The following is a 112,844-nucleotide window of genomic DNA, read 5'->3' on the forward strand; positions in this document are numbered from 1 at the left end:
CGGAGGGCGTGCATACGATGCGATGGAGAACGGAATCAACTTTACACCGTTGTATTGGGGAGTACCGTCATTTTATGCTGGTCCACCGATTCGTGATTCTAAGCAACAGCCTGAAGCTGGAGTACCGATGGCTGGATTGATTGCAGGCGCGGGGACTTCCGGCATGGCATGGCATCTGTTTTCGATAGCTCCCTGGAGTCTGGCTGAACATCCTGATAAATTGCTACTCAACATCTTTGAGTTTTTTGATACTCATCCTGACGTGCCATACGTGGTTCTGATGGCCGATGATAGTGCGGGGACGAGAGATGGTATTCGCGCGAAAGGGGATGTAAAGATGTTGCGGGATGGACATTACATACCCGATATGCCTGATGCCACGGTGGCATTTGTGCTGGCACGGCGCGAACGAATTGACTTCTTGAGGCCATCGATATGGGACGATCCCGGAAATAAGTTTGTACAAGAGCAATTCAGGGCGATGTATTATCAGTTGATGGAATCTCTCGCGAAACCAGATAAGGAATTAGGCGCGGATTTTCCTCCCATCCCTCGCCAACCCACCGTCGCCGAATGGCTCGCCGCCGCCGCCGCCTTCGCCCAGCGGCCCGATATCCGCGGCGTCGGCTTGCACACCTTCGACAAACTCAATCCTTGGGAGAATCGCCCGCCGCGCGGCTGGAAACCGACGCCGTGGTTTCCCATTCCGTGGAATCGGGAACAGATGGAAACCTTCGACCGTCTGCCCTCGTTCGGCTTTGTGCACCGGCCCGTGTTCGTCAAGTTCGCGGATGAGGAGGGCAAGCCCGTCACGCGGCGTGACCAGCGCCAGAAACTGTTCAATGCGGGCTGGCAGCAGGCGCTGCAGACCTTGCCGGAAGCGGAGCGCGGCAAGGGGCCGGCGCGCATCGTGACCGGTACGGGAAACCAGCCGGAACAGTTGCTGATGTTGGAAAGCATGCTGCATGATTACACGGCGCAGGGCGGGCCGGAAATCGACAGCGGCAAGAGTGCGCAGTTCATCAATACGGATCTTCGCCTGGGCAACACGGGCGCGGCGACATGGTTCATGCAGATGGCCATCGGGGTGATGGGCAGCTATCGCGATGGCGGCGCCAGTGCGGCGATCAATCTGCGCGATAGTAACGAAGCGAGCATCATCTTCATCACGCCGCCATCGGACGCAACCCGCAAGAAGCAGGATGCGGGCGGCGATATCTTCCGCAGCCGCGTCACGCCGGCCGTCGACCCGGCCAACTACGCGGCGCCATCGGTGGAAGCCATCCTGGAAAGCTCGGCGGGCAAGTAGAACGGGAGGCAGCATGCGCAAAGTCATCCGTTTGGGCGACGCCACGTCGCACGGCGGCAAGGTGGTCAGCTGTGCCGCCACGCATTTTACGGTCAATGGGATTGCTGTCGCCTGCGTCGGGGACTTGTGCAGTTGCCCCATCAAGGGACATCAGGGCTGCAAGATTGCCAGCGGCTCGTCCCGGCATAGCATCAACGGCATCGCCATCGCCTTTGAGGGCGACACCGCCACCTGCGGCGCCAAGTTGCTCGCTGGCGGCACCAATTTCCGCACCTCCTGACGCGGCGCGCTCCTGGTATTTCCTGCTAACTATATAATCTGCGCTTGGGCGATACCCGTCCCTGAATGTCGATTGAAGGAATGCCATGCCCAGATATATCGTGCGCCCTTTGGCGCTGTGTGTAGTGTCGGCCGTCTGCCTCTCTGCCAGTGCCGCAGAGGCGGTGGTGGTGGATGCGCAACAGCGCGCGTCCTTGCTGGAATTTTATGCGCAGCAATACCCGGGCGAGCCGGCTGCGCGCACCGTGTTCGAGAGTGTGCCCGTGGTGGGCGGCAATGGCAGCGAAGTGGTGGGCAGCGTGGAAACGTCGCCCTACCGCGGCCATGGCGCGCTGTGCCGCACGCAGCGCACCAAGTTCGTGTTGCACGGCGAAGGCAAGCAGGCGCGCTGGCAGGAGGCGGGCATGGAATATTTCGCCTGGCTCGACCGTGGCACTTGCCGTCCCGTGGCCGAACCCGTGCGCATGCTGCAGCGCGTCCCCGATGCGGAACTGGAAGGTGTGTTGCTGTACCAGAAACCGCTGCTGGAGCGGGCGCGATTATTGATGGCGGGTAACACGGCCTGCGCGCCGCTGCGTGCGCTGAAGTTTACGCTGGCGGCCGTCGATGTGGGCGCCGCCGCACCGCGCGCCGAAGAGCGCTATGCGCTGGTGTTCAAGAGTGACCGCGACAGCTACGCCCGTGTCTGGCTGCGCAAGAGCGGCGCCCAGTATGACGCGTGGAATGTCACTTGCCCGCCGGTGCTGTAAGCTGCGCTCCCTCGATTGTTTTTTTGACTGTTGCAACCATGAACGAAAATTCCACTTCCGCCCGCAGCTGGGGCACCATCGTCACGCATAGCGACGAGATGGCCATCATTTACCGCTACGTTGACGCCTTTCATGACGACTGGGACCTGTCGTCGCAGCCGGACCGCATCATTATCGCCTGGCGTTACGAAGACGAAACGGGCATGCCCGCGCCGAACGAACGCGAGCATATGGAAGAGTTGGAAGCGGCGCTGGCGCCCGTCGTGGAAGAGGATGGCTTCGCCACCCTGGCGCTGGTGTCGACCGGTGAAAACCTGCGCGAATGGATTTATTACACGCAGTCGGGCGAAGAGTTTTTCAATCGCCTCAACACGGCGCTGGCGCCGCGTCCGAAGTTCCCGATTGAAATCCGCAGCGCGGCCGACCCCGCCTGGTCCACGTATGCAGGCTTCATGGCAGCCCTGCCGAAGTAATTACACCAATGCAGCCGTCACGATGCGCGTGGCGGCCGTGATGATGTCCTGATTCGTGTCCGCGTTTTTCTGTTCGCGCGTGTAGTACACGGCGATGACCAGCGGCGCGCCGCTGGGCGGGTAGGCGACGCCGATATCGTTGACGCTGCCATACGCGCCCGAACCCGTTTTATCCGCCACCTGCCAGCCGGCAGGCACGCCGGCGCGGATGCGCTTGTCGCCCGTCGTGTTGCCGCGCATCCAGGTGTCCAGTTGCTGGCGCTGCGGCGCCGGCAAGCTATGTCCCAACAACAACTGCTGCAAGCTGTGCGCCATCGACACGGGGCTGGCCGTGTCGCGCTCCTCGCCGGGAATGGCGCTATTCAATTCCGTTTCCCAGCGTTCCAGCTGGAACACCGTATTGCCGATGCTGCGCGCATAGGCCGTCACGGCTTGCGGCCCGCCTAATAATGTCATCAGGAAATTGGCCGCGCTATTGTCGCTGTACTGCAAGGTGGCGGCGCACAGGTCGGCCACGTTCATGCCGTCGGCCAGATGCTTTTCCGTGATGGGCGAATAGGTGACCAGTTCCTTTTTCTCGTAGCGCACGTGCTGCTCCAGCAAGCCCGGCTGGCTGACGCTGCGGGCCAGCACGGCGGCCGCCAGCATGGCCTTGAAGGTGCTGGCCAGCGGGAAGCGTTCGTCGGCGCGATAGGCAACGCGCAGCTCGCTGCCCAGGCGCCAGGCCGCCACACCGAGGCGTCCGCCTGCGGCGTGTTCCAGCGCGGCCAGCTGCGTCTGGGCGGCGGCGATGCCGGTGGCGGGCGCGGCAAACAGCAGCGGTGCCGGGCACAGCAGGGCGGCGCCGCCGGCCAGCAGGAAGTGGCGGCGGATGAGGTTCGGGGATTCAGTCATGGTCTGTAGGTGTTTTCGGAGTGGAAAGGGTGGCCAGCAGTTCGCCGATGGCGAGCAGGTTGGCCGGCTTGGTCAGATGGTGGTCGAAACCGGCCGCGCTCGATTGACTGCGGTCGTTTTCGGCGCCCCAGCCCGTCAATGCAACGAGCACGACGCTGGCGCCGGCCGGAATCCGGCGCAGCGCGCGCGCCACTTCGTAGCCGTTCATGCCGGGCAGCCCGATATCGAGGAAGATGACGTCTGGCAAGAATTGCGGCGCCATCTCCAGGGCTTGCGCGCCATCGTGGGCTACATGCGTGGCATGGCCCATCATGTCGAGCACGGCGGCAAGGGTTTCGGCAGCATCGACATTGTCGTCGACCACCAGTACGCGGAACTGGGGACCGCTGGCGGCGCTGGCCGGCAAGGCCGGTGCGGCGGGCGCTTCGGCTTCTGCCTCCAGCAGGGGCAGGCGCACCGTAAATGTGCTGCCCAGGCCGGCGCCGGGACTGGCCGCCGTGGCGCTGCCGCCATGCAGCTCGGCCAGGCGCCGCACCAGCGACAGGCCGATGCCCAGGCCGCCCTGCGCGCGGCCCATGTTCTGTCCCACCTGGGTAAACATGTCGAAGACAGTGGCCAGCGATTCGGCGGGAATGCCCACGCCGCTGTCCTGCACCTCGATCAGCGCCTCGTTGCCGTCGCGTATCGCGCGCAAGGCGATGTGGCCGCCGGCAGGGGTGTACTTGGCGGCATTGTTGAGCAAATTGCCCAGTACTTGCGCCAGCCGCGTGGGGTCGGCCTCGAGCGGCAGCGGCTGCTCGTCAAGCGTCACCTGCAACTGGTGATGGCTCGCTTCGATCAGCGGCATGCTCGTCTCCACGGCGCTGGCGATGATGGTTTTCAAGTCCGCGCGTTCGAGCTTGAGCTCGATCTGGCCCCGCGTGATGCGCGCCACGTCCAATAAATCATTGACCAGATGCACCATCTGATTGACTTGCCGCTCCATCACGTCGCGCACTCTCGCTACGGTGGCGGGCTTGTCGGCGGCCAGGCGCATGATCTGCAAGCCGTTGCGGATGGGCGCGAGCGGGTTGCGCAATTCGTGCGCCAGGGTGGCGAGGAATTCCGTCTTGCGCCTGTCCATCTCGGACAGGTTGTCGGCCAGCTGGCGCAATTGCTGCTCCGAGCGCTTGCGCTCGCTGATGTCGCTGAACAGCACCGTCAGCAGGCGGCTGCCGGGGCCGCCCAGGCGCGCGGCGAAGACTTCGAACCAGCGTTCCATGGCCACGGCTTCGTTTTCGTAGCGCACGGGTTCGCCCGTCTTGACGACCTGGTCGTACAGGTCGAACCAGTGCTGGTCGTGGTCGGGCACGAAGCTGCGGATGGTCTTGCCGATGGCATTGTCGAGGCCCGATTGCTTGACGAAGGCGGGGTTGCCTTCCAGGTAGCGGAAATCCACGGGGCGGCCTTGTTCGTCGTACAGCATTTCGATGACGCAAAAGCCCTGGTCCATCAGCTCGATCAGGGTGCGGTAGCGTTCCTCGCTGCGGCGCAGCGCATCTTCCACCTGTTTCTGGCGCGTGATGTCGAGCAGCACGCCCGGCAATTGCAGGGGCGTGCCATCGGGCGCGTATTCCGCGCGGCCCCGCGCGATGACCGAGCGGTACTGGCCATCGCCGGCGCCGACGCGGTAGCTGGCCTCGAACGGCGTGTGCGTGTGCAGTGCCTAGGCAATCTGCGCGCTGACTTGCTCGCGGTCATCCGGATGGATGATGTCCAGGTAGCTTGCCAGCGGCGCCGCCGTGGCCGCATCGGCATTGACGGGGAACAAGCGCGCCATATTGCTGTCGGCCGTGACCCGGTCGGCCACGATGTCCCAGTTCCAGGTGGCCACTTCGCCGGCCGCCAGGGTCAGGCGCAGGGTTTCCTCGTTCTGCTTGCTGGCCGTCAGGTCGAGCGAGATGCCGGACAGGGCGATCACGTTGCCGGCGCCGTCGCTGGCACAGGTGCCGCGCATGTGCGCCCAGTGCAGCGCGCCATCGGGCCAGCGCACGCGGATATCGATTTCGAAATCGCTGGCGCTGGCGATGGCGGCATGCACCACCGTTTGCCAGTGCTGCAGGTCGCCGTCGAGCATGGCGCCCGTCAGTTGCGCGTAGTCGATGTGGCTGTCAGGCGACAAGCCCAGATTGGCCTTGAAGGCATCGGAGCCGGCCATGCCGCCGCTGCCCAGATCGATCTCCCAGGTGCCCATGCGGCCGCCCTGCATGGCCAGGCGTAGCCGCTGTTCCGTCTGCCGTTGCTCGGTCACGTCGCAATGCGAGCCCAGCCATTCAAGAATGCTGCCGTCGGGCGCCAGCACGGGCAGCATGCGCACGAGCATATTGCGGTAGGCACCGCTGACGTGGCGCAGCCGGTATTCCGCTTCGAATATGCTGGTCAGGTGCGATGGCATGACGTAAGGCAAGTTGCGGTCATCCGGATGCAGGGCATTGACCCAGCCGCGGCCCAGCAGTTCGGCCTCGCTCTGGCCGGTGAAGGCACGCCAGGAGGGCTGGTCGGCATCGAACTGGCCGAAGGTTTTCGTGCTCCAGACAATGTCGCAATGGGCGCTCAGCAGCAGATGCGCCGCCTGGGTGGCGACGGTGGAAGACGGGACGGCGTTGCTGGGCTGGCTGGGTTCTGGCATGGAGGCGATCGACGATGGTGCAGGGGAGCTGCCGCCGCACTGGAATGGAACGGCCTGGCAGCGCAATTCTGGCGATATTACAACTATTTTTACGCTCTGGGCTGTCTTGCAGGACGCCAATTCCACTTTCCCTGGGGTGGCGAAAAAGTCGCGCCATGCGACAAGTCATCGGGGGAAATAGCAAGGAAATCGCAAGACAAGGACGCTATTGTGGCTGAATAACCACTAGTCAGGCCTTTATGTTGATGAATGAATATTTTACATAACAATATTCTTGCAGCGCATCAGGCGCTTGAATTAAATTGGCGCCTTACTTAAAAGTTGGTGTTCATCAGACATCCCGGAGATGCGGCCAGACCGCTGTCAGCTTGGACGACAGCCAGGGCAGAGCCAGTGACGCCAAGAGCGGAGAAACATCCGCTCGCGCTGTTGCACCGAAATGGTGCAAACGATCATCCAGCGCCGTACATAACCCGGAGACAGGTTTCGCAATTCTTTTTTAAACTTCTGGGAAACAACATGATCAAGATGTCCAAGATGCACAAGCGTTTGTGCGCCAAAAGCGCCGCCATGCTGGCACTGTCCGCTGCCTTGCCTATCGGCTCGGCTTACGCTGATGAAGTCGCTGCTGATACGACCCCTGCCGCCAGCCAGCTGGAAACCGTGACCGTGACGGCGCAGCGCCGCAAGGAAAATATCCGCGACGTGCCCGTCTCCGTGTCGCTGCTGCGCGACGAGAAGCTCGACGTGCTCGTGTCCGGTGGACAAGACATTCGCGTGCTGGCCGGCAAAGTGCCGAGCCTGAACGTGGAATCGTCGAATGGCCGCACCTTCCCCCGCTTCTACATCCGCGGCTATGGCAATACCGACTTCAACATCTTTGCATCGCAACCTGTTTCCCTGATTTACGACGATGTCGTGCAAGAAAATCCCATCCTCAAGGGCTATCCGATTTTCGACGTGGCTGGCGTGGAAGTGCTGCGCGGCCCGCAAGGCACTTTGTTCGGCCGCAACACGCCTGCCGGCGTGGTCAAGTTCGAATCCGTCAAGCCGAACCTGGACAAGGTTGAAGGCTATTACAACGTTTCCGCCGCCACGCACAACACCACCAACTTCGACGGCGCCGTCAACGTGCCGCTGAGCAAAGAATGGGCGCTGCGTTTCTCGACCCTGCGCCAGCACCGCGACGATTACGTCGACAACACGTTTACTGGCCAGAAGAATGCGCTGGACGGTTACAACGAACACGCGGAACGCGTGCAACTGATGTACGCACCGAACACCACCTTCAATGCCCTGTTCAATGTGCACCAGCGCAACACCACGGGCAGCGCGCGCGTCTTCTACGCCAACATGATCAAGCAGGGCACGAACGACATCGTCGACGGTTTCGACCCGAACAAGTCGTTCACGAATGCGCCGAACTTCCAGCGCCTGCGCACCAACGGCGCCAGCGCCCGCCTGAGCTGGGACCTGGACGGCGTCAAACTGTACTCGATCACCGGCTTTGAACAGGTCGGCAATTACGTCTCGCATGGCGACATCGACGGCGGCGCACCGAACGGACTTGGCCCGACCAGCCCCAACTTCATTCCTTTCCAGGTTGAAACGGCTGGCGGCATCACCAGCGTGAAACAATACTCGCAAGAGTTCCGCGCCGAATCGAAGAATGCGGGCCCGCTCAATTGGCAGGCTGGCGTGTATTACTTCAATGAAAACGCCAACGGTTTCACCGACAACTTCGATACCGACACGCACGTGTTGACCACGCACCTGGCCAGCCGCCAGAAGAATTCGGCCTGGGCCACGTTTGGTTCCGTCAATTACGCCGTCAACGATGACTTCATGCTGCGCGCCGGTTTGCGCTACACCAAGGACAAGAAGAATTTCAACACGGTGGAAGCGACCAACATCGTGCAGGTCAACCCGACCAGCGCCGATGTCAGCAAAGCCAAGGTCAACTGGGATTTGAGCGGCACCTATAAATACAACAAGGACGTGAACTTCTACGCGCGTATCGCCACCGGTTTCCGCGCGCCAAGTATCGCCCCGGCCAGCGACAAGGTGTCCGTGACAGTTGCCGATGCGGAAACCATTACCTCGTACGAAGCCGGTATCAAGGCCGACTTGTTCAACCGTCGTGCCCGCGTCGCGTTCAGCGTGTACGACTACCAGGTGAAAAACCAGCAGCTGACGGTCGTGGGCGGCACGTCGAACGTGACGCGCCTGATCAATGCCGCCAAGACGAACGGCCGCGGCGCCGAGCTGGAACTGGAAGGTTTTGTCACGCCGAGCCTGAAGATGTCGCTGGGCGGTAGCTACAACTTCACGGAAATCAAGGACCCGAGCCTGTCGATCGCCACCTGCGCACAGACGCGCTGCACCGTGACCGATCCGCTGACCACCGGCAACCGTGCCGTCATCAACGGTAATCCATTGCCGCAAGCACCGAAGTGGACGATCACCGCCACGGGCCGCTATTCGATCCCGATGGAAAACGGCGAATTCTTCGTCTTCACGGACTGGGCGTACCGCAGCAAGATCAACTTCTTCCTGTATGAGGCAACCGAGTTCACCGGCAAGCCGATGGTCGAAGGCGGCTTGCGCGTGGGCTACACCTGGGATGCCGGCAAATATGAAATGGCCGTTTTTGGCCGTAACATCACCGACACCCAGCGCATCACGGGCGCCATCGACTTCAACAACCGCACGGGCTTCATCAATGAGCCGCGTCAGTTTGGCGTGCAGTTCAAGGGCAACTTCTAATTGCCAGACTTCAGGTGCCGGCCATGTGCTGGTGCCTGTATTGCTACCCGCCCGGTTCGCCGCGGCGGGTTTTTTTATGGGTGCTCGGGAAGCTGCGCCAGCCGCTGTGCCCACGCGGGAATCGCTTGCCGCCAGAAATCGTCGATGGACTCGGCGCGCACGTCGAGGCCGAGGAAGCGTGCTGCCGGCAGCAAGGCCGAGGCCAGCAGGTCGGCAGCATTGCTTGTCGTATCGAAGGCGAGGGCGCCCGTCTGCTTCGACAGTTTTTCGCCACTGTCGTTCGTGACGACGGGCACGTGCAGGAAACCGGGATGGGGCAGCCCCAGCACATCCTGCAGATACAGCTGGCGCGGCGTGGAATCGAGCAAGTCCGCGCCGCGCACCACCTGCGTGATGCCCTGTGCGCCATCGTCGACCACCACGGCCAGCTGATACGCCCAGTAGCCATCGCCGCGCAGCACGATGAAGTCGCCCACTTCACCGGCCAGATCCTGCCGCTGCGGACCCGCCCAGCGGTCGGCAAACGCGTACACCGCATCGGCCCCCTGCGGTACCCGCAGCCGCAAGGCTCGCGCCGCCTTGCCCGGCGCCAAGCCGTGGCGGCAAGTGCCCGGATACACGGCGGCTGCGCCCTTGGGCCCGCCCGCCTGCAGCACCGAATCGTGGATTTCCTTGCGCGAACAGCCGCACGCATACACAAGGCCATCATCCTGCAACTGTTTCAGCGCCGCCTCGTACAGCGGCAAGCGCTTGCTCTGCCACGTCGCCTCGCCATCCCACTGCATGCCGCAGCGCTGCAGGCTGGCCAGGATGCCCAGATCGGCACCCTCGACATTGCGGTCATAGTCCAGGTCCTCGATACGCAGCAGCCACGTTCCATGATGCACCTTGGCATCGAGATAACTGGCCATGGCGGCAACGAGCGAACCCATGTGCAGAGGGCCGGAGGGGGAGGGGGCGAAGCGGCCGATGTAGGGGGAGGTGGGAAAAGAAGTGTTCATTCGTGCAGGCGCATTTGGCTACGTCGGTAGTCTACGCTTGTGGAGTTGGCTATGGTTGGAGTCCAGTATCGGGGAGCGAACGAGGTGTGTCAAATCGGGCGACAGGTTAGTTAATTAGTAAATACTCTACTTTATTGAAAATCTCTGCTATCTCCTCTTTGCAATAGTGGGGATCATTTAATTCCCGCCATTGAATGCCAGATAATTTTTTATTTTCCTCATGAAATTTATCTCTGAAGCTAACTACAATGCTTCCATTGTTTGGCCAGTTATTGTTGCTTATGCTTTTTAGTATATTTCCTCTTTCCATCTCATTTATTAGTGCGATCATTATATTTTTTGGCATATGTTCCAGATGATCTACCCATTCGCATTTTCTATTTTTTATTTTTTCAATATTTCTTTTATTTTCTTCAAGTATTTTTTCTTCACTCCATGATCTAGGATATATGAAGTCGTATGTGGGATTTTCTTTGGTTCCATTGTTTTTCCAGTATTTTTTATTTTTCATCTGAATTTATATCTTTCTTCTTATTCCAGGGGTGAGGCTGCTTATGTCTGATGGGGAAACGTAATATTGTGTTGCGCCACCGCTACCAAATTGTGTATTTGCTGTTGCAATTCCTTTTGCTACGCAAATATCTTTGTTTACGCGATAGACTTGTACTTCTGTCCTCATAGATCGTGGATTGCCCATGCTATCTTTCCCTGCGGTTACCTGGGTTAGCTCATGATACTTCTTTACGTCGCCGGCTGATTTCATTAGGGTATGATTTGTGACGCCAAAGCCTGGTGCTGCTCCTGGTGATAAGGAATATAAAATTGTCCCCTTTTTTAATACCATATTGGTATAAGTATCTACAAAAGCGTAAGGATTGTTTGGGTAGGTTGCTGTTCCTTGAGTTGCCCTTGCTTCGGATGCAGGATCCTTCCCAGCGCAAGGGTTGCAAGGTGTATTTTTTTGGCATCCAGCAGACAAACCCAGTGGATCGATCCATTGGGTTGGTGATTGAACATAAGTATATCCGTTCAGCCCTCCTAATAATCCTATCGGATCCTGCGTTAAGTACCTTGCAATGCCAGCGTCATAGTAGCGATACCGGTTATAAAAAAGTCCAGTCTCTTGATCCTCATACTGCCCCTGAAACCGCAGCGGTTGCCCGATTTCTCCTTCAGCATGAAGCAAACGCCCCCAGGCTTTGTAGCGCCCGCTCCAGACCACGTTTCCTTGCGCATCCGTCAGCTCGCGCGGCGTGCCCAGGTGGTCGCAGTGGTAGTGGGTGATGCGGTCGTGTGATGCTGCGTCATCGGCTGCCGCCTGGGTACGCTGCCATGCCGATACCTGATGCGCCTCTATGTCCGCCTGTTCTTGCGCAATCGCTGCCTGCAGTTCGGCGTCGTGCCGGGTGGCCGGTAAATCCCATTGCGCGACGCGCGGCAGGTGGACGGCGCTTGCCTGGCGACAGGCTGGCGAAGCGATTCTGGCCAGCGGCACGAAGCTGTCTGGCTCGTACAAATATGTGACCGTTTCTTCGTGCCCAAGTTCCTGTACCAGTGTGTCGCCGTCCCACACGAAGAAGGTGGTGGCGGCGCTCGTGCGTGCGGGCTGGTCTTTGGTGATGTCTTGCCGATTGCTCCAGCGTGCTTCCTCTACCCGTTTGGCGATGCGGCGGCTGAAGGCATCATAAAAGTAGCGGGCGCGGTGGCGCGACTGGCGTTCCGTCCTGGTGGCGTGGCTGAGGCGGTTCTCGGCGTCGTATTGCAGTTCCAGGTCGCTCCACGTCGATTCCCTGCCCGGTGGATGGAAGCGCTTGCCGGTGGCATTGCCTTGCTCGTCGTAAGCGTATTCGGTATCGCCGTAGTTGTTCAGGACGTTGCCGGGGGCGGGAGCTTTATCGACCAGATTGCCTGCGGGGTCGAAGGCGAAGCGTTCGGCCAGGCCCGGCTGCACGGCGGCCAGCAGCTGGCCGACGGGATCGTAGGTATAGCTGAGTTTGCCGAGCGGGCCGGCAGCCGTGGAACCCGTTTGGAAAATAGTGGTCAGGTTGCCTTGCGCATCGTAGTCGAAGCGGCGTTCGCGCACAGGGGCGGGTGCGTCGGCGCCGCGTGCCAGGGTCAGCTGGGTGAGCCGTGATTGCGGGTCGTACTGGCGCGTGGCCAGCAAGCCGCTGTTGCCCAGCTGCCGCTGCTTTTCGCGGTGCAGTTTGTCGCGCTCGACATCGACCACGGCCTTGCCTTGCCACAGCACGCCATGCCAGTGGCCGGAGCCGTAGCGCAGGGTATCGATGCGGCGGCCATTCGGCAAGACCGTCTGGATGCGGTTGCCCAGTTCGTCATAAGAGTGCGTCATGACAAAGCTGGCATCCGGCGCGCGCGGGGCGTTGGGCAGCCTGCCGACGTCGGGCAGGGATTGCAGAAAATATGCGCTGCGCTCTTCGGTCAACTGGCCCAGCGCATCGTGGCTAAAGCGCTGTTCGGCTTGCGGGGCGGAGACGGCCGTCAGCCGCCCCAGCGCATCGTAGGCGTAGCGCACCACGCCGTCCGCCGTGGTCTTGACTTGCAACAAACCAAGCGCGTCGCGCAGCAGTTGCGTGCGCTGGCTGCCGCACTCGGTGGCGGTCAGGTTGCCGGCCTGGTCATAGCTGTATTGCGTGCGCTTGCCGTCGAAGCCCGTTTCCGACGCCAGCCAGCCTTCCGCGTGATACGCGAGCCGGTAGCTTTCGCCCTTGGCGTTGATCAATTCCGTCAGTTGCAGCGCGGCATCGTAGCGATACTGCACGGTCTGGCCGATGGCGTCCGTGCGCTCCACGGGCAAGCCCTGACCGTTGTAGCGGTAGCGCGTCTGCTGACCGGCCGCATCCACGTGCAGGAGCAGATTGCCGTCCGCATCGTAGGCGTACTGTTCCCGCGTTTGATCGGGCGCCGTGAGACGGATCAGCCGGCCAAGGGCGTCATAGGCATAGCGGGTGGCATGGCCCAGTGCATCGCGGGCCGCTTCCAGCTGCCCCAGTGCATCGTAGCGGTATTCGCTGGTATGGCCGGAGCAATCCGTGTAGCTGGTCAGCGAACCCTGGCGGTTGTATTGAAAATGCTTGCTGCCGCCCCTAGCGTCGATCAGCTCCACCAACTGGCCGCGCTGGTCGTAGCGGTAGCGCGTAACGTGGCCCAGGGCGTCCGTGATGCTGACGGGACGGCCTGCCGCATCGTATTCGCGGCGTGTGATATTGCCCAGCGCATCCGTGAAGGCGACGGGCTGGTTCTGGCCGTCGTAGTCGATGTTGCTGCTGTGCCCCTTGGCATCGGTGCTGCGGGTCAGGTTGCCGGCCGCATCGTAGGCATAGCGCATGGCGGCGCCGTTGGCGTCGATATCGGCCAGCAGCATGCCGTCGCGGTCCCATTCGCGCCGGCCCAGCGAGGCGGCCTTGCCATCGATGACGCGGCGCACCTCGGTGACCAGCCAGTTGGCGTCGAATGTGTATTCGAGGACACCGCCGTTTTCCGTGACCCGGCTGGTGTCGTTGTCCACGTAATCGATGCGCATGTGCTCGCTGCCATCGCACGCCCGGGTGGCGATGGCGCGCGCCTGGTAGCTGTCGGCCAGGGTGACGGGGAAACGTTCGGCCAGCTCCGGTTCGCTCAATGGAGAACCGCTCCAGCGGGCGCGCAGCGCGTCCAGGCTGATCCACTCGAGTTCGTAGGTGAAACCCGTGTAACTGCTGCATGAGGTGAGCAGGTGGTGACGATAGCTGTAGCGGCGCGTGTCGCCCAGCGCATTCGACTGGCTGACCAGGTTGTAGCGTGGCGGGAAGGGCGCCTGGGCATCGTTTGTCTCAACGGCATAGTCGTAGCGGACGTGGCAGAGGCGGCTGCCGTCGGGCAATACCTCGTCGATGCTGCCGATGTGGATGGCCGTTTCCTCAGCTCCGCGCATGGCTTCGAGCACACCGCCATCGTCGCTGCGCAGGCGCAGCAGCACTGCGCCTAGTTTGGCATCCGTGAAGCGTTCGATGCTGATGCCGCGTCCATCGCGCCCTTCGCTGCGCACAAGCGCAAAGCGCTGCGTGGCGATGGGAGCGGACGGGGCCAGCATGGCGTTGACGCCATCGTAGCCGTGCGGCAGCCAGCCGTCTTCCGCGTGCGCGTAGCGGTCGACGCTGCCGTCGCGCCATAGCACGGTAAAGGTGTCGGCGCCGTCGCGCGTGAGCGTAAAACCTTCCTTGCGGCTGTCGTGCCGCTGGCCCGGTTCCAGGTGCGGCAGGCGCAGGGCGCGGCCGCTGTCGTCGTGGTAGACGATGCCTGCTTCGCACAGCGACAGGCTGGTGGTGTAGGGCGTGGACCAGCGCGCACCCAGCAAGCCTCCGTCTTCGCATGCGGCGCCGGAGCGGTAGCAGCGCGTCCAGGCGATGGGGATGCTGCGTTCGAGTACGAAATCCGTCTGGTACAGGATTTCCTGGCCCGTGCCGAAATGCACGGGCTTGCGGCCCTTGACGGGTTTTTTCGCGGGCCCGCTATCCTTGGGGCAGCAGTCGGACGGCGGCTCCGATTTCGGTTCTTTCTTGCCACGGCTCTTGCCGTCGTCGCCGCCGTTTTTGGGGGGAGGTTTGTCGAGTTTTGGGGGCAGCTTGTCCGGCTTTTTTCCGACCAGCTTTTCCTTCACCTTCTTGATGGTCGGCGCCGCTTTTTTGCCGAGGAATTTGCTCAGTATTTTTCCGCCAGGAATCTTGCTGAAGAGCGCTGTTTGCAGTACTGTGCCTGCCGCATTCGTGACGATGTCTGAGGCTGTATTGAGCAAATCTGGTGTCTTGCCTGTCAATAGGTAGTCGGCCGCCTGGTCGAGCACCGTGGCCGACGCTTCCATTGCCGTGCCTGTTGCAACGGTCGCCGTGCCGGCAACCGCGCCCGCTGCCGCCCCCGTTTCCATCGCGGCGGCAACGGGGGCGCCAACTCCCGTGGCCGCCACGCCAACGCCAGCCACTCCCAGCACGGCGCTGCCTGTCAGAACGGCGCCGCCCGCCTCTACCAGATCTTCGGCGGCGCCATGCATTTTCTTCGAACCATGCTCCTTGTAATCCTGTGCCGCTTCCCGTATCGCCGCCTTCAGGTCCTTGAGCACGGGCTTGGCCGCCTCCCCACCCCGTTCATAAATCTTGCCCACGGTATTGCGCGAATTCATCCACACTTCGCGCCCCATCTGCACCAGATTGGCGCCATTGGCGCGGTGGATGGGGCTGGCGACCTTGGTGTCGACCTGCTTGCCGACGGTGCCGCTCTTGACGCCGCCCGCCTTGCCGGCCGCGTCGCCCCTGACGGTGGGAATGGTGCTGCGCTGATGCAGGATGACGGGTTCGCTGTGCGACTTGACGTTGGGCGAGGCGTTCTGCGCCTCTGAAAATTCGCCGATGATGCTGTAGGGAATAGGCGGCGTGCTGGAGCCGACTGGCGTCTTGCAAATGTCGGGGCTGAGGCTGACGCAATAGAAGCGCGAGGCTTTGGTGACGGTTTCATTCGTCATGGTTTCTTGCCCTGCTTGGCGGCTTCGCTTAGTGCTTCCTGCGCCTGTTCCAGCAGTTCGATACGGGCGATCTGCGCCGGCTCCATCAGGTGCAGCAGGCGCGAGGCGACCTGGCCCGCGTCGGCCGGCACGATGGCGCGCCAGACCAGTTCCATGGTGGCCGCCTCAGGATCGATCAGAACCGTATCGATGGCCAGGCGCCAGACGAGCAACTGGTCGTTCTTGTCCGCCAGCAGCAGGCACATTACTTGTTCGGGCAAGGCGAAGCGCAGCACGGTGTTGCCGCGCGGGTCGATGCGGGCCGAGTGATGGTCGTGGCGGCACAGATTGGTCAAGCTGAATTGTTCCCGTCCCGCCAGGTACGGACATTGCTGGTCGGGCGGCGTGCCGTTCCAGTACGCGAAATCGAAGTCCTCGGGCAGGGCGGGGATGTCGTCGGCATCCCATTGATCCTTGACGACGATGTTGCCGGCCAGCGCGCGGCGCGGCAGCCAGCCACGGCCGATAACGGCCAGCCCCGCCGGTGGCGGCAGCTCCTTGCCGCCCGCGCCTTGCCAGAACTGGGCGGCCGTGCAGGGCAGCGATGGATGCGTGATACGGGGCGCGGGCAGCTCATCGATATGTTTCGCATCCAGGTACCAGTGCCGCGCGAAACCGCGACCCAGCGGGTTGGCCTGGCAGGAATCGTGCGCCGCCGCGTTGCAGTCATCGGCCTCGATGCGGCATTGCCCTCCATACGCGTAGCTGTAGTGCAGCGGCAATTGCAGGAACGCTTGCGGTGCGGATAGCTGCCACGGATTGGGCCGCAGCAAGCCCATCGTGGCGACGCGGGCACAGCCCTGCGCCAGGCGCGTCAGCATGGCTTTCTTGCGGAAGGCGCGCTCGCCACTCACTTGCAGGGTCTTGTCGACCAGAATCTTCTTTTCCGACTGCACCTTGAGGTTGACGAGAAATTGCGGCAGGACCTGGCCGCGCGGCGCGTGCGCCACGCCATTGACGATCACGTCGCAACGCGGTTTATAGGGCGCGAAGTCGCTTTCCTGCACGGTGCCCGCCTGCGTGTCGCCGTCCAGGTGCCGGTCTTCCGTGGCCAGCGGCGATGGGTGCGCCATGGGCAGCAGGCTGGCCAGGCCGTCCGCGTCGCAGGGGCCAAGCGTGTAGCCCATGCGCGCCACCACCACATGGAAGGCCGCGCCAAACTGGTCGACCATGTCGAACTGGCTGGCCGCGTGCGGCGTGCGGTTGTCGAACAGCAGGTTGGGGATGTTGAAATGGGCTGTGCCGGCGTCGTTCATCGTCAGCCCGGATTGTTGTCGATGTCGTCGCCGTGGATCTGCACCTTCGATCTGCCGCGGATGATGATTTCATCGGCAACGAGTTCGATGCGTCCCGGCGTGATGGTGATACTGGACGTGCCGACCGTCATCGTGTGCGAATCGGCGGCCGTGAGCGTGCTGTCGGCGCCGACGATGACGCTTTTCGCCAGGCCGATCTGCTCGGCCTGCGCCAGCACGACGGTGGTGTTCATGGCGCCGATGACGGTGGTCTGGTAGGCGGCGCCGATGGTCAGCACCTTGGCCAGGCCGATGGTTTCGTCCTTGGCCAGGGTCACCCGTTCCGAACGGTGGCCGTCGATCTGCACCTGCTCGTTGCCGCCCACGTGTTCGCGGCGGTTGTCGCCGATGTCGATGTGCTCGTCATGGTCCACGCGCTCACGGCGGTTGTTGTGCACGGTGATGTCTTCATCGTGGTCCACCGTTTCCGTGCGGTCGCGCTTGACGTGCACGGTTTCATCGCGGTCGATGGTTTTGCGGCGATCGTTACCGACCCAGTGCGATTCGTCGTGCTCGACTTCGATGCGCTGGTCTTTTTCCGCATGCAGCCACAGCTCTTCCGCGTCCTTGCGGTCCTCGAAACGCAGGGCGTTGGCATGCGCGCCAGAACCTTTTTTCGAGGAACGGCTCAGCATGCCGCTCTGCGTCTTGTTGGCCGGCAGCTCCCATGGCGGCATATTACGCGCGTTGTAGACGCAGCCGATGATGAGGGGCATGGCGACGTTACCGTCGAGAAATTGCACGGCCACTTCCATGCCCACCCTGGGCAGGCTGATGTGGCCGAAATTCGGGCCGGCCCAGTTCGATATCACCCGTATCCACGGCGAACTCTTGTCGTCGAAGGTGCCCAGGCGGTCCCAGTGGAATTGCACTTTGACGCGCCCGTAACCATCCGTGTGGATTTCCTCGCCGGGCGGCCCGACGACGGTGGCCGTTTGCACGCCGTAGATCTTCGGTTCGCGGCTGTGGAAATTGCGTCCCGGGCGCCAGGGGATGGCGCGGGGGATGCACGTAAATGTGTTGCTGTAGTGCGAGGTGGCGCCATGTCCTTGCTGGTAGTTGTTGCTGGCGTAGTGGTGCACGGACAGGATCAGGTATTCGCTGGCCGCGCTGTCGAAATGCCCGCCCAGGGTGAACCAGCGTCCCGGTTGCGCCGTGCGGTCGTTACCCTGCGCCTCGAACAGCTGGCCCTGGGCGTCGCGCTCTTCCATGCGGCGCTGCGCCAGCGCCTCGCCGTCGTCGAGGTTTTTAAAGCCGTAGCTGCCCGTGTTTTCATACACTTCCAGGGACGGCACGGCGCCTTGCCGGTTCAACGAGTCGCGGCTGGCGCGGGCGCTGCGCGGATTCTTGAAGTTGAAACTGGCCACCGTCATCTGGGCCGGGGCCATGCGCCGCACCGTGCTCCATTGATGCACGCCATCGTCTTCCAGGGAACCGGCCTGGTGCTGGAAGGGCATGGCGTTCGATTCTCCATCGATTGGCTTGCCGGTAGTGCTGTCGTCGTCCAGCCACAAGGTGTGGCCGTCAAGGCGGTGTTCGTAGCGGTAGTGCCAGCCCAGCTGTTCCCAATGCCGGTGCAGCAGGTTGTGGTCGCTCTCGTTGTGCTGGCACGTGTAGGTGATGGCGGGGTCCAGGCCGCTGGCTGCCAGCTTGTAGTCGCGCATCAGGTAGTCATCGAAGACCTTGTCCGTCAGCGCCGCCACCGTCAAGCCGTGGAAGGCGACATTGTTTTGCCGCAAGTGCAGGTGCGACAGCCACGGTTCCAGCACCATCTCGTAAAACGCGAAGCCGCCGTCCGCGCGCAGGAAGCGGAATTCGAACACGTAACCATTGAAGTAGCGCAAGGTGCCGTCTTCGCGCACCAGTTCGATGGTCACCATCTTGCCCATCACTTTGTCGAGCGCGATGCTGGCATTATCGGACAGCACTTCCACCACATAGGAAAAGTCGCGCGACAGGCTTTCGCTGGCAGCCAGGCTGTTGGCCAGGAACTGGATGTGGGCCGGGCCGTCGCCATGCGGAAAGTGCAGGCGCAGCAGGCGCTGGCCCTGCATGTCGCCCAGTAATGTCGTCCATGCCGCCGTCGTATCGGGGAACTGGCTCATCGTGCATCGCTTTACGTTAGGAATTGTTGGCCGACTGTAGCAATAGCGAACACAAGCGTTTTTGCGCGGCAACAAGATTCAATCGTTGAGTGAGGGCATCAATTGCATTTCGTAATGCATGTCGTCGCGGTGGCGCGGCGTTGTTGCCTCGCCGAGGAAACTGTTGCGGCCGAGGCCAGCTTGCCCGGCAGCCGTCAACGCCATTCCCCGTACATCGCTGGCGCGCAGCACCAGCACGATGTCGTAGCGCACGAGCGGCTGGCGGAACAGCATCAGCATGTGCCGCAGCGCCTTGCTGGCAGGGGCGCGCGGCAGGAAGCCGGCGTGCTGTTCCGCAGTGAGCGGGCCGAGGCGCAGGCGCACGGCCAGGTCGGGGCGGCGGCAGCGTTCGCCGACCGTGGCGTGCCGGCCCAGTACGGCATTTGCCATGCCCAGCACCGTTTGTTCGCGCGGCGCCAGCACGTCCATGGCGCCCGTCGCCTCGTCGATATGGCAGGGCACGCCGAAGTGGTCGGCGAGGATGCGCGCCATGACGATGGATGAGATGTTGCGCTGCTGGAGCAAGCCGCTGTACAGGCCGGCCGCCGCCTCGTCCTGGCTTGGGCGGCATGCGGCCACGGCCAGCAGGCGCGCCAGGAAGTTCCCGCTGTGGCCGGCCTGCTCGATGCGGTATTTTTGCCAGGCCTGGTAAAACAGGGCCACGGCGCGGCTGGAAAACAGGTCGAGAAAAGCCCGCGGACTGGTGTCGCGTTCGCTATGCTGGCGCGCGGCGATGCGCTCCGAATAGTGGCTGGGCAAGCTGCCCTGGCAACCCAGCAGGCCCATGAAGGCGGGCGTGATGTGGATGTGCTGGTCGTGGCCGGACAGCAGCGCTTGCAGCAAGGTATCCGCATCGGCGATGCCGTTGGTCGTGAGCGCCTCGATCTGGCTGGCTGGAAAGCGCAGCGAGACGCTATTGTCGAAGCGCATGACCTTCGCCAGCGCCGTGTGCTCATCGATGCCGTGTTCGGCCAGCCACGCCAGCAGCAGGCGCAGCGCCTGGAAGCACTCGAAGCGCTGCGGCGCGTCGAGCAATTGCTGGATCACGCTGGGGTGGCGTCGGCGCTGCGTTCCGGGCATCGCAGGATTTCCTCGCCGCTGCGATGGGACAGCAGCGTTAGTTGGCTAAAGCAGTTGAGCTGGCTGTTCAGGGCGAAGTAGCGCTGCAGCACCTGGGCAAAAATATAGATGCTGGTGCCGACGAAGGCTTGCTCGTCGATGCCTAGGCGGATGGCGATGCCGGGCATCAAGGTGGGAAACGGTAGCGTTGGCATCCACGCGCGCGTGCTGCCGTGGTCGAGCGTGACGATGCCCTGGATCAGACGCTGCGTGGCGGGCGAGCGGGGCAGGTCGTACAGGCTGAGCATTTTCTGGAATTCGCCCAGGCCAGCCTGCGTCAGGCTCGAGTAATTGAGCGACAGGTGCGCAATCAGGCGCCAGTGCGTGTCCGTGAGAAAACGCATGCTGGGCGTGGGCTTGCGCAGGAAGCGCGCGGGGATGTCATCGGGCACGTCTTCGGCCAGCAGGTCGCCGCCGGGTGAGCCGTAGTGCAATTGCGTGGGCAAGTCGCGGTTGCTGCACAGCAGCTGCGTCGAGACGGTGGCGCAGGCCGCGCTGTCCGGGGAAAACTGCGGGTCGATCAGGCTCAGGCGCATTTCATGGCCGGGGCTGATGGTCGCCACGGTTTCATCGCGGCGCGCCAGCCAGTATTGGCCATGCTCGGTCTGAGAACCCTGCAGCGTGGCATACAGCGGCAAGAAAGTGCTCAGACGCTCGCCGGCCTCGTCCTTGCGCACCAGGGTGACGGTCTCGATGCTGTGGATGTCGTAGGCAAACGCATGCGTGGCATCGGCCACCAGCGCGTAGTCGGGCTCCGTGTGCGTGAGGCGGATGGGCACGCCGGACTTGGCAAACAGGCTGACGACGGGCGTGCAGCCGGGCAGCAGGTTGTCGCGGCTGACGCCGGACAGGAGCCGCGCCTCGTGGCTGTCGCTGCGCACGCCCTTGAGCGGCAGATGCAAGGTGAACTGGCGGCATTGTTTCGGCAGCAAGGGCGCCAGCAGGGACCATCCGATATCGATGAAATGGAATTTTTCCGGAAAAGCGAAATACTCGGTCAGCAGGCGCAGGGCCGGGTGCGAGCGGGCGGAAATGGGGATCAGCGCGTCCTCGTCCGCATACCCGGCCGGCGCCAGCGGCGCGCCGTCGACGGCTTGCCACGGACTGTGTTCGTCCAGCGCCACATACGCGCCCGCGCCGCGCAGGAAGAGGGCGTCGAGCAGGGCCGCGCGCACGGACGGTTCGCCATCGGCAAACAGGCGCAGGCTGGAAAAACCGGCCTGGTCCAGGTGGTACTGCTCGCTGCAGCTGGTGAACTGAATGCTGAGCAAGGCGCTGGCGCCGGCGGGCAGGCGCAGGCCGGGCGGCGCGTCGATGAGCGGCGAAAAATGCAGGCTAGAAATAGCCAGCGGCGCCAGGGTCACGTCATACGCGCTGGTGAACTTGCACGCGACGCCCTGCACCGGTTGCGAGCGCAGCACCGTGCCGCGTGGAACATGCGTCAGCTGGGCAAGCTGGCCGCCGCCCGGCGCTTCGTCGGCGGCGATGCGCACGATGGAGCACGAGGGAAAGGGCCGCAGGTAGTGCGGATACAAAGTTTCCAACAGTGAATTGGTGAATTGCGGATAGGCGTCGTCGAGGCGCTTGGCGACCCTGGCCGTGAGCAGGGCGACGGACTGGATCAGGCGCTCGACATGCGGGTCTTCGCACGTCTCGCCGGCGATCAGCAGGCGCCCGGCCGCCTTCGGATAGCGGCTGGAAAACTCGCGCGTGTACTGGCGGAACAGGCCCAGCTCGCGCTCGTAATACGGCAATAGTTGTTCCACGGTCGCGCTCTCCGCCAGCAGGAAAGCTTCATGCTGGCATCAGGCGCGACCGTGTGTGTTGATGCGTGACAATGATTCTTAGAAATGGTATTCCGCGCGCACCATCGGCGTCTTCGCCGTCTGGCCCACGTTGCCCGTGGTGGCGGGTGAGTTGCCGAACTTGTTCTTCCAGTACTGGTATTCCAGGCCCACGCGGAAGGTGTTCTTGGCGCTGCCCAGGGCCGCGCCCACGTCGTACATCACCTGCATGTCGATATTCGTTTCCACCGCCGTGTCGCGCCCCACTTCATCCTTGCCTTTGGAATCGATGAGGTTAAAGAAACCTTCGAACGAGAACAGCGGCGACAGGGGAATGGCCCAGGCGCCCGTCAGCATGGCGTGCGTTTTATACGTGTAGCGGCCCGTCACTTGCGAGATGGGCGGGAAGGCGCCGCTGGGGGCGTTGCTTTCGCGCAGCAACAGCAGACTGGTGTTGAAGAAGCCGGGCACGTCCCACATCAGGGTCGGGCCGGCCACCAGCATGCGCTTGCGCGAATTGTAGCCGACGTCATTTTTTGTGTTGACGTCGAAACCGAGGGTGACGCCGACGCCGCGCACGGGGCCGAACTTGATGTCGCTGCCGCGCACCTTGCCGATGTCGATGGTGTTGCGGTACACCAGGTAGGCTTCCTGCGCGCCGGACGTCTTGCCGAGCGCGCCAGGGTCCTTGCTGTCGGACATCAGGAAATCGAGGTTGACGAAATTGCTGCCGTATTTGTAGCCGCTGGCGTGCGTGATGGCGAAGATGTTTTTCTTGATGTGGTCCGGATTGAACGGTTCGCGGTAATCATTGCCGGCGCGCCAGCTCAGCGCGGTATCGCTCCATTCGGCAGCCTGGGCGGTCGCGCCCACGCCGAGGGTGGCGGTGAGGCAGAGCAATAGACACGGTATGGTTTTTGGCACTTTCGGCTCCTGATGGCGGTGTTGAAAAACGGATATTCGGGATGGCAGGGCGCGTAGCCCGCACGATGCGCTGCGATGGGGCAAATTGCGCGCCGTTCAATCCATGATGCGAGAATCGCCGCGCCGGGCGATATGTCTTGTCTGCATACTGACTATCATTACTTGCATATAATCATCGCACCTTCTCGCCCTTGCGGGGCAAGGCGGCCGCTGTAAAGCTGATAATTTTTTTCAAAATTGTATACAGGTGTTGTTTTTTTGCGGAAATAGAAATGCGCGCCGCCACGCCGTCCCCCAAGCGCCGCGGATGCCGATACGATAGAGACAACAGCTTGATTTTTCCCACCGGCGACGATGCCGGCGACCCTGCAGCGAGGCACGAAAAAAACAATGACGGCACGCCTGGAATTACTCGATATCAGCAAGCGCTATCCCGCCGTGGTGGCCAATGACGGCATCTGCCTTACCGTCAAGCCGGGGCAGATCCACGCCGTGCTCGGCGAAAACGGCGCCGGCAAATCGACCTTGATGAAAATCATCTACGGCGCCGTGCAGCCCGACGGCGGCCGCATCCTGTGGAATGGCCGCGAGGTCGAGATCGCCAACCCGTCGGCCGCGCGTGCGCTCGGCATCGCCATGGTGTTCCAGCATTTTTCCCTGTTCGACACCCTCACCGTGACGGAAAACATCGCCCTCGGTTTGCCCTCCGGCACCAACATGGCGGAGCTGGCGCAGCGCATCGAAGACACAGCGCGCCAGTACGGCCTGGACCTGGAACCGCAGCGCCACGTGCACACGCTATCCGTGGGCGAATGCCAGCGCGTGGAAATCGTGCGCGCCTTGCTGGCCAAGCCGCAGCTGCTGATCCTTGACGAACCGACGTCCGTGCTGACGCCGGGCGCCGTGGAAAAACTGTTCAGCACTTTGCGCCAGCTGGCGGCCGAAGGCTGCAGCATCCTCTACATCAGCCACAAGCTCGACGAGATCCGCGCCCTGTGCCATACGTGCACGGTGGTGCGCGCCGGTAAGAACGCGGGCGTGTGCGACCCCACGCAGGAATCGGCGGCCAGCCTGTCGCGCATGATGATCGGCGCCGAGCCGCCCGCCGTCACGCGCGTGGCGCGCACGCCGGGCGCGGCCATGCTGAGCGTGCGGCAGCTGGATCTGCCGAAGAGCCACCCGTTCGCCACGCAATTGATCGATATCCATTTCGACGTGCGCGCGGGCGAGATCGTCGGCATCGCGGGCGTGTCCGGCAATGGCCAGCAGGAATTGCTCGCGGCCCTGTCGGGTGAGGACATGCGCGCTGCCCCCGCCAGCATCGTGCTGAACGGCACGCCTGCCGGGCGCTTGCCGCCGGGCCGCCGGCGCGCCCTCGGTTTCGGCTTCGTACCGGAGGAAAGGCTGGGGCGGGGCGCCGTACCCGATATGCCGCTGGCCGACAACGTGTTGTTGAGCTTGCAGACCCCCGCCACCATCCGCCACGGTTTCGTGCGCCACAAGGTCATCGCGCAGCGGGCGGCCGCCATCATTGCCCGCTTCCAGGTGAAGGCGGGCGGGCCGCAAGCGCTGGCGCGCAGCCTGTCGGGCGGTAACTTGCAGAAATACATAGTCGGACGCGAAGTCATGCGCGAGCCCACCGTGCTGGTGGTGGCGCAGCCGACCTGGGGCGTGGACGTGGGCGCGGCCGCGCAAATCCGCGCCGAATTGCTGGCCTTGCGCGACGCGGGTTGCGCGCTGCTCGTCGTGTCGGAAGAACTCGATGAATTGTTCGAGATCAGCGACCGCTTGCTGGTGATGGCAAAAGGAAAAATATCGCCGTCCCTCGACGTGGCCGAGGCCAGCGTGGCGCAGGTGGGACAATGGATGAGCGGGCTGTGGCCGCAGGAGGCTATCCATGGCTAAGTTTGCCTTGCGCCTGGAAGCCCGTCCCACACCGTCGCGGTTGATGTCGTGGCTGTCGCCCGTGCTGGCCGTGCTGCTGACAGTGCTGTGCGGCGCGCTGCTGTTTATCGCGCTGGGCCACGATCCGCTGGCGGGCCTGGCCGTGTTCTTTGTCGAACCCTTGCGCGACGCGCACGGCTGGTCCGAGCTGGGCCTCAAGGTGGCGCCTTTGCTGCTGATCGCCGTGGGCCTGGCCATCTGTTTTCGCGCCAACATCTATAACATCGGCGCGGAAGGGCAGCTGACCCTGGGCGCCATCTGCGGCGGCGCGGCGGCCCTGTACCTGGACGATGGCGTGGGCGGCGCGACCGTCATCGGCGTGTCCTTGCTGGCCGGCATGGCGGGCGGCATGGTGTGGGCGGGCCTGGTGGCCTGGCTGCGCGACCGCTACAACGCCAGCGAAATCCTCGTCTCGCTGATGCTGGTCTACATCGCCCAATTGCTGCTCAGCTATCTCGTGTATGGCGTGCTGCGCGATCCGGAAGGGTTTAATTTTCCCCAGTCGAAACTGCTGTCGGACGGCTTGCTGTTGCCGATGGTGATCAGCGATACGCGCTTGCACATCGGCATCGTGTTTGCCTTGCTCGCTTCCTTGGGCGGCTGGCTGTATCTATCCAGAAGCATTGCGGGTTTTCGCCTGCGCGTGGGCGGCATGGCGCCGGCCGCCGCGCGGTACGCGGGCTTTTCCTCGCGTAAGACCTTGTGGTCGTCGTTGCTGATCTGTGGCGCCCTTTCCGGACTGGCGGGCGCCTGCGAAGTGCTGGGACCGATGGGGCAGCTCACGCCCACGGTCTCGCCCGGCTACGGCTTTGCCGCCATCATCGTCGCTTTCGTGGGACGGCTGCATCCCGTGGGCGTGATTTTTTCCAGCTTCGTCATGGCCCTGTTCTATATCGGCGGCGAACTGGCGCAATCGCGCCTGGGTCTGCCCAGCGCCATCACGGGCGTGTTTCAGGGCATCTTGCTGTTCGCCTTGCTCGCTTGCGACGTGCTGATCCAATATAAACTGCGCTGGAGGAAACATGGATAACCTGGCCCTCACCATCGCGCCATTGATCGCGGCCAGCATCAATGCGGGCACGCCGCTGATGCTCGCCGCCCTCGGTTTATTAGTGAATGAAAAGGCGGGCGTGGTGAACCTGGGCGCGGAAGGCATGATGCTGGTGTCCGCCATCACAGGTTTTGCCGTGGCCGTCAACACGGGCAGCCCCACGCTGGGCTTTCTGGCGGGGGCGGGCGCCAGCATGGTGCTGTCCGGCTTCTTTGCCTGGCTGACCGTATGGCTGGGCACGAACCAATATGCGACGGGCCTGGCCTTGTCGCTGTTCGGCGCGGGCGCGTCCACGTACATCGGCTTGAAGTATGTGGGTAACAGCCTGCAGAATGGCCGCTTCGGCATCCCGTACCTGGAAGACATTCCCGTGCTGGGGCCGGCCCTGTTCCGCCAGCATGCTATGGTGTATCTGTCTTTGCTGCTGTGCCTGGCCATCGCCTGGTTTCTGTACCGCACGCGGGCGGGCCTGGTGCTGCGCGCCGTGGGCGAGTCGCCGTCGTCCGCGCATGCGCTCGGCTATCCCGTGCGGCGCATCCGCCTGGCGGCCGTGCTGTTCGGCGGCGCCTGCTGCGGCCTGGCCGGCGCCTTCCTCTCGCTCGTCTACACGCCGCTGTGGGTCGAGGGCATGGTGGCGGGACGGGGCTGGATCGCGCTGGCGCTGACCACCTTTGCCACCTGGCGCCCGGCGCGCGTGGTCGGCGGCGCCTATTTGTTCGGCGGCATCACGATTCTGACTTTCCACGCGCAGGCGCTGGGCGTGCCCATCGCCTCGCAGCTGCTGTCGATGCTGCCGTATGTGGCGGCCATCGTCGTGCTCGTGCTCATTTCCAGCAATGCCAATTACATCAAGCTCAACATGCCCGCTTCGCTGGGGAAAAATTTCAATCCCGGAAATTAATCACTCACCACAAGGAAAACCATGTCCAAGAAATTACTGTGCGCCGCCGTCTGCAGTGCCACGCTGATGTCCGCCATGCCTGCCATGGCCGCCGCGCCGCTGAATGTCGGTTTCGTTTACATCAGCCCCATCGGCGACGCGGGCTGGACTACCCAGCACGATCAGGCGCGCAAGGAAATGGAAAAGGCGCTGGGCAACAAGATCACCACCAAATACGTGGAAAACGTGCCGGAGAGCGCCGATGCGGAGCGCGTGATCCGCGACCTGGCGCAAACGGGCAGCAAGCTGGTCATCACGACGTCGTTCGGCTACATGAATCCGACCTTGAAAGTGGCGAAGCAATTTCCTAATGTGAAGTTCATCCATCTGACTGGCTACAAGACGGCCGTCAACGTGGCCAACACGAATGCCCGTTTCTACGAGGGCCGCTATCTGGCTGGCGTATTGGCGGGCAAGATGAGCAAGACGCATGTGGCCGGTTATGTGGCGGCATTCCCCATCCCGGAAGTGTTGCAGGGAGTGAACGCCTTCACGCGCGGCATGCGCAGCGTCGACCCGAAGGCGGAAGTGAAAGTGGTGTGGGTCAATAGCTGGTTCGACCCGGGCAAGGAGCGCGACGCGGCCATCACGCTGATCGGCCAGGGCGCCGACGTGGTCACCCACCACACGGACTCGACGGCCGTGGTGCAGGCGGCGGAAGAGAAGGGCAAGTATGCGATCGCCTATCACTCGGACATGAAAAAGTACGGGCCGAAGGCGCAGCTGGCGGCCGTCACCCACCACTGGGGCGAGTACTACACGAAGCAGGCGCAGGCCGTGCTCGACGGCACCTGGAAGTCCAGCAGCACCTGGGGCGGAATCAAGGATGGCATGGTCAAGCTGGAAGGCATCAACGCTGCCGTGCCCGCCGATGTGAAACAGTTTGTCTTGGCGCGCGAGAAAGAGTTGGTAGCTGGAAAACTCAATCCTTTCAGCGCACCGATCAAGGATAACGATGGCAAAGTGCGCCTGGACAAAGGCGTGCTGGACGATGCGGCGCTGACGAAGATGGATTATTTTGTCGAAGGCGTGGCAGGGAAAGTTTCCGGAAAGTAATAGGTTTGCGTATAAACTTGCTGTAATATTGCCGGAAACGGGAGCCAGGCCGGGGATACATGCGCATTCCCGGCCCATCCACATAGCAGCGCCTGCACAGGCCCGTACCGGAGATTGACCCATGGACAGACTGGAAGTATTCAAGATTATCGCGTTGCAAGCGAGCAAGGGCGAGCTGACGTTCCCCGCCAACGTCAAGGCCACCTTGAAGCTGCAGGAAGCGCTGGACGACCCCGATTGCCATATCGAAGCGGCCGCCCGCATGGTCATGGCCGAGCCGCTGCTGTCGGCGCGGGTCGTGGCATTGGCCAACTCGGCCGCCTACAACCGTTCCGGCAACGAAATCGCCAATGTGCGCGCAGCCGTTTCGCGCCTGGGATTTGCCACCTTGAAATCGATGGTGGCGTCCGTCATCGTGCGCCAGCTGGGTAGCCAGATTACGGACCCGCAATTGCGCGCCAAGGCGGCCAGGTTGTGGGAACATACGGCCCATGTGGCCGCGCTGAGCCAGGTCATCGCCCGCAAAGTCACGCACGTGGACGTGGAAACGGCCATGTTCGCCGCCATCGTGCACGAGGTAGGCGGCTTTTATTTGCTGTCGCGCGCGGAGGAGTATCCAGGCTTGCTCGACGACAATACCGAAGACTGGATCGAATACGGCGAAAAGCTGATCGGCCGCGGCGTGCTGCGCCAGCTGCAAGTGCCGGACATGGTCTTGCAGGCGGTGGAAGGCATGTGGCACGGCGGCAGCACGTTCCCGCCCCGCACCTTGGGCGCGACCCTGGTGCTGGCCAACGATCTGTCGCCCGTCGGCTCGCCCCTGCACCCGCCGGAAAGCGCCGCGCGGCGCCAGGCGGCGGCGAAGATCGACTTCGGCATCGGCGGCAGCACCCTGCACACGATACTCGAGGAATCGGCCGAAGAGATCGAATCGTTGGCGGCCGCCTTGCTCGTGTAATTTACTCGGCCATGACATCCCCGCCTTGCTGCGGGGATTTTTTTCGTCCGCATTTTGCCTTGCCTTCCCCATGGCATACAATCGCCGGCCCGGCTATCCGCCGGACTGAATGTCTCCTCTTACCCAAAGGATCTTATGCAGAAGCTGTTTTCTTCCCTGGCCGTCACGGCGCTCGCTTCCAGCCTGACGCTGGCGTTTTCCGCCCAGGCCGCTACCGGTTTGCCCGTGGTGCAGGAAGCGCCCTTGCGCGCCCACCTGGCCTTTCTGTCCAACGATTTGCTCGAAGGCCGGGGCACGGGCCAGCGCGGCGCCGACCTGACGGTGGCGTATCTGGAAACCCAGGCGCAGATGGCCGGACTGCAACCCGTGCGCGGCAACAGCTACCGCCAGAGCGTGCAAATTGCCGGTGTGAAGTCGCTGCCTGCCGAGAGCAGCCTGCAGGCGGTGGCGGGCGGCAAGGCCGTGCCGCTGGCGTTCGGTCCGGACTGGGTGTGGGCCACGGGCGACTCTGTTGCCGCGCACACGTTCGACGCGCCGCTCGTTTTCGTCGGCTACGGCATCACGGCGCCGGAAGAGGGCTGGAACGATTTCAAGGGTGTCGATGTCAAAAACAAGATCGTCGTCATGATGGTCAACGACCCGCAACCGACCGCGCTTGATCCGAACCGCTTCGCCGGCAAGGCGCTGACCTATTATGGCCGCTGGACCTACAAATTCGAGGAAGCCAAGCGCCAGGGCGCGGCGGGCGTATTGCTGATCCACACGAAACCGTCCGCATCGTACGACTGGAGCGTCGTGCAGAACAGCTGGAGTGGCAGCGAGCGCTTCCAATTGGCCGACCGCACGGCCGGCACGCCGCTGCAGGGCTGGATCGCGGAAGAGGCGGCGCGTCGCTTGTTTGCGGCCGGCGGGCAAGACCTGGACGCGTTGCGCGCGCAGGCGGAAAACAAGGATTTCAAGGCCGTCGCCTTGAACGCCAAGCTGTCGGGCGACATGAAGTCCGCCGTGCGCAAGGTGGAGCAGTTCAATATCGCCGGCATGGTGCCGGGCACCGATCCGAAATTGAAAGATGAAGCCGTCCTCTACAGCGGCCACTGGGATCACCTGGGCAAGCAGGGTGACTCTGGAGACACGATTTACAACGGCGCCGTCGACAACGCTTCCGGCACGGCCGGCTTGCTGGCCATGGCGCAGGAAGCCGTGAAAAAGCCGGCAAAACGCACGCAGATCTTCCTGTGGGTGGCGGCCGAGGAACAGGGGCTATTGGGCAGCGCCGCCTACGCGGCCGACCCGCTGTGGCCGCTGGACAAGACGGCCGCCGCGCTGAACCTGGACAGCCTGAATTTCGTGGGCGCCACGCACGACATCGGCGCGCAAGGCAGCGAGCGCACGGAGCTGGGCGTCATGGCCGCCACGGTGGCGAAAGCCATGGGCATGCATATCGCGCCAGCGCGCCCCGACTTGGCCGGCGGCTACTTTCGCAGCGACCATTTCAGCTTTGCCAAGGCGGGCGTGCCCGCGTTTTCCATCAATGGCGGACGCGAGTACATCAAGGACGTGGCAGCGTCGAAAGCCAAGGCGGCCGCCTACGGCCCCCGCTACCATCAAGTCACCGATGAGTACGACGCCAGCTGGGATCTGTCCGGCATGACGCAGCAGGCGCAATTCACCCTGAACCTGGGGCAAGCCGTGGCGAATGCGGCCAGGATGCCGGCCTGGAAGGCGGGCGATGCGTTCGGCAAGGCGCGCGGGCAAGCCGCGAAATAAGACGTGGTCCGTGCAAGCAACGTTGTCGGATTACGCGCGGCCTCGCCGCGCTAATCCGACCTACGCCTGTTCGCTTGGAGCAAGTGCGTAGGTCGGGTTAGCGCGCCAGCGCGTAATCCGACAACATTGTTGGTGCCGCAGCGCCGGATCAAGCCGCCCGTTCCAGCCTGCGCTGCGTGTGGCGGTACTTGCTCCACACGATCAGCAGCAACAGCGGCATGGCGCCGCCCACCATGCACAGGGCGGGCCAGCCGCCGGCGGCAAAGCTGGCGCTGGCCAGCGCCGAGCCTGCCGATGCGCCGATGAAGCCGCCTGCGATGAACACGGTGGTGACCCTGGCCCGCGCATGCGGCGCCAGTTTATAGATGATGGACTGGTGCGTCACTTGCAAGCCCATCACGCCCATGTCCAGCAGGACGATACCGATCAACAGCAGCGCCAGCGAATGGGCGCCGAAGCCGATCAATGCCCAGCCCGCGATCGAGGCCACGGCCAGCAGCCACGTGGCCTGGCGCGCATAGCCGCGGTCGGCCATGCGGCCCGCCGTGTTGGCGGCAAAGGCGCCCGTGGCGCCCGCCAGGCCGAACAGGCCGATCTGCATTTCCGAGTAGTGATACGGCGCGCCGCTGAGCAAGAAGGTCAGGCCCGTCCAGAACACGCTGAAGGTGCCCAGGCCCAGGCCCGAGAACAGGGCGCGCTGGCGCAGCAAGGGTTCCTGGCGGATGATGTCGGCCAGCGACGCCATCAGTTTGCCGTATTGCAGCTTGCCGCGCGGCGCCTCGTTTGGCAGGATGCGGCGCAGCATGACGAGCAGGGCCGCGACGACGATGGCGGCCAGCACGTAGACGGTGCGCCAGCCGCCGCTGATTTGCGACACGGTGCCGGACACGGTACGCGCCAGCAAGATGCCCAATAATAAACCCGTCATGACGGTGCCCACCATGCGGCCCCGGCTGTGGTCGGGCGCATACGACGCCACCATGGCCGTGACCACCATCAATGCGCTGGATGTGATGCCCATCAAGACGCTGGCGATGGCAAAGACGATGATGTTCTGGCTGGTCGCTGCCAGCAGCAGGGCGCCGATCTTGGCGATCAGCATCCACGTCAGCAACTGGCGGCGGTTCAGCACGTCGCTGAGTGGCACGAGAAAAACGATGCCCAGCACGTAGCCGATCTGCGTGGCCGTGACCAGATAGCCCGCTTGCGGCACGCTGACGCCAAACGAGGCGGCCAGCATGGACGTGAGCGGCTGCACGTAGTAGAGGCTGGCGACGAGCACGCCGGCGGACAGGGCGAACAACAGGATGCGGGTGGAGCTCAGCAGGGTGCTGGCATCGACGGAAGAGCTTGCAGATTTCATGCGGTACAGCTTTCTTGGAATAATGCTTTTGGATGAGCATGATAGCGGGGTGGCACATTTCTTGCCGGGCGCGGCCGATTTTGCGGCGGAGCGGTGAACAAAAAAATCCCGGCGATCGTTGCCGACGGCCGGGAAAAGGGTATTTGGGGAAATACCGAGGGAGGAAAACTGTCAGTTACTGTGGCCGGGCCAGCTCCGCATGCACTTGCGCCGTGATTTCATACGAGCGCAGCCGGTGCTGGTGCTCGAAAATCTGCGAGGTGATCATCAGTTCGTCCGCACCCGTCTCGGCGATGAAGGCGGCCATCTTCGCCTTGACGGTCGCCGGCGCGCCGATGGCGGTGCAGGACAGGACGGAATCGAGCATCGCGCGTTCCTGCGGGCCCAGCTGTTCCAGGTAACCGGGCACGGGCGGCTGCAAGCGCGACGGGCGGCCCGTGCGCAGGTTAACGAACGCCTGCTGCATTGACGTGGCGCGCAAGTGCGCTTCCGCATCCGTGTCGGCGGCAAAGACGTTAAAGCCCAGCATTACGTACGGTTTCGCTAACTGCTTCGACGGCTTGAAGTGTTCGCGGTAGTAGGCCACGGCTTGCATCATCATTTGCGGCGCGAAGTGCGAGGCGAACGCATACGGCAAGCCCAGGTGAGCGGCCAGCTGGGCGCCGAACAGGCTCGAGCCCAGTATCCACACGGGCACTTTCGCGCCCTTGCCGGGCACGGCCAGCACGCGCTGGCGCGGCTCGTCGGACATATAGTCGATCAATTCCAGCACGTCCTGCGGGAATTGTTCCGCGTCGGACTGCAAGTCGCGGCGCAGCGCGCGCGCCGTCGTCTGGTCGGAGCCGGGCGCTCGGCCCAGGCCCAGGTCGATACGGCCCGGGTGCAGCGCTTCCAGGGTGCCGAACTGTTCCGCGATGACGAGCGGCGAGTGATTCGGCAGCATGACGCCGCCCGCGCCCACGCGGATGGTTTTGGTGCCGGCCGCCACGTGGGCGATCACGACGGCCGTGGCGGCGCTGGCGATGCCGGGCATGCCGTGGTGTTCGGCCAGCCAGTAGCGGTGATAGCCCCAGCGTTCGCCGTGCTGCGCCAGGTCGAGCGTGTTCTTGAACGACTGGCTGGCGTTGCTGCCTTCGGCGATGGGCGCGAGGTCGAGTATGGAAAATGGAATCATGGTAGCGATATCGGGACGTGGTGGAAAATCACAATGGACGATTTGTCTATCCCCTGACGCTGGCAGGGTCACCCATGAAAGGCGTGGTGGGGAAGACAGGCTGTGTACATGATAATGCGAATCGGGAATTTGCGTACTGATCGGTAAAAAACTCGTGTCGATTGGAAATCGGCGCGGGCGGTGCTAGAGTGGCCCTCCCCACTTCATGTACCCCGTCATGTTCAAGAAACCCGTTTTTCTATCCCTGATCGGCTTGCTGCTGCAGCCCTCCGTTCACGCCGCGCCCGTCAGCCAGCAGGCGCAGGACACGGCCCGCTACGCGCTGGCCACCTATCCGGAACCGCTGATCGCCAGCCTGGCGAAGATGATCAGCTACAACACGGTGGCCGACCCGGCCGTGCCGTTTGCCGACAATCCCCAGCACACGGGTTTTAAACGCTATCTGGCGGCCGAGGCGCAGCGCCTGGGTTTCGACTTCCACGACCATGGCCACGTGGTGATCATCGGCATGGGCAATGGCAGCGAGCGCGTGGGCGTGATCACGCACGGCGACGTGCAGCCCGTGAACCCCGCCAAATGGGCCCGTTCGCCCTTCGAGCTGGACCGCACCAGCGAGCCGGGTAAGTTGCTGGGACGGGGCACGGAAGACGACAAGGGGCCCATCGCCACGGCCCTGTATGCGATGAAAGCCATCCAGGATAAACAGGTGCCGCTGAGCAAGCGCATCGAGCTGTACGTCTACATGGCCGAGGAGTCGGACTGGGAACCGCTGAAACAGTTCCTCAATACCCACACGCCGCCGCAAGTGAACATCACCATTGACGCGGAATACCCGGTGGTGACGGCCGAGAAGGGCTACGGCTCCATCAAGCTGACCGTGCCGCCGCGCACGGCAATGCCGGCCGATGGCGGCCCCGTGCTGAAGAAGCTGACGGGCGGCTTTTTCGGCAGCCAGATCCCGGAAGACGCACAAGCCGTCATCGAGCGCGCGCCGGCCACGCTGGAAGCGGCCATCCGCGCCCGCGCGCAGCAGCAAAAGGGCATGCGCTACAGCTACGCGCGCGATGGCGGCACCTTGACGGTGACGGCGCTGGGCGTGTCGGCCCACTCGTCGAAGCCGGAAGACGGCGTCAACGCCATCAGCATGCTGGCCGATGCGCTGGCCGTGCAGCCGTGGCAGGGGACGCAGGCGGCCGATATGCTGTCGTTCCTGAATGAACTGGTGGGCACGGGCATTCACGGCGAGCGCTTCGGCCAGATCGCCTACCGCGACGGCTTCATGGGGCCGATGACGGTGGCGCCCACCGTGCTCAAGCAACAAGGCGGCGCGCTGGAACTGAACATCAATCTGCGCCGTCCGCAAGGCAAGACGGCGGCCTTGCTGCAGCAGCAGGTGACGGCCGCCTTCGATGGCTGGAAAGCGCGGCGCCACGTGCCAGCCACCTTGCAGGTGCAGATCGGCGAGCCGTGGCTGCAGACGGACGCGCCGCAGATTCCCACGTTATTGTCCGTCTTCGAACACTACACGGGCATGGCGAAGCCGCAACCGGTGGCGATTGGCGGCGGCACCAATTCTCGGCTGTTCCCGAACGCCGTCAGCTTCGGCCCGGCCATGCCGCACACCGTCTACACGGGGCACTCCGAACATGAGTTCATCACGGAAAAACAGCTGCTGCTGAATCTGCAGATGTACACGGCAGTGCTGATCGAACTGGCGAAATAGCTGCTTGCAAAAATGGAGGGAAGTCATAGACTGCAAGCCTGTGACAACTCCCGGCGCTGAACTTTTCATGCGCATGCGGGTCTTACGTCTCCATGTAGAAAGGGAGCAGCTATGCATGAGCAACAGGAGGCCCGGCTGGCGCCAGGCAGGGCAGGCGCGGTGGTGCCGCGCCTGAACCCGGACGAGGAGCGGCCATGAACTGGCCGCTGGAACTGGAAGTGGCGCACAAGCTGGCGCAGATGCGTGGCTGGCTGGAGCAGGAGCGTGCCGGCGCCGTGCGCCTGCGCGGGGTGGACTGGTTTGCTTGGGCCACGGCGGGTGCGTCGAACAGCCATTGCCATACGGCCGAATGCGGCTGCGCGGAAGTGCTGGTGACGCGCGACGCCGCCTACATCCTGACGGACGAAGCCGAAGCCATGCGCATGCGCGAGGAGGAAGTGCGCGGGCCATGGACGTGGCAAGTGTCGCCCTGGATGCAGCCGCAGCTGTATGAATTGCGCGAGCATTTCGTGCAGCATGCGGCCGGCGGCTTGCCTGTCCTGTCCGACCGGCCAGGCTTGCACGAACGCAGCCTGCCCGTGGCCCTGCGCGAAGAGCGGCTGGTGCTGCTGGAATCGGAACAGTGGCGCTACCGGCAGGTGGGGCAGCTGGCCGCCAGCGCGGCTGCGGACGCGCTGCGCCAGGCCCGGCCCGGCTGGAGCGAGCAGGAACTGGCTGCCGCCTGCGTGCGCGCGCTGTGGCTGCGGGGCTTGCAGGCCGTGCACGTGCTGGTCAGCGGCGAAGACCGCCGACAGCGTTACCGGCGTGCGCCGCCCGCCCAGGTTGTGCTGGGCGGGCAAGCCGTGCTCGCCCTGTGCGCGCGGCGTTTCGGCCTGTGCGCCAGTCTCAGCCGCCAGCGGCGCTTTGGTCCGGCGCAGCATCGCGCCGATGGCGCGGCCGTGTGCATGGACGATGCCGATGCCGCCATGCTGGCGCTGGAAGCGGTGGCGCTCGACGCTTGCGAAACGGGCCATGCACTGAGCATGGTGTATCACGCGCTCGACAGCGCCTACGCGTATGCGGGCCAGCCCGACACGGTGCGCACCAGCCGGCAGGGGGGCATCCATGGCTACCTGGCACCCGAAGTGGCGGCGGGCGCGCACACGGAAATCATCCTCAAGCGTGGCATGGCGCTGGCCTTCCACCCCAGCCTGCCCGGCAGCACGGTGGAAGACACCTTTCTGCTCGACGGCAGCCAATTGCACAACCTGACGCACGACCCGGCCTGGCCTTCGGCTGTGGTGCAGGGGCGCAGCCGGCCGCTGACCTTGGCGCTGGCCTGAAGCTTGCCAACGGCGTGCCCAATGCGTGCCACGTGCATGCCAAGTGCGGCCAGGGGGAGGCAAATATGGGCCGGCATCGGCGCATCTCAAGCATCTCAATAGCGCTGCATCACGCCTTTCTGCACGCTGACCCGGTCGCCGATCTGGAAGGCGGGCTGGGTATTTTGCACGAAGGTGCGCGTCGTGCCGTCGTCCAGGCGCAGGGTGACGCGGTACAGCATATTGCCGGCGGCCCCCGAGGTGCTGCCGGCGGTGCCTGACGTGCCCGCCTGCATGTCGGCACTGCCTTGGTCCATGCCGCGCGGTACGGTCTCTATCGATTGCACCGTGGCCGAACGGATGTTCATGGTGGACTGGTTCATCTCGTTGCTCATGGCGGCGTTGCTGGTATCGGTGGCGGTGCTGGCCGTGCTGCTGGCCGGCGTGCTGCTTTGCGGCGTCGTGCCGGCCGGCGCGGCATAGGTTTCGCCACTGTTGTTACGGGCCAGCCTGGCATTCTCCGTGGAATGGCAGGCCGCCAGCAAGGCGCATGTCAGGCCGGTCAGCAGCAGGGTTGTTTTCGATCTCATTTTGGTCTCCTCATGGTCGCACACTCAGGATCGGCACCCGCGGTGATTGCGGATGGCAGCGATTGCTGCATGTAAGAGCATGGCGGAACACGAATGTTCGGAGGCCGACATTGCCGATTGAGCTAGATCAAGCGTCTTATTGCCGCGCTTGGTATAAAAGATGCTGGCAATTACCACTTCGTGCGGCTGCACGTTTCCTCACTGTTCAATCGGGAGAAAAAATGTCATCTGGCTCTACCGCAAAACTGATCGATGAGTTGGTGCTGGCCGTCGGCGGCACCGCGCGCGATGCCCGTGCGCGCCATGTCCTGACCCAGGCCTTGCATGGCCTGGTGCTGCTGGCGCGCTCGGAACAGTTGCTGGACATGCAGCGCGATGCGGCACGTGCCTTGGGTGCGGGCAGCCGGCGCGAGGCGCGCGCCCTGATGCGGTGCCTGGGCACGCGCAGCGCGCGCGGCCAGGGGCAGTTGCGGCTGGCATTGCAGGATAGCGAAGCGGACCGTGCCTGACGGGCGGCGCCGTATCTCGCGCCAGTTCAGGCTTCGGGCTGCGGCGCGCCCTTGCCCAGGGCGCCGGCGACCATTTTCGGCCAGAGGAAATACAGCGGCAGGCAGACCGCCGTCGCGGCCGTGATATCGACCACCCAGTCGCTGACGGCGCCGTGGCGGTAAGGCAGGAAACTCTGGATGAATTCGTCCAGCGCGCCCATGGCCGCCACCATCAGCACCGACAGCAGCGCCCGGCGGGCCATGCCGCCGGCCGTGCCGCTGAACAGGATCAGTGCCAGCACGCCATAGCCGAAGGAGTGCAGCACGCCGCCCGACGCATATTGGCCCACGTCCGCGCGCACGCCGGGGATGTCGCCGATCAAAATCACCAGCACATACAACAGCAGGGCCGTGCGGTAGCGCAGGCGTTCGTAGCGGTCGGCAAAACAGAGTTCCAGAAATAGTGCGGGCATGATGCGTCAGGACGGTGGAGAGGCCGTCACGATACCATGTGCATGGCGGGTCATCGTGTTTTCGCGCAAGAGTTTGCCGAGCGGGCAAAAAAAGGCCCGCGGGGGCGCGGGCCAAAAACCCAAATGAAAGGGTCAAGAGTTGAGAGTTGCTCGGTACTTACCCTGTCGCGCACCTTGCCGGCGCCCGCCACGGTCATGAAAGGGGAGTGGTGTGCCATGGCGGCACACCTGTCTGTAGTCAGGCATATCGGTTGCCTGTACAGCAGATGAAGCAAGTATAGGGGGCGAAAATGACGGGCTGATGACACGCCGCAACATTTTTTTTGCGGCAAGCAGAATCACCGGGAAGATTGTGGGACATGGCAAGAATGGCCATGTTGCAGCAGTCATGGCAAAAAAAAGCCCGCTGGTGAAAGCGGGCTTAAAACTATTTTCTTGGAGGAGAATAGTGGAGACAGGTGCATTATGCTGCGTCGCACGATATGTGTCTAATGGTATTTTTAGATATCTATTATTATTTTTTAATATAACTACCTGCGTCAGCCTTCATTCCTTCACGGCCACCGTGTAGTTGAGCGCCATGCGCCCGCCATCGACATAGATGGTCTGGCCCGTCATGTAGGTGGCGTCGTCGCTGGCCAGGAAGGCGGCGATGCCGGCCACTTCTTCCGGTTCGCCGCAGCGGCCCAGCGGCGTGCGCGACAAAATCGTGTGGCGCGCCTGCGGGCTCGACAGCACTGCCTGCTTGGCCAGTTCCGTCAGGATGGTGCCCGGCCCGATGCCGTTGACGCGCACGCCGTGCGGCGCCAGGTTCAAGGCCATGACCTTAGTCAGCTGGTTGATGGCGCCTTTCGACACCACGTACGGCACCTGGTTCGGAATGGCCAGTTCCGCATTCACGCTGGACATGTTGATGATGCAGCCGCTGTTGCGCTTGACCATCTCGCGCGCCACGGCCTGGCCGCACAGGAACATCGATTTCAGGTTAATGCGCATGACCCGGTCGAAATCGTCTTCGCACACGTCGAGGAAATCGGCCGCATGCGTGACGCCCGCATTGTTGACGAGGATATCGATGTGGCCGAACTGGGCCAGCGTTTCCTTTAGCATGGCGTCGACGTCCGCCTTCTGGCTGACGTCGGCGCAAAAGAAGCGCGCCTGCGGGCCGAGGGCGGCGGCCGCCTGCGCGCCTTCTTCCTTGATGTCGACCAGCATCACTTGCGCCCCTTCGGCGATCAGGCGGGTGGCGCAAGCGAGGCCGATGCCTTGCGTGGCGCCCGTGACGATGGCAGTTTTATCGATCAGTTTCATGTTTTCTCCTCGGCGGGTGGGGGCGCCGCCATGCTGCGGGGCCATGGCGGATTGTAATCCCCGGGCGGGAATCAGAGGAGGATGGGTTCGTTCGGCAGCTGGTTGCCGCGCGTGCCATCGGCGGGGAAGTGGCTTTGCAGCAGGGTATTGAGCTGCGCCAGCGCGTGCAAGGTGCTGTCGTGGAAATTGCCTTCCTTGAAGCCGCCCGTCATGGTGCGGCACACGGCTTGCCACTGTTCCGGCGTCACGCGTCGGCCCACGTTGCGGTCGGCCACGATATCGACCTGGTGTTCGGCCAGGTTGATATAGATCAGCACGCCAACGTTGTCTTCCGTATCCCACACGCCATACTGGGCGAACAGTTCGCGCGCCCGCTCGCGGTTGCTCACGCCCTGATAGGCCATGCCCGGCGTCAGGGCCGCTTCGACGATCAGGCGCACTTCCGCCCGGTGCATCGTTTCACCGTCGGCAATCGCCGTTTCGATGGCTTTCAGGGTGCGTTCTGGAAAGGCCTGGCGCGCCGTGGCCGGCGTGCCCCGCAAATGTTTCAAGGCGCGTCCACAGCGCTGTCCGAATGTCAGTTGTTTCGTCATTACCAATCTCCCGAGGCGCCGCCACCGTCAAAACCGCCGCCGCCGCCTCCGAAACCGCCGCCGCCGCCGCCGCCAAATCCGCCGCCGCCGCCGAAGCCTCCTCCGCCACTGCGGTTGTTCAGCGCCTGACTCAAAATGCTGCCCAGCACGACACCGGTGGCGCCGCTGGACCAGTTGCTGCCGCGCTGCAGCCGGTTCGGCCCGCCGCGCGAGCGGAACACGGTCACGAGCACAAGAAAGCCAAAGAACAGCAGCGGCAGCCAGAAGGTCAGGCCGCCAGCTTCCACAGTCGCCGGGGCCTGTTTTTGCGCCGGTGCGGGGAATTGTTCCTGGTTCAGCAAGGTAGCGATGGCGCCAATGCCGGCCACCAGGCCGCCGTAATAGTCATTTTGCTTGAAATGCGGCGCGATCACGTCCTGCAGGATGCGTTTCGATTGCGCATCCGTCAGCACGCCCTGTACGCCGCGGCCCGCCTCGATGCGCAAACGGCGCAAGGACGATGGGTTGTCCTTCGCCACCATCAGCAGCACGCCGTCATCGACGCCCTTGCGGCCCAGCTTCCAGGCATCCGTCACGCGGATGCTGTATTGCTCGATGGCTTCCGGTTCCGTACTCTTGACCAGCAGCACGGCGATCTGGCTGCCCGTCTTGGCTTCGTAATCGGCCAGCACGCCTTCCAGTGCCGCCTTTTGTTTGGCGTCGAGCATGCCGGCGTTGTCCGTCACGCGCGCGGTCAGCGGCGGCACGGGCTGCAAGCCCTGCGCGCCGGCCGGCGGCATCGACCACAGCAGCAGCGCCGTCGCCAGCGCCGCCAGATAAGACCAGGCTTTCATCTTATTTGCCGAAGTTGACGGTCGGCGCGGTCGAAATGGCTTTTTCGTTTTCCACCGTGAACGAAGGCTTGACCTTGTAGCCGAAGATCATCGCCGTCAGGTTGTTCGGGAAGCTGCGCGCATGCACGTTGTAATCCTGTACGGCGGCAATGTAACGCTGGCGCGCCACGGTGATGCGGTTTTCCGTGCCTTCCAGCTGCGACTGCAAGTCGCGGAAGCTGGTATCGGCTTTCAGGTCAGGGTATTTCTCGGACACCACCATCAGGCGCGACAGGGCCGACGACAGCTGGCCCTGCACTTGCTGGAACTTTTCAAAGGCTGCCGGGTCGTTCAGCACCTCGGGCGTGATCTGGAAACTGGTGGCGGCGGCGCGTGCCTTGGTCACCGCTTCCAGGGTTTCGCGTTCGTGCGTGGCGTAGCCCTTGACGGTGTTCACCAGGTTGGGAATCAGGTCGGCGCGGCGCTGGTACTGGTTGACCACTTCGCCCCAGGCGGCCTTGGTGGCTTCGTCCTTGCTCTGGAAGTCGTTGTAGCCGCAGCCCGTCAGGATGCCGGCCAGGACGGTGACGCTCAGCGCCAGGCGCAGCCATTTGGTGAATTGATTGATGATTTGCATGATGGGTTCCGTGCAGAGTAAAGGAGGTGGGGCAAATATACCTGAAACGGCCCGCCATGTCGGTTTAATAAGCGCCAGGCGCCGGCTCAGCCTGCCTTGCATGGCCTGCGCCGCGTTACAATACGGGGTTTGCAACTGAATATAGAGAAGGTGTGCCGTGAATTTCATCGATAAATTATCCGCCGCGTGGACGGCCAATAATTCCCTGCTGTGCGTGGGCCTGGACCCCGACCTGGCGAAACTGCCGGCCGAACTGCGCGACTTGCCTGATGGAATCACCACCTTTTGCACGCGCATCATCGATGCCACGGCCGACCTGGCCTGCGCCTTCAAGCCGCAGATCGCCTATTTTGCCGCGCTGGGCGCGGAAAAGCAGCTGGAAGACATCTGCCGCTACGTGCGCGAGAACTATCCGCACATCCCGCTGATCCTCGACGCGAAACGGGGCGATATCGGCGCGACGGCCACGCAATACGCGCGCGAAGCGTTCGAACGCTATGGCGCCGACGCCGTCACCGTGAACCCGTACATGGGTGAGGATTCGCTCGATCCCTACCTGGCGTGGAAAGACCGCGGCGTGATCATCCTGTGCCGCACCTCGAACCCGGGCGGCTCGGACCTGCAATTCCTCGACACGGACGGCGAACCGCTGTACCAGCGCGTGGCGCGCCTGGTGGCCGGGAAATGGAACAAGAATGGCCAGTGCGCGCTCGTCGTCGGCGCCACCTTCCCTGAAGAACTGGCGCAAGTGCGCGCCATCGTGGGCGACATGCCGCTGCTGGTGCCCGGCATCGGCGCCCAGGGCGGCGACATCGCCGCCACCGTCGGCGCGGGCCAGACGGCGAACGGCATGGGCATGATGATCAGCTCCTCGCGCGCCATCATCTACGCCACGCCGCAGGACGGCGAAGACTGGGCCGACGCGGCGCGGCGCGTGGCCATTGAAACGCGCGATGCGATCAATCAACATCGTGCGGTTTAAGCGGCGTAGGTCGGATTAGCGGCGTAGCCGCGTAATCCGATACCACCACGCTCGGGCCAACAATGTTGTCGGATTACGCGGGGCTTTGCCTCGCTAATCCGACCTACCTGGCCGCCCTGGTCCTTCAGTCGCGCATGGGCGCAACCATCTCCGCATAGTCGTACAGCTCGCCCAGAATCTCTTCCCCTCGCTCATCGACCGACTCCGACAGCACGTCGATCTCCGTAAACAGCATTTCGATGGTGCGGGCGCCGCCGTCGCCGTCGAATAGTCGGGCGGCGCGGTGCTGTTCCCAGCGCAGGCTTTCCGCTTCGCTCAGGGTTTGCGGGAAATTGCGGGCGCGGTAGCGGAACAGCAATTCCTGCAGGCGTTCGTCGGCAAACGAGGGGCGGGCCGTGGCCAGCTTGGCCGGCGTTTCACGACGCAAGGATTCGAGCAAACGGCGGTCGTCATTGCTGACGAAACCATTGTATAAATCTTCATCCACGTCCAGCGCGACGTTCGCGCCCGGGCGCTGGAACACTTCGGCCCAGATGGCGTCCATGTTCGGCGCCGCGGCGGCCAGCTGGGCATTGATCTTCGCGGCGTCCACGTCGATGCCCCATTGCGCGGCCATGGCCGGCGACAAGGTCTTCAAGTTGCCGACCAGCATGGGCGACTTATTCAGGTGCACGCTTTTCACGGGCAGGCGCGTCATGCCTTCCGGCATGGCTTCCTTGCGCGTGAACAGGCGCGTGCGGATGGTGTCGGCGTCCAGCTGGAACAGTTCGCGCGGGTCGTAGGCGCAATCCCAGACGAGGATTTCATTTTTATTGCTCGGGTGCGTGGCCAGCGGCCAGACGACGCCCAGGCAGCCCCGTTCGGCGGGGAACATGCCCGACACGTGCAGGAAAGGCTGGCGCTCGCCAGCGGCCAAGTGCATGCCCATTTCGCTGGCGACCCTGTCCTTCTTGTGCAGCGCCAGGCAGAATTCGAACAGTTTCGGCTGTTTCTGTTTGATCAGGCGCGCCAGGGCGATGGTGGCGCGCACGTCGGACAGCGCATCGTGCGCCGCTTCGTGGACCAGGCCATTGGCCTTGCTCAAGTGTTCCAGTTTGAAACTGGTCTGGCCATCGTCGCGCTTCGGCCATGCGATGCCTTCCGGGCGCAGCGCGTGCGTCATGCGCACCACGTCGAGGATGTCCCAGCGGCCGCAATGGTTTTTCCATTCGCGCGCATACGGGTCGATCAGGTTGCGCCAGAACAGGAAACGCGTGACTTCATCGTCGAAACGGATGGTGTTGTAGCCCACGCCGATCGTGCCCGGCTCGGAAAAGGCCGCCTCGATGGTGGCGGCGAACTGGTGTTCTGACACGCCCAGCTGCAGACATTGCTGCGGCGTGATGCCCGTGATCAGGCACGATTGCGGGTCGGGCAGGAAATCATTGGCAGGCTGACAATACAGCATGATGGGTTCGCCGATCTCGTTGAGTTCGGCATCCGTGCGGATGGCGGCGAACTGGGCCGGTCGGTCGCGGCGCGGCTGGGCGCCAAAGGTTTCGTAGTCGTGCCAAAGAAAGGTCTGGTTAGTCATTGATGGTCGTTGCTTGATTGGTTATCCGGGCCCCTAAAAGCGGCCGCTGCTACAGTTTTCTGAAAACCTGCCGATACTACACGAGAGGATGGTCATCATCGCGTTTCCCGCATGGTGGCATACATTGCCCGTTCAAGGAGGTCTATCGTGTCAATTCCCATCGCCGCAAGCGGCAATTCCACCCCTTCCGTGACTTCCGTCAGTACGGGCGTTGCCGGCAAGGACGATAAAGTCCAGCAAAAGGACGGCGTCAACGCTGAAATGAGCGTGAACGACCGCAGCAAGCTGCAATTGAACGCCTCCATCATGCAGGCCTCGCTGAACGTGTCGATCGGTTCCGAGAACGAGCCGCTGGCGCTGCTGTACAAGACGGCCATCACCAACATCAATGAAGCGTTGAAGGGCCAGTACGGCGAGGACGCGATCCAGAACGCGGCCTCGCAGGACAACAGCGCCGAAGCGACGGCGAGCCGCATTGTATCGCTGTCGACGGGATTTTTTGACGCCTTCAAGAAACAGAATCCCGGCCTGGACGACGATACGGCCCTGACCAAGTTCATGGATACCATCAGCGGCGGCATGGAAAAAGGCTTCAAGGAAGCGCGCGACATTCTGGGCGGCTTGAAAGTGCTGAATGGCGACATCGCCGGCAATATCGACAAGACGTACGAGCTGGTGCAGAAGGGCTATGCCGACTTCATCGCCGCGCACAGCAGCAAGAAGGATGACGCAGCGGCGCCTGCCACACCGGCCAAGCCGGCCGACAGCAAGGCTGCCTGAGCTACAGCATGACCCGGTTGCGACCCGAGGCTTTTGCCCGGTAGAGCGCCGCGTCCGCAGTGGCGATCAGCGCTTCGTCGTCCTGTCCGGGCGCCAGGCTGGCCACGCCGAAGGAACCCGTGATGTGCGGCAGCGCGCTGCGCATGTCGGCGAAGATGACGGCTTGCTGCATGCGTTCGCACAAGCGTTCGGCGACCCGCAAGGCCACGTGTTCGCTGGTATCGGGCAAGATCACCATCATTTCCTCGCCACCATAGCGCACGGCAAAATCCGTGGGCCGCAGGGCCGCGCCCAGCACTTGCGCGGCAATGCGCAGCGCCTGGTCGCCAGCCTGGTGGCCGTGCGTGTCGTTGAAACGCTTGAAATGGTCGAGGTCTATCATCACCAGCGACATCGGCGAGCCGCTGGCGTGGGCCGTGACTATCATGTTCGGCAATAAATCGGTGAGCCAGGCGCGGTTGTACAAGCCCGTCAGGCTGTCGACCATCGACATCTGGCGGTAGAACTCCCCCAGTTTCTGCCGGCGGCGCAGCAGGGCGTTGGCGGCGCGGATGCGGAAGGACAGCAGGCGCAGCAGGTTGCGCGCCAAACCGTTCGATTGCTCGATCAATTCCCAGACGACGGCCGCGTCGATCACCAGCAAGTCGGTTTCTTCCAGAGCGGAAATGGCGGCCAGGCTGCTCGCTTCGTCGAGCACCGATTGTTCGCCCACGCTTTCGCCGGGCAAGACCTTGCTGACGGTGCCGTCATCCATGCCCGTGTGGATGTCGGCGGCCACGGCCAGCGAACCGCGCAAGACGATGTACAGGCTGGTGCCCTGTGTGTCGGCGATGGCTTCGCCCGCTTCGAGGCGCATGACGGGACAGGGCGCCAGCATGGCGGCCGTCTGGCTGTCCGCTCCATCGCGAAATAGCTGTAAATCGCCGATGTTGCAGCCTGAAGCGCCGAAGTTGCCGATCTGTTCCACAATCACACTTTCAAAAAGCCGGCGCGCGCGAGCAGGGGGCCGGTAGCTTCATGATAGCGTAAAGCGGACTTGGCTGTAACGGCAAAGGCTTGCTTGGTGTCACTTACTGTGGGAAATACGACAATTATTTCATTGTCGCGTTAATAAGTTGGAATGCTTGCAGTTCTATTATGGATGTTGTCGCGCAGGAAGGTGGCTCCAGATGTGCAAAGGCAGCCTTGAACGGCTGCCTCAGTCTCTGGAAATCCTGCAGGTGGGGAATTACTCGGCGGTTTCTTCCGCTTCGGCCGTATCGATCACGGCATTCTTGCCGGTGGCGTGGCGCTTGCTGTCTTGCAGGCGGCCCAGGGCGCTATCGATGGCGCGTTTCAGTTTGTCGGTGGCGCCGGCAACGGATTGATGCACGGTGGCGTTCTGTTCGGTCACGGCAATCGGTTGATAGCCAGCAACGCGTGCTTCCATGACGCAGCGGATATCGTCGGCGCCGCCTTTCGGGCCATTCGTGTCGCTGATATGGACTTCGATGCGGGTCAGGTTGTCGCGGAAGCGGCTCAGTGCGCTTTCAAGTACGGATTGCACATGTTCGTTCAGTCCAGCGGTGTTGGCGATGGTGCTGTCGGTATGAATATTGATTTGCATATGCTTACTCCTGTCAATTCAAAAAAAACCCATCTCAGGCGTGCTGCGGCCTGGTTGCTGCCTCATGCACATGACCTCTGTGCATGGAACTTATCTTACTCCTCTTTCCAGTATTTCAAGAGGGGGCGCACGATTAAGATGAGCTTAACCCTTCAGCCAGGTCAAGTTTCCACTACGAAATTATTTATCGTCAGCCTTATCCATTGATCAGGCCTGCCGCGATATTGATCGACAGCCCCAGCACGACCAGGTTGAAGAAAAAGCTCAGCACGGATTGTCCCAGCACGATCTGCCGCATCAGCCGCGTCTGCACGGAAACGTCCGACGTTTGTACGGCCACGGCGATGGTAAAGGCGAAATACAGAAAATCCCAGTAATCGGGGTTTTGCTCGTCGTCGGGAAACTTCAGGGGGCGCAGGGCGGGGTCGGCCTGGTAATACAGGTGGGCATAGTGGAAGCAGAACAGGGTACCGACGAGGAACCAGGAACCGACCAGTGTCAGGATCGTCAAGCCGTAATGCAGCGCGCGCCCGTCGGGCGCCATGTCTTTCATCGAAGACAGTTGCGAGACGATGGCCACCAGGCTCATCACGGATGCAACGGACAGGGCCGACAGCACCGTGGTGGCGCGCTCATCCTGGCGCGCCGCCATCACCTTGACCTTGTGATGGTTGGCGCGCATCATCATCCAGGCCATCGTCGCCAGGTAGAACCAGACGGCGACATTCCACGCCGTCAGCAAACGCGTCATCTGTTGCCAGGAAGAGGGCAACAGCAGGCCGACTGCCACGCCGATGGCCGTGGCCATGCTCAGGTGGGGGCGGCTGCGGATGAAGCCGTGCAAGGGAAGCGTGATTTTCATGGTGCGGGTTCTTCAGTGGCAATAGCGCATCTTAGCCTTTAGTTTGCGGTCGCGGTGGGCGTCCTGGCGGCCGCTTCCTTTTCGTGGTGGGGGAAGCGGTCCATGCGCGACAGCACGGGGAACAGCACGGCCCATACGCCCGTCACGGCCAGGGTCGCCGCGCCGCCGAAGAGCACGGCGCGTACCAGGCCGAACCAGCCGGCCGTCAGGCCCGATTCGAATTCGCCCAGCTCGTTCGAGGCGCCGATGAAGACGGCATTGACGGCGCTGACCCGGCCGCGGATCTCGTCCGGCGTCTCGAACTGCACCAGCAGGTGGCGGATGTAGACGCTGACCATGTCGCCGGCGCCCATCAGGAACAGCGCCGCCAGCGCCAGCGGGAAATAGCTGGTGCTGCCCAGCACCAGGGTGCCCAGGCCGAAGACGGCCACGCCGCCGAACATCCAGGCGCCCACCCGGCGCGTGATGGGAAAGAGGGCCAGCACGATCGAGCACAGGGCCGCGCCGGCGCCCGGCGCCGTGCGCAGCAGGCCCAGGCCGCTGGGGCCGATATGCAGCACGTCGTGCGCGAGCGCCGGCAGCAGGGCCGTGGCGCCGCCGAACAGCACGGCGAACAGGTCGAGCGAAATGGCGCCCAGCACGATGGGTTTCGACCAGACGAAGCGCAAGCCTTCGAGCAGGGTATGCCAGCTGACGGGTTCGCGCTTGACCACTTGCGGCGCCGGCGTGGTGGCGCGCATCAGCAGCACGGACAGCACCAGCAAGGCCGACGAGATCAAATACACGACCTTGGGGCCGAAGTAATACAGCAAGCCGCCCAGGGTAGGCCCCAGGATGATGGCCACGTGCGAGCTCGACGAACTGAGCGCGAGGGCGCGGCTGAAGTGTTGCGTGGGCACCATGTTGACCAGCACGGCTTGCGTGGCCGGCATCATGAAGGCGCGGGCGCTGCCGAACAGCACCAGCACGGCGAATACGGGCCAGACGATGGAAATGTTGCTTAACGTAAACGTCAGCAGGGCCAGCGCGCAAGCGAGTTGCGCCGTCAGGCACCAGGCGATGATGTTGCGGCGGTTGTAGCGGTCGGCCACGTGGCCGGCCGGCAAAATCAAGACGAGGAAGGGGGCGAACTGCGCCAGGCCGATCAAGCCCAGGTCGAACAGGCTGCCCGTGATCTGGTACACCTGCCAGCCGATGGCCACGCTTTGCATCTGCACGGCCACCGTGCCCAGCACGCGGGCGGACAGGTAACAGGCGAAGTTGCGGTGACGCAGGATACTGAAGCCGTTGCCGGCGGAAGCGAGAGACATGACATTTCCAGGGAACAGCGGGGTGGGGCGGGTGACGGCAGCGGATGCCGCGCCAGCAGCACCCCGCTGTCTGGATGCTTACTTGGCCAGGTCGGCTTCCGTGGTGAAGGCGTCGGCGTAGAACTCGTCGGCTGGCAACTTGCACAATTGTACGAAATCGCGGTTAGCCGATTCGACCACGATGGGCGCGCCGCAGGCATACACCTGATACGCGGACAGGTCGGGCAAGTCGGCCATGACGGCCTGGTGCACGAAGCCCGTGCGGCCGCTCCAGGCGTCTTCCGGCAAGGCTTCCGAGATGACGGGCACATAGGTGAACTGCGGCAAGTCGGCGGCCCACTGGCGGCACAGCGCATCCATGTACAGGTCGTGCGGACGGCGGCCGCCCCAGTACAGCGTGATCGGGCGCGGGGATTGCTCGTTGATCATGTGCTCGACGATGGCTTTCAGCGGGGCAAAGCCCGTGCCCGAGGCCAGCAGCACGATGGGCTTGTCGGAATCTTCGCGCAGGAAGAAGGTACCCATCGGGCCTTCGAAGCGCAGGATGTCGCGCTCCTTCATCGTGCCGAACACCTGGTCGGTGAACAGGCCACCCGGCATGTGGCGGATGTGCAGGCTCACGGGGCCGCCTTCGACGGGCGCGCTGGCCATGCTGTAGCTGCGACGCTTGTTGTCGCGCAGCATGATTTCGATATACTGTCCGGCGCGGTAGTTGAGGCGCTCGCTGGCCGGCAACTGCAGGGTCAGCACGACGACGTCGGGAGCGACTTTCTCGATGGTGGTCACGCGCGACGGCATTTTTTTGATCGGGTAGTCGCTGCTGCCCGCCACTTCGCGCGCCTGCACCACCAAATCGCCCTGGGGCACGGCGCAGCACAGCAGCGAATAGCCGGCCGCCGCCTCCTCTTCCGTCAGAGAGCGGGTCTGGTATGGCTTATGCTGTACATTGCCGGACACGATCTTGCCCTTGCAGGAGCTGCAGGCGCCGCTCTTGCAGCTGTACGGCAGGCCCACGCCGGCGCGTATCGCCGCCGACAGGACGGTTTCGTCCGTTTCACAGCTGAATTGGTGGCCGCTGGGCTGAACAGTAATTTGAAAAGTCATACAATCCTTGAGATGAAAAATATGTTAAAGCACTCTTTGCGCAAGCCCTCAGGCTTGCCGCGCCTGCTGATCCTCGGTTGCGGCGATGTCGGCATGCGGCTGCTGCCCCTGCTGCGCGCGCGCTTTCGCGTCTTTGCCGTCACCAGCCAGCCGGCGCGCCGTGCGCAGCTGCGGGCGGCCGGCGCCGTGCCCATCGTGGCCAATCTCGACGACCGCGCCAGCCTGAAACGGCTGGCGGGACTGGCGACGATGATCGTGCACCTGGCGCCGCCCCTGTCGTCGGGTTTGCTGGACCGGCGCACGCGCAATCTGGCCGCCATTTTACCCGAGCATGCCCGCATGGTGTATGTGAGTACCAGCGGCGTGTATGGCGATTGCGGCGGCGCCTGGGTCGATGAAACGCGGCCTGTCGCGCCCGCCAATGCGCGGGCGAAGCGGCGCGTGGACGCCGAACAGGTCTTGCGTGGCTGGGGCGCGCGTCGCGGCGCCACGGTGGCCATCCTGCGCGTGCCCGGCATCTATGCGGATGACCGCCTGCCTTTGAAACGCTTGCGCGAAGGCACGCCGGCCCTGGCCGCGGATGACGACGTGTACACCAACCATATCCATGCCGATGACCTGGCGCGCATCATCGAACAGGCCTTGTGGCATGGCAAGCCGGGGCGCGTGTATCACGCCAGCGATGACAGTGAACTCAAAATGGCCGAATATTTCGATGCCGTGGCCGATACGTTTGGGCTGCCGCGCCCGCCGCGCCTGCCCCGTGCGGAGCTGCGGCAAGTGGTCACGCCGATGCTGCTGTCGTTCATGTCCGAATCGCGCCGCCTGCACAATACGCGCATGAAGCGCGAGCTGGGCGTGCGCCTGCGCTACGCGCGCGTGGCCGATGCCTTGCAGGCGCCGGCAGCCGGCGGGGGCCGCATCGGGTAAAATGGCCGGTTATCTGCGCACTTTGCTGGGCCGGCGCGCAGCGCGCCGTTCCCGCGCTGCGCCACTCACTTAAGGAAGACAGCATGAGCACCCTCACTTACGAAGCATACCTGGACGAGGTCACCACCGTCCTGACGGAATTGTACGACCTCGACGATGACGCCGCCATCAAGCTGGTCGTGGCGGCGCAGGACGCCGAATTTTTTGTCCCGCACGATGCGCATGAGGAAATGCGTACCGTCGAGCAAGCCAAGAAAGATGCGGTTGCCCTGTTCGAGCGCAAGCAGAACCGCCAGCAAACGCAGGAAAAACAACAACAGCGCGTGCGCCAGCAAAAGAAATAAGGATGGGGGGGCTGTGCCTCTGGCCGCCAGGTCGTGGGACAGCACGGGCTGCGGCGCAACGCCGGGGCCGTGCCATTTGATGCAGCACAAACGCGTCAGGGCGCGCTGGCGATATGGTGAGCAATGTCGTCACGCGTCCGGGCCTCTTGTGGCGGGCTCTACACAGCGCGACGCTGTTTCCCGTCAGCAGGAGCGAGCCATGCGAGCTACGAGTCACCCCAGCAAGGAGCAGGTCCGCGCGTATATGCGCCGGCGCGAACGAGCGCTGCAGCCGCCGCCGCCGCCCGATGAAATTCGCCGGCAGCTGGCCTGGTGCCGCATCGACGATTTTTCATGCAACTGCCTTTCGTCCACCCCGGCCGGCGTGGCCGCGCAAGGCTGGCATCTATCCGCGGAAATGACCCGCCTGGGCGCCCTCATGGCGATTGCCTGGCTCATGCACAGCGGCGTTCCTCATTGTAAAAATTGATGACTTGCAGCAAATTTTCCCGATTTGGGTTATCCTCTAGCACATTCCAAGTGCGTCAATTCTCTTCAATTATCACAATTTTGCTTTAAGTTACGCAAAAATCAACAATAGCGTGTATTATATTGTTTGTGGCGTAAAAGCCGCATAAGTGATGGCGCTTTTTCGTGTGTTTACCCTGAATTATAGCGAAAGAGGCATTCGGTTTCTTTTTGCTCTAATACAACAAGTACGGATTTTTGATCATGTCTCTCAAACAAATTACCTCTTTGCCTACCTACAACCCGAATCGCGTCCTCGATGCGATCATCGACAAGCTGCAACTGAAAAACGATGCCGCCTTGTCGCGAGCTCTGGAAGTGGCGCCACCTGTTATCAGCAAGATTCGTCACAACACCTTGCCGATCGGCGCCACGATCCTCATCCGCATGCATGAAATCAGCGATTTCAGCATTCGTGAACTGCGCGAGTTGATGGCTGCCTAAGAGCGCCTGACAGACGGCAAACTGAGAGGTGCCGTCTGGGTAAGTCAGGCTTGCCGCGTGCGGCAGCCACAGCTGTTTTCCGCTTGTCTATTGCGCGTCGCGGTTCAGTACCGGACGATCGACATAGAAGCGCCCCGTTTCCAGGCCAGTCGAAGACGATTTGACCACCGCCGCGGCCAGAGAGGCAGGCGCGCTGGAAAATGCGGTGCTGGCAGCGCCCGTCGCGCGGCCCGAATACGCCGTCGCCTGCACGGCCGCACTGGAAAACGCCGTCTGCACGGCCCGGCCCGAGTAAGCGGTCGCCTGTACCGCGCGTCCGGAATACGCTGCCTGTACCGCGCGTCCAGAATACGCTGCCTGTACCGCACGTCCCGAATACGCCGCCTGTACGGCGCGCCCCGAATACGCCGTTTCTGCGCGGATGTAATCTTCTCCGAACGTTTGCTCATACAACTGCTTCATGCGCTCGCCCACGCGTTGGTGCGCCGCTTCGTCGTCTTCGCCGCGCAAGCCGATGTACGGAAAGTGATGGAGGAAGTAACCGAACACCTGCTCGCAGTCCGCCGCATATTTCAGGGTGTCGAGGATGTGGTAGTGCCAGAAGGTGTCGACATCCATCAGTGGCGCCGTTTCTTCTTCCGGAAACTGTTTCATCAGGATCAGGAAGCGGCGGTATTCGAATTCCACCGCATTTGCCTTTTCCAGGCTCCATCCTTCGCCTGACTCCCGGTGCATCAGCTTGACCTTGATCGCGTCCAAATTCAAATCGGCAATTGCCTTGAAACTGTCGTTCGTATCCATGAATGTCCTTTGGTAAAGAGCGTTGTGGGAAATACGGTGAAACTAGGGAAGGCGGCGGGTGTGTACTCCTGGCAAGTAGTCGAGGAATGCCTGACCCATGGCGGGCGGGCGCTGAGTTGTTCTACATCAATATTGCATCTAATTACGAAATATGCAAGCTGAGCTTGTTTCAAGCGGGAGCGCGCCTGTCAGCCGCTGGCCCGGCTTTCTTCCTGGTAGGGAAACGCGGTGGCGTCCGCGCCCAGCGGCACGCTGACGTGCACGGTCATGCCGGCGCCGGGGCTGCTTTCGATGTAGAAAGTGCCGCCCAGTAACTTGATGCGTTCCTCGATGCCCACCAGGCCAAACGAGCCCAGCTTGTTGCGCCCCTCGATGGCCGCGCCCACGCCGTTGTCGCTGATACTCATCGATAGGGTATCGCGGCACTTCTCCAGCTTGACCTGCACGCGGCTGGCATTCGCATGCTGCGAAATATTGCTGAGCGATTCTTGCAGGATACGGAACAGGGCCGTCGCGCACTGATCGCTGAGGCAAATGTCGCCATGGCTTTCATTCACTTCGCAGGCGATGCCCGTGCGCTGGCGAAATTGCGCCACCTGCCATTCGACGGCCGCATTCACGCCCAGGTCCAGCACGGTAGGGCGCAAGTCGTTGATGATCTGCCGCACGCTTTTGATGGTGGCGTCGATCTGCTCCAGGGTCGAGCGGGCGCGCGCGTTCAGACGCGGGTGGCGGCGCTGCGTGCGCGAGGCCAGCATGTCGGCGTCGATGCGCAGCACCAGCAGGTTCTGTCCCAGATCGTCGTGGATTTCGCGCGCGATGCGCTTGCGTTCTTCTTCCTTGATCTGGTCGGCGTGGGCCGCCAGGCGGCGCAGTTTCTGGTGCGACAGCTGCAGGCGGATCTGGCTGGCGCGCAATTCCTCCGTCATGCCCGTCGCCATCTGGATGGCGCGCTGGCGCGATGATGCCAGCGTGTGGAACAGCATGTACAGCAGCATGGCGCTGGCAAAGCCGGTCAGCAGGGCCAGCCATGGCAAGAAGGCGTCGAAGCGCGTGTACAGGTCGCTCTTGCGCACGCTGAACAGCGCTTGCCACAGGCGGCCATTGTGTTCGATCAGCATCGTGCTGCTCAGGTAGCGGCCCGAGCTGCCGGGCAGCCACCATGGCGCGTGCATGCCCGCCGTCGTGCTATCGAAAATGGGGCGCATATCGTGCGGCAGCCGCAGCGGGACGTTCGGCTGTTCAAGCGCCTGCGGGCCGATATCGAACAGGGTCAGGCGGACGTTGCGCACCGGCATGTCGGCCAGCGCGCTGCGCATCATCGTCACCAGGTCGTAGCCGATGCCGACGGAACCCTGGTAAGCGGCGCGCCGCTGCTCCACCGTATCGACCGGCATGCCGTAGCGGTACACGGGCAGGCGCATGGCCATGCCCGTCAAGTGGGGACGGCCTTCCATCGGCACGGGCACGCCGGAATTGCTGATCTGCCCGGAATCGCGCGACTGCGCCAGCAGATCCGCGATCAGGGGGCGCGAGGCGATGTCATAGCCGTACTTTTCCGGGGCGCTGGCAATCGGCTCGATGTACACCAGCACGGAATAGTGGGCGCGCGGGGCGGGCGGATGGATGGCAAACGCCGGATAACCGTCGCGCCCGGGCGGATAGTCGCGCTGCACGGCCGCTTCGAAGGCGGCGCGCCGCGTCTCGTCGAGTTCCTGGCTGTAATTGAGGTTCATCACCCCCGGGTAGTTCTGTTGCAGGGCGATGTTCGCCACATAGCGGTGGAATTGCTCGCGGCTCACGTGTTCGTTGGCGTGGAACAGGCTGGCCGTGCCGCGCAACAGGTTGGCATACGACTTGACGCGCGATTCGATGTTTTTCTGGGTATTGCGAGCCAGATTGTTGAACAGGTCGCCGGCATCGTTTTCGATCGACAGCGAGGCGGCCATGTAGAACAGCAAGCCTACCATCATCGACATCACAAAGCCGAGCAGCCACTGCGGTCTTTTTTCAGCAGACAAGGGGTGTTCGCTTGCAGTAGAAGACATCGCCATCCGCATCAGGAAGAGGAATCGGGTGCCGCCTGGGCGACTGTGTTGTGCAAGCGCTATCGAAATTGCAAATTGCTCAATAGCTGCCTAATATACAAAATTATCGTGAATGTAGTCAACAGGCAATATTCTGTCGTGACATATATTGTTGAAACGAAAAAAAACCGCCGCAGCGGTTTTTTTGTGGGTCGTCCGGCGCCTTATTTTGCGGGCTGCCAGCTGTCTTTCAGGGTGACGATGCGGTTGAAGACGGGCTTGCCCGGCTGGCTGTCGACCCGGTCGGCCGCGAAGTAGCCGTGGCGCTCGAACTGGAAGCGCTGTTCCGGCTGAGCCAGTTCGGCGCCCGGTTCCAGCCACGCTTGCACGACTTCCTTGGCCAGCGGATTCAGGGCCAGCTTGAAGTCCTTGCCGCCCGCGTCCGGCTGCGGGTCGGTGAACAGGCGGTCGTACAGGCGTACTTCGGCGGGAATCGCCGTCGGCGCGCTGATCCAGTGCATATTGCCCTTGACCTTGTAATTGGAACTGCCTTCCGTGCCGGACTTGCTGTCCGGGAAGTAGTTGCAATGCACGGCGATGACCTTGCCGTTTTCATCCTTGTCAAAGCCCGTGCACTCGATCACGTAGCCGTAGCGCAGGCGTACCTTGCTGCCCGGCTTGTCGTCGATGGGCGGGTACAGGCGGAAGTAACCCTTGTTCGGCACTTCCATGAAGTCGTCTTCCTCGATCCACAGCTCGCGCGAGATAGGGAAGGTGCGCAAGCCCCGCTCCGGGAAGTGCGGATGCACGGGGGCCGTGCATTCCACGCTTTCGTTTTCCGGGAAATTGTCGATGATCAGTTTCAACGGGCGCAGCACGGCCACCGTGCGCGGCGCCTTCGGGTCCAGGTCTTCGCGCAAACAGCCTTCGAGCACGCTGTAGTCGATCCAGCCGTCGGATTTCGTCACGCCCGTGCGTTCGCACATCAATTGGATCGCTTCCGGCGTGTAACCGCGGCGGCGCATGCCCACCAGGGTCGGCATGCGGGGGTCGTCCCAGCCGTCGACGATGTGCTCTTCCACCAGCTGGCGCAGCTTGCGCTTGCTGGTGACGATGTAGGTCAGGTTCAGGCGCGAGAATTCGTACTGGTGCGGCACGGGTTGCTGGAAGAAACCGCCGGCGGCCAGGGTTTCCAGCAGCCAGTCGTAGAACGGGCGGTGGTCCTGGAATTCCAAGGTGCAGATCGAATGCGTGATGTTTTCCAGCGCGTCCGAGATCGGGTGCGTGTAGTCGTACATCGGATAGATGCACCAGGCGTCGCCCGTGCGGTGGTGGTGCGCGTGGCGGATGCGGTAGATGGCCGGGTCGCGCAAGTTCATGTTCGGCGAACTCATGGCATCTTCGCTCATCTTCGCGCGCAGGATGTGCTCGCCATCCTTGAACTGGCCCGCTTTCATGGCGCGGAACAGGGCCAGCGATTCGTCGCGCGGACGGTCGCGGAACGGCGAATTCTTGCCGGCCTGGCCGAAATTGCCCCGGTTGGCGGCCATGTCTTCGGCGCTCTGGCTGTCCACATAGGCGAAGCCGGCCGTGATCAGGTATTCGGCCATCGCGTACAACTGGTCGAAATAGTCGCTCGCGTAGTGCAGGTGGCTCTGACCGTCGGCCTGCTTCGGTTCCCAGTCAAAGCCCAGCCATTTCACGCTGTCCATGATGGTGTCGACGTATTCCTGCTCTTCCTTCGCCGGATTGGTGTCGTCGAAGCGCAGGTTGCACTGGCCGGCGTAATCGCGCGCCAGGCCGAAGTTGACGCAGATCGACTTGGCGTGGCCCACGTGCAGGTAGCCGTTCGGCTCCGGCGGGAAACGCGTGATCACCTGGGGCAGGCCGGGACGCACGTGGGCGCCGGCAGCCAGGTCGGCTTCGATGATGTTACGCAAGAAATTGGGCGCCAGCGCTGGCGCGGCGGTATTCGGTTTATCGTTGCTCATTGATCAATGCGGAAGAGTGACAGTAAAAAGCATTTTACCGTACCGCAAGCGCTTTATAAGCACGTATTTGGCCCCATATCCCAGCATGCAAGCGACGCGGGCGCCGTTCTATAGGATAATTCGCCTTTAATTAGCAAACAAAACGTGACCCCGGAGCCATTTATGGAAAATTTGTATAACGTCCTCGGTGTCGCGCCCAATGCCAGCGACGATGAAATCAAGAAGGTTTACCGTTCGCTGGCCATGCGCTTCCACCCCGACCGCAACCAGGCCCCCGGCGCCGAGGCGCGCTTCAAGAGCGTCACCAAGGCGTATGAAATCCTGGTCGACCCGGCCAAGCGCGCCGAATACGACCAGAGCGTGAACCACCGCATCATCATCGATCCGGAAGCGGAAGCCTATGCCCTGTGGTGCGGCGTGTTCCGCCTGCATGGCACCACGCTTCCAGCAGATTGAGTCTGCCGGCAGCCGCCACCGGGTGGCCTGAATGATATTTAAAACAACAACAACGGCGCTTTTATCAGCGCCGCGCATCACATTGGAAAGCACAGCATGAGAAGAGTACACCCTGAATTCGCGTACCAGTCGCGCGAGCTGGAAGGCCAGATCGACGGCATCCTCGGCGACCCGCCGAACCGCAAGAACTATAAAAGCATGGTCGACGCCCTGGTGAGCGAGTACGCCAGCGGCGGCGGCATCGAAGACGTGAACATGCTGGCCTTCGCGCTGGTCGACCACATCACCTTCAGCGACCCGAAGGGTTTGCTGGCCGAGAGCGAAGACTACGAGTTCGGCGACCCGGCCCGCGTGTTCTCGATGGCCTCCTGCGCCGCGCCGGAAGCGGCGAAGATGTACGCCGCCATCGAAGAAAGCTTCCCCGACCTGGCGCGCCAGGCCATCATCACGGCCTTCTTGCACAAGAATCCGCGCCTGTGGGACGACGACGACCAGTCGCTCGACCAGCTGGCCGCCAATGACGACGGCGACGACGATCACGACGAAGACGAAGCCACCGACGATTTCGCCCAGATGTTTGACCAGGATGGAGATGACCATGGCCGATAACAAGGATCAACATGCCGAACAAAAAAGCAACCTGCCCGCGCTGACGAAGCAGGTCACGGAATTGGTGCTGTCCGGTTCGCTGGGCCACGCCGAGCAGGCGTTTGCCGACGCGGCCGACCAGTACGGCGACCTGGCCGTGGTGGAAGTGCTGAGCGCCATCCCGCCGCAAGTGACGGCCCTGCACCTGGCCGGTTTCGACGGCGGCAAGATGTCGCTGGCAACCTTGCTGGTGCCGCCGAAGGCGTGGGCCGACAGCCTGGCCTTCATCGCCGCCACCTGGAGCGACGACCAGATCGAGGACGATCCGGAACGCATCGCCGAAGCCTTGTTCGCGCACATCCACGGCGTGGTGTTTTCCACCGACGACGCTGAGCGCCGCCGCGAGCTGCTGCTCGAAGCGTCCGCCACCGACTGGGGCGCCACGGCGTTCGCCATCCTGTTCTCGATGGCGCCGAAGGAAATCCTCGAAGTGGCGGGCGAGATCGTCATCAAGGGACCGTACGTGACGGGCGTGACCTCGTCCGACAACGACATCGTGCCGCTGGCCATCGAACTGGCGCAAGCGAATGAAGACGGCTGGGACCGCTCACTGTTCGAACTGTTCCCCGACTTCCGCCACAGCGCCGACCTGGCCGATGCGGAATACTCGGACGATCCGGACGAAGAGCCGACCATGCTGCAGCGCAGTACCAAGGAATTGCTGTACCGCCTGCGCAAGCAAGTGCCGAGCACGCGCAGCGCGCCGCGTTCCAGCACGCGCCGCAGCCTGGGCACGGGCATTTTCTCGTAATGAAAGCAGGGAATTACTAATGCTGCCAGCAATTGTTGTAGAGAATCTTCCGCGCCTCGTGCGCGCCATCAAACTGTTGCCGGGCGACCCGCGCGAAGACGCGGCCCTGAACCTGGCCGATGAATTGACGGGCATCACGGCCATGGTGGCCGAGAAGTTCACGAATGAACGCACGGCCGACGGCATCCAGAAAGCGTTGTATTTGACGGTGGGTGGCGTGTCGCTGGGCCTGGAGCAGGCCGTCACGCATGAAGGCGACCAGGCCGCGCTCGATTTCCTCGTCGAGCACGGCGCCGAGCACGCGTTCCAGGTGGGTTTCCGCCTGATCAAGGAATTGTCGCAGCTGCCGGAAGACGCCCTGGTCGGCGAATACGACCAGGACCCCGTCTACCTTGCGCGCCGTTTGCGCGAGCTGTTCATCGATATTTGCCAGGCCGACCCGAACCAGAACTGGGCCGGTTATGAAAAGTATGCGCTGCAGCTGCAACAGCGCAAGGAAGTGCAAGCCGTCGTGCGCCTGGCCGGCTGGCTGCGACGCCACCATGACAACGGCCCCGTCAGCGACAGCGACTTGAATGCCGAAGGCGTCATCGCGCTGGCCATCATCTTCGCCATCGAAGGCGGCGGGCGCATCGTCGCGCGCACGGGACAGAAGGAGTTTGAGCGTTTCGTACGTTCCGTGCGCAAGAACAAGCCCGACTTCGAGGAAGGCTGGGCCGCCCTGGTGGCCAAGGTGCCCGTGCAGCACCACCCGGTGTTGCTCGACCGCATCGCGTCCTACCGCCGCAGCTGCACCGTGGTGCAGAAAATCCTCACGCGGGCCAGCATGAAGAGCCTGTTCGAGGACCTGGAAAACTACGCGGGTTCCGAGCTGGACGCGGATTATTCGTGATCGTTGATGTCGGATCACGGGGCAGCTTCGCCACCGCTAATCCGACCTACGCCGACGCGCGTCCTGTAGGTCGGCTTAGCTGCGGCACAGCCGCAGCGTAAGCCGACATTGCTGGCGTTGCATTGATGCATGCGATTGTCGGATTACGCCCTGCGGGCCTCGGCGGCCCCGCTAATCCGACCTACTGCTTTCCTTCCATGGCCGCTTCCTCGGCCAGCTTGACGAACGCCGCCACCAGCGGCGACGTCTCTTCTTCCCTTTGTGCAAGTAATAAACTGGTGGTCGCCTGCGGGTCGGCGATCGGGCGGTAGCACACGCCATCCATGCGGATGCGGTCGAACGAGGCGGGCAGCACGGAAATGCCGCAGCCGGCCGCCACCAGGCCGATGATGGTCGACGCTTCGCCCGCTTCCTGCGTGACCTGGGGCACGAAGCCGGCGGCCTTGCACAGTCGAAAAATCTGCGGATAAATCCCCGTGCCCGCATCCTTGGGGTACATGACAAAACCTTCGCCGGCCATGTCGGCGATGGCGATGCTGTCCTTGGCCGCCAGCGCGTGGGCGACGGGCAGCACGAGGAACAGCGGGTCCTGGCGCAATTGCGTGAGCCTGATATCCGATGGATACGTCGTTTCCGGCGGGCGCACGAAGCCCAGGTCCATCGTCCTGCCCGAAATCGCTTCAAGCTGATGCAGGGTCGCCATTTCATGCAGGGTCAAGGTGACGTGCGGAAATTGCTGGCGGTAGCGGTTGATGACGGTGGCGAAATACGGTGTAAATGGCGTGGAAAAGGTAAAGCCGATGCGCAATTCGCCCGCTTCGCCCCGCTGGGCCCGGCGCGCCGTGACGGCCGCCTGTTCCGACAGGGCCAGGATGCGCCGCGCATCGTCGAGAAAAAGACGGCCCGCTTCCGTCAGCCGCACGGAGCGCTTGTTGCGCTCGAACAACTGCGCACCGAGTTCCCCTTCCAGCGCCTGGATTTGCTGGCTCAGCGGCGGCTGGCCGATGTGCAGGCGCTCGGCCGCGCGCGTGAAGTGCAGTTCCTCGGCGACGGCGACAAAGTAACGCAGGTGGCGCAGTTCCATGGTGGTCCAGTAATCGTTTTAAAGTATGAGTTGGGCCTTGAATATATATTGGACGATATGAGTTGGCAATCCTAAGATGAAGACTCGCTTCCTTTCCGAAACACGGCCATGTCTGATTCATCGCTTGCCTTTGCCCCCGCTGCACCTTCCGCCATCCCGGTTTCCGCTCCCGCTCCCCGCACGGCCATCGCCAAGGGTTCCCTCGAATTCAAGCGCAGCAACCGCGCGCTGTTCTTTGGCGGCTTTTCCACCTTCAGCCTGCTGTATTGCATCCAGCCCCTGTTTCCCCTGTTGTCGCATGAGTTTCATCTGACGCCGGCGCAAAGCAGCTGGTCGCTGTCCGTGTCGAGCGGCTTGCTGGCCATCTCGCTGGTGCTGCTGAGCGCCGTCTCGGACCGGGTAGGGCGCAAGCCGCTGATGGTGGCGTCGATGTTTTCCGCCGCGATATTGACGATTTTGTCTGCCTTCGCGCAGGATTACGCGCAACTGCTGGCGATCCGCGCCGCGCTGGGGGTGGCCCTGGGCGGCATGCCGGCCGTGGCCATGGCTTACCTGGGCGAGGAAATCGAGGGGCCGTCCTTGGGCCTGTCGATGGGCTTGTACATTGCCGGCAGCGCGTTTGGCGGCATGTCGGGGCGCTTGATCGCCTCCATGCTCAGCGATTTCCTCTCGTGGCGCTGGGCCCTGGGCGTGCTGGGCGTGGCCGGCGTGCTGGCGGCGGCGGAATTCTGGCGCAGCCTGCCGGCATCGAAGAATTTCGTGCCCAGCACAAAGGGCTGGAATGCCTTGCCGCATGCCATCAAACAGCATTTTTCCGATCAGGGCTTGCCGTGGCTGTTTTGCCTGGCGTTCGTGCTGATGGGCTGTTTTGTCAGCCTGTATAACTACATCGGCTACCGCCTGCTGGCCGCGCCATTCGGCTTGCGCCAGAGCACGGTCGGCTTGCTGGCCTTTCTGTACCTGATCGGCATCTTCAGTTCCGTCTGGGCGGGCCGTCTGGTGGACCGCCTGGGACGCCGGGGCGTGCTGTGGATCATGCTGTCGGTGATGCTGTCCGGTATTTTGCTGACCCTGTTCGACTCGCTGCCGCTGATCGTCATCGGCATGGCGCTGGCCACCTTCGGCTTCTTTGCTTCGCATTCGATCGCCAGCAGCTGGGTCAGCCGCCGCGCCCGCGCGCCGCAGGCGCTGGCCTCGGCCTTCTACCTGCTGTTCTACTACCTGGGCTCGAGCCTGATCGGTTCCGCCTCGGGCATGATGTGGGGCTTCGACGGCTGGACGGGCGTGGTCGCCATGCTGGGCCTGTGCCTGGGCGGCGGCGTGCTGATCGCCTTGCGCCTGCGCCACTTGCAGCCGCTGGGCGCGCGCGAAGCCGTGGCTTGAGTCCGGCTATTTGGGGCAGTTGCCGATCATCGTTTCCCCCTGTTTGCCCGCGCGCGTGGTCACGCACAAGGTGCCCAGCGCGCTGGTGATTTTATAAGTGCGGCTGCCCTTGGCCTCGTTCGCGCCCACTTCCTCGATCTTTGACGCCTCGTACCATTTCGGCGGCACGGCGGCATACGCCTCGGCAAAGCCTTGCTGCATGCGCTTGAAGCCCGTGTCCTCGAGTTTTTGTTCTCCCCGCTGCGGGAATTCTTTGCGCAGCTCCCTGTCGATCTTGCCCACGTCGCGCTTGGCCTGTGCCAGGATGTCGGCCGCGCTCGGTGGCGCGACGAGCGTGATCGCTTGCGGCGTTGCTGGCGCTGGCGCGGGTATCAGCTCGACGGCGGGTGGCGGCAAGGGGCGGCGGATGGGTGCCGAAACTGGTACCGGCAGGCGGGGCGGGCGCGCGGCGGCTGGTTTTGCGCTGGGCAACGGAACGGGTACCGGCTTGGGCGCCGCCGGCGGAGTGTAGCGCAGCCAGATGATGGATGGACCTTGCGGCAGGTTCTCATCCGTGACGGCGCGGGGCCGCGACTGCAGGACAAGATACGCGAAGCCCGCGTGCAGCACGACGATCAGCAGCAGACCGGGCGCGCGGCGGGGCAGGGATGGCAACGAGGTCATGGAGGGCTAGGTGGTTCAGGTACGCCAATGTATCTGAGGAATTTGATAATTATCTAAAATGTCACAAGCGCTTACAAAAAAAGTGCCTCATGGAAATTTCAATCCCGTAGCGGGTGGCGGGGAACCCTGGGCCGGCCTGGCGATCCAATTGTGATTACCATGGGAGGACAGATCATGATGCAGGTAAAGGAAGTAGCACGGCGCTTCGGCGCCATCGAACACGCGATCGGCCAGGCGGCCCAGTTGTGCGGCAAGCAGCAGGGCATGCCGATGGACTTGAAGGATTGCATCAACCAGTTGGACCAGCAAAAGAGCGCCGTGCGGCAAGCCATCGACACGCAGGACGATGCGCGCATCCGGCAAGCCGTCGACCAGATGGAGTCCTTGGGCGACCGCGCCAAGCGGGCGTGCGGCACGGCGACCAGCGTGACGCCGGAAATGAAGAGCGCCGTGCTCAAGGTCCACGATGAATTATCGGACCTGAAGCACCAGCTCCACTAGAGCCTGGCTCTGGCGCGCCTTACATTTGCCGGAACAGATGAGCATATAAAGGGCTGACGCGCAGCTGCGCCGGATGCTGGCGCAGGGTCAGCGAGAGCTTGCCCGCCTCGTCGCGCACGGCCGTGGCGATGGCGCTGGCATTGACGATGGTGCCCCGGTGAATTTGCCAGAACTGTTGCGGGTCCAGCTGGGGCAAGAGTTCCTTCAGGCTCGTGCGTATCAGCGCTTCGCTGTCCTGGCACACGACGTTGATGTATTTGTCCAGCGCCTCGAAATACACGACATCGGCCAGCGCGATCATGCGCACGCTGTTGCCCACGGCGGCCCGTATCATGTGCAGGCGCGGCGCGGGCGGCAGCATGGCTTGCAGCTGGCTCAACAGGCGGGCCATGTTGTCATCGCTGGCGGACCCGGTCGACGGCGCCACTGGAACCACTGGCGGCGCTGTCGTGGCTGCCGCTGGTGCGGCTATTGCTGCAGCGGTGCCGCTGCTGCTGCTGCTGCTGCCGCCGTCGCGCAAGCGCTGCCGCAAGCGTTCCACCGTCTTGCCCAGGCGCGCCTCGTTGACGGGTTTTAAGACGTAATCGGCGGCCGCGTGCTCGAAGGCGGCCAGCGCATATTCGTCGTAGGCGGTAACGAACACGATGTGGGGGAACGGGATACCGTCCGGCCACTGTTCCGCCAGCTCCTCGGCCGCTTCCAGGCCTGTCTTGCCTGGCATCTTGATATCGAGAAAGAGTATCTCGGGCTGCAGCGCCAGGCCTTGCTGCAAGGCTTCCACGCCGTTGGCGCAGGTGGCAACGATGTCGAGTTCCGGCCATAGCCGGCGCAGGGCGTGCGCAAGGGCGGCGGCGAGTATGGGTTCGTCTTCGGCGATCAGGGCGCGCGGGGTGGAACTGGTCATGGCGTGGGACTCGTGGTGGTGGAGTGAATGGGAAATTGAAGACGGGCGACAACGCCTGCCGGCGTATTGGCGATCAGCGACAGGCTGGCGGCATCGCCATGCATGCCGTGCAGGCGTTCGCGAATATTCGCCACGCCCAGCTGCGTGCCCTTGGTCTGGCCCGGATGGTCGAGGCCCAGGCCGTCGTCGCTGACGGTCAGCACCAGCGCGCCGCCGTCCGTAGACGCCTGCACATGGATATGGCCGCCTTCGATCTTCGGTTCCAGGCCGTGCTGGATGGCGTTTTCCACCAGCGGCTGCAGCAGCATGGGGGGCACCTTGATATCGCGCAAGGCCTCGGGCAAGTCCAGCGTAAAGCGCAAGCGCGCACCCATGCGTATCGACATCAGGCCCAGGTAGGCTTGCATCAGGGAAAACTCCTGCGCGAGAGTGGTGGACCCGGCGCGTGAGGAACTCAAGGTGGCGCGCAGGTACTGGATCAACTGGTCGAGCAGCAACTGGGCGCGGTCCGTATCAAAGCTGATCAGGCCCTGCAGGTTGGCCAGGGTGTTGAACAGCATGTGCGGCTCGATCTGCGCCTGCAGCAGTTGCAGCTGCGCTTGCATGGCCTGGCGCGCCACCGATTCGGCGCGTGCCTTTTCCTCGGCAGCCACCATTTGCAGACGGGCAATCTTTTCGCGGCTGGAGAAAAACAGCACGGCGCCGCCCGTGGCCAGCAGGGTGAACACGAGCGTGCCCATCATTTGCGTGGGCAACAGGTTTTCGAAGCCGCCCACTTCCACGCCCGTCAGCCAGCCGAACAGGGCCAGGCCCAGCATTTGCGCCACGGGCACGGACAGCAGGATGATGAGCATGAAGGGCAGGAATCTGGGCCGCTGGTCCGCGCCCCATAAAGTCAGGCGCATGCCGTCGATCAGCAGGAAGGCGATCGTGCCGATGCACATCGAGGCGATCAGGTTGTGTCCGAAATGGCTGCCCGGATTGAGGATGAAGGTAATGACCAGCGCGCAGATCGCGTTCAGCGCCAGCGCATAGCGAGCGTCGAGCAGCAAGCGGTGGTAGGGAAAGCGGCGTCTGGCGGGGGCGCCGGCGGAAGGGGCGTCGGAGTTCATGGAAGTGTCTGCTGGTAGCGATGGGGCATTGTGTGTCAGCGCGGGCCAGGGCGCAACAGGGTTGCGACGAAACGGCCTGGGCGCGTCGCCATTCGCAGCGTCGCGCCGCCAAACGGGGCCACTTTACTTTTTACGATGGGCGCGCAATAGTATGGCAAGACAGTCTTTGCTATAAAGGAATCCCCATGTGGCCCTATCCACGCACCCTGGCGCACCGCGGCGGCGGCACCCTGGCGCCTGAAAACACCCTGGCCGCCCTGCGCTGCGGCCTGGCCTACGGCTACCGCGCCGTGGAATTCGACGTCATGCTGGCGTCCGACGGCGTGCCCGTCGTCGTGCATGACCCAGAGCTGGGCCGCACCGTGGCCGGCAGCGGGCATGTCAACGATTACACGGCCGCGCAGCTGGGAGCGATGGAGGCGGGCGCCTGGTTCGGCCCCGCATTCGCGGGCGAGGGCGTGCCCACGTTCGAGGCTGTGGTGGCGTATTGCAAGGCGCAGCGGATCTGGATGAATATCGAAATTAAGCCGGCGCCCGGCTTCGACGTGCCTACGGGCGAGACGGTGGCGCGGGCCACGCGCGATTATTTTGCAAAGGAGCTTGCTGCAGGAGAGTTATTGCCCTTGCTCTCGTCGTTCAGCATCGCCGCCCTGCAGGCGACACGCCAGGCGGCGCCGGAACTGGCGCGCGGCTGGCTGGTCGAACAGATACCGGATGGCTGGGCGCGCACGGCAAAGGAACTGGGTGTGGCGGCGCTCCATTGCGACCACCACCAGCTGACGCGCGCGCTGGCGCTGGCAGTCAAAGGGGAGGGATTGGGATTGTTCTGCTACACCGTCAACACCCCGGAACGGGCCAGCGAACTGCTGGCCTGGGGCGTGGACGGATTTTGTACGGACAGGATCGATCTGATCAAGGCGTAGGTCGGATTAGCGTAGCGTAATCCGACTTCGTGGTGCCGTGGCAACGTCGGCTTACGCGCCACGCGCTAAGCCGACCTACGCTTCCATCCTTAGAACGTCACGCGCATGCCGACCGTCAGGTTGCGCCCCGTCAACGGCGCCGCGTTCTTGATGAACGAGGTGTGGCTGTACGCCAGTTCATTCGTCAGGTTGTTCGCCTTGATGTAGAACTGGGCCGGCGTCGTGCCGATGCGCGTGTCGTAGTTGGCGGACAGGTTGAGCATGTTGTAGCCCGGGGTTGCCGTTTCGAACGCGGCGACCTTGTCTTGCTTGCCCACGCGGTAGAACTCGGCCACGCCGCTCCATGCCTGCCAGTTGGCGTCGAATTTCACGCCAAAACGCTGGGCCGGGATGCGCGGCAGGTTGTTATTGTTACCTGCGCCGCCGTCGGCCAGCTTGGCCCGCACATAGTCGCCGAACACGCTGGCGCCGAACATGGGGTTCAGTTGCTGGCGGATCTGCCCTTCGACACCCGTAAACGTGGCGTCGCGCTGAGCGTACTGGATCAGCTGGAAGCCTTCGTGGCTGTCCAGCGTGGAGCCGAAGATGTAATTATCGACCTTGTTGCGGTAGGCGCTGGCCGAGAAGGTCGTGGCGCCCGCATATTTGCGCAGGGTCAAATCGATATTGTTCGACGTTTCCTTGCCCAGGTTTTGATTGCCCAGTTCATACGTGGCCGTGGCCATGTGCACGCCGTGCGCATACAGTTCCTCGGCGCTGGGCAGACGGTGCGTGCGCGAGATGGTCGAGCCGAGCGAGTACTGGGGCGCGAATTTCCACACGGCGCCCAAGGAGATCGATGTGCCCTTGGCGCTGCGGTCCTGCAAGGTGGCGCTGTCGACGGTGATGTCTTGCCACTCGTGGCGCAAGCCCGCTTCGAAACGCCATTGGTCCAGCTTGTATTCCTCGACCAGGAAGGCCGCATGTTTCTTGGTGACGGTGGGCGCCACGTAGGCTTCCTCGCCCAGGGCGGAGAAATCGCGCTTCGACGTTTGCAGGCCGACGACGCCGCGCCAGCCGAAGACGGGATGGTGTTCCATTTCCAGGCGCGCGTCGTGGCCCTTGTTCTTGAAGGTGGTGGCGATTTCCGTGCCTTCGATTTCATCGTGCTTGTAATCGGTGAATGCGGCGCGCAGGCGCAGCTTGGCGAAGCCGGGCACCGGATCGCGCAATTCGCCGCGCACGTCCCAGCGCTCGCTTTTGAGTTTCACGTAGGGAACGGCGCCATCTTCGTGGTCATGGTCGTGTTCCTCCTCATCGCCATGGCCGTGGCCCTCGTGGCCGCCGCAATGCAAATGCGTGCCGTGCGGGTGGCAGCTTTCGAATTCATGGTTGTGGCCAGGCAAACCGTATTCCGCGTGCTGGCTGGTGAAGGCCAGGCCCAGGAAGCCGCGCTGTCCCACCCACGACAGGCCCACGCTGGCCGTGTCCGTCTTGTTGTAGCTGCCGGCCACCCTGGAGCCGCCTTCCCAGCCGCTGCCGACCTTGTATTCCTTCGCGTCGCGCTTGACGCCTTCCGCATGGAAGGCGATGTTGCCGGAGCCGCCAGTGACTTCAAAGGCGCCCGCCTTGTCGCGCGCCGCCGAGTTGGCGCGCACTTCCGCGCTGCCTTCGAAGCCTTTCGCCGGCACGCGCGTGGGGATTTTCTTGTCGATCACATTGACGACGCCGCCGACGGCACCGCCGCCGTAGGCCAGCGCGGACGGGCCGCGCAAGACTTCAATCTGTTCTGACAGCATCGGTTCGGCCGCGACGGCATGGTCGGGGCTGATGGTCGAGGCATCCTGCACCTCGGCGCCATCGGACAGCACCTTCACGCGCGGGCCATCCATGCCGCGGATGATGGGGCGGCTGGCGCCGGCGCCGAAATGGCTGGACGTGATGCCGGGCTGGCCGGCCAGGGTTTCGCCCAGGGTCGCTTCGCGGGCGCGCACCAGTTCCTCGCCTTCCAGTACGGTCACGGGCGTGCTCATGTCGTCGCTGCCCAGGGCCAGGGCGCTGGCCGAGACGGTGACGGCAGGCAAAGTGGCTACCTGCTGCGCCAGGGCGTTGGCGGGGGCGGCAAAGGCCAGCATGATGGCCAGCGCGAGGGGAGTGGGTTGGTGAGGACGGACGGACATGGGCAAGAATTCCTTTATCGGCGATCGGTTTGACGTGTCAGGGCAGGCCATTGCCGGATGGGGTGGCTGCCAGAAGATGATAATGATAACCCATTATCATTACTGTGTGACAGTTTTTCCGGGCGGTACATATAGGCGGATGGTGTATTCTGTCGGCTATGGAACGCACAACACGTCAAAAAACCGCTATTCAAGCCGCCATCGAGTCGGCCCAGCGCCCCCTGTCGGCGCAGGAAATCCTTGAACAGGCCAGCTTGCAAGTGACGCAGCTGGGCATCGCCACCGTTTACCGCAACCTGAAGTCGCTGGTGCTGGAAGAAAAGGTGCACGTGGTGACCTTGCCGGGCGAAAACCCGCGCTACGAGTCGAACACGGCCGCCAATCACCACCACCACCATTTCCAGTGCACCACGTGCCAGCGCGTGTTCGATGTGCATGACTGTCCGGGCGACTTGAAGCGCATGGCGCCGCAAGGCTTTGTCGTCGAGCGCCACGAACTGACCCTGTACGGCCGCTGCGCCGACTGCAATGCGGCCGCCGGCGCCAGCGCGGCTACCGCTGCGACCAAGGCCACGCCCGCACCGCACGCCTGCGCCAGCCATCACGACCCGGCCTGAGCTGGCCGGCTGTCGATGTTGGCACGGGCGCAACAATGGCCGTGCCAGCCGTCAATGCCGTACCCCATATCACGTATAATCTTCCCTTTAAAGCTGCCGCCACTCTTTGCCAAAAAAACATGAAATCAACTGAAATCCGCGACAAGTTCCTCAAATTTTTCGAGTCCAAGGGCCATTCCATCGTCCGTTCCAGCTCCCTGGTGCCAGGCAACGATCCGACCTTGCTGTTGACGAACAGCGGCATGGTGCAATTCAAGGACGTGTTTACGGGCACGGACAGCCGTCCGTACACGCGCGCCACCTCGGTGCAGCGCTGCGTGCGCGCCGGCGGCAAGCATAACGATCTGGAAAACGTCGGCTACACGGCGCGCCACCATACGTTCTTTGAAATGCTGGGCAACTTCAGCTTCGGCGACTATTTCAAGCGCGACGCGATTCAATACGCGTGGGAACTGCTGACCAAGGTGTATGGCTTGCCAGCCGACAAGCTGACCGTCACCGTGTATATCGAGGATGACGAAGCGTACGACATCTGGGCCAAGGAAATCGGCGTGCCAACCGAGCGCATCATCCGTATCGGCGACAACAAGGGCGCGCGCTACGCGTCCGACAATTTCTGGCAGATGGCGGACACGGGCCCATGCGGTCCGTGCACGGAAATCTTCTACGACCACGGCGCCGACATTCCTGGCGGCCCGCCGGGCTCGCCTGACGAAGACGGCGACCGTTTCATTGAAATCTGGAACCTCGTGTTCATGCAGTTCAACCGCGACGAAGCGGGCGTCATGCACAAGCTGCCGAAGCCGTGCGTCGACACGGGCATGGGCATGGAGCGCCTGGCCGCCGTGCTGCAGCACGTGCATTCGAACTATGAAATCGACCTGTTCCAGCATTTGATCAAGGCTGCCGCGCGCGAAACGGGCGCCACGGACCTGGAAAACAAGTCGCTGCGCGTGATCGCCGACCACATCCGCGCCGCCGCCTTCATGATCGTCGACGGCATCATCCCGGGCAGCGAAGGCCGCGCGTATGTCTTGCGCCGCATCATCCGCCGCGCCTTGCGCCATGGCCACAAGCTGGGCCAGACGAAACCGTTCTTCTACAAGCTGGTGGCGGATCTCGCCATCGAGATGGGCGGCGCCTATCCGGAGCTGGAAGAAGCGAAAGACAACGTCGCCAGCATGCTGAAAGCCGAGGAAGAGCGTTTCGGCGAAACCCTGGAAACGGGCATGAAAGTGCTGGAAGCGCAGCTGGCCAAGGATGCCACGGGCATCGACGGCGCCACCGCCTTTACCCTGTACGAAACGTATGGCTTCCCGCCGGACCTGACGGCCGACATCTGCCGCGAACGCAACATCCGTTTCGACCAGGCTGGCTACGACGCGGCCCTGAAGGAAAGCCAGGAACTGTCGCGCAAGGGCGGCAAGACGCACAAGGACAGCAAGGTCGAGTACACGGGCGAGAAAAACACCTTCGTCGGCTACGATCAATTGACGTTCAGCAGCAAGGTCGTCGCGCTGTACGCGGCCGGCACGCCCGTGCAGGAACTCAAGGCCGGTGAAGCGGGCATCGTCGTGCTCGATACGACGCCGTTCTACGCGGAATCGGGCGGCCAGGTGGGCGACCAGGGCGTGATCGCCTCGGGCGCGGGCAGCTTTGCCGTCAGCGATACCTTGAAAATCCAGGCCGACGTGTTCGGCCACCACGGCGTGCTCGAGTCCGGCGTATTGAAAGTGGGCGACGCCGTCTCGGCCGAAGTCGACACGGCCAAGCGCGCGCGCACCATCCGCAACCACTCGGCCACGCACCTGATGCACAAGGCCTTGCGCGAAGTGCTGGGCGGCCATGTGGCGCAAAAGGGTTCGCTGGTCGATCCCGATAAAACCCGTTTCGACTTCAGCCACAATGCGCCGATGACGGCGGAGCAGATCGCCGCCGTGGAGACGATCGTCAACAAGGAGATCCTGGAAAACCGCGCCACGCAGGCGCACCTGATGTCGTTTGACGACGCCGTCAAGCATGGCGCGATGGCCCTGTTCGGCGAGAAATACGGCGACGAAGTGCGCGTGCTCGACATCGGCAGCTCGAAAGAGCTGTGCGGCGGCGTCCACGTGCAGCGCACGGGCGATATCGGCCTGTTCAAGATCATCGGCGAAAGCGGCGTAGCCGCCGGCATCCGCCGCGTGGAAGCCGTGACGGGCGAGGGCGCGCTGGCGCTGGTGCAAACCATCAACCGCCGCCTGGTCGAAGCGGCCAACGCGCTGAAGGCGCAGCCGGAAGAATTGACGGCCCGCATCGTCCAGGTGCAGGACCACGTGAAGGCGCTGGAGAAGGAACTGGCCGCGCTGAAATCGAAACTGGCTTCGGGCCAGGGCGATGAGCTGGTCACGCAAGCCGTCGATGTCAATGGCATCAAGGTGCTCGCGGCCGTGCTGGACGGCGCCGACGTGGCCCGCCTGCGCGAAACCATGGACAAGCTGAAGGACAAGCTGAAGACGGCCGCCATCGTGCTGGCCAGCGTGGCGGACGGCAAGGTCAGCCTGATCGCCGGCGTGACGGCGGACGCGACTTCCAAGGTCAAAGCGGGCGAGCTGGTGAACTTCGTTGCACAGCAAGTGGGCGGAAAAGGCGGCGGACGCCCCGATATGGCGCAGGCTGGCGGCACCGATGCTAGCGGCCTGGCGAATGCCCTGGCCGGCGTGCCGGCCTGGGTCGGCGAACGCGCAAAATAAGGCGTAAGCTAGAAGGCATGCGGGGTTTTCGCCCCACAGCCCCTTGAAAACGGCCCGCAGACGGTGTTTGCGGGCCGTTTTGCCGTGTGGCATCTCGTTGTGACACCACAACAGCCGATGAACTATTTTGGTGCAGCGCGTCAATGCCCCTGATTTAGAGTAGTATGTCGAAAATCAGTACAACAAAACAATGGTGGGATATTGATGATGAGCGACACACTACTTGATACCGAGATTATGGAATTTCACAAAGAACTCGACGCGCGGGGCTTGAATTGCCCGTTGCCGATTCTGAAGGCGAAAAAGGCTTTGTCAGAGCTGCAGAGCGGGGAAGTGCTGCGCATCATGGCAACCGATCCCGGTTCCGTGCGCGACTTTCAGGCTTTCGCCAAGCAAACGGGCAATGCCCTGCTGTCGCACGTGCAGACGGGCACCGAATTCGTCTTCCTGATGCAACGCAAATAATTCTGCCAGCCGGGGCCGCCGTGGCGCGGCCTGGTTTTCCTTCCCGAACCAGCCCTTTTGCTGCCCTGCAGCGTAGCGGCGGACTCTCCTGAAATCCCCAAAGCTGGACAGTTTAGATGGATTGCTCTAACAAAAAATCGCACGATCGTGCTTAAATTCGGTTCAGGATTCAAATTTCTCTTATAATCGAACGCACAATCAGCACTTGATCCGTCATTTTTATAATTTCCCAAAGGCATAGCTATGAAAGTCTTGGTACCCGTCAAACGCGTGGTCGACTATAACGTCAAAGTCCGCGTCAAGAGTGACGGCACTGGCGTCGATACCGCCAACGTCAAAATGTCGATGAACCCTTTCGATGAGATCGCGCTGGAAGAAGCGATGCGCCTGAAAGAAGCCGGCAAGGTCACCGAAGTGGTCGCCATCTCCTGCGGCGTGACGCAGTGCCAGGAAACCCTGCGCACGGCCATGGCCATCGGCGCCGACCGCGGCATCCTGGTGGAAACGACGACCGAACTGGAACCGCTGGCCGTGGCCAAGCTGGTGAAGTCCCTGGCCGAGAAAGAGCAGCCGCAACTGATCATCCTGGGCAAGCAGGCGATCGATGACGACAGCAACCAGACCGGCCAGATGCTCGCTGCCCTGCTGGGTTGGCCGCAAGCCACGTTCGCTTCGAAAGTCGTGCTGGAAGACGGCAAAGTCACTGTCACGCGCGAAGTCGACGGCGGCCTGGAAACCCTGGCATTGACCTTGCCAGCGATCATCACCACCGATTTGCGTTTGAACGAGCCGCGCTATGTGACCTTGCCGAACATCATGAAGGCGAAGAAAAAGCCGCTCGAGACCGTCAAGCCGGAAGACCTGGGCGTCGACGTTGCGCCACGCCTGAAGACCCTCAAAGTTGTCGAGCCAGCCAAGCGCTCGGCTGGCATCAAGGTGCCGGACGTCGCCACCCTGGTCGCCAAGCTGCGTACCGAAGCCAAAGTCATCTAAGCGCGGCCTCGCCGTTTATCCAGAACAATTACAGGACACATCATGGTCGCATTAGTTATTGCTGAACACGACAACGCTACCTTAAAGGGCAGCACCCACCACACCGTGACCGCGGCCGCCCAGTGCGGCGGCGACGTGCACGTACTGGTCGCAGGTTCGAACGCATCGGCTGCCGCCGCTGCCGCCGCGCAAATCGCCGGCGTGACGAAAGTCATCGTGGCCGACGCGCCATATTTTGCCGACGGCCTGGCCGAAAACGTGGCCGAGCAAGTACTGGCCATCGCCGGCAGCTACAGCCACATCCTGGCGCCAGCGACCGCCTACGGCAAGAACATCCTGCCGCGCGTGGCCGCCAAGCTGGACGTGGCGCAAATCTCGGAAATCACCAAGGTCGATTCGCCCGACACCTTCGAGCGCCCGATCTATGCCGGTAACGCGATTGCCACCGTGCAATCTGGCGACAAGATCAAGGTCATCACCGTGCGCACCACCGGTTTCGACGCCGCTGCCGCCACCGGCGGTTCGGCTGCCACGGAAACCGTCGCCGCCGTTGCCGACGCGGGCAAGTCGGCCTTCGTGGGCCGCGAACTGGCCAAGTCCGACCGTCCTGAACTGACCGCCGCGAAAATCATCGTGTCGGGCGGCCGTGGCATGGGTTCGGCCGAGAACTTCCATATCCTGGAACCGCTGGCCGACAAGCTGGGCGCCGCCATGGGTGCCTCGCGCGCCGCCGTCGACGCCGGCTTCGTGCCGAACGACTGGCAAGTGGGCCAGACGGGCAAGATCGTCGCGCCATCGCTGTACATCGCCGTCGGTATCTCGGGCGCGATCCAGCATCTGGCCGGCATGAAAGACTCGAAGACCATCGTCGCCATCAACAAGGATCCGGAAGCGCCGATCTTTGCCGTGGCCGACTACGGCATCGTGGGCGATCTGTTCGAGATCGTGCCGCAACTGGTCAAAGAACTGGGCTAAGTCGCACCCATTCCGGTTTTGTTATTGACAAAGCCACGCCGGCCCGCCCTACACGGCGAGCCGCGCGTGGCTTTTTTCTTGGAGAGAGAAGATGAGCTATCAAGCCCCGCTGAAAGACATGTTGTTCGTGATGAAGGAACTGGCCGGCCTGGCCGAAATCCATACCTTGCCTGGCTGCGAAGACGCCACGCCCGATACGGCCGAAGCCGTGCTGGAAGAGAACGCCAAATTCTGCGGCGGCGTGGTGGCCCCCTTGAACGGCCCCAGCGACAAGGAACCGAGCTTCTGGCACGACGGGCAAGTGACCACCTCGAAGGGCTTCAAGGACGCCTTCAAGGCGTATGGCGAAGCGGGCTGGCAGGGCGTGCAGCATCCGACGCAGTTTGGCGGCCAGGGCTTGCCCAAGCTGCTGGCTACGCCCTGCATCGAAATGCTCAACTCCGCCAGCATCTCGTTCGCCCTGGTCGCCCTGCTGTCGGACGGCGCCATCGAAGCGCTGTTGACGGCCGGCAGCGACGAACAGAAGGCCACGTACCTGGAAAACCTGGTGTCGGGCAAGTGGACGGGCACCATGAATCTGACGGAGCCGCAAGCGGGGTCCGACCTGGCCGCCGTGCGCACGCGCGCCGTGCCGCAGGGCGACGGCACCTATAAAGTGTTCGGCACGAAGATTTTCATCACGTACGGCGAACACGACATGGCGGAAAACATCGTCCACCTGGTGCTGGCCCGCACGCCGGACGCACCGGCCGGCGTGAAGGGAATTTCGCTGTTCATCGTGCCGAAATTCCTCGTCAACGCGGACGGCAGCCTGGGCGCGCGCAACGACGCGCACTGCGTGTCCATCGAACACAAGCTGGGTATCAAGGCCAGCCCCACGGCGGTATTGCAGTTCGGCGACCACGGCGGCGCCATCGGCACCCTGGTGGGCGAGGAAAACCGCGGCCTCGAATACATGTTCATCATGATGAACGCGGCCCGCTTCGGCGTGGGCCTGCAAGGCATCGGCCTGGCCGAGCGCGCCTACCAGCAGGCCGTGGCGTTCGCCAAGGACCGCGTGCAGTCGCGCGACCTGGCCGGTTCGCCAGGCCCCGTCTCCATCATTCACCACCCGGACGTGCGCCGCATGCTGATGTCCATGCGCTCGCAGACAGAGGCGGCGCGCGCGCTGTCCTACGTGGGCGCGGCCATCAGCGACGTGGCGCACCACCATCCGGACGCCGACGTGCGGGCGGAAAGCCTGGCGACGTATGAATACCTGGTGCCCGTGATCAAGGGCTGGGCCACGGAAATGTCGCAGGACGTCACGCGCGACGGCGTGCAAGTGCATGGCGGCATGGGTTTCATCGAAGAAACGGGTGCCGCCCAGCATTACCGCGACGCCAAGATCCTCACCATTTACGAAGGCACGACGGCCATCCAGGCGAACGACCTCGTGGGTCGCAAGACGGTGCGCGACGGCGGCGCCGTGGCGAAAGCCATCATCGCCCAGGTGCGCGCCACGGAAGTCCAGTTGGGCGAGCTGTCCGGCGCCGACTTCCAGGCCATGCAGCGCCACCTGGCCGAAGGCAGCGCCGCGCTGGAAGCCGTGGTCGAATACGTGGTGGCGAACATGAAGACGGACATCAAGGCCGTGTTTGCAGGCAGCGTGCCGTATCTGAAACTGGCCGGCATCGTGCTGGGCGGCTGGCAAATGGCGCGCGCGGCCGTGGTGGCGCAGCAAAGGCTGGGCGAGGGCAGTGGCGACGCCTCGTTCTACAAGGCGAAGATCGCCACGGCGCGCTTCTTTGCCGACCACATCCTGTCGCAGGCGCCGGGCTTGCGCGCCACCATCATCGACGGCAGCGCCGGCGTGATGGCCTTGTCGGAAGAGCAGTTTTAAGTTGAAACTTGGCCAGCGGAAGCTGGCTGAATGCAAAAAAGCGCTGGAGATCACTCTCCAGCGCTTTTTTTAACCCCAAAGACAAATGCCGGGGTCAGTCTCTTCGAGATCGGTATCAGTTCCATTGGAACTGACACCCCCGACGGGTCTGACCCCATATCTTACCTGCGGGCGATACCATTGCCCGAGTTGCGCACCAGATCGCCGGCGGCCAGGCCAGGATCCTGGTCAAACGCGAAATCGGCCTTGGCGCCCGTTTCGTATTGCACGGTGACGGTCCAGGTCTTGGCGTTCTTCATGTGGCCTTCCACTTGCTTGCCTGCGTACGCGCCGCCAGCCGCGCCGGCCAGGGTGGCCAGGTCCTTGCCGCGTCCGCCGCCGACCTGGCGGCCCAGCAGGGCGCCGGCCACGCCGCCGCCGATCATGCCCAGCGCGCCGCCTTCACCGGCTTTTTCAGTGACGTTGACTGCCAGCACCTTGCCGCACTCGGCGCAGATCTGATGCTGCGGCTGCTTGGAAGGCTGGCTGGCGTAGGAGTTGCCCGCTTTTTGCGCGGCCTTGGCGTTGATGATGGCCTGGTCGTATTCACCCTTGGCGTCGCGCAGGCATTGCATGCGGGCTTTCGAGCTGCTTTCTTCTGCGCACAATTTCTTGTCGTCCGCGTAGCGCGTGCTGGCTTGCTTCGTGTCGTACGCGTATTGCGCCTTCGGCGACAGGTTTTGCGCGAAGGCGGAGGTGCTGAACAGGGCCGTGACGGCGACTGCGAGGATGAGTGGGCGACGAATCATGATCTTCTCCTAGGGGTGTGGAATGTGCCAGTAATGTCGGCATTGTGAATGCAGTATAGAGGAAAATCATGATTGCTTACCAACACTTACATGTGCGTGCGGGGCGCGGGAAATGATGTAATTTTCATACGGAAATTAACCGTAGGCGCCGCCCGTGTACAGCAAGTCGAACAGGCGCGCCATGGTGGCGATCAGCACGCCTGCGCCTAGCATCAAGGTAGCGACCAGCACCACGGCCAGGGGCCAGCCCGTGTCCGATTGCCGGCTTGTTGCGGCGTTGTAGCGGGCGTCCCACTTGTCGTCCGGCATCAAGCCCAGCACCAGCGCTTCCAGGAAGCCGCCCAGGGCGGACAGGGTCAGCGGCAGTATCTGGTAAAACCAGTCCGCTTCGGGAAACAGCTGGCGCAGCAGCAGGGAGGCGGGCAGGGCGGCCAGGTGCAGCCAGCCCCAGCGGTCCTTGGCGCCGTGCAGGTAGAAGCGGTGCGCGCCGAGCATGCCCAGCAAAAAGGCCAGCAAGGTGGTGAAGGCCTTGTTCTTGTGCGACTGTTGCAAAATGGTGGCGGTGGTCATGGGACTCCAGAGTTGCTCATCAGTAAAGATTGCCAGTATCGGCCATTGCCTCGCACAACGATAGCACTTTCCTGTGGCGTTTATACAATGATTTCGCGTGAGTTCAAGCCATGGCCGGCACGATAGACGCAGACGCCTATTGCGTCTTCGGCCCTGACTGGTCATAATGTTTGATTAGCCCAAATTACACGCCCGTCATCATAACGCTTGCTGCCTGGCGGTAAAGCGCGCTATAATTTGCGGCTTTTTCCGCCTCAGCACACTTTTTGGAAATATTATGGTCGTTATTCGTTTAGCTCGTGGAGGCGCCAAGAAGCGCCCGTTCTTCAACATCGTCGCTACTGATTCGCGCAATCGCCGCGATGGTCGCTTCATTGAGCGTATCGGTTTTTACAACCCGATGGCGCAAGGTGGCGAAGTTCCACTGCGTATCACCGCAGACCGTCTGGCCTACTGGCAAGGCGTTGGCGCACAATTGTCGCCAACCGTTGCTCGCCTGGTTGCCAGCAACGGCAAAGCAGCAGCTTAATTAGATCACTGGTTTGACGGTCAAGACTGCATCCGGGGTGAAAGTCCCCGATGACCTGGTACAGGTAGGCTATGTCTCCGGTGCCTATGGCATTGCTGGCGGAGTCAGGATCACTCCTTTCTCCGACGACGCGGATGCATTATTAAGCGTCAAAACCTGGTGGTTTGATAAACCGACCTTGCATGATGTTCAAGTCAGGCAAGCGAAGTTACACGGCGGCGACGTCGTGGCCCAGCTGGTGGGTGTGGTCGGGCGGGATGCCGCAGAAGCGCTGAAAGGCGTGTCTGTGCAAATTCCGCGTAGCCATTTCCCGACGCTGTCGGCCGATGAATTTTATTGGTCCGATCTGATCGGACTGACAGTCGAGAATTTGCAAGGCGAGTGCCTCGGCACAGTGCACGACATGATGAGCAATGGTCCGCAGTCGATCTTGCGCGTTACGCCCGTCGCCAATGCCGATGAGACCGTTGAAAAGGCGCCTGAGCGCCTGATCCCGTTTGTTGGCCAGTTTGTCATTAACGTTGACAAGGCTGCCAGCAAGATCACGGTTGACTGGGGCCTCGATTATTAAACCGCCTGCGCGTAACTTTGCGCCAGGCAATATTTTCAGGATGGCGAGCGATGCAATTTGATGTCGTGACCCTGTTCCCGGAAATGTTTGCCGCGCTGACGCAGTCGGGTGTGACCCGGCGCGCCTTCGAGCAGGGGAAATGTGGCTTGTCCTTGTGGAATCCCCGTGATTTCACGACCGACAATCACCGCACCGTGGATGACCGCCCGTATGGCGGCGGCCCCGGCATGGTGATGATGGCGCGTCCCCTCGAAGCGACAATTCATGCCGCAAAGCAACGCCAGACCGAACTGGGACTGGCGGCGCCCCGTGTGGTGTTCATGTCGCCGCAAGGCCGTCCGCTGACGCACGAGCGCGTCACGCAGCTGAAAGCCGAACCTGGTTTGGTGATCCTGTGCGGCCGCTATGAAGCCGTGGACCAGCGTTTGTTGGACCGTTGCGTCGACGAGGAAGTCAGCGTCGGCGACTTCGTCCTGTCGGGCGGTGAATTGCCCGCCATGGCGCTGATGGATGCGGTGATCCGTTTGTTGCCGGGTGTCCTGAACACCGAGGCATCGGCCATCGAGGACAGCTTCGTCAATGGCTTGCTCGATTCGCCGCACTACACGCGGCCGGAAACATATGAAGGCATGGCCGTACCGCCCGTCTTGATGGGTGGCAATCATGCCGAGATCGTCAAGTGGCGCCGCCAGCGCATGCTGGAAGCGACCGCGACAAAGCGGCCTGACCTGCTGGTCAGTGCGCGCGCCGCCGGCTTGCTCAGCAAGGCCGACGAAAAATTCTTGGCCAGCCTGTAAGCCGTCTCCGGACGGCCGGCAGGGTGGCCAGTAGTGCCGGGCATGTTGCCCATATTGTGTTACCCATCCTCTACCGGGCGGATACTTGCTATCCACAGTGCGCCGGCATGATGGTTTTCGGAGTTATAAAAATGGACTTGATTCAACAATTAGAGCAGGAAGAAATTGCTCGTCTGGGTAAAACCATTCCTGAATTCGCACCAGGCGATACCGTTATCGTCAGCGTCAACGTAGTCGAAGGCACGCGCAAGCGCGCCCAGGCTTACGAAGGCGTCGTTATCTCCCGTCGTAACCGTGGCCTGAACTCGAACTTCATCGTTCGCAAGATCTCGTCCGGCGAAGGCGTCGAGCGTACGTTCCAACTGTACTCGCCGCTGATCGCTTCGATCGAAGTGAAACGCCGTGGTGATGTTCGCCGCGCCAAGCTGTACTATCTGCGTGAGCGTTCGGGTAAATCGGCGCGTATCAAAGAAAAATTGCCAAATCGCCGCGTTGTGGCGAAAGCAAGCGCGTAATATCAGCGTCTGCGTTGGGAAAAGGGGTGCCTCTCGGCGCCCCTTTTTTATTCTGAATTGCTATTGAGGCAAGCTGCCATGGCCACCATTGCATTTGATCCCAAACAACTCGCCATCGATTCGATCGCCGGCGAGGCGGCGCTGGACGCCGTGCGCCTGGCGCCGGACTGGCTGCGCCGGCGCCTGGCCGAGCAGCCGGACTGGCAGCCCGAGATCACCCAGGATTTCCTCTCCGCCCGCGCCGTGCCCGTGCGCGCTGCCGTGCTTATTCCCCTGGTGCAACGGCCGCAGGGCTTGACCATCTTGCTGACCATGCGCACGGACCACCTGAGCAGCCATGCGGGCCAGGTCAGCTTTCCCGGCGGGCGCAGCGAAGCCTTCGATGCGTCGCCCATTGCCACGGCCTTGCGCGAAACGGAAGAAGAAGTGGGCCTGGCGCGCGAGCACATCGAAGTGCTCGGCTGCCTGCCCGACTACCTGACGGGCACCGGCTATCAGGTCACGCCCGTGGTGGGGCTGGTGACACCGCCGTTCGAGCTGCGCGCGGACCCGTCGGAAGTGGCGGAAATCTTCGAAGTGCCGCTGGCCTTCCTGATGGATGGCATTAACCATCAGCGCCTGTCGGTGGAATTGCCCGGCGGACGGCGCTCGTTCTACGCCATGCCGTACGAGCGCTTCTACATCTGGGGCGCCACTGCCGGCATGCTGCGCAATCTGTTTCACCTCTTGCGCGCGTAAAATGGCGTCCCGCACGTAATAAGTTTGATTCCAGCACTGCACTGCGCTATCGTAGCGGGCATTGCGGTATTGCTGAAAAAGACAAAAAGGACGTTTGATGACATTTCTCTCCATACTTTGCGCATTGCTGATCGAGCAGCTCAAACCTTTGCGCGCGGACAATCCGATCTACGCCGAAATCAAGAGCCTGGCAATGCGCATGGAGACCTGGTTCAATGCCGGCCACGCCAGCCATGGCCGCATGGGCTGGTTCCTGATGATCGGCGCGCTGATGGTGCCGACGGCGGGCGTGTACTGGATCTTGCTCCACTACCAGCTGACCCTGCTGGCCTTTGCCTGGAACGTCCTCATCGTCTACCTGACCCTGGGCTTCCGTCATTACAGCCATTACTTCACCTCGATCCAGCTGGCCCTGAGCGCCGGCGACGAAGCGACCGCGCGCACCTTGCTGGCCGATTGGACCAAGCTCGACACGGTGGGCATGGAAGCGAGCGAGATCGCCCGCATCGCCGTGGAAAAAGCCCTGATCACCACGCACCGCAATGTGTTTGGCGTGTTCTTCTGGTTCCTCATGCCGCTGGGCCCTGCCTGCGCCGTGATGTACCGCGTGACCGAATACCTGGCGCGCGCCTGGAACGAGCCCGAGCACATGCGCAATGAAGCGTTCGGCCAGTTCGCCGCGCGCGCCTTTTACTGGATCGACTGGATCCCCGTGCGCCTGACGGCCGTGGCGTTTGCCGTGGTCGGCAATTTCGAGGACGCCATTTACGCCTGGCGCAATTTCGCCCAGCGCTGGCAGGACGAGTCCATCGGCATCATCCTGACGGCCGGCGGCGGCGCCATGGGCGTACGCCTGGGCACGCCGGCGGAAACGGCCGCGCGCGTGCTCGTCACGCCGGACATGGCCGTCGATGACAGCGACAGCGAGAGCGATATCTTGCCAGGCGAAGAGCCGGGCGCGCGCGCCTTGCAGAGCACGGTGGGCCTCGTCTGGCGCGCTTTGCTGCTGTGGATGCTGTTGCTGCTGTTGATGTCGGGCGCCGTTTTCCTCGGCTGACGCAGGCGCACACGCGCCATCCATGCGCCTGGCGCGTGGAACAAGGTTAAAATAGGGGCTGGCGCGCAAGCGTGCCGGCCCCTGTTTGCATCGTCAGGGCAGATCGAGGTAGAACCCAAGTCTTCTATAAGATATAATACTGGCTTACCGCAGCAAACGTAGTTGAATTACCAGCCCGGCCTACCCGCCGGGGCCATTCACGCAATCCAGTCCCGACAAGCCACATGGCCGAGTTATCTCAAAAAACAGGGGAACTCTCAGACGAGTTCTTCATCCTTGGTCTCACCAGCAATGGCAAGCAATTCCGACCCAGCGATTGGGCCGAGCGCCTTTGCGGAGTGATGTCCTGTTTCAATCCCGACGGCGGCGGGCGCAATGCGCACCTCCAGTATTCGCCCTACGTGCGCCCGACCGTCGTCAACGGCGTCAAGTCGGTGGTGGTCAACACCAAGCTGCGCGAGATCGAACCGATGGCGTTTCACTTTGTGCGCGAATTCGCCAAGGATAACGACCTGCAGATCGTCGAAGCCTGCTTCCTGCCGCCTCCCGAAGAAAAGTAAGACCGTTTCATTGATTTGCCTCAAACCCGCCACGGCGGGCTGGCGTAGCGTGGACACTCTGCCTCAAACGGAGTGGCGACATGCGTATCGGCGACATCTGCACCCTGCATACCATCCATTGCCAGCGTGACACCAGCGTGCAGGACGCGGCGCTGCTGATGCGCCAGCACCACGTGGGCGACCTGATCGTCGCCGAACAGCCGAACGGCGAGCGCGTCCCCATCGGCATCCTCACCGACCGCGACATCGTTATTTCCGTCATCGCCCTCGGTCTCGACCCCGCCAGCCTGCTGGTGGGCGACATCATGAGCGCGCAGCTGCTCACGGCCAGCGAAGACGAAGACGTCTACGACATCATCGAACGCATGCGCGTCAACGGCATCCGCCGCCTGCCTGTGGTCAACAGCCTGGGCGCGCTCTCGGGCGTCGTCAGCATCGACGACCTGCTGGCCTTCCTCGCCCAGGAGATGGCCGAACTGGCCCGCATCAGCAGCGGCCAGCTGGTGCATGAAAAGCGCACCAGAAAGTAAGCGCGTATTGCGCAATTCCAGTCAAATCCTCTTGCTCCGAAAATGCTACAGTCGCTGCTCGTTCAACGGGAAGCGTTCATGCACTATCTGGCCAAGGCACTCTGGTATATCGAATCGCATTATGCGGAGAATCTCTCGCTCGGCGATATCGCCCACGTGGGCGGCGCCTCGCCGTGTCATTTGACGCGCGCGTTCGGCCTGGCCACGGGCCACTCCGTGATGCGCTATGTGCGGGCGCGCCGGCTCAGCGAGGCGGCCCGCGCACTGGCACAGGGCGCGCAAGACATCCTCGCCGTCGCGCTGCAGGCCGGCTACAGCTCCCATGAAGCATTTACGCGGGCCTTCCGCGACCAGTTCCATGTCACGCCGGAAAAGGTGCGGGCCCAGCGCCACGTCGCCAACCTCGCGCTGGTGGAGGCCATCAGACTGGATGTGGCGCCTGGCGTGGCCCTGGAAGCGCCCCGTTTCGAGCAAGGCCCCGCCTTGCTGCTGGCGGGCCTCGTGGAACGGTATCGCGCGGAAACGTCTGCCGGCATCCCCGCCCTGTGGCAGCGCTTCCTGCCCCATGCGGCGCCCGGCCAGGTGCTGTATGGCGTGTGCTGCAAGAATGACGACGCGGGCAATTTCGATTACCTGTGCGCCATGCCGGTGAGCGACTTTTCCCAGGCTCCCGAGGGCTGGACGCGGCTGCGCATCGCGCCGCGGCGCTATGCCGTGTTTCACCACCGCGGGCACATTTCCACCATCCGCGCTACCTGGCGCACGGTGTGGAACCAGTGGCTGCCCCAATCGGGGCTGGAAGTGGCCGACGCGCCCGACTTTGAACGCTACGACCGGCAATTCGATCCCGCCAGCGGCGTCGGCGGCGTGGAAATCTGGCTCCCCTTGAAAGCATGAGCATGCTCCATACCTTGTCTGCGCCGGCCCTGTTCGCCGGCACCACCGCGCTGCGCCAGCGCCTGTCGCAAATCGCCGCCGCGCTGGCGGCGGGGCTGCCCCTGTACTGGGTGCTGGGGCCGCAGCCGCTGGGCTGGCTGGCCTGGTGCGCGCCGTTGCCCATGCTGTGGCTGGCCCTGCGCTCGTCGCGCCGCGATGCTGCCTGGATGACCTTGCTGGCCGCCGTGCTGGGCCTGTCCTCCAACGTCGCGTATTTCCGCCTGCTCATGCCCTTGCCGGCCGTGCTGGCGGTGATCACCGTCAAGGCACTGCTGTGGCTGCTGGTGGTGCTGGCCACGCGGCGTCTCGTCCTGCGCTACCGCTCCGGCTGGACGGTGCTGGCGTATCCCGTGCTGTGGGTGGCCATCGATACCTTGATGGCGGCCTTGCTGCCGGACGGTAACTGGGGCAGCCTTGCGTATTCGCAAGCCGATAACCTTGCCGTGCTGCAGGTGGCGGCCCTGGCGGGCGTGCCTGGCCTGCTGTTTGTGCTGTGCCTGGCGCCGTCCGCGCTGGCCTTGCTGCTGGCCGGCGGACGCGCGTATGCGCCAGCGGCGGGCGCGACCGTGTTGTTGCTGGCGGTCGCGTTCGCCGCTGGCGCCTGGCGCGTGCAGGGCGCACCAGGACCAGGCGGGCCGCTGGCGGGGCTCGTGGCCATCGACGATTTCATCGGCCCGGCCACGCCGCCGGCGCGCGCGCAAGCCGTCTGGGATCAGTATGCGCGCCACGTCGAAGCACTGGCCGGGCAGGGCGCCAGGCTGGTGCTGTTGCCGGAAAAGATAGCCGTGCTGTCGCCCGCGCAGGCGTACGCCGTGCGGCAGCGTTTCCAGGCGCTGGCGCGCGGCACGGGCGCGTGGATTACCCTGGGTATCGGCGTGCAGGACGCCGCCGGCCGGCGCAACCTGGCCTGGCAGTTCGCGCCCGACGGCGCCGCGCCCATCAGCTATCAAAAACACCATCTGGCGCCGCCCGAGCGCGATTTTCTTGCCGGCGGCGCGTATGCCGTGCAGCCGGTGGCGGGGCAGGCCATGGGCCTGGCCATCTGCAAGGACATGCATTTCGCGCCCCTGGGGCACGCGTATGGCGCGGCCAGGGCGCAAACGATGCTGGTGCCGGCCTGGGATTTCCAGCTGGACGCCTGGATGGGCGCGCGCATGACGGTGGTGCGCGGCGTGGAAAACGGCTATGCGGTGTTGCGCGCGGCGCGCGAGGGCGTGCTGACGGTCAGCGATGCATATGGGCGGGTGCTGGCGGAGCGGGCCAGCAGTGCCATGCCGGGCAGCACCTTGCTGGCACCGCTGCCGGCGCACGCGTCCGTCTCCACCTGGGCGGGATGGCTGGGGCCGCTGTTCGGCTGGCTATGCGTGGCGCTGGGCCTGATTTTGCTATGCGCGGGACGCCGCGCCGCGCCCTTTGTCTGATGCGAAATATCAGGTTTTGCTGCAATGCGCAAAACCGCATGGCGCGGCCTGCCTTTATATTCTGCGCATGGCTGCCACATAATCGCCGCCGATGATTGCACCATGACCGTGCATATATAGCCGCGATGCCGGCATAGATATTGCACTGCAATAAGTGGTGTTATCTGGTATTGGTGAAATGGGGCCAGCTGGTATTAATTGGTACTTAATTCAGCCACGAAGTCATACATATCGCCGCGGAAGTAGGAGCGGCAAAATTCCACGGCGCGGCCATCGCGCAAAAAGCCCAGCCTTTCCACCGACAAGCCCGCGTCGCCTTCCTCCGCCTGCAACAGGCTGGCCTGTTCTCCTGTCAATAAAAGCGCGCTAAGGCGCTGCAAGGCGCGCACGGGCCGGTTGCCCGCCTGTTCCAGCGCGTCATACATCGATACGTCGACGGCGTCGAGCGCCGGCAGGCAGCTGGCGACGATGGTCGCGTATTCCAGGCACATCGGCACCTCGTCCGCATAGCGGATGCGGTGGAAACGGTACACGGGCGCGCCCGGCGACAGCCGCAGGCGCAAGGCCTCTTCCGGCGTGACGGTGCCCTCTGCGCGCTTGAGCCAGACGCTGCGCGGCGTGCGTCCGCGCGCCCGCATGTCCTCGGAAAACGAGGTCAGCTTGGCGAAGTTTTTCTCGATGCGCGTATTGATGAAATTGCCCGAGCCGGGGCGGCGCACCAGCAAGCCCTCGTTGACGAGGCCATCGATGGCCTTGCGCACGGTGATGCGCGAGACGGCCAGGTCGCTGGCCAGCTGACGCTCGGCCGGCAGGGCTTCGTCGGGGCCGAGGATGCGTTTGTCGATCGCTTCGCGCAGCGCGCGCTGCAGTTGCTGGTACAGGGGCAGGCTACTCGTCTGCCCCAGGCCTTGCATGATGTGAGCCAGGGTTGTCATACGCTGAAGGTCTCCGTTACGGCGCGTTGCAGACGCGCTCTGTATCTGTTTTGTGTCGCTGGATAATACCAAAAAAGGCCGTTATAAAACCAATTTGAACTGTCAGGCCGGCAATTTGTGTCAGTCCTCGCTGGTATTTTGCCCGCTCATACGGGCTACAAATTGATTTAGCTGAAGTGGTCTGTGTGATTCAAACAACGTTATAAAAAAAAAGTTGCAACTGGTAGTGTTCTGGTATTGGATAGTAGTATATTGGCGTTGAATTGGTTTTGTAAGTGGTTGTGCCGAAGGGTCTGCAGCATGCCGCAAGAGTAGGCGGGCTGGAAAGAAGACCTACGTTAAAAATGAAAAGGTTCCAATCCTGGAGCCTAAATCAAGGGGGAGTACATGAAACGCAATTTGACACCTGCAGCTGCCGTCGTGAAATCCGGCTCGCGTAGCCGTACGCCGATCGCTACGGCCGTTGCCGTGATGGTCGCCGGTATGGCCTTTTCGGCGCAGGCGCAGGAAGCACCCGCCGACGACGTGTCCACCGTAGTGACGGTTACCGGCGTGCGTGCCTCGCTGGAAAAGTCGCTGAAGCAAAAACGTAACGCGGATTCCGTGGTGGAAGTGGTGACGGCCGAAGATATCGGCAAGATGCCAGACCGTAACGTGGCTGACGCGATCCAGCGCCTGCCAGGTGTGAATACCCAATCGTCGGCCGGTGGTGAAGGCGGCTTCGGCGAAAACGACCGCGTCAGCCTGCGCGGCACCAGCCCCAGCTTGCAGCAAACCCTGTTCAATGGCCACGCCATCAGCACGGGCGACTGGTTCGTGCTGAACCAGTTCGGCGGCAACGTGGGCCGCAGCAGCAGTTTTTCCTTGCTGCCATCCGAGTTGGTGAGCTCGGTAGTGGTGAAAAAGAGCGCCACCGCCGATCTGGTGGAAGGCGGCGTGTCCGGTGCGATCGACGTGATCACCCGCCGTCCCCTGGAATTCAAGAACAAGCTTACCGCCGAAGGCTCGATTCAGGCCAATTACAATGACCTGTCGGAGAAAACCCAGCCGCAATTCTCCGGTATGGTGAACTGGAAAAACGACGACAATACCTTGGGCATCATGGTGCAGGGTTTCTCGCAAAAGTCGGAAGTGCGTCGCGATGGGCAGGAGATCCTCGGTTACACGGCGATTGCCGCCGACAAGGCTGCTGCCAAGGCACATCCTGACTTGGTGGGTGTCCTGGCTCCTACCTTCATCGGCGCGAGTTTCTTCCAGCAAAAGAAAACCCGCGAAGGCGGTGCGTTTGACGTCGAATTCAAGCCGAACAAGGATCTGACGCTGGATTTGAATGGCTTCTATTCGCAGCTGAAGGCGCCGCATTCGAACACCAACCATCTGGCCGCGCCAAGTGGCTCGATTAATGCGGGGATGGTGCCGACGTCCTACACGGTGCGCAATAATACGCTCGTGGCGGCGAACTTCACGAAGAATGCTGGCGAAGTCGATAATATTTATCGCCCGGACGCCGGTGGCGAAACCTATTATCTCGATTTCAACTTCAAATACCGCGCCAGCAAGGACCTGACCTTCACAGGCAAGCTGGGCAAGACCCACGGCGTGGGCTACGACCGTGATGATGTCTACTACCAGAACAAGGTCGATGGCGGCATGAACTACGCGCTCAATGGCATGAGTCCGGCTACCGTCGCCTACCCAGGCGGCACGACCACCGCACCATTGGGCACGGCATGGATCGGTGGCGGGGAATCGCAGTCGGTCGATAAGGAACTGTATACCCAGATCGATGGCGAATTGCGCCTGTCAAGCGGCATCTGGGATTCCATCAAGTTTGGTGCACGCTTCACTGACCATAAACGCACCGCCGAGCATCCATTTGAAACGGGTCCCGGCGCGACAGGTTTGGACAGTGCGGGCCCAATCTGGAACGGCACGCTGTATCCCGGTAATTTCGCTTCCAACCTGGGCGGCAATTTGCCTACCAATTATTTCCGCTATGACGGCGATGCCTTGGCAAAATGGGCGGCAATCCCCGGCAACCGCAATCCGGACCGCGTAGCACGCCACAACTGGCGCGATGAATTCAAGCTGCAGGAAAAGACCCAGGCAGTCTACGGTATGGCCAATCTGGCGGGCGACAACTGGAGCGGTAACTTCGGCGTGCGCGCGGTCCATACCAAGCAATCCACGACGGTCAATTCCAGTGGCGGCCCGATCACCGGTTCCGCTTTCGGTGCGTACTCGCAGAATACCTATGATCGCAGCTATAACGACTTCCTGCCTAGCGCCAACATCAAGTTTGATGTCAACCGCGATCTCGTGGTGCGCGCGGCATTGGCCAAAACCATTGCGCGTCCTGACTATAGCGCATTGGGCGGCGCCGTTTCGCTGAATGAGGATTCCCTGAGTGGCACCAAGGGCAACATTAACCTCAATCCTGTGCGTTCGAACAATGCGGAAGTCAGTGCCGAGTGGTATTTCGCGCCAAAATCGGCGGTCTCGGCCGGTATCTTCTACATGGATTTGAATTCGATCGTGGCGCAACGTAACATCAACGCCACCTATTTCAATACCAAGGTCGGTGCTGACAGGGTGTTCCAGGTGACCGAGTCCTACAACACCAAGGGCAAGAACAAGGGTGTCGAGCTGAGCTATCAGCAACCGGTATTCGGTGATTTTGGCGTACTGGCCAACTACACCTACGCCGACGGCAAGTTGAACGATGGCAGCGAATTGCTGAATGCATCGAAAAACACCTATAACCTGACCGCTTTCTACGAAGCACACGGTTTTAGCGCACGCCTGGCTTACAACTATCGTTCGGCCTACAAGGCGGGCGTGGACCGTGGCGCCAGCCAGCACGTCGACGACAGCAGCACCCTGGCCGGTTCGCTCAACTACAAGATCAATGAGCACTTCACGATCACGTTTGATGCGCTGAACCTGACCAATGAAACCATCAAGATGTACGCGGAAAACAAGGATCAGCCACGCGCTTTCTATAGCAATGGCCGTACCTTCTACCTGGGCCTGCGCGGCAAACTGTAAGCACGACGATCAGGCCTGATGCGCCCGCGTCAGGCCCGGTCTTCCTCGGTCTTTTCAAGGCAAGTTCCTGTTTCAGGGGCTTGCCTTTTTTTTCGGCGCCATGGCAGGGCGCCTGCCGTCTGTACTCATATAAAACCGTTCCACCGTCCGGTGGGCATACCTATAATCGAGGAGTCTATGAACAGCCGTTTGCATCCCGTATTGCACCCCATCGCCGCCGCCACCGCCCTGCTGTCCATGAGCATGGCGGCCCAGGCGCAGCAGGCCCAGTCCGCCGCTCCGCCGATGCAGGAAGTGGTCGTGACCGGCATCCGCGCCTCGCTGGAGCAGTCGCTGAGCCAGAAGCGCAACAGCGATTCCGTGATCGACGTCGTCAGCGCGGAAGACATCGGCAAGCTGCCCGACAAGAACGTGGCCGACGCCGTGCAGCGCGTGCCGGGCGTGAATATTTCCTCGTCGGCCGGCGGCGAGGGCGGTTTTTCGGAAAATGACCGGGTCAGCATCCGCGGCACCAGCCCCAGCCTGACGCAAACCCTGATCAATGGCCACGCCGTGGGCACGGGCGACTGGTTCGTCACGGACCAGGTGGGCACGGTGGGGCGCAGCGTCAGCTTTGCCTTGCTGCCATCGGAAATCGTCAGCCGCGTCACCGTGCAAAAGAGCGCGCAGGCGGACCTGGTGGAAGGGGGCGTGGCCGGCTCCATCAATATCGAGACGCGCAAGCCGCTCAGTTTCAAGCAACCGTTTACGGCCGAGCTGGCCGTGCAGGCGATCTATGCGGACTTGCCGGGCAAGACCGATCCGCAAATGAATGCCTTGTTCAACTGGAAGAACGAAGCGAAGACCATGGGCGTGCTGTTTCAGGTCTTTTCCGAAAAACGCCACGAACGCCGCGACGGCCAGGAATTCTTCGGCTATGGCGCCATCGACGCCAACAGCCCGGCTGCGCAAAAGTATCCGCAACTGGCCGGCGTGCTGGCGCCGCTGGGCATCAACTCGGCCCTGTTCGAGCAGGTGCGCAAGCGCCAGGGCGGCAGCATCGACCTGCAATTCAAGCCGACCTCCGATTTGATGCTGGACGTCAACGGCTTTTATTCGAAACTGGATGCGGCCAATTACAACCGCAGCTTTTATAACCAGCCGGGCGCCAACCTGAATGCCGTCGACAATGACGGCAAGCACGTGGGCGTGATTCCCGGGACGTTCACCGTCAAGAACAACACCCTGGTGGCGGCGGATTTTCCCGCCTCACAATTTCCAACCGCCAACGCCACCACGCCGTACAACGGCCAGCTGTATCCAGCCCTGGTCGACCAGATCTACCGTCCCGGCTCGAACTCCTCGACCGCGTATGTGGACTTCAACGGCAGCTACCGCGCCAGCGAGCGCCTGCGCATCACGGGCAGCCTGGGCTACACGCGCGGCATCGGCGAGACGCCAGTCGACCTGGGCTATGAGGCAGGCTTGACGGGTGTGGGCGTGTCGTACCAGCTGAACGGCCTGTCGCCGGCCAGGCTGAATTTCCCCGGTCTCGACATTTCCAGTTTTTCCAACGTGGTCACGGCATCGGCCTGGGGTTCGCATGTGGAAACCCTGGACACGGAAAAATACGCCCAGGCCGATGGCGAGCTGAGCATGGATTACGGCGTGCTGGAATCGCTGAAATTCGGCGCGCGTTACGCGGAACACCACCGCAACGTGGCCTGGCCGGAAAACCGCAGCTGCGCCGTGTGCGACGGCACGACGAATGCGCCCTTGCCGAAGTGGAATGGCGGCACCTATCCCGGCGACTACGGCAAGGGGCTGGGCGGCAATGCGCAGGGCCGCTACTGGCAGCTCGATCCGGCCGACCTGGTGACCTGGGCCAACAAGTACGACAATTCGGGCGGGCCGAATTCGCGCAACTGGCCGGCCGAGCTGGACGTGAAGGAAAAGGATAGCGCGGCCTACATCATGGCCAACCTGGCAGGCAACAAGTGGCGCGGCAATGTGGGCGTGCGCGTGGTGCGCACGCAGCAGACGACGGTGACGAATGTGCCGGGCGGCGAGAAACCTATCGGCCAGGAAAATATCTTCGGCACTTACACGCCCACCATCGTCAAGCACAGCTATACGGACGTGCTGCCGAGCGCGAATATCAAGTTTGACCTGAGCAAGGACCTGGTGGCCCGCGCGGCCGTGGCGAAAACCATGGCGCGCGCCGACTACAGCGCACTGGTGGGCGCCGTCAACCTGAACGACCAGTTGCTGACGGGCACTGGCGGTAATCCGGATTTGAAACCGATACGCTCGACCAATTACGACGCCACCCTGGAATGGTATTTCGCGCCGAAAGCCATGCTGTCCGTGGGCGCGTTCTACATGGACATGAAATCGTATGTGACGTTCGGCACGGCGCCCGTGAGCTACTACAATAATACCTTCAAGAAATTCAACACCTATGTGATCCAGTCGCCGACGAATATCGGCGCCAGGAACAAGGGTGTGGAACTCAGCTACCAGCAGGGCTTGTGGGGCGGTTTCGGCGTGGTGGGCAATTACACCTATACGAATGGCAAGGCCGACGATGGCGCGGCCGTGGTCGGCAGCTCGCGCGGCACCTACAACCTGGAAGGCTATTACGAGGATGAGCGCCTGAGCGCGCGCCTGGCGTATACCTACCGCTCCAGCTTCCTGGCCGGCCTGTTCAGCAGCTCGCCCCAGTATGTGCATGGCGTGGGCAATCTGGCCGCGTCGCTCAACTACAAGATTAACGAGCGCTATTCGTTGACCTTCGATGTGCTGAACCTGAATAATCCGGTACTCAAGTATTACGGCGCCAACCAGGACCAGCCGACGGCCCTGTATTCGAACGGCCGCCAGTATTATTTTGGCCTGCGGGCCAAGCTGTAGAGTATTTTTTCCGGCCCCTTGCCATAAGCGGGGGCCGGCTTCTATCTTTTGGAACTGTTTGACATGACTATTGCACCTCAGCGCTACCTCGCCCTCGACGTCCTGCGCGGCCTGACCGTCGCCCTGATGATCGTCGTCAATACGCCGGGCGACTGGAGCAGCGTGTATGCGCCTTTCCTGCATGCCGAATGGCATGGATTTACCCTGACGGATCTGGTCTTTCCCAGTTTTTTGTTTGTTGTCGGCAATGCGCTGGCCTTTGCGCTGGGGAAATATGAGCACCTGGGCCATGGCGCTGTGCTGACCAAGCTGTGCAAGCGCAGCGCGCTGATCTTTTTACTGGGCTTTCTGCTGTACTGGTTCCCCTTCTTCAAGATCGACGACGCGGGCCAGTTCGCCTGGTCGCCGCTGTCGCACACGCGCATTCCCGGCGTGTTGCAGCGCATCGCCGTGTGCTACCTGGCCGCCGTCCTGATCCTGCATTACTGGGAGACGCGGGGCGCGCTGGTCTTCAGCGCCTGCGCCTTGCTCGGCTACTGGGCCATCCTGACATGCTTTGGCGACTACAGTCTGCACGGCAACGCGCCGGCCAAACTCGATTTGTTCCTGTTGGGCGACAGCCATTTGTACCACGGCGAAGGCGTCGCCTTCGATCCGGAAGGCGTGCTCGGCACCTTGCCGGCCATCGTCAATGTGATTGCGGGCTACCTGGCAGGCAGCTTTGTGCGCCAGGCGGCGCCGGTGCGGCTGCGTGCCAGCCTGCTTCGGCTGGCCGTGGCCGGCGTCATGTGCGTGGCCGTGGCCCTGTGCTGGAATGCAGTGTTCCCGATTAACAAGAAGCTGTGGACCAGCTCTTACGCGATGCTCGGCATCGGCCTGGACTTGCTGCTGCTGGCGCTGCTGATGTTCGTCATCGACGTGCGCAAGATCACGGGCTGGACCTACTTCTTTGAAGTCTTCGGCAAGAACACCCTGTTCATCTACCTGGTGTCGGAAGTGCTGGTGATCATCGCGTTTACCGTGCGCATCGGCGGCGGCAACCTGTACCAGTGGCTGTACCAGCAGTGGTTTACGGGCTGGGCGCCGGCGCGCGTGGGTTCGCTGCTGTTTGCCGTCGGCTTCATGCTGCTGTGCTGGCTGATCGCCTACGCCATGGACAAGCGCAAGATTTATATCAAAGTCTAGAACTTCAGTTTCAGCCCGTACCGCGTGGCCAGGGCGGTGAACAGCAGCATCAGGGCGGTGACGGCGGCGGCATTCCACAGGCCGGCCGCGCCGCCCGTTGCCAGATACGGCCACCAGAAGGGCGGCAGGTGCAGCACGGCCGCCAGCTGCTGCCACAGGTCGGGCACGATGTAGGCGAACAGGGCATTGGTGCCGGCCGGCAAGAGCATTAACGCCCAGGCGCGCCAGCGCCACACGTCGATGACGATGTAAAACATCAGGAACAGAGCCAGGATGAGGGCGCTGCACACGAGCGTGTAGGATTCCGTCGCCGCGATCTTGTTAATGTGGTGATACGGCCGCAGCAGCAGGCCGGCCGCGAACATGCCCAGCGCGAACCACGCCATGAAGCGGATGCGCTGTCCATGGCTCAGGGCGGCGCCGCGCAGGAACAACTGGCCCACCAGGGTGCCGGCCAGCACATTGGCCGCCGTCGAACCGAGCACCTGCGGCACGTTGACGATGGCGTTCACGCCTGCCGGCAGGAAATCGAGGCTGCCGGCCGTGCCGCCCATGTACAGCACGAGCAGCAGGGCAAACATGCCCATCAGGGCCGTGCCGCTGCCCCCGCATGCCAGGTACAGCAGGCTGCACAGCAGGTAGGACCAGCCTATCATGCCGAGGATGCCCCACCACGACGGTTGCAGCCAGGCACTGGAAAACTCGGTGTTCAGTTCCCCGCGAAACGTCGCCAGCAGGAACAGCATCAGCGCGCCGCCCACGGCCAGTTCCAGCTTGCCCGCGTCCTGGCGCCACAGCAGGATCATGGCCACGTAAAACAGCAGGAAGTAGATGGCGTGCGGCAGCGGCGCCGCCTGCGCATCGTAGCGGTAGGCGTTCGCCAGTACCACGCCGGCCAGCATCAGGCTGGCGGAGCGCCACAGCAATCGTCCCAGCAGGGCGGGCGTGACGTGGCCGCAATGGCGCTGCAAGGCCAGCGGTATGGCCATGCCGACCATGAACAGGAAGCCGGGAAAGACCAGGTCGGGCAGGGTGATGCCATCGGCGCGGGGCCCCGCGTGTTCGAGCCAGTGGGGGATGGCTGGCATGCCGGCCAGGTAGTTGACCCAGATCATGACGACGATCACGCAGCCGCGGAACGCGTCCAGGCTGGTCAATCGGTCGGCGGCGGTGGCGACAGTGGCTGGCGGCATGGAAGGAGGGCAAAGGTCGAAAAAAAAGCAGCCCCGGCGTGAACCGGGAACTGCCTTGCGCATGCTGGCGCGAGCGGGAATTACTGTGCCGCTGCTGCCGGTGCCGCCGTTGCCGTGGCAGGACGGTTCAGCCACAGGATCCAGTAGCGGGCCAGATCGCCCACGCCGTCGCCGCCCTTGACGGTTTCCAGGACCTTGATGGCGTCATCTTTCTTGCCGGCCATGGCGTAGGAATAACCGAGGCGCAGCTTGGCGTCTTCTGGACGCTTCAGGCCGCCCTTGGCGATGCCTTTCTGGATCAGGTCGATACCTTTGTCGAACTGGTCCATCGTCACGAAGGCGTAGCCGAGGTTGATCAAGCCCGTGCCATCCTTGCTCTTCATGGCCGACGCTTCGCCGCTGGCGATGTTTTTCGCATCGTCGGCGGCAGCCTTGTTGGCCTGGTCGCGCAGTTTCTTGTGCTTGGCGGCATTCGCGCCCGTGCCCAGCACGCCTTTGGCAAAGCCCGCGTCGAGCACTTTTTTCGCTTCCGTCGGGAAGGCATTCTGCAAGGCGATTTCAGCCATGTCGCTGTAATCTTGCGGCGGCATGGTGCCCACGGCCTTGAATTGCAGGCGCAGCACGTCGAGCGCGAAGCGGTCGGAATAGCCGGCCTTGCCTTGCGTGCGGCTCAGCAAATCGCTCCAGTAGTCATCCGACGGGTAGTAGCGCACCAGGTTTTCCATGGCGACCAGGTAGGTGGCCGGGTCCTTGCTTTTCGACCCCGTATTGGCCAGCAACTGCAGTTCTTCGATGGTCGGCGTCTTGCCCGCTTGCTGCTTGGCCGTCAGGTCTGCCATCAGTTCCTGTTTCGCGCGCGCGAAATCATTGCTGAAGTAGTAGGCGCGGATGATGTACGGGCGCATGGTGGTCACGTCGCCTGTTTCCGTTTGGTAACGGGTGAACCACTTGATGGCGTTCGGGTAATCCTTGGCGTTGTAGTGGTAATTGGCCAGCGCCTGGATGAAGTCGCCCTGGGCTTTCTTGTCCAGCTTGCCCGATTCGATGACCGCTTCCAGTGCCGTCATGGCCATCGGCGCATTGTTGGTGGTCGACGCCAGCGCCACGCGCAGGCGGTTCAGCACGAACGTTTCATACGGCGTCAGAGCGGGAATGGCGGCAGCCTGGTCGATGCGGCTTTGCACGTCGGCGTAGTTTTTCGCATCCATCGACGCCTTCACGGCGACCGGATCGAGCAGCTTGAACACTTCAGGGCGCACCGTATCAGCCGGCGCGGCGGCAGGCGCACCGGCAGCGGCAGCCGGCTTGGCATCCTGCGCGTGCGACAGGGCTGGCAGGACATTGAGGCCGATGGCGGCCAGGAGCAGGCTAAGACGGGCAAGACGGAATTGGGACATGGGTTATCCTTCAATCAATAACAAAAATACGCTCCGGTACTGGCAGCCGCAACAGTGTGCGGCGGCATTTGCCGGAGGCAGGGAATCTTAAAAAAACACGTATTCTGCCATCCTGACCGCACAAGTCAAAGGGCGGCAGCATGGTAAACAACGGCTATTGTCACATAAACGGCTGGGCTGGAGCGCCAAACGTGCGCGCCAGGGCTTGCCCTTTGGCATCGAACAGCAGGCAGCGCTGCGGCGGCAGATGCAGGCGCAGGGCGTCGCCCGCCTGGCGCAAGCCCTCCTCGGCCGGCAACTTGACGGCCAGCATCTCGGTCACGCCCCGCATGCCGGCGTAAACGATGGCCACGTCGCCCAGGTATTCGACATGGCTGACGGTGGCGTCGACGACGTTGCCGCCCGCCGTTTCCCCGTGCTGCAGGCTGACATGCTCGGCGCGCACGCCCAGGGTCAGCGGGTCGCCCGGCGCCACGCTCGCGCCCTGCGCTTCGACGTCGATCACGGCGCCGCCGGGCAGGCGCACGGCCACCGAGCCGGGGCTTGCCGCGGCAGCCTCGCAAGCGATGAAGTTCATCCTTGGCGCGCCGAGGAAGCCGGCCACGAACAGGTTGCCGGGATTGTTGTACAGCGCGTGCGGGCTGCCCACCTGCTCGATGCGCCCGCCGTTGAAGACGACGATGCGCTCGCCCAGGGTCATCGCCTCGACCTGGTCGTGTGTGACGTAGATCATGGTCGTCTTGAGTTCCTGGTGCAGGCGCGAAATCTCCACGCGCATCTGCACGCGCAGCGAGGCGTCGAGGTTTGACAGCGGTTCGTCGAACAGGAACACCTGTGGCTTGCGCACGATGGCGCGGCCGATGGCCACGCGCTGGCGCTGGCCGCCGGACAGGTCTTTCGGCTTGCGTTGCAACAGTGGCGTGATCTGCAGGATGTCGGCCGCGCGCTCGACGGCGGCGCGCACCTCGGCCTTTTTATGTCCGGCGAGGGAGAGGGCGAAGGCCATGTTCTCGTACACTGTCATGTGCGGATACAGGGCGTAGCTCTGGAAGACCATGGCCAGGCCCCGTTCGGCCGGCGCGATATCGTTGGCCAGCTTGCCGCCGATATGCAGCTCGCCGTCCGTGATGTCTTCCAGGCCCGCGATCATGCGCAGCAGGGTCGATTTGCCGCAGCCGGACGGCCCCACGAAGACGACGAATTCGCCGTCGCGGATATCGAGGTCGATGCCGTGGATGACCGGGTGCTTGTCGTCGTACAGCTTGACGATATTCTTTAAAACGATGTGTGCCATGGGTTGTGCGATTCCTAGCTGGCGCTGGCCGGCGCGGACGTGGCGCCGGCGTCAGCCTGGTCGGAGGGGGCCTTTGGTCCGATGCGCATGAAGCGCGACAGGATCAATACGGGCACGGCCGACACCAGCACCCACAGGAAAAAGGTCTTGTAGCCGAGCGCCGTCTGGATGTCGCCGCTGATCATCTTGAACAGCACGAAGCCCAGCTGCATCACGCCGGTGGCGAACGCATAGTGGGCCGTCTGGTACTTGCCGACGGAGACCACCTGCATCATGAACAGGATCAGGCCGACGAAGCCGAAGCCATAGCCGAACATCTCCACGCTGAGCGCGGCCGTGATCAGGGTCAGGTCGGTCGGCATGCTGTGGCTCAGGTAGTAAAACACCAGGTTCGGCAAGTTCATGGCCAGGATCAGGAAGAACATGGCGCGCTTCAGACCCAGCCACGATGTGAAGTAGCCGCCGCCGATGCTGCCCAGAAGGAAGGCGACGGTGCCGGCCGTGCCGTACACGGCGCCCACTTCCGTCGTCGACAGGCCCAGGCCGCCCAGTTCGCGCGCTTCGCGCAGGAACAGCGGGCCGATGGTCTGCACTTGCGCCTCGCCCGCGCGGAACAGGATGATGAAGGCGATCATGCCCCAGATGCCGGGTTTTTTCAGGAAGTCCACCAGCACGTCCCACAGCGTGCGGCTGATGCCGGCCACGCTCTTGTCGGCGACGGCCGCATTGCGCACCTGCGGCAGCGCCCACAGGTGGTAGGCGGCCAGCGACAGCATCATGGCGCCGATGATCAGGAAGATCACCGACCAGGCGGGCTGGATGCCGATTTTTTTCTCCAGGTAGCCGGCCAGGATCACCAGGCCGCCCAGCGAGATGAATTTGCCGGCGTTGAAGAAGGCGCCTTGCCAGCCTGCGTAGGCCGCCTGCTGCTTGTCCGACAGGCTGGCGATATACAGGCCGTCGCAGACGATGTCGTGCGTGGACGAGGCCAGCGCGGCGACGAACAGCACGGCGATGCAGGCGGCGAACCACAGCGGCGTTTGCAGCGCCAGCGCGATCAGGCCCAGGCTCAGGCCACCGGCGAACTGGAACAGCACCACCATGGTCTTCTTGCTCGACGCCAGTTCCAGGAAGGGGCTCCATAGCGACTTGAAGACCCAGGCAAAGCCGATCAGGCCCGTCCAGCGGGCGATCTGGTCGTTCGGCACGCCCATGCTCTTGAACATCAGGCCGGCCACCAGGGCCACCGCGTAGAACGGCAAGCCCTGGGCGAAGTACAAGGTGGGCACCCAGGTGATCGGGCTGCGTTTGCTGGTGCTGATGCGCTGGTCGTGCATGGAGGCTTCCTTATCGAGAGACGTTTTCATTTGACTGCGCCGTCCATGCCGCGCATGAAGAAGCGTTGGGTAAACAGGAAGGCGAGCAGGGTCGGCACGATGGTGATCAGGGTGCCGGCCGCGATCACGCGCGTGCTGCTGCCGAAGGTGCCGCGCAAGTACAGCACGCCCACCGACAGGGGGAATTCATCGGGCTTGCTCATGACGATGGAAGGCCAGATGTATTCATTCCACGATTCGACGGCCGTCAGGATGCCGACGGTGGCCAGCCATGGCGTAATCAGCGGCAGCATGATGCGGCTGAAGATCACCCACTCGGACGCGCCATCGACACGCGCCGCGTCGATCAGGTCTTGCGGCACTTCCTCGAACGCCTGCTTGAGCAGCAGGATGGCCACCGCCGTCACCACGTTGGGCAGGATCACGCCCGTGTAGGTGTCGACCAGGCTCATTTGCGTGATGGTGATGAAGTTGACGAGGAAGTTGACCTCGGACGGCAGCACCAGGGTGGCCAGGATCAGGCCGAACACGAGTTTGCGGCCACGGAATTTCAGGCGCGCCAGCGGATACGCGGCCAGTGCACACAGCAGCAGTTTCCAGAACACGGTCAACACGGCGATCAGCACCGAGTTCTTGAAGAACGACCAGATCGGGATGGCCTGGAACACTGCAATGAAGTTGTCGAAGGACGGCGCCTTCGGCCAGAAGGTGGGCGGGAAGGCGAAGATATTGCCTTGCGTGGAAATGGCCGTCACCAGGGTCCACCAGAACGGGAAGACGCAGACGACGGCGATCGCGCACAGCACGGCGTAGTGGCCCAGTATGGGCAGGCGCGTTTTCAGGGGGCGGGAGCGGCTTGTCATGGTCAGCGGTGCTTCGGTTTCAGATAGCGCAGGCAGAGCAGCGCGATGCCGATGCAGAACAGCGAGACGACGAAGCTGGCCGCCAGCGCGCGCGGCAGCTTCAGGTGCTTGAGACCCTGGTCGTAGGCGTAGTACAGCGCCGTGAAGGTGGAATTCATCGGCCCGCCCTGCGTCAGCACGTCGACTTCCTGGTACGCCTTCAGGGCCGCCAGCACGGACAGGATGGAGCACAGCATGATGGTGGGGCGCAGCATCGGCACGGTGATCTTCCAGAAGCGCTGCCAGCGGTTGGCGCCATCGAGCATGGCCGCTTCCTGCATGTCCGACGGGATAGCTTGCAGCGCCGCCAGATACATCACCATGTACCAGCCCAGGCCGCGCCACAGGGTGACGAACATCACGGCAAACAGGGCCAGGCTGTCGTTCGTCAGCCAGCCCACAGGCGCGTTCACGAGTTGCAGGGTCATCATCACGTAGTTCAGCGCGCCCTGTTCATGGAACATGAAGCCCCACATGATGCCGACGACGGAGACGGTGGTCACGACGGGCACGTAGAAGGCGGCGCGGAACAAACGGATGCCGGGCAGGCGGTTGTTCACCAGCACGGCCAGGGTGATGGCGCCCACCTGCACGAAAGGCACCATCAGCAAAAACATCAGCGAATTCTTCAGGCCCGAGACGAACATCTCGTTGTTGAAAATGTAGCGGAAGTTGTCGAGGCCGACGAAGCGCGTCTCGCGTATCAGGCTGTAGTCGGTAAACGCCAGCACGGAGCCGTAGCCGACGGGCCAGAAGGAAAAGGCGGCCAGCAGCAGCAGGGCGGGGGCGAGGAACAGCCAGGCTTGCACGGTATGGCGGTGGGCGAGTTTCATCATGTCCTCAGTGGCGCGGCAGGGTGGCCAGCTTGCGGTTCCAGATGGCGACGGCCTGGTCCAGCGCCTGTTTCACGTCCTGCTTGCCCGTCACGCCCGCCTCGACGGCTTTTACCAGCGAGCGGCGCAATTCGTCGTAGTCGTCGATGCCGGCTACGTACAGCGTGCGCGAGTGGCCCATCGACAGGGCGCCTGCGGCCACGGCCTTTTCGGCCGCGCCCGCGTTGCGCGGCGTGGACAGGAAGAACGGGTCGGCCGCCGCCTTGATCGTGGTGGGGAAGACGCTGGCCTGGCGCGCGAACGCCAGCTGGTTTTCATCGTTCGTCAGGAAGCGCGCGAACTTGCCGACTGAGGGCAGCTGGCGCGGCGGTATGCCTTTCGGGATGGCGAAGTGCACGAGCCAGCCGCCGTCGGCGATGCCGGTGGGGCCCAGCGGCGCGGGAGCCACGTCGGTGATGGCGTAGATGTCCTGCGCGTCGCCGCGGATGCGCTGCATGGCCGTCGGCGGCGCCAGCAGCATGCCCAGGCGGCCGCCCTTGTAGGCGTCGATGACGGCCGGGAAGTTATCTTCGGCGAACAGGCTTTCCTTCAGCAGACCGCCGAGCTTGTAGGTGTCGGCCAGCTTCTGCACCAGCGCCACGTGCTGCGGCGAATTGAAGACGGCGCGGTTGTCCGCGATGACGGCCAGGCCCTGCTGCATGAACAGGCCGTCGATTTTCGACAGCGCGGGAGCGATGCCGGCCTTGCCCGTGCGTTGCGCGATCTGGCGCGCGAACGCCAGCTGTTCATCGAGGCTGGCGGGGCCGCGCGTGAGGCCCGCCTGTTTGAAGATAGCGGTATTGAAGGCGATCACCGCGACATTGCTGTACATGGGGAAACCGTAGGTGCGGCCCTTGAAGCGCAAGTCGTCCAGGGCGCTGGGAATGTAGCTGGCGCGCGTTTCCTGGATCAGGCCATCGACGGGTGTGAGCAAGCCGTCGCGCGCAAATTCGTCGGCCCAGGGCACGTTCAGGCTCACCAGCGCGGGCGGCGTGCCGGCCACGATGCGCGTGACCAGCTTGGTCTGGATGACGTCCCACGGGAAGTCGATCCATTCGATCCTGACGTCGGGATTCTGCGCCTCATAGCGCGCCACCACCGCATTGAAATACGGCGTGAACTTGGGCTTCATGCTGAAGGTCCAGAATTCGATTTTCTCGGCAGCCCATGCCTGTGGCGCGAGCAGGCCCGCGCAGGCAACAACCGCCAACAGTCTCTTGATCGTCATTTTTATCCTGGAGCGCGGGGCTCCAATGTCCATGAGTCCGCGGCGCGGGTACATGCCCTTGCCGTCGCTTATATTCGTGCTGCTGACGGCAGCCGCGTCCCGTGCCGGGGACGAAGCTGCCGGGGAGTACCTAGTTTGTTTTTGTTACCTTGCTCAGGTGACGCGGCGCATCCGGGTCCATGCCGCGCGCGGCCGACAGTTTTGCCGCCATCACGTAGAAGGACTGGATGGCGACGATCGGGTCGAGGTCCGGCGTGGCCGCCACGGGCAGGGTCAGGTCGCGTTCGGCCACGTCGGCGGGCGCCGCCAGCAAGACCTTGGCGCCGCGGCCGCGCATCTCGGTTGCCAGCTGCAGCAGGCCGGCCTGGGTCGGGCCGCGCGTGGCGAAAATGAGCAGCGGGTAGCCGTCTTCGATCAGGGCCATCGGACCGTGCTTGATTTCGGCGCCGCTGAAGGCTTCCGCCTGCAGGGCCGAGGTTTCCTTGAATTTCAAGGCCGACTCCAGCGCCACGGGGAAGCTGATGCCGCGTCCCACGACCATGATGTTGCGCGCCGGGGCCAGCACGTCGATCGCCGGCGACCAGTCGGCGCGGGCCGCTTCGAGCAGTGCCTCGGGCAGCGCTTCCAGGCCCGCCTGCAGTTCGGGGGCGTTCTGCCACTGGGCCACCATGCGCGCGCCGGCGACCAGGCTGGTGATGAAGCTTTTCGTCGCGGCGACGCTTTGCTCCTTGCCGGCGCGCAGGGGCATGGCCCATTCGGCGGCGTGCGCCAGCGGCGAATCGATGTCATTGACGAGGGCCACGGTGGTGGCGCCGCCGTCGCGGAAGTAGCGGATCGGTTCGACCACGTCCGGGCTCTGGCCCGATTGCGAGATCGAGATGGCCAGCGTGTCGCGCGTCACCAGCGGCGATTTGTTCAGGGTTACCAGCGACATCGGCAAGGATGCGACGACACGGCCCAGGCGCGCCATGATCAGGTAGGCGACATAGTTGCAGGCGTGGTCGGAGCTGCCGCGCGCGATGGTCAGCGCGGTCGAGAACGAGGTGCTCCTCAATTTGCGGCCCAGTTCCGCGTAGCGTTCCGTGTCGCTGGCCAGTTGCAGGGCGACGCATTCGGCGGCGGAAACGGCTTCTTTAAGCATCATTGAGGTCACAGATTTCTCCTTCTATATACACAGCTTTGAGTTTGAGATCGCGATCGAGTACCACCAGATCGGCGTAAGTGCCGGGGGCCAGCCGGCCGCGTTCTTCCAGGCCCAGGTAATCGGCGGCGTTGGTCGACACGCGCTTGGACGCGTCGGCCAGGTCCAGTCCCAGTCCCACCAGGTTGCGCAGCGCCTGGTCCAGGGTCAGGGTGCTGCCCGCCAGCGTGCCGTCGGGCAGGCGCACGCCGCCCATGCATTTCTGCACGGCGTGGCGGCCCAGCATGTATTCGCCGTCCGGCATGCCGGTGGCGGCGGTCGAATCGGTGACGCAGTACAGGCGCGGGATGGCGCGCAGGGCCACCTTGATGGCGCCCGGATGCACGTGCAGCAGGTCGGGGATCAGTTCCGCATATTCGGCGTGCGCCAGGGCGGCGCCGACCATGCCCGGCTCGCGGTGATGCAGGCCGCTCATGGCGTTGAACAAATGCGTAAAACCCATGGCGCCGTGTTCCAGCGCGGCCACGCCGTCTTCATAGGAGCCGAGCGTGTGGCCGATCTGCACGCGCACGCCGGCGTCGGCCAGGGCGCGCACCAGTTCCAGGTGGCCGGCGATTTCCGGCGCCACGGTGATGACGCGCAGCTTGGCCAGGGTTTGCAGGCGCTCGATTTCGGCCAGCGTGGCGGCGCGCGCGTAGTTCGGCTGCGCCCCGAGCTTGCCGGAATTGATGTACGGGCCTTCCAGGTGGGCGCCCAGCACGCGCGCCGTGTTCGGGCGGCGGTTGTTGGCGGCGATGCCGATGGCCGTCAAGGCCATGTCGATGTCTTCCGGCGGCGCCGTCATGGTGGTGGCCAGCAGGCTGGTGGTGCCGTGGCGCGCGTGGATGGCCGCGATGGTGTAGACGGCCTCGCCGCCTTCCATGATGTCCTTGCCGGCGCCGCCATGCACGTGCAGGTCGATGAAGCCGGGCAGAATATAGTCGTCGTTGTTGGCCGACGGGTGGACGGAATCACCGGTGATGCTGTCGACTTTTTCGCCGAAGGCGATGGCGCCGTGGATCCAGCCGCCGGGGGTAAGGATATTGCCTTTGATAGTGCTGCTCATCTGCGCGACTCCGCTACGAATTCATAATAATCACTGCGGCAATACGAGTGGGTCAGTTCCACCGCTGCGCCGTTGTCGAGATAACTGACACGGGTGATGTGCAGCATGGCTTCACCCGTCTTGATATTGGCCAGCTTGGCCTGTTCCGCCGTGGCGTTGACGGCGCGGATATGCTGCAGCGCGCGCATCGGGATGGTGCCGCGCGACTCCAGGTAGCCGTACAGCGAGTCCGTCACCTGCTGCGGGTCCGGCATGTACAGCGCGGGGATGGTGGTTGTCTCGATCGCCATCACCACTTCGTCGGCCGTGCGCAGGCGGCGCAGGCGCGCCACCGGCATGTGCGGCGACAGTCCCAGCGACAGCAGTTCCAGCGGCGCGGCCGAGCCGATGTCGCGCTGCAGCCAGCGCGAGCCGGCCGTAAACCCCCGCTGGCGCAATTCTTCCGAAAAGCTTGTCAGGCGCGACAGCGGTTGCTCCAGCTTGGGCGTGATGTAGGTGCCCGAGCCGCGCTTGCGCGTCAGCATGCCCCGGTCGCACAGCATGTCGATGGCCTTGCGCGCCGTGACGCGCGAAATCTCGAGGATATCCGACAACACGCGCTCGGAAGGCAAGGCCTGGTTGGCGCGCCAGTCGCCGCTGGCGATGCCGTCCGACAGCATGTTCGCCAGCTGCATGTAGAGCGGCGTGTCGCTGGCGGGATTCGGTTTGAAGGCGGACAGTTTGGCCAGCATGGTCATTGCTCCTGCAAGTGCTTGCGTATCAGGCGCAGGCCGCCTGCGGCCGAGTCGCCCTGTGCCGGCACGACCAGTTGCAACAGTTCCGCCGGCAGGTAGCCCGACAGGGGCGCCGCCAGGCCGCCGCACAGGGCCACGGGCAAGGCGCCGGCCGGGTCGAGCGCCCTGGCGATGAGGGCGATCTGCTGGCCCGCATCGACCAGGATGGTGCGCGCCATGGCATTGCTGGCCGCGTGTTCGAGCACCAGGCGCGCCAGTTGCGCGAAATTGGTCTGGCTGGCGGCGGCCAGCCACACCTGCATGGCGTCGCGCTGGCCGCCGCAGGCGTCGATGACGGCCGTGGCGAAGGCGCTGCCGGGCACGCGGCCGTCAACCACTTGCTGCGCATGGTTGATGGCGCGCATGCCGATCCAGGCGCCGCCCGCCTCGTCGCCGGAAGGGAAGCCCCAGCCGCCCACTTCATGGCGGCTGCCGTCCGCGTGCAGCACTTCGCCCACGCTGCCGGTGCCGATGGCAACGATGGCGCCCGGCTGGCCCGCATGCGCGCCCAGCAGGGTGGTCAGGGCATCCGATTCCAGGGCGACGGCGGCATAGCCGGGATTGTGTTCGACGAAGCTGGCGGCCCACTGCTTGTTGTGCACGCCGGCCAGGCCCAGGCCGATGGCCATGCGCTGCAAGGAGGGCTGTTCCAGGCCGGCAGTACGGAAGGCCAGGGTGACGGCGTGCGCCACGGAGGTCCAGGCCCGGTCGATGCCCAGTCCCAGGCCGGAGGGGCCGCTTTGTCCCTGCGCCAGCTCCTGGCCGTCGAGGCGCGCCAGGCGTACGCGGGTACCGCTGCCCCCGCCGTCGACGCCGATTATGTATTCGATCATGTTGTGCAGTCCCGCGTTTGGTTGATTGCGCCTGTCTCGGTTCTTTTATTTGTCGGGCGGCGAAAAAGCTGAAGGCACTATATTGTCGCCCCGATGGCTTGTCAACAGGTATTTAAGTGGTATTAATAAATGCGTTGCGCGCGGGCGCGTCATGCCCAAGCGTGTGATTGCAAGTGATTGTTATTAAAGGAATTTTTATGTATCGTGAATGGTATTGAAATTGGCCTTGTTTAATGCCAATTTTTCGCGAGTGGTCTGCGCCGCGCGCGGTAGTGTTGCTTCCGCGCATGCTTGGCAAGGGGCGCCATGAAGAGTAAAGTCCGCCTTTTACACCTGAGTTGGAAGAGCACGATGAACGACAAGGCAGCAAAGAGCGAGTACTGGGACGACTGGCAGCAAGAGGCGCTGGCCGCTGGCGTGTCGGCGCCGCTGGCTGCGCTGGGCATGGAAATGATGCGCACGCACCGCAAGAACCGCTGGCCGAAGGATTTCCTGGGCCGCGAAAGCGATGGTCCGGTCATGATCGAAATGTGCCTGGAAGACGAGGCGGAAACGGAATTGTTCTTTATCGAGAACCTGTATCCCTACGATGCGGCGCTGATCGAAAAGACGCGCCGCCGTCTGTGCCTGCACTGATCGTGCGCTGACGCGTGACGGGAACGGCCGCCTTGCGCGGCCGTTCTTACGTCAGTTACTGAATTTTTCGCTGCTGGTGGTGGCTCTGGCGCGCATGCGCAGGCTCAGCAGCACGATGGTGACCAGCAGCAGCGAATGTGTGCCCGGTTCATGCGAAGCGGGGACGCGCAGGCCGGCGTCTTGCGACTGGAAACTGGCCAGGCGCGTGGTCAGGGTGGGGGGTGTCGCCTGATAGGTGGCCGTCTGAACCGGCGGCGTGCCCGCCGCATGCGTGCTTCCAGCGGCCCAGAGCGACAGGGCCGCGCCCAGCAAGATCATTGTTCTCATCATATTGTTTATTTCCGCCGAGGGCTGTAAATCGATTACACATGGTCCCGCCGTGTGCCGGCCCATGTCCTGTCCCCAGTTTGTATATTTTCCGGCGTTGCTTATAGTGCACCGAAATGATATCTATTTATAAATTTCGTGTATTAAAACATAATAAAACAAAAATGCAAACGTCTTTTTGCAAATAAGTGCATGCGTTGCCTGTGCTTGCCGGGTGCGGTCTATCTATTGCATAGGGGAAATGACGTGGCATTTTCATGGGGGAGTGTCATAATGGCCCAGGCATTTCCGCCCAGGCATGGAGTAGATGATGAGCAAGGCACAGGACAGCAAGAAAGAAGCCAAGAAAGAACCGGCCAAGACCATGAAGGAAAAGAAAGAAGCCAAGAAGGTCAAGAAAGAAGAGCGCAAGCGCTGATCATGCGCGTGCGCCGTTCATTGACGCGCCCGTGGCGTGCGCCGGCCCTGCTGGCGGCGTTCGCCCTGCTGGCCTGCGGCGTGCCCGTGTCCGCCGTGCTGGCGCAGCAAAAGCCGCCGCCGTCCACGTTCGGGCAGGTGGTGGGCAATGCCGTGCTGTGCATCGATCAGATCGACAACAAGGCTTTTTATGCGTATTTGCTGACCGCCTTCGGCCCCGCCTACAAGCATGAAGGGGGTGCCTACTGGTTCCGCACGGACGCCACCTTGTGGGGGGCGCCGATTACCGACGTGATCGTCAGCGACGACACCAGTCCCCTCGTCTTCATGGGCGTGGTGGCTGACTCGACGCCGGAAAAGCTGGAGCCGGCCATCCGCGGCGTCTCGGGCCTGCGCTTCAATAAACTCGACAATTCCGCCTTTCCTGTCCGTGGTTCAATGCCTGGCAGTAAAATCGTCTACTTCCGTAGCAAGGCGAAAGTCTATTGCGCCAAATACAAGCCGTTGCCGCCCGCCCGCACCCGCTGAGGGGTTCGGCTTGCCGCCGCGCATTTTGATTGTTTCATCCGCAGGGTCTCCATGTACACGCATTATTTCCAGCTCAAGCAATCGCCATTTTCGATCGCCCCCGATCCGCGCTACCTGTTCATGAGCGAACGCCACCGCGAAGCGCTGGCGCATCTGCTGTATGGCGTGGGCAACGGCGGCGGCTTCGTGCTGCTGACGGGAGAAATTGGCGCCGGCAAGACCACCGTGTGCCGCTGCTTCATGGAGCAGATTCCGGAAAACTGCCAGCTCGCGTATATCTTCAATCCGAAACTGTCCGTCGAGGAATTGCTGCATTCGATCTGCGAAGAATTTCATGTCGCCCTGGCGCCCGGCGTGGCCAGCGTGAAAGGCTATGTCGACGCCATCAATGCGCACCTGCTGGCCAGCCACGCGCAGGGCAAGAATAATGTGCTGATCATTGACGAAGCGCAAAACCTGTCCGCCGCCGTGCTCGAGCAGCTGCGTTTGCTGACGAACCTGGAGACGAGCGAACGCAAGTTGCTGCAGATCATCCTCATCGGCCAGCCGGAATTGCGCGCCATGCTGGCCCGGCCGGAACTCGAACAGTTGGCGCAGCGCGTGATTGCCCGTTATCACCTGGGTTCGCTGACGGCCGAGGAAACGGCCAGTTATATCCGCCACCGCCTGGCTGTGGCGGGCAGCACGGCGCAAACGCCGTTCGCGCCCCGTTTGATGGCGCAAATTCACGCCATGAGCCACGGCGTGCCGCGCCGCATCAACCTGCTGTGCGACCGCGCGCTGTTGGGCGCCTACGTGGAAAACCAGCCGCAGGTGACGCGCCAGATATTGCGCCGTGCCGCCGAGGAAGTGTTTGCGGAAGAGGGCAAGCCGGCTGCCGGACGGGGCTTGCGCTGGCCGCACGTGGCCGGCGGCGTGCTGGCCGGGGCCGTGGTCACGGCTGCGCTGGCCTGGCATTTCATGCCACGCGCGCCGGCCACAGTGGCTGTGGCGACAGTGCCCGTCGTGGTGGCGCCCGCGGTACCCGCTGCGGCAAGTGTTCCCGCGCCCGTGCCCGTCAGCGTGCCGGACCGCAACGCCGTGCTGCGCCAGCTGGCCAGCCTGTGGGGCGAGCCGTTGCCGGCCGGCGACGCCTGTCAGGCGGGCGCCCGTGCTGGCCTGCGCTGCCTGCACAGCCGGGGGGGCATCGCCGAGCTGCGCGTGCTGGACCGTCCCGCCATGCTGGCCTTGCGCGATGCGGGTGGCACGGAACAGCTGGCGCTGTTGACGCATCTGCAGGATGATACCGCCACGCTGATGCTTGATGGCAAACAGCAAAGCCTGCCGTTGGCCCAGCTGGCGCAGCGCAGCGATGGCAGTTTTACCACCTTCTGGCGCGCTCCGCGCAGCTGGCGCGACGAAGTGCCGCTGGGCGCGCGCGGCGCCGACGTGGATTGGCTGGCGCAGCGGCTGGCGCAACAGCGGGGCTTGCCGGCGCCGGCCGCCAATCTGCCGCTCGATGCCGAGATGCAAGGCCAGCTGCGCGCCTTCCAGCAAAGCCAGAACCTGCGGGCCGATGGCCTGGCGGGCCCGAAAACGTATATACGCCTGATGCAGCTGGGTGACAATGCGGAGCCGCGCCTGAGCAGCGCGGCTCCTGCCGTGGCGGCGCCCGCCGCGACGGCGATGGTGGCGGGGAAATAAGATGTCCTACATACTTGAAGCACTGAAAAAATCGCAGGCCGAGCGCCAACTGGGCGAGTTGCCCTCGATCCACGCACCGCAAGTGCAGCTGCACGATGCGGCCGCGTCCGGCACTGGACGGCAGGCGCCTGTCTGGCTGGCGTTGGGCGGCGTGACGGTGGCCGCGGCCGCCGCCCTGCTGTTCTGGCAGCCCTGGCAGGCAGGCACGGCTGCGCCTGCGGCCGCTGCTGTTGTCCCAGCCGTGCTGGCCCAGGCCGTGCCCGCGCCGGTGCCCGCACCCATAGCCGTGCCAGCCGCGCAGCCAGCTGCGGCGACCGTGCCGGCTCCGGCTCCGGCGCCCGTCGTCACGCCGGCCCCATCCGCGCCACTGGCCGCCACCGCTGCGCCCGTGCACCACGCCAGGCCCGTGCCGGAACCGAAGCAGGAAACGCCTGGCCAGGCCGCGCCGCCGCCCGTCATGGTCCCGGCGCCTGCAGCGCCTGCCCCCGCGCCGGCGGCCGAAGAGACGGTGCCCGGCATGCGCGACTTGCCCGAGCCGATACAGCGGCAAATTCCCCCGGTCGCCATCGGCGGCTATATCTATTCGAAGAATCCGGCTGACCGCCTCTTACTGATCGACAAGGTCTTGCGCCACGAAGGCGAGGAACTGGCGCCCGGCCTGGTGCTGGAAAAACTGCAGCCGAAAGCGGCCATCTTCAGTTTCAAGGGCTACCGCTACCGCGTGCCATATTGAGTTGTTGTGCATCAAGGCCGGGCCCCCATAGCTGAACCATACTGGCCTGGCCTGGTCGAACCAGGGTCGCTGCGCCCGTGTGCGCGGCCGGGGAGGTCCGATGATTGCTGCCGCAGCTGCTGGCGAGGGTGTTGTTGATGCGAGCGCGCTGGAAAACCTGGCGCGCATCGACCATATTGTCGTGCTGATGATGGAAAACCGTTCTTTCGACCACATGCTCGGCTACCTGAGCCTGGAAGGCGGGCGCACCGACATCGACGGCTTGCAGGCCGGCCATGCCAACGTGCATGCGGGCGTGCGCTATCCCGTGCACCATTTGCGGCGCACGGCCTTCGGCCCGCAGCAGGATCCGTCGCATACGGGCACGTCGGTGGCGCAGCAATTGCAAAACAATAATGGCGGCTTTGTCGACGACTATGCGCAAACGCATCCGGGCGACCCCGATATTGACCTGGTAATGGGCTATTACAATGGGGCCGACTTGCCCATGTACGATTTCCTGGCGCAGCAGTTCTGCGTCTGCGACCGCTGCTACAGCTCCGTTCCTGGCGCCACCTGGCCCAACCGCCTGTATGCGATCAGCGGCAAGGCGGCCGGCAGCCGCGACAGCAAGCGCGTGCCCCTGTACACGAACAAATCCTTCGTGCGCCACCTGGACCGCGCCCAGGTCAGCTGGAAATTTTATTCCGCTTGGAAGCCCTGGAGCCTGGCCTTGACGGACGACCATTACCGCTCGTCCGAGCTGTACGAACCGTTCGGTTCGAGCGCGCGCCGCTATGGCTTCATCGGCGATGCGCTGGCCGGCGCCTTGCCCTCGGTCAGCTGGATCGATCCGCATTTCTTTGAAAACGACGACCACCCGCCGGCCGACATCCGCGCCGGCCAGGCGCTGGTGGCGCAGGTCTACCAGGCCCTGTCGCGCGGCCCCGCCTGGGCGCGCACCTTGCTGATCCTCAGTTATGACGAACACGGCGGCTTTTTCGACCATGTGCCGCCTGGTCCCGCCATCGACGACGACCCTGCGTTTCGCCAGTACGGCGTACGCGTGCCCATGCTGCTGGTGTCGCCGCTGATCGCGCCGGGCAGCGTCAGCCACGAGGTATACGATCACACGTCGATCATCAAAACCATCCTGCAGCGCTTTTGCCGCGCCGCCGACGGCGGCTTGCCCCAGATGGGCGCGCGCGTGGCGGCCGCCAGCGGCCTGGGCGCCGTGCTGACCCTGGCGCAAGCCCGCGCGGCGCCGGCCGTGCCCGCCGCCGCCGTGGCGCAGCGCGCCGCCTGGGAGGCCGATGTGCGGGCGCAGGATTTCATCCCGCCGGCGCCCGCTTGCCAGCCTGATGGCGAGCTGGCCGCCGCTGCCGCCGTCCCCTTCCAGTCCGATGCCGAGGCGGGTGCGATCGCCGCCCACCGGCAATTGGCGCGCACGGCCAGGAATGCACAGGCGCCCAATGGCAAAACAGCAGGTAAGGCTGCGGGTAAAACGGCGGGCGCTGCAGCGCCGAAGTCGTCGGGCCGGCGTCGTCGGAAGGGCGGCAAGCCGGCGCCCTTTGCCGCCGGGAATGGCGAAAAACCTGGAGTCGCCTGACCTGGGTGAAGAGCTGGACGATGCGCTGGGTCTGCGCCGGCGGTCGCGCCCGTGGGGCTGCGTATAATCATTCCTTCTCAATCAAGGAGTGACCATGCACGATGCGATGCCCCCACACCCGGTACTCGGTGTGATCGGCCGTTCCGGTAGCGGCAAGACGACCCTGCTGGAATTTGTGGTGAAGGAACTGGCGGCGCGCGGCTTGCGCGTCAACCTGGTCAAGCACAGCCACCATGACCTGGCCCTGGAACCGCCGCAAAAAGACAGCGCCCGCCTGCGCATGGCAGGGGCGGCGGAGGTGCTGGTGGCGTCGCCGTATCGTTTCGCCATTGTGCATGAGCTGCGCGGCGCGCCGGAACCGAGCCTGGCGCAGCAATTGGCCCGCATGGGGCCGGCAGACCTGACCCTGGTCGAGGGTTTCAAGACGGACCCCATTCCCAAGCTGGAAGTGTTCCGTCCGGAAGTAGGGCAGGCGCCCCTGTATCCGCATGACCCGCATGTGATCGCCGTCGCCTCCGACAGCCCTGCGCCGGCCGACTTGCGCGAGGGCGTGCAATGGCTGGACTTGAATGCGCGTGAGCACGTGCTGGCCTGGTTGCTGCTGCAGTTGGAAAATAAGCTGGAAAAATAAGCTAAAGGTTTGCCTGCGGCATCCGTTAACAAGAGTAGAACCTCATTGGAGAAACGTATGGACGTCGGAAGCATTGCTCAACTGTCAACCACGATGGCGGAGACAGGCACGCGGCAAGCCGTCGGCTTGACTGTCCTGAAAAAAGCCCAGGATATCCAAAGCTCGACCGCCACCGCCTTGCTGGCAGCGTTGCCACCGGTACAGTCGGCGCCGAGTCTGCCGGCTCACCTCGGTAACCGCATCAACACGACTGCCTGAGCGCGGTCCCGCGGCGCCAGTCTGGCGCTCGCCATAGAAACGCCCACACCATTGTCATCGACGGTGGCGAGTGGGCGTTTTTGTCTGTCTTTTGCCTTTCTTCCGTCTCCGTTCGCCATGACTCGGCCGATTCAGTAGAATGACGTCCATCACTTCGTGTTGCTTATGGCGCAGCCCGGGGCGTGCCCACCTCCCACTTATCGATTACATTGACTCATGCAAGAGGAATCCCCATGAATAAACGTCAAGCTCTCATCGCCGCCGCCCTCGCGGGCCTCTGTGCCGGTACTTCCGTCAATGCGGCCGCGCACGATGGTCCCGCCCCTGGCGACAAGGAAAAGTGTTACGGCGTGGCCAAGGCGGGGCAGAACGATTGTGCTTCGTCCGACGGCGCGCATTCCTGCGCGGGCCAGGCGGAGGCGGACAACTTGCCCACGGAATGGGCGTATGTAGCCAAGGGTACGTGCGAACAGGCGGGCGGCTCCGTCAAACCCATCAAGGCCGGCAAGGCGGCAAAACCTGCCACGCAGCCGTAAGCGTCCGCCGCCTGCCCATGCCGCCGCCCATCCAGGCGCTTGCCGGCGTCGGCCTGCGCGCCGCGCACTACCGCGACTTTCTGGCGCGCCGGCCCAAGGTCGGCTGGCTGGAAGTGCACACTGAAAATTATCTGCAGCCGTCGGGCTGGGATAATCATGTGCTGCAGACTCTGCGCCAGGATTACCCCATCAGCCTGCATGGGGTGGGTCTCGGCCTGGGATCCGCGCGCGGCTTTTCCGAGAGCCATTTACAGCGCGTGCGCGCCGTGGTCGAGCGTATCGAACCGGCCCTCGTGTCGGAGCACCTGAGCTGGGGCGCCGTGGCGCGGCAGCAACTCAACGATCTGTTGCCGCTGGCCTTGAATGGCGCTGCCCTCGATTTACTGTGCGCAAGGGTAGGGCGGGTGCAGGATGTGCTGAAAAGGCCGATCTTGCTGGAGAATGTCTCCACTTGCCTGCGCTTTGCCGACGATGCCATGAGCGAGGCGCAATTCCTGGCCGAACTGGCGCGCCGCAGCGGCTGCGGGCTGCTGCTCGATATCAATAATCTGTATGTGAACCAGTGCAACCACGGCGAGGACGCCATGCTTGCGATGCAAGCCATCGCGCCGGGCAGCGTGGGCGAACTGCACCTGGGCGGCCATCTGCTGACGCCGCACGCCGTGATCGACCACCATGGCGCCGCCGTGGCCGATCCCGTCTGGGATTTATATGCGGCCGCCTTGCAGCGCTTTGGCGCCATTCCCACCCTCGTCGAATGGGATACGGATTTGCCGCCGCTCGATATCCTGCTGGGAGAGTCGGACAAGGCGCAAGCCATGC

The 112,844-nt window shown here is 63.1% G+C and carries 103 protein-coding genes (2 of these 103 only partly in view); 55 read left to right on the plus strand and 48 right to left on the minus strand.

Annotated features, from left to right (window positions below):
* The 4 genes from ACQ4W4_RS13950 to ACQ4W4_RS13965 all read left to right on the plus strand — a co-directional run.
* Positions 1-1,309, plus strand: the 3' portion of a protein-coding gene (locus ACQ4W4_RS13950; RefSeq protein ID WP_436542503.1) for a type VI lipase adapter Tla3 domain-containing protein. 323 nt of this gene lie to the left of the window's left edge; the window shows 1,309 of its 1,632 coding nt (coding positions 324-1,632); the start codon falls outside the window, past its left edge; its stop codon occupies positions 1,307-1,309.
* 13 nt (positions 1,310-1,322) lie between these two features.
* Positions 1,323-1,589, plus strand: coding sequence for a PAAR domain-containing protein (locus tag ACQ4W4_RS13955; RefSeq protein ID WP_436542504.1), 267 nt, complete (start codon positions 1,323-1,325; stop codon positions 1,587-1,589).
* Positions 1,590-1,674: 85 nt separating this feature from the next.
* Complete coding sequence (locus tag ACQ4W4_RS13960) at positions 1,675-2,337, plus strand: hypothetical protein (RefSeq protein WP_436542505.1); 663 nt, start codon at positions 1,675-1,677, stop codon at positions 2,335-2,337.
* Positions 2,338-2,375: 38 nt separating this feature from the next.
* Positions 2,376-2,810 (plus strand): DUF695 domain-containing protein, encoded by a 435-nt coding sequence (locus ACQ4W4_RS13965; protein WP_051992096.1) that lies wholly within the window; start codon positions 2,376-2,378, stop codon positions 2,808-2,810.
* Here ACQ4W4_RS13965 and bla read toward each other — a convergent pair whose 3' ends face one another.
* The 3 genes from bla to ACQ4W4_RS13980 form a co-directional block, all read right to left on the minus strand.
* Entirely contained in the window at positions 2,811-3,704 is an 894-nt protein-coding gene (bla, locus tag ACQ4W4_RS13970; RefSeq protein ID WP_436542506.1) for a class A beta-lactamase, read from the minus strand.
* A complete protein-coding gene (locus ACQ4W4_RS13975; RefSeq protein WP_436542507.1) occupies positions 3,697-5,280 on the minus strand; it encodes a hybrid sensor histidine kinase/response regulator in 1,584 nt (527 codons plus the stop codon). The genes bla and ACQ4W4_RS13975 overlap by 8 nt, the downstream gene beginning before the upstream one ends.
* A 129-nt stretch (positions 5,281-5,409) precedes the next feature.
* Entirely contained in the window at positions 5,410-6,372 is a 963-nt protein-coding gene (locus ACQ4W4_RS13980) for a PAS domain-containing protein (RefSeq protein WP_436542508.1), read from the minus strand.
* A gap of 519 nt (positions 6,373-6,891) precedes the next feature.
* Between ACQ4W4_RS13980 and ACQ4W4_RS13985 the strand changes: the two genes are divergently transcribed.
* Entirely contained in the window at positions 6,892-9,138 is a 2,247-nt protein-coding gene (locus tag ACQ4W4_RS13985) for a TonB-dependent receptor (protein WP_436542509.1), read from the plus strand.
* A 74-nt stretch (positions 9,139-9,212) separates the two neighbouring features.
* Here the strand turns inward: ACQ4W4_RS13985 and gluQRS are convergent, their stop codons facing one another.
* The 8 genes from gluQRS to ACQ4W4_RS14025 form a co-directional block, all read right to left on the minus strand.
* On the minus strand, positions 9,213-10,139 hold the full coding sequence (gene gluQRS / locus ACQ4W4_RS13990; RefSeq protein WP_436542510.1) for a tRNA glutamyl-Q(34) synthetase GluQRS: 927 nt from the start codon (positions 10,137-10,139) through the stop codon (positions 9,213-9,215).
* Positions 10,140-10,245: 106 nt separating this feature from the next.
* Positions 10,246-10,650, minus strand: coding sequence for a hypothetical protein (locus ACQ4W4_RS13995; RefSeq protein ID WP_436542511.1), 405 nt, complete (start codon positions 10,648-10,650; stop codon positions 10,246-10,248).
* A 6-nt stretch (positions 10,651-10,656) separates the two neighbouring features.
* A complete protein-coding gene (locus ACQ4W4_RS14000) occupies positions 10,657-15,651 on the minus strand; it encodes a PAAR-like domain-containing protein (protein ID WP_436542512.1) in 4,995 nt (1,664 codons plus the stop codon).
* Positions 15,648-16,946, minus strand: coding sequence for a DUF2169 family type VI secretion system accessory protein (locus ACQ4W4_RS14005; protein ID WP_436542513.1), 1,299 nt, complete (start codon positions 16,944-16,946; stop codon positions 15,648-15,650). Before ACQ4W4_RS14005 ends, ACQ4W4_RS14000 begins: the two co-directional genes overlap by 4 nt.
* Before the next feature lie 2 nt (positions 16,947-16,948).
* Entirely contained in the window at positions 16,949-19,090 is a 2,142-nt protein-coding gene (locus ACQ4W4_RS14010; RefSeq protein WP_436542514.1) for a type VI secretion system Vgr family protein, read from the minus strand.
* Positions 19,091-19,168: 78 nt separating this feature from the next.
* The gene (gene tssG / locus ACQ4W4_RS14015) at positions 19,169-20,209 is read right to left on the minus strand and encodes a type VI secretion system baseplate subunit TssG (RefSeq protein ID WP_436542515.1); all 1,041 of its coding nucleotides are present in this window, start codon (positions 20,207-20,209) and stop codon (positions 19,169-19,171) included.
* Positions 20,173-22,014 carry a type VI secretion system baseplate subunit TssF gene (tssF, locus tag ACQ4W4_RS14020; RefSeq protein WP_436542516.1) on the minus strand — a complete coding sequence of 614 codons (1,842 nt, stop codon included), beginning with the start codon at positions 22,012-22,014 and terminating at the stop codon, positions 20,173-20,175. The genes tssG and tssF overlap by 37 nt, the downstream gene beginning before the upstream one ends.
* A 78-nt stretch (positions 22,015-22,092) precedes the next feature.
* Positions 22,093-22,956: an outer envelope protein gene (locus ACQ4W4_RS14025; protein ID WP_436542517.1), complete on the minus strand. Its 864-nt coding sequence runs from the start codon at positions 22,954-22,956 to the stop codon at positions 22,093-22,095.
* 390 nt (positions 22,957-23,346) lie between these two features.
* Between ACQ4W4_RS14025 and ACQ4W4_RS14030 the strand changes: the two genes are divergently transcribed.
* From ACQ4W4_RS14030 to ACQ4W4_RS14055, 6 genes are all read left to right on the plus strand, one after another.
* Positions 23,347-24,861: an ABC transporter ATP-binding protein gene (locus ACQ4W4_RS14030; protein WP_436542518.1), complete on the plus strand. Its 1,515-nt coding sequence runs from the start codon at positions 23,347-23,349 to the stop codon at positions 24,859-24,861.
* Positions 24,854-25,930, plus strand: coding sequence for an ABC transporter permease (locus ACQ4W4_RS14035; RefSeq protein WP_436542519.1), 1,077 nt, complete (start codon positions 24,854-24,856; stop codon positions 25,928-25,930). Before ACQ4W4_RS14030 ends, ACQ4W4_RS14035 begins: the two co-directional genes overlap by 8 nt.
* Positions 25,923-26,852, plus strand: coding sequence for an ABC transporter permease (locus tag ACQ4W4_RS14040; RefSeq protein WP_436542520.1), 930 nt, complete (start codon positions 25,923-25,925; stop codon positions 26,850-26,852). The genes ACQ4W4_RS14035 and ACQ4W4_RS14040 overlap by 8 nt, the downstream gene beginning before the upstream one ends.
* A 21-nt stretch (positions 26,853-26,873) precedes the next feature.
* Positions 26,874-27,947: a BMP family ABC transporter substrate-binding protein gene (locus ACQ4W4_RS14045; RefSeq protein ID WP_436542521.1), complete on the plus strand. Its 1,074-nt coding sequence runs from the start codon at positions 26,874-26,876 to the stop codon at positions 27,945-27,947.
* A gap of 121 nt (positions 27,948-28,068) precedes the next feature.
* Positions 28,069-28,905 carry an HDOD domain-containing protein gene (locus ACQ4W4_RS14050; RefSeq protein ID WP_070218149.1) on the plus strand — a complete coding sequence of 279 codons (837 nt, stop codon included), beginning with the start codon at positions 28,069-28,071 and terminating at the stop codon, positions 28,903-28,905.
* 135 nt (positions 28,906-29,040) lie between these two features.
* Positions 29,041-30,672 (plus strand): M28 family peptidase, encoded by a 1,632-nt coding sequence (locus ACQ4W4_RS14055; RefSeq protein ID WP_436542522.1) that lies wholly within the window; start codon positions 29,041-29,043, stop codon positions 30,670-30,672.
* A gap of 148 nt (positions 30,673-30,820) precedes the next feature.
* On the opposite strand, the gene ACQ4W4_RS14060 is transcribed toward ACQ4W4_RS14055, so the two are convergent.
* Both ACQ4W4_RS14060 and ACQ4W4_RS14065 read right to left on the minus strand, forming a co-directional pair.
* Positions 30,821-32,035 (minus strand): MFS transporter, encoded by a 1,215-nt coding sequence (locus ACQ4W4_RS14060; RefSeq protein WP_436542523.1) that lies wholly within the window; start codon positions 32,033-32,035, stop codon positions 30,821-30,823.
* A 175-nt stretch (positions 32,036-32,210) separates the two neighbouring features.
* Positions 32,211-33,209, minus strand: a complete 999-nt coding sequence (locus tag ACQ4W4_RS14065; RefSeq protein ID WP_436542524.1) for an LLM class flavin-dependent oxidoreductase — start codon at positions 33,207-33,209, stop codon at positions 32,211-32,213.
* Between the two features lie 217 nt (positions 33,210-33,426).
* Between ACQ4W4_RS14065 and ACQ4W4_RS14070 the strand changes: the two genes are divergently transcribed.
* Both ACQ4W4_RS14070 and ACQ4W4_RS14075 read left to right on the plus strand, forming a co-directional pair.
* Positions 33,427-34,932, plus strand: coding sequence for a dipeptidase (locus ACQ4W4_RS14070; RefSeq protein WP_436542525.1), 1,506 nt, complete (start codon positions 33,427-33,429; stop codon positions 34,930-34,932).
* Between the two features lie 194 nt (positions 34,933-35,126).
* Positions 35,127-36,254: a M24 family metallopeptidase gene (locus ACQ4W4_RS14075; protein WP_436542526.1), complete on the plus strand. Its 1,128-nt coding sequence runs from the start codon at positions 35,127-35,129 to the stop codon at positions 36,252-36,254.
* 95 nt (positions 36,255-36,349) lie between these two features.
* Here ACQ4W4_RS14075 and ACQ4W4_RS14080 read toward each other — a convergent pair whose 3' ends face one another.
* Positions 36,350-36,823 carry a hypothetical protein gene (locus tag ACQ4W4_RS14080; protein ID WP_436542527.1) on the minus strand — a complete coding sequence of 158 codons (474 nt, stop codon included), beginning with the start codon at positions 36,821-36,823 and terminating at the stop codon, positions 36,350-36,352.
* A gap of 221 nt (positions 36,824-37,044) precedes the next feature.
* Between ACQ4W4_RS14080 and ACQ4W4_RS14085 the strand changes: the two genes are divergently transcribed.
* Positions 37,045-37,332, plus strand: a complete 288-nt coding sequence (locus ACQ4W4_RS14085; protein ID WP_436542528.1) for a hypothetical protein — start codon at positions 37,045-37,047, stop codon at positions 37,330-37,332.
* Between the two features lie 26 nt (positions 37,333-37,358).
* On the opposite strand, the gene ACQ4W4_RS14090 is transcribed toward ACQ4W4_RS14085, so the two are convergent.
* From ACQ4W4_RS14090 to ACQ4W4_RS14110, 5 genes are all read right to left on the minus strand, one after another.
* Positions 37,359-37,784 (minus strand): VanZ family protein, encoded by a 426-nt coding sequence (locus ACQ4W4_RS14090; RefSeq protein ID WP_436542529.1) that lies wholly within the window; start codon positions 37,782-37,784, stop codon positions 37,359-37,361.
* A gap of 546 nt (positions 37,785-38,330) precedes the next feature.
* Positions 38,331-39,095: an SDR family NAD(P)-dependent oxidoreductase gene (locus tag ACQ4W4_RS14095; protein WP_086139598.1), complete on the minus strand. Its 765-nt coding sequence runs from the start codon at positions 39,093-39,095 to the stop codon at positions 38,331-38,333.
* 71 nt (positions 39,096-39,166) lie between these two features.
* Complete coding sequence (locus tag ACQ4W4_RS14100; RefSeq protein WP_436542530.1) at positions 39,167-39,688, minus strand: TPM domain-containing protein; 522 nt, start codon at positions 39,686-39,688, stop codon at positions 39,167-39,169.
* Entirely contained in the window at positions 39,688-40,521 is an 834-nt protein-coding gene (locus ACQ4W4_RS14105; RefSeq protein ID WP_436542531.1) for a TPM domain-containing protein, read from the minus strand. The genes ACQ4W4_RS14100 and ACQ4W4_RS14105 overlap by 1 nt, the downstream gene beginning before the upstream one ends.
* Position 40,522: 1 nt before the next feature.
* Entirely contained in the window at positions 40,523-41,137 is a 615-nt protein-coding gene (locus ACQ4W4_RS14110) for a LemA family protein (RefSeq protein WP_436542532.1), read from the minus strand.
* A gap of 157 nt (positions 41,138-41,294) precedes the next feature.
* Between ACQ4W4_RS14110 and pyrF the strand changes: the two genes are divergently transcribed.
* Positions 41,295-42,119, plus strand: a complete 825-nt coding sequence (gene pyrF, locus ACQ4W4_RS14115; protein ID WP_436542533.1) for an orotidine-5'-phosphate decarboxylase — start codon at positions 41,295-41,297, stop codon at positions 42,117-42,119.
* Positions 42,120-42,243: 124 nt separating this feature from the next.
* On the opposite strand, the gene sbcB is transcribed toward pyrF, so the two are convergent.
* Positions 42,244-43,692, minus strand: a complete 1,449-nt coding sequence (gene sbcB, locus ACQ4W4_RS14120; protein WP_436542534.1) for an exodeoxyribonuclease I — start codon at positions 43,690-43,692, stop codon at positions 42,244-42,246.
* Positions 43,693-43,839: 147 nt separating this feature from the next.
* Here sbcB and ACQ4W4_RS14125 point away from each other — a divergent pair, with 147 nt between their 5' ends.
* Positions 43,840-44,472 carry a DUF5610 domain-containing protein gene (locus tag ACQ4W4_RS14125; protein WP_436542535.1) on the plus strand — a complete coding sequence of 211 codons (633 nt, stop codon included), beginning with the start codon at positions 43,840-43,842 and terminating at the stop codon, positions 44,470-44,472.
* Position 44,473: 1 nt separating this feature from the next.
* On the opposite strand, the gene ACQ4W4_RS14130 is transcribed toward ACQ4W4_RS14125, so the two are convergent.
* The 5 genes from ACQ4W4_RS14130 to ACQ4W4_RS14150 all read right to left on the minus strand — a co-directional run bounded on the left by ACQ4W4_RS14130 (position 44,474) and on the right by ACQ4W4_RS14150 (position 49,354).
* Positions 44,474-45,439, minus strand: coding sequence for a GGDEF domain-containing protein (locus ACQ4W4_RS14130; RefSeq protein WP_436542536.1), 966 nt, complete (start codon positions 45,437-45,439; stop codon positions 44,474-44,476).
* A 261-nt stretch (positions 45,440-45,700) separates the two neighbouring features.
* A complete protein-coding gene (locus tag ACQ4W4_RS14135; RefSeq protein ID WP_070221366.1) occupies positions 45,701-46,078 on the minus strand; it encodes an HPF/RaiA family ribosome-associated protein in 378 nt (125 codons plus the stop codon).
* Between the two features lie 196 nt (positions 46,079-46,274).
* Positions 46,275-46,940: a DUF1345 domain-containing protein gene (locus ACQ4W4_RS14140; protein WP_436542537.1), complete on the minus strand. Its 666-nt coding sequence runs from the start codon at positions 46,938-46,940 to the stop codon at positions 46,275-46,277.
* A 38-nt stretch (positions 46,941-46,978) separates the two neighbouring features.
* On the minus strand, positions 46,979-48,250 hold the full coding sequence (locus tag ACQ4W4_RS14145) for an MFS transporter (RefSeq protein WP_436542538.1): 1,272 nt from the start codon (positions 48,248-48,250) through the stop codon (positions 46,979-46,981).
* Between the two features lie 78 nt (positions 48,251-48,328).
* On the minus strand, positions 48,329-49,354 hold the full coding sequence (locus ACQ4W4_RS14150) for a CDP-6-deoxy-delta-3,4-glucoseen reductase (RefSeq protein ID WP_436542539.1): 1,026 nt from the start codon (positions 49,352-49,354) through the stop codon (positions 48,329-48,331).
* Between the two features lie 12 nt (positions 49,355-49,366).
* Here ACQ4W4_RS14150 and ACQ4W4_RS14155 point away from each other — a divergent pair, with 12 nt between their 5' ends.
* The 4 genes from ACQ4W4_RS14155 (at position 49,367) to ACQ4W4_RS14170 (ending at position 51,579) form a co-directional block, all read left to right on the plus strand.
* Positions 49,367-50,284: an SDR family oxidoreductase gene (locus tag ACQ4W4_RS14155; RefSeq protein WP_436542540.1), complete on the plus strand. Its 918-nt coding sequence runs from the start codon at positions 49,367-49,369 to the stop codon at positions 50,282-50,284.
* 83 nt (positions 50,285-50,367) lie between these two features.
* A complete protein-coding gene (locus tag ACQ4W4_RS14160) occupies positions 50,368-50,628 on the plus strand; it encodes a hypothetical protein (RefSeq protein ID WP_070221371.1) in 261 nt (86 codons plus the stop codon).
* Between the two features lie 244 nt (positions 50,629-50,872).
* Entirely contained in the window at positions 50,873-51,097 is a 225-nt protein-coding gene (locus ACQ4W4_RS14165; RefSeq protein WP_436542541.1) for a hypothetical protein, read from the plus strand.
* Between the two features lie 242 nt (positions 51,098-51,339).
* Positions 51,340-51,579 (plus strand): hypothetical protein, encoded by a 240-nt coding sequence (locus tag ACQ4W4_RS14170; protein ID WP_029496207.1) that lies wholly within the window; start codon positions 51,340-51,342, stop codon positions 51,577-51,579.
* Between the two features lie 87 nt (positions 51,580-51,666).
* Here ACQ4W4_RS14170 and ACQ4W4_RS14175 read toward each other — a convergent pair whose 3' ends face one another.
* The 3 genes from ACQ4W4_RS14175 to ACQ4W4_RS14185 form a co-directional block, all read right to left on the minus strand.
* A complete protein-coding gene (locus ACQ4W4_RS14175) occupies positions 51,667-52,380 on the minus strand; it encodes a glycine-rich domain-containing protein (protein ID WP_436542542.1) in 714 nt (237 codons plus the stop codon).
* A 188-nt stretch (positions 52,381-52,568) separates the two neighbouring features.
* Positions 52,569-54,428: a sensor histidine kinase gene (locus tag ACQ4W4_RS14180; RefSeq protein ID WP_436542543.1), complete on the minus strand. Its 1,860-nt coding sequence runs from the start codon at positions 54,426-54,428 to the stop codon at positions 52,569-52,571.
* A 203-nt stretch (positions 54,429-54,631) separates the two neighbouring features.
* A complete protein-coding gene (locus ACQ4W4_RS14185) occupies positions 54,632-56,398 on the minus strand; it encodes a glutamine--tRNA ligase/YqeY domain fusion protein (RefSeq protein ID WP_436542544.1) in 1,767 nt (588 codons plus the stop codon).
* Positions 56,399-56,560: 162 nt separating this feature from the next.
* Between ACQ4W4_RS14185 and ACQ4W4_RS14190 the strand changes: the two genes are divergently transcribed.
* From ACQ4W4_RS14190 to ACQ4W4_RS14205, 4 genes are all read left to right on the plus strand, one after another.
* Positions 56,561-56,854, plus strand: coding sequence for a DnaJ domain-containing protein (locus ACQ4W4_RS14190; protein ID WP_436542545.1), 294 nt, complete (start codon positions 56,561-56,563; stop codon positions 56,852-56,854).
* A 96-nt stretch (positions 56,855-56,950) separates the two neighbouring features.
* Positions 56,951-57,463, plus strand: coding sequence for a hypothetical protein (locus ACQ4W4_RS14195; RefSeq protein WP_436542546.1), 513 nt, complete (start codon positions 56,951-56,953; stop codon positions 57,461-57,463).
* Positions 57,453-58,253 (plus strand): hypothetical protein, encoded by an 801-nt coding sequence (locus ACQ4W4_RS14200; protein WP_436542547.1) that lies wholly within the window; start codon positions 57,453-57,455, stop codon positions 58,251-58,253. The genes ACQ4W4_RS14195 and ACQ4W4_RS14200 overlap by 11 nt, the downstream gene beginning before the upstream one ends.
* Before the next feature lie 19 nt (positions 58,254-58,272).
* On the plus strand, positions 58,273-59,145 hold the full coding sequence (locus tag ACQ4W4_RS14205; protein WP_436542548.1) for a hypothetical protein: 873 nt from the start codon (positions 58,273-58,275) through the stop codon (positions 59,143-59,145).
* A gap of 181 nt (positions 59,146-59,326) precedes the next feature.
* Here the strand turns inward: ACQ4W4_RS14205 and ACQ4W4_RS14210 are convergent, their stop codons facing one another.
* Positions 59,327-60,229, minus strand: a complete 903-nt coding sequence (locus tag ACQ4W4_RS14210) for a LysR family transcriptional regulator (RefSeq protein ID WP_436542549.1) — start codon at positions 60,227-60,229, stop codon at positions 59,327-59,329.
* A gap of 108 nt (positions 60,230-60,337) precedes the next feature.
* Between ACQ4W4_RS14210 and ACQ4W4_RS14215 the strand changes: the two genes are divergently transcribed.
* A complete protein-coding gene (locus tag ACQ4W4_RS14215) occupies positions 60,338-61,612 on the plus strand; it encodes an MFS transporter (protein WP_436542550.1) in 1,275 nt (424 codons plus the stop codon).
* Between the two features lie 6 nt (positions 61,613-61,618).
* Here the strand turns inward: ACQ4W4_RS14215 and ACQ4W4_RS14220 are convergent, their stop codons facing one another.
* Positions 61,619-62,275, minus strand: coding sequence for a hypothetical protein (locus ACQ4W4_RS14220; RefSeq protein ID WP_436542551.1), 657 nt, complete (start codon positions 62,273-62,275; stop codon positions 61,619-61,621).
* Between the two features lie 174 nt (positions 62,276-62,449).
* Here ACQ4W4_RS14220 and ACQ4W4_RS14225 point away from each other — a divergent pair, with 174 nt between their 5' ends.
* Positions 62,450-62,776, plus strand: a complete 327-nt coding sequence (locus ACQ4W4_RS14225) for a hypothetical protein (RefSeq protein ID WP_070221866.1) — start codon at positions 62,450-62,452, stop codon at positions 62,774-62,776.
* 19 nt (positions 62,777-62,795) lie between these two features.
* On the opposite strand, the gene ACQ4W4_RS14230 is transcribed toward ACQ4W4_RS14225, so the two are convergent.
* Both ACQ4W4_RS14230 and ACQ4W4_RS14235 read right to left on the minus strand, forming a co-directional pair.
* On the minus strand, positions 62,796-63,680 hold the full coding sequence (locus ACQ4W4_RS14230) for a LytR/AlgR family response regulator transcription factor (protein ID WP_436542552.1): 885 nt from the start codon (positions 63,678-63,680) through the stop codon (positions 62,796-62,798).
* Positions 63,677-64,792: a sensor histidine kinase gene (locus ACQ4W4_RS14235; RefSeq protein ID WP_436542553.1), complete on the minus strand. Its 1,116-nt coding sequence runs from the start codon at positions 64,790-64,792 to the stop codon at positions 63,677-63,679. Before ACQ4W4_RS14235 ends, ACQ4W4_RS14230 begins: the two co-directional genes overlap by 4 nt.
* Before the next feature lie 185 nt (positions 64,793-64,977).
* Here ACQ4W4_RS14235 and ugpQ point away from each other — a divergent pair, with 185 nt between their 5' ends.
* The gene (gene ugpQ, locus ACQ4W4_RS14240) at positions 64,978-65,715 is read left to right on the plus strand and encodes a glycerophosphodiester phosphodiesterase (protein ID WP_436542554.1); all 738 of its coding nucleotides are present in this window, start codon (positions 64,978-64,980) and stop codon (positions 65,713-65,715) included.
* Between the two features lie 89 nt (positions 65,716-65,804).
* On the opposite strand, the gene ACQ4W4_RS14245 is transcribed toward ugpQ, so the two are convergent.
* Positions 65,805-67,874: a TonB-dependent receptor domain-containing protein gene (locus ACQ4W4_RS14245; RefSeq protein ID WP_436542555.1), complete on the minus strand. Its 2,070-nt coding sequence runs from the start codon at positions 67,872-67,874 to the stop codon at positions 65,805-65,807.
* Positions 67,875-68,032: 158 nt separating this feature from the next.
* Here ACQ4W4_RS14245 and ACQ4W4_RS14250 point away from each other — a divergent pair, with 158 nt between their 5' ends.
* The 6 genes from ACQ4W4_RS14250 to ACQ4W4_RS14275 all read left to right on the plus strand — a co-directional run bounded on the left by ACQ4W4_RS14250 (position 68,033) and on the right by ACQ4W4_RS14275 (position 75,538).
* Complete coding sequence (locus tag ACQ4W4_RS14250) at positions 68,033-68,491, plus strand: Fur family transcriptional regulator (RefSeq protein ID WP_436542556.1); 459 nt, start codon at positions 68,033-68,035, stop codon at positions 68,489-68,491.
* Between the two features lie 119 nt (positions 68,492-68,610).
* Entirely contained in the window at positions 68,611-71,223 is a 2,613-nt protein-coding gene (gene alaS / locus ACQ4W4_RS14255) for an alanine--tRNA ligase (protein WP_436542557.1), read from the plus strand.
* A 237-nt stretch (positions 71,224-71,460) separates the two neighbouring features.
* Positions 71,461-71,688: a sulfurtransferase TusA family protein gene (locus ACQ4W4_RS14260; RefSeq protein WP_010395510.1), complete on the plus strand. Its 228-nt coding sequence runs from the start codon at positions 71,461-71,463 to the stop codon at positions 71,686-71,688.
* Positions 71,689-71,931: 243 nt separating this feature from the next.
* Positions 71,932-72,681, plus strand: a complete 750-nt coding sequence (locus tag ACQ4W4_RS14265) for an electron transfer flavoprotein subunit beta/FixA family protein (RefSeq protein WP_034759884.1) — start codon at positions 71,932-71,934, stop codon at positions 72,679-72,681.
* A 42-nt stretch (positions 72,682-72,723) separates the two neighbouring features.
* Positions 72,724-73,656, plus strand: a complete 933-nt coding sequence (locus ACQ4W4_RS14270; RefSeq protein WP_436542558.1) for an electron transfer flavoprotein subunit alpha/FixB family protein — start codon at positions 72,724-72,726, stop codon at positions 73,654-73,656.
* 91 nt (positions 73,657-73,747) lie between these two features.
* Positions 73,748-75,538 carry an acyl-CoA dehydrogenase gene (locus tag ACQ4W4_RS14275; RefSeq protein ID WP_436542559.1) on the plus strand — a complete coding sequence of 597 codons (1,791 nt, stop codon included), beginning with the start codon at positions 73,748-73,750 and terminating at the stop codon, positions 75,536-75,538.
* Positions 75,539-75,699: 161 nt separating this feature from the next.
* Here ACQ4W4_RS14275 and ACQ4W4_RS14280 read toward each other — a convergent pair whose 3' ends face one another.
* On the minus strand, positions 75,700-76,326 hold the full coding sequence (locus ACQ4W4_RS14280; RefSeq protein ID WP_436542560.1) for a glycine zipper 2TM domain-containing protein: 627 nt from the start codon (positions 76,324-76,326) through the stop codon (positions 75,700-75,702).
* Positions 76,327-76,461: 135 nt separating this feature from the next.
* Positions 76,462-76,896: an NINE protein gene (locus tag ACQ4W4_RS14285; protein WP_436542561.1), complete on the minus strand. Its 435-nt coding sequence runs from the start codon at positions 76,894-76,896 to the stop codon at positions 76,462-76,464.
* 277 nt (positions 76,897-77,173) lie between these two features.
* On the opposite strand from ACQ4W4_RS14285, the gene rpsP reads away from it, so the two are divergent.
* From rpsP to ACQ4W4_RS14335, 10 genes are all read left to right on the plus strand, one after another.
* Positions 77,174-77,425, plus strand: coding sequence for a 30S ribosomal protein S16 (gene rpsP / locus ACQ4W4_RS14290; RefSeq protein WP_076567307.1), 252 nt, complete (start codon positions 77,174-77,176; stop codon positions 77,423-77,425).
* 13 nt (positions 77,426-77,438) lie between these two features.
* A complete protein-coding gene (gene rimM / locus ACQ4W4_RS14295) occupies positions 77,439-77,996 on the plus strand; it encodes a ribosome maturation factor RimM (protein WP_436542562.1) in 558 nt (185 codons plus the stop codon).
* Between the two features lie 50 nt (positions 77,997-78,046).
* A complete protein-coding gene (gene trmD, locus ACQ4W4_RS14300; protein ID WP_436542563.1) occupies positions 78,047-78,793 on the plus strand; it encodes a tRNA (guanosine(37)-N1)-methyltransferase TrmD in 747 nt (248 codons plus the stop codon).
* A gap of 131 nt (positions 78,794-78,924) precedes the next feature.
* The gene (gene rplS, locus ACQ4W4_RS14305; protein ID WP_010395528.1) at positions 78,925-79,308 is read left to right on the plus strand and encodes a 50S ribosomal protein L19; all 384 of its coding nucleotides are present in this window, start codon (positions 78,925-78,927) and stop codon (positions 79,306-79,308) included.
* 78 nt (positions 79,309-79,386) lie between these two features.
* Positions 79,387-80,046, plus strand: coding sequence for a CoA pyrophosphatase (locus ACQ4W4_RS14310; protein ID WP_436542564.1), 660 nt, complete (start codon positions 79,387-79,389; stop codon positions 80,044-80,046).
* A gap of 97 nt (positions 80,047-80,143) precedes the next feature.
* Positions 80,144-81,103, plus strand: coding sequence for a CobD/CbiB family protein (locus ACQ4W4_RS14315; RefSeq protein WP_436542565.1), 960 nt, complete (start codon positions 80,144-80,146; stop codon positions 81,101-81,103).
* Between the two features lie 224 nt (positions 81,104-81,327).
* Complete coding sequence (locus tag ACQ4W4_RS14320; protein WP_070221850.1) at positions 81,328-81,663, plus strand: DUF3579 domain-containing protein; 336 nt, start codon at positions 81,328-81,330, stop codon at positions 81,661-81,663.
* Positions 81,664-81,743: 80 nt separating this feature from the next.
* On the plus strand, positions 81,744-82,193 hold the full coding sequence (locus tag ACQ4W4_RS14325; RefSeq protein WP_070221849.1) for a CBS domain-containing protein: 450 nt from the start codon (positions 81,744-81,746) through the stop codon (positions 82,191-82,193).
* Between the two features lie 78 nt (positions 82,194-82,271).
* On the plus strand, positions 82,272-83,090 hold the full coding sequence (locus ACQ4W4_RS14330; protein WP_436542566.1) for a GyrI-like domain-containing protein: 819 nt from the start codon (positions 82,272-82,274) through the stop codon (positions 83,088-83,090).
* Complete coding sequence (locus ACQ4W4_RS14335) at positions 83,087-84,550, plus strand: nitrilase-related carbon-nitrogen hydrolase (RefSeq protein ID WP_436542567.1); 1,464 nt, start codon at positions 83,087-83,089, stop codon at positions 84,548-84,550. The genes ACQ4W4_RS14330 and ACQ4W4_RS14335 overlap by 4 nt, the downstream gene beginning before the upstream one ends.
* 194 nt (positions 84,551-84,744) lie before the next feature.
* Here ACQ4W4_RS14335 and ACQ4W4_RS14340 read toward each other — a convergent pair whose 3' ends face one another.
* Positions 84,745-85,485 (minus strand): GntR family transcriptional regulator, encoded by a 741-nt coding sequence (locus tag ACQ4W4_RS14340; RefSeq protein ID WP_034759852.1) that lies wholly within the window; start codon positions 85,483-85,485, stop codon positions 84,745-84,747.
* A 387-nt stretch (positions 85,486-85,872) separates the two neighbouring features.
* On the opposite strand from ACQ4W4_RS14340, the gene ACQ4W4_RS14345 reads away from it, so the two are divergent.
* The 3 genes from ACQ4W4_RS14345 (at position 85,873) to ACQ4W4_RS14355 (ending at position 92,610) form a co-directional block, all read left to right on the plus strand.
* On the plus strand, positions 85,873-88,533 hold the full coding sequence (locus ACQ4W4_RS14345; RefSeq protein ID WP_436542568.1) for a TonB-dependent receptor: 2,661 nt from the start codon (positions 85,873-85,875) through the stop codon (positions 88,531-88,533).
* Positions 88,534-88,710: 177 nt separating this feature from the next.
* Positions 88,711-91,425 carry a TonB-dependent receptor gene (locus ACQ4W4_RS14350; RefSeq protein WP_436542569.1) on the plus strand — a complete coding sequence of 905 codons (2,715 nt, stop codon included), beginning with the start codon at positions 88,711-88,713 and terminating at the stop codon, positions 91,423-91,425.
* Positions 91,426-91,488: 63 nt separating this feature from the next.
* Positions 91,489-92,610: an acyltransferase family protein gene (locus ACQ4W4_RS14355; protein WP_436542570.1), complete on the plus strand. Its 1,122-nt coding sequence runs from the start codon at positions 91,489-91,491 to the stop codon at positions 92,608-92,610.
* On the opposite strand, the gene ACQ4W4_RS14360 is transcribed toward ACQ4W4_RS14355, so the two are convergent.
* The 11 genes from ACQ4W4_RS14360 to ACQ4W4_RS14410 form a co-directional block, all read right to left on the minus strand.
* The gene (locus tag ACQ4W4_RS14360) at positions 92,607-93,803 is read right to left on the minus strand and encodes a DUF5009 domain-containing protein (protein WP_436542571.1); all 1,197 of its coding nucleotides are present in this window, start codon (positions 93,801-93,803) and stop codon (positions 92,607-92,609) included. The two genes, ACQ4W4_RS14355 and ACQ4W4_RS14360, sit on opposite strands and share 4 nt — an antisense overlap.
* An 80-nt stretch (positions 93,804-93,883) precedes the next feature.
* The gene (locus ACQ4W4_RS14365) at positions 93,884-95,200 is read right to left on the minus strand and encodes a tetratricopeptide repeat protein (RefSeq protein WP_436542572.1); all 1,317 of its coding nucleotides are present in this window, start codon (positions 95,198-95,200) and stop codon (positions 93,884-93,886) included.
* Between the two features lie 160 nt (positions 95,201-95,360).
* Positions 95,361-96,494 carry an ABC transporter ATP-binding protein gene (locus ACQ4W4_RS14370; RefSeq protein ID WP_436542573.1) on the minus strand — a complete coding sequence of 378 codons (1,134 nt, stop codon included), beginning with the start codon at positions 96,492-96,494 and terminating at the stop codon, positions 95,361-95,363.
* A 14-nt stretch (positions 96,495-96,508) separates the two neighbouring features.
* Positions 96,509-97,831: an MFS transporter gene (locus tag ACQ4W4_RS14375; protein WP_436542574.1), complete on the minus strand. Its 1,323-nt coding sequence runs from the start codon at positions 97,829-97,831 to the stop codon at positions 96,509-96,511.
* A 26-nt stretch (positions 97,832-97,857) separates the two neighbouring features.
* On the minus strand, positions 97,858-98,694 hold the full coding sequence (locus ACQ4W4_RS14380; protein ID WP_436542575.1) for a carbohydrate ABC transporter permease: 837 nt from the start codon (positions 98,692-98,694) through the stop codon (positions 97,858-97,860).
* A 2-nt stretch (positions 98,695-98,696) separates the two neighbouring features.
* On the minus strand, positions 98,697-99,569 hold the full coding sequence (locus ACQ4W4_RS14385) for a carbohydrate ABC transporter permease (protein ID WP_436542576.1): 873 nt from the start codon (positions 99,567-99,569) through the stop codon (positions 98,697-98,699).
* Positions 99,570-99,573: 4 nt separating this feature from the next.
* Positions 99,574-100,833, minus strand: a complete 1,260-nt coding sequence (locus ACQ4W4_RS14390) for an ABC transporter substrate-binding protein (RefSeq protein ID WP_436542577.1) — start codon at positions 100,831-100,833, stop codon at positions 99,574-99,576.
* A gap of 130 nt (positions 100,834-100,963) precedes the next feature.
* On the minus strand, positions 100,964-101,977 hold the full coding sequence (locus ACQ4W4_RS14395) for an SIS domain-containing protein (RefSeq protein ID WP_436542578.1): 1,014 nt from the start codon (positions 101,975-101,977) through the stop codon (positions 100,964-100,966).
* The gene (nagA, locus tag ACQ4W4_RS14400) at positions 101,967-103,079 is read right to left on the minus strand and encodes an N-acetylglucosamine-6-phosphate deacetylase (RefSeq protein ID WP_436542579.1); all 1,113 of its coding nucleotides are present in this window, start codon (positions 103,077-103,079) and stop codon (positions 101,967-101,969) included. The genes ACQ4W4_RS14395 and nagA overlap by 11 nt, the downstream gene beginning before the upstream one ends.
* On the minus strand, positions 103,076-103,810 hold the full coding sequence (locus ACQ4W4_RS14405) for a GntR family transcriptional regulator (RefSeq protein ID WP_052140116.1): 735 nt from the start codon (positions 103,808-103,810) through the stop codon (positions 103,076-103,078). Before ACQ4W4_RS14405 ends, nagA begins: the two co-directional genes overlap by 4 nt.
* A 2-nt stretch (positions 103,811-103,812) precedes the next feature.
* Positions 103,813-104,685, minus strand: coding sequence for a glucosamine kinase nucleotide-binding domain-containing protein (locus tag ACQ4W4_RS14410; RefSeq protein WP_436542580.1), 873 nt, complete (start codon positions 104,683-104,685; stop codon positions 103,813-103,815).
* Positions 104,686-105,036: 351 nt separating this feature from the next.
* Between ACQ4W4_RS14410 and ACQ4W4_RS14415 the strand changes: the two genes are divergently transcribed.
* A complete protein-coding gene (locus ACQ4W4_RS14415; RefSeq protein ID WP_170846475.1) occupies positions 105,037-105,321 on the plus strand; it encodes a hypothetical protein in 285 nt (94 codons plus the stop codon).
* A 51-nt stretch (positions 105,322-105,372) separates the two neighbouring features.
* On the opposite strand, the gene ACQ4W4_RS14420 is transcribed toward ACQ4W4_RS14415, so the two are convergent.
* The gene (locus tag ACQ4W4_RS14420; protein WP_436542581.1) at positions 105,373-105,651 is read right to left on the minus strand and encodes a hypothetical protein; all 279 of its coding nucleotides are present in this window, start codon (positions 105,649-105,651) and stop codon (positions 105,373-105,375) included.
* A gap of 417 nt (positions 105,652-106,068) precedes the next feature.
* On the opposite strand from ACQ4W4_RS14420, the gene ACQ4W4_RS14425 reads away from it, so the two are divergent.
* The 8 genes from ACQ4W4_RS14425 to bufB form a co-directional block, all read left to right on the plus strand.
* Positions 106,069-106,593, plus strand: coding sequence for a hypothetical protein (locus ACQ4W4_RS14425; protein WP_436542582.1), 525 nt, complete (start codon positions 106,069-106,071; stop codon positions 106,591-106,593).
* A gap of 51 nt (positions 106,594-106,644) precedes the next feature.
* Positions 106,645-108,276 carry an ExeA family protein gene (locus tag ACQ4W4_RS14430; protein ID WP_436542583.1) on the plus strand — a complete coding sequence of 544 codons (1,632 nt, stop codon included), beginning with the start codon at positions 106,645-106,647 and terminating at the stop codon, positions 108,274-108,276.
* Between the two features lies 1 nt (position 108,277).
* The gene (locus ACQ4W4_RS14435; RefSeq protein ID WP_436542584.1) at positions 108,278-109,009 is read left to right on the plus strand and encodes a general secretion pathway protein GspB; all 732 of its coding nucleotides are present in this window, start codon (positions 108,278-108,280) and stop codon (positions 109,007-109,009) included.
* A gap of 100 nt (positions 109,010-109,109) precedes the next feature.
* Positions 109,110-110,597 carry an alkaline phosphatase family protein gene (locus ACQ4W4_RS14440; RefSeq protein WP_436542585.1) on the plus strand — a complete coding sequence of 496 codons (1,488 nt, stop codon included), beginning with the start codon at positions 109,110-109,112 and terminating at the stop codon, positions 110,595-110,597.
* Between the two features lie 94 nt (positions 110,598-110,691).
* Positions 110,692-111,228 (plus strand): molybdopterin-guanine dinucleotide biosynthesis protein B, encoded by a 537-nt coding sequence (mobB, locus tag ACQ4W4_RS14445; protein WP_436542586.1) that lies wholly within the window; start codon positions 110,692-110,694, stop codon positions 111,226-111,228.
* Between the two features lie 57 nt (positions 111,229-111,285).
* Positions 111,286-111,486 (plus strand): YjfB family protein, encoded by a 201-nt coding sequence (locus ACQ4W4_RS14450; protein ID WP_034781856.1) that lies wholly within the window; start codon positions 111,286-111,288, stop codon positions 111,484-111,486.
* A 233-nt stretch (positions 111,487-111,719) separates the two neighbouring features.
* Positions 111,720-112,022, plus strand: coding sequence for a BufA1 family periplasmic bufferin-type metallophore (locus ACQ4W4_RS14455; RefSeq protein ID WP_070313700.1), 303 nt, complete (start codon positions 111,720-111,722; stop codon positions 112,020-112,022).
* 17 nt (positions 112,023-112,039) lie between these two features.
* Positions 112,040-112,844, plus strand: the beginning of a protein-coding gene (bufB, locus tag ACQ4W4_RS14460) for an MNIO family bufferin maturase (protein ID WP_436542587.1). It continues 824 nt past the right edge of the window; the window shows 805 of its 1,629 coding nt (coding positions 1-805); the start codon lies at positions 112,040-112,042; the stop codon falls past the right edge of the window.

The organism is Janthinobacterium glycogeni, assembly GCF_051380725.1.
GTDB lineage: Bacteria > Pseudomonadota > Gammaproteobacteria > Burkholderiales > Burkholderiaceae_D > Janthinobacterium.

Coding starts and splice junctions, on each gene's coding strand:
- ACQ4W4_RS13955 (WP_436542504.1), top strand. CDS start 1,323: ATGCGCAAAGTCATCCGTTTGGGCGACGCCACGTCGCACGGCGGCAAG.
- ACQ4W4_RS13960 (WP_436542505.1), top strand. CDS start 1,675: ATGCCCAGATATATCGTGCGCCCTTTGGCGCTGTGTGTAGTGTCGGCC.
- ACQ4W4_RS13965 (WP_051992096.1), top strand. CDS start 2,376: ATGAACGAAAATTCCACTTCCGCCCGCAGCTGGGGCACCATCGTCACG.
- bla (WP_436542506.1), bottom strand. CDS start 3,704: ATGACTGAATCCCCGAACCTCATCCGCCGCCACTTCCTGCTGGCCGGC.
- ACQ4W4_RS13980 (WP_436542508.1), bottom strand. CDS start 6,372: ATGCCAGAACCCAGCCAGCCCAGCAACGCCGTCCCGTCTTCCACCGTC.
- ACQ4W4_RS13985 (WP_436542509.1), top strand. CDS start 6,892: ATGATCAAGATGTCCAAGATGCACAAGCGTTTGTGCGCCAAAAGCGCC.
- gluQRS (WP_436542510.1), bottom strand. CDS start 10,139: ATGAACACTTCTTTTCCCACCTCCCCCTACATCGGCCGCTTCGCCCCC.
- ACQ4W4_RS13995 (WP_436542511.1), bottom strand. CDS start 10,650: ATGAAAAATAAAAAATACTGGAAAAACAATGGAACCAAAGAAAATCCC.
- ACQ4W4_RS14000 (WP_436542512.1), bottom strand. CDS start 15,651: ATGACGAATGAAACCGTCACCAAAGCCTCGCGCTTCTATTGCGTCAGC.
- ACQ4W4_RS14005 (WP_436542513.1), bottom strand. CDS start 16,946: ATGAACGACGCCGGCACAGCCCATTTCAACATCCCCAACCTGCTGTTC.
- ACQ4W4_RS14010 (WP_436542514.1), bottom strand. CDS start 19,090: ATGAGCCAGTTCCCCGATACGACGGCGGCATGGACGACATTACTGGGC.
- tssG (WP_436542515.1), bottom strand. CDS start 20,209: ATGCCCGGAACGCAGCGCCGACGCCACCCCAGCGTGATCCAGCAATTG.
- ACQ4W4_RS14030 (WP_436542518.1), top strand. CDS start 23,347: ATGACGGCACGCCTGGAATTACTCGATATCAGCAAGCGCTATCCCGCC.
- ACQ4W4_RS14035 (WP_436542519.1), top strand. CDS start 24,854: ATGGCTAAGTTTGCCTTGCGCCTGGAAGCCCGTCCCACACCGTCGCGG.
- ACQ4W4_RS14040 (WP_436542520.1), top strand. CDS start 25,923: ATGGATAACCTGGCCCTCACCATCGCGCCATTGATCGCGGCCAGCATC.
- ACQ4W4_RS14045 (WP_436542521.1), top strand. CDS start 26,874: ATGTCCAAGAAATTACTGTGCGCCGCCGTCTGCAGTGCCACGCTGATG.
- ACQ4W4_RS14050 (WP_070218149.1), top strand. CDS start 28,069: ATGGACAGACTGGAAGTATTCAAGATTATCGCGTTGCAAGCGAGCAAG.
- ACQ4W4_RS14055 (WP_436542522.1), top strand. CDS start 29,041: ATGCAGAAGCTGTTTTCTTCCCTGGCCGTCACGGCGCTCGCTTCCAGC.
- ACQ4W4_RS14060 (WP_436542523.1), bottom strand. CDS start 32,035: ATGAAATCTGCAAGCTCTTCCGTCGATGCCAGCACCCTGCTGAGCTCC.
- ACQ4W4_RS14065 (WP_436542524.1), bottom strand. CDS start 33,209: ATGATTCCATTTTCCATACTCGACCTCGCGCCCATCGCCGAAGGCAGC.
- ACQ4W4_RS14070 (WP_436542525.1), top strand. CDS start 33,427: ATGTTCAAGAAACCCGTTTTTCTATCCCTGATCGGCTTGCTGCTGCAG.
- ACQ4W4_RS14075 (WP_436542526.1), top strand. CDS start 35,127: ATGAACTGGCCGCTGGAACTGGAAGTGGCGCACAAGCTGGCGCAGATG.
- ACQ4W4_RS14080 (WP_436542527.1), bottom strand. CDS start 36,823: ATGAGATCGAAAACAACCCTGCTGCTGACCGGCCTGACATGCGCCTTG.
- ACQ4W4_RS14085 (WP_436542528.1), top strand. CDS start 37,045: ATGTCATCTGGCTCTACCGCAAAACTGATCGATGAGTTGGTGCTGGCC.
- ACQ4W4_RS14090 (WP_436542529.1), bottom strand. CDS start 37,784: ATGCCCGCACTATTTCTGGAACTCTGTTTTGCCGACCGCTACGAACGC.
- ACQ4W4_RS14095 (WP_086139598.1), bottom strand. CDS start 39,095: ATGAAACTGATCGATAAAACTGCCATCGTCACGGGCGCCACGCAAGGC.
- ACQ4W4_RS14100 (WP_436542530.1), bottom strand. CDS start 39,688: ATGACGAAACAACTGACATTCGGACAGCGCTGTGGACGCGCCTTGAAA.
- ACQ4W4_RS14105 (WP_436542531.1), bottom strand. CDS start 40,521: ATGAAAGCCTGGTCTTATCTGGCGGCGCTGGCGACGGCGCTGCTGCTG.
- ACQ4W4_RS14110 (WP_436542532.1), bottom strand. CDS start 41,137: ATGCAAATCATCAATCAATTCACCAAATGGCTGCGCCTGGCGCTGAGC.
- sbcB (WP_436542534.1), bottom strand. CDS start 43,692: ATGACTAACCAGACCTTTCTTTGGCACGACTACGAAACCTTTGGCGCC.
- ACQ4W4_RS14135 (WP_070221366.1), bottom strand. CDS start 46,078: ATGCAAATCAATATTCATACCGACAGCACCATCGCCAACACCGCTGGA.
- ACQ4W4_RS14140 (WP_436542537.1), bottom strand. CDS start 46,940: ATGAAAATCACGCTTCCCTTGCACGGCTTCATCCGCAGCCGCCCCCAC.
- ACQ4W4_RS14145 (WP_436542538.1), bottom strand. CDS start 48,250: ATGTCTCTCGCTTCCGCCGGCAACGGCTTCAGTATCCTGCGTCACCGC.
- ACQ4W4_RS14150 (WP_436542539.1), bottom strand. CDS start 49,354: ATGACTTTTCAAATTACTGTTCAGCCCAGCGGCCACCAATTCAGCTGT.
- ACQ4W4_RS14155 (WP_436542540.1), top strand. CDS start 49,367: ATGAAAAATATGTTAAAGCACTCTTTGCGCAAGCCCTCAGGCTTGCCG.
- ACQ4W4_RS14160 (WP_070221371.1), top strand. CDS start 50,368: ATGAGCACCCTCACTTACGAAGCATACCTGGACGAGGTCACCACCGTC.
- ACQ4W4_RS14165 (WP_436542541.1), top strand. CDS start 50,873: ATGCGCCGGCGCGAACGAGCGCTGCAGCCGCCGCCGCCGCCCGATGAA.
- ACQ4W4_RS14170 (WP_029496207.1), top strand. CDS start 51,340: ATGTCTCTCAAACAAATTACCTCTTTGCCTACCTACAACCCGAATCGC.
- ACQ4W4_RS14175 (WP_436542542.1), bottom strand. CDS start 52,380: ATGGATACGAACGACAGTTTCAAGGCAATTGCCGATTTGAATTTGGAC.
- ACQ4W4_RS14180 (WP_436542543.1), bottom strand. CDS start 54,428: ATGTCTTCTACTGCAAGCGAACACCCCTTGTCTGCTGAAAAAAGACCG.
- ACQ4W4_RS14185 (WP_436542544.1), bottom strand. CDS start 56,398: ATGAGCAACGATAAACCGAATACCGCCGCGCCAGCGCTGGCGCCCAAT.
- ACQ4W4_RS14190 (WP_436542545.1), top strand. CDS start 56,561: ATGGAAAATTTGTATAACGTCCTCGGTGTCGCGCCCAATGCCAGCGAC.
- ACQ4W4_RS14195 (WP_436542546.1), top strand. CDS start 56,951: ATGAGAAGAGTACACCCTGAATTCGCGTACCAGTCGCGCGAGCTGGAA.
- ACQ4W4_RS14200 (WP_436542547.1), top strand. CDS start 57,453: ATGGCCGATAACAAGGATCAACATGCCGAACAAAAAAGCAACCTGCCC.
- ACQ4W4_RS14205 (WP_436542548.1), top strand. CDS start 58,273: ATGCTGCCAGCAATTGTTGTAGAGAATCTTCCGCGCCTCGTGCGCGCC.
- ACQ4W4_RS14210 (WP_436542549.1), bottom strand. CDS start 60,229: ATGGAACTGCGCCACCTGCGTTACTTTGTCGCCGTCGCCGAGGAACTG.
- ACQ4W4_RS14215 (WP_436542550.1), top strand. CDS start 60,338: ATGTCTGATTCATCGCTTGCCTTTGCCCCCGCTGCACCTTCCGCCATC.
- ACQ4W4_RS14220 (WP_436542551.1), bottom strand. CDS start 62,275: ATGACCTCGTTGCCATCCCTGCCCCGCCGCGCGCCCGGTCTGCTGCTG.
- ACQ4W4_RS14225 (WP_070221866.1), top strand. CDS start 62,450: ATGATGCAGGTAAAGGAAGTAGCACGGCGCTTCGGCGCCATCGAACAC.
- ACQ4W4_RS14230 (WP_436542552.1), bottom strand. CDS start 63,680: ATGACCAGTTCCACCCCGCGCGCCCTGATCGCCGAAGACGAACCCATA.
- ACQ4W4_RS14235 (WP_436542553.1), bottom strand. CDS start 64,792: ATGAACTCCGACGCCCCTTCCGCCGGCGCCCCCGCCAGACGCCGCTTT.
- ugpQ (WP_436542554.1), top strand. CDS start 64,978: ATGTGGCCCTATCCACGCACCCTGGCGCACCGCGGCGGCGGCACCCTG.
- ACQ4W4_RS14245 (WP_436542555.1), bottom strand. CDS start 67,874: ATGTCCGTCCGTCCTCACCAACCCACTCCCCTCGCGCTGGCCATCATG.
- ACQ4W4_RS14250 (WP_436542556.1), top strand. CDS start 68,033: ATGGAACGCACAACACGTCAAAAAACCGCTATTCAAGCCGCCATCGAG.
- alaS (WP_436542557.1), top strand. CDS start 68,611: ATGAAATCAACTGAAATCCGCGACAAGTTCCTCAAATTTTTCGAGTCC.
- ACQ4W4_RS14260 (WP_010395510.1), top strand. CDS start 71,461: ATGGAATTTCACAAAGAACTCGACGCGCGGGGCTTGAATTGCCCGTTG.
- ACQ4W4_RS14265 (WP_034759884.1), top strand. CDS start 71,932: ATGAAAGTCTTGGTACCCGTCAAACGCGTGGTCGACTATAACGTCAAA.
- ACQ4W4_RS14270 (WP_436542558.1), top strand. CDS start 72,724: ATGGTCGCATTAGTTATTGCTGAACACGACAACGCTACCTTAAAGGGC.
- ACQ4W4_RS14275 (WP_436542559.1), top strand. CDS start 73,748: ATGAGCTATCAAGCCCCGCTGAAAGACATGTTGTTCGTGATGAAGGAA.
- ACQ4W4_RS14280 (WP_436542560.1), bottom strand. CDS start 76,326: ATGATTCGTCGCCCACTCATCCTCGCAGTCGCCGTCACGGCCCTGTTC.
- ACQ4W4_RS14285 (WP_436542561.1), bottom strand. CDS start 76,896: ATGACCACCGCCACCATTTTGCAACAGTCGCACAAGAACAAGGCCTTC.
- rpsP (WP_076567307.1), top strand. CDS start 77,174: ATGGTCGTTATTCGTTTAGCTCGTGGAGGCGCCAAGAAGCGCCCGTTC.
- trmD (WP_436542563.1), top strand. CDS start 78,047: ATGCAATTTGATGTCGTGACCCTGTTCCCGGAAATGTTTGCCGCGCTG.
- rplS (WP_010395528.1), top strand. CDS start 78,925: ATGGACTTGATTCAACAATTAGAGCAGGAAGAAATTGCTCGTCTGGGT.
- ACQ4W4_RS14310 (WP_436542564.1), top strand. CDS start 79,387: ATGGCCACCATTGCATTTGATCCCAAACAACTCGCCATCGATTCGATC.
- ACQ4W4_RS14315 (WP_436542565.1), top strand. CDS start 80,144: ATGACATTTCTCTCCATACTTTGCGCATTGCTGATCGAGCAGCTCAAA.
- ACQ4W4_RS14320 (WP_070221850.1), top strand. CDS start 81,328: ATGGCCGAGTTATCTCAAAAAACAGGGGAACTCTCAGACGAGTTCTTC.
- ACQ4W4_RS14325 (WP_070221849.1), top strand. CDS start 81,744: ATGCGTATCGGCGACATCTGCACCCTGCATACCATCCATTGCCAGCGT.
- ACQ4W4_RS14330 (WP_436542566.1), top strand. CDS start 82,272: ATGCACTATCTGGCCAAGGCACTCTGGTATATCGAATCGCATTATGCG.
- ACQ4W4_RS14335 (WP_436542567.1), top strand. CDS start 83,087: ATGAGCATGCTCCATACCTTGTCTGCGCCGGCCCTGTTCGCCGGCACC.
- ACQ4W4_RS14340 (WP_034759852.1), bottom strand. CDS start 85,485: ATGACAACCCTGGCTCACATCATGCAAGGCCTGGGGCAGACGAGTAGC.
- ACQ4W4_RS14345 (WP_436542568.1), top strand. CDS start 85,873: ATGAAACGCAATTTGACACCTGCAGCTGCCGTCGTGAAATCCGGCTCG.
- ACQ4W4_RS14350 (WP_436542569.1), top strand. CDS start 88,711: ATGAACAGCCGTTTGCATCCCGTATTGCACCCCATCGCCGCCGCCACC.
- ACQ4W4_RS14355 (WP_436542570.1), top strand. CDS start 91,489: ATGACTATTGCACCTCAGCGCTACCTCGCCCTCGACGTCCTGCGCGGC.
- ACQ4W4_RS14360 (WP_436542571.1), bottom strand. CDS start 93,803: ATGCCGCCAGCCACTGTCGCCACCGCCGCCGACCGATTGACCAGCCTG.
- ACQ4W4_RS14365 (WP_436542572.1), bottom strand. CDS start 95,200: ATGTCCCAATTCCGTCTTGCCCGTCTTAGCCTGCTCCTGGCCGCCATC.
- ACQ4W4_RS14370 (WP_436542573.1), bottom strand. CDS start 96,494: ATGGCACACATCGTTTTAAAGAATATCGTCAAGCTGTACGACGACAAG.
- ACQ4W4_RS14375 (WP_436542574.1), bottom strand. CDS start 97,831: ATGCACGACCAGCGCATCAGCACCAGCAAACGCAGCCCGATCACCTGG.
- ACQ4W4_RS14380 (WP_436542575.1), bottom strand. CDS start 98,694: ATGACAAGCCGCTCCCGCCCCCTGAAAACGCGCCTGCCCATACTGGGC.
- ACQ4W4_RS14385 (WP_436542576.1), bottom strand. CDS start 99,569: ATGATGAAACTCGCCCACCGCCATACCGTGCAAGCCTGGCTGTTCCTC.
- ACQ4W4_RS14390 (WP_436542577.1), bottom strand. CDS start 100,833: ATGACGATCAAGAGACTGTTGGCGGTTGTTGCCTGCGCGGGCCTGCTC.
- ACQ4W4_RS14395 (WP_436542578.1), bottom strand. CDS start 101,977: ATGATGCTTAAAGAAGCCGTTTCCGCCGCCGAATGCGTCGCCCTGCAA.
- nagA (WP_436542579.1), bottom strand. CDS start 103,079: ATGAGCAGCACTATCAAAGGCAATATCCTTACCCCCGGCGGCTGGATC.
- ACQ4W4_RS14405 (WP_052140116.1), bottom strand. CDS start 103,810: ATGCTGGCCAAACTGTCCGCCTTCAAACCGAATCCCGCCAGCGACACG.
- ACQ4W4_RS14410 (WP_436542580.1), bottom strand. CDS start 104,685: ATGATCGAATACATAATCGGCGTCGACGGCGGGGGCAGCGGTACCCGC.
- ACQ4W4_RS14415 (WP_170846475.1), top strand. CDS start 105,037: ATGAACGACAAGGCAGCAAAGAGCGAGTACTGGGACGACTGGCAGCAA.
- ACQ4W4_RS14420 (WP_436542581.1), bottom strand. CDS start 105,651: ATGATGAGAACAATGATCTTGCTGGGCGCGGCCCTGTCGCTCTGGGCC.
- ACQ4W4_RS14425 (WP_436542582.1), top strand. CDS start 106,069: ATGCGCGTGCGCCGTTCATTGACGCGCCCGTGGCGTGCGCCGGCCCTG.
- ACQ4W4_RS14430 (WP_436542583.1), top strand. CDS start 106,645: ATGTACACGCATTATTTCCAGCTCAAGCAATCGCCATTTTCGATCGCC.
- ACQ4W4_RS14435 (WP_436542584.1), top strand. CDS start 108,278: ATGTCCTACATACTTGAAGCACTGAAAAAATCGCAGGCCGAGCGCCAA.
- ACQ4W4_RS14440 (WP_436542585.1), top strand. CDS start 109,110: ATGATTGCTGCCGCAGCTGCTGGCGAGGGTGTTGTTGATGCGAGCGCG.
- mobB (WP_436542586.1), top strand. CDS start 110,692: ATGCACGATGCGATGCCCCCACACCCGGTACTCGGTGTGATCGGCCGT.
- ACQ4W4_RS14450 (WP_034781856.1), top strand. CDS start 111,286: ATGGACGTCGGAAGCATTGCTCAACTGTCAACCACGATGGCGGAGACA.
- ACQ4W4_RS14455 (WP_070313700.1), top strand. CDS start 111,720: ATGAATAAACGTCAAGCTCTCATCGCCGCCGCCCTCGCGGGCCTCTGT.